Raw genomic sequence first — 115,343 nt, 5'->3', positions numbered from 1 at the left:
GGTGTGGTTGGCGCTGTCTGCCTTACTCTGGGTAACAGCCGAAGCGTCGAACTCCGTTGCATCGTTGTTGGCAGCCACAGGCGCGTCTGGGTGAGCCGGATCTCTGAAGGCCACGTCGCGCACCCAGGTGGAGGGGTTGGCCTCTGCGTCTTCAAACCAACGGGCGGTGACAACCAAAGGCCGAGAAACAATCTCCCCTTTTACTGTGAGCGTTCCGTCGCTGGCAAGGCCGGTGAGCCGGTAGTCGGCCGCATGAGGGCCCTGGATCTGCGGGCTATAGAGCACCAGATCGCAAGATCCCGCATCTTTGGAAGCATACTCTGCGCGATCGAAAGCAAGCCATGCAGAGGCGCCTTCAACAAGCTGGTCTGCCAAAGACACCTGGTCTTTGGCCACGTAGGGAGTGCCGTCATAAACTTTGGACCAGCAGCGGCCTGCCACAGCCAACGGATCGCCGGTTGCAGGATCGGCAGTCTCGAAGCCCTGGGTTGCGTCGGGCTGTGTGGGATCGTCTGGCTTGGAGGCTGGCTGAGTCACATCGATAGGCTTGGGCTTGATGGTGAAGGTGGCTTCGCCGGGGACGTAAGGCATAAGCGCATTGCCAGCGGCATCCTCGCGATAGTTGGCGGTGGAGACCACCTTGTAACTGCCTGCATGGAAGGGCTCGCCCTTATCGGTCAGCTCGTCCTCATGGAGGTCGCGCCAGCCTTGTGCGTCGGCTTCGGGAGATGTGGGGTCTTTTATCTTGTAGGTGCGGGTCACCTGAGCGGGCGTGGTGCCGGTCTCGGCGGCGTCCTCCATGATATGGGTTTTGACTTCTGGATCGCCGTTGACGTTCTCCTTGATATCCAACGGTTGACCTACCACCGCATCTTCAGCTTCCGTGGTGATGGTTCGACCGGTAGGATCCACCACGATATCTACCTTTACATAGACATCCACCTTGGCCTCGGCGCCGGCGTCGCCGCCCTCTTCATCGCTGTCGTCCGGCATGCCGCCGTATTCGATGATGTAGCGTATGTTGCCGAACTGATTGGGAAGATCGTTCCAAAAGCCGCCCGTGCCTCCTCCGGAATGGACAGCTAGCTGCATCCATTGCTCCGAAGTGCTTGCGGGACCATCGGGCTGTCCTGAAGCCCAGTTCATATACATGGTCTCGCCCGTCTCGGGGTTTGTGGCATGTTTACGATTTTGATTGTTATAGCATTGGCCCATCATAAGGCCGGCTTCCGGACCTGTCACCCAATAGTAGTCGCTGTAAGCACCGCTTCTGAACGTATTGGTGGAAGACCAACGCGTGGGAGAATCGACGTTGTTGGTGCGATAGTTGCGTGCCCAAGACCTGGTTTTCATGGTGTACGCATCATCGCAGGTCCCACCGATCCAGGTATCGGTGTTCACCAACGAGAACACAAAATCTTGCTCGGCCTGATTGGTCACCGTCACCAAGTAGCCTTGCATACCCATGTAACTATGCTTTTCAGCCTCTTCGATCGCTTGGGTCCACGAGGCAATCACGGGACCAGCCTCGTAGTAGTGGCCGTTCAAGGAGTTATAGTCGCGAGTGGTAGACACAGGCGCCAGGCTGGCCACGATCCTCAAGCCCTTGGTGTTGGTGGAATCGGCCAGCCTCACCGTGAGGTAGCGAGAGAGAAAGTCCTGCCATTGATCGGCAGTGGCGCCACCCTGCTGAGTGTAGTTGACAGAGTGGTTGCCATGCTTGTTGCCGCTGTAGCGCACAAAGCCAGAAGGCAGCGCCTCGCTGTTGTTCTGCTGATGGGCAGAGTTGAAATAGATCTCGTCGTTTGCAGAAATGCCGGTGGTGAACTGCACGGTGATGCTCTGGAACCTGGTGTTGGCAGGCTCGGTGGTGACCTTGAGGTCGGGGAAGCTGTAGGTGTTGGCAAGGCCGTCCACCGGCGTTGCCGCACCTGCCCTGATAAAAAGCTCCACCTCTTGCTCATTGGCGCGCATGGCTGTCACCGGAGCCCGGTCGCTCAAAGGGTTCGCTTCTGCGCACCGTGGCAGCGCCGCCAATGACGAAAGTGCCAACGTGGCACTAAGCGCGCCAACAGCCACCCGTTTCGCAAAGCCAGAGAGCCATAAGGTAAAGCCGCAGGTTGCGGATGAGCGTGTTTCTTGGTCCATAGTTGCCTCTTCCCGCAGTTGATGCATGCTGGCCCACTGACATCGGAAAATAGGCCAGTGGTTGCCTATTTCTGAAATTCTTCTGAAAGTATAGACCATCAACTTAGCAGCAAGAGAGCGCTATCCTTTCATATCTGCAAAAGTCTAATTAATGGACATCAGTGGATATGCTGTCGAGATGAGCTTTGCTGCGAGCGAGCGTCGACGCGCAGGGAAACAACCCCTTTAACACCACATCATGGCGGCTCTTGGCCGCCGGAGAGGGGCACCTATGGCAGAAACCAGCACAGCCCAAACCCCAGAGAAACCTGAGGAAAAGATTCCTGAGGCCGCGTCCAAGCACTATACCTGGACGGGCAAGGACGGCAAGACCATCGATTATACGGGCACCGCAGAGATGCTCACCATCTATAGCGACAAAGGCGAGGCCATGTGCCATCAGTTCTGCCTCTCCTATGTCTCTGACGAGCAGGACAAGTCCGACCGCCCCGTCACGTTCCTTTGGAACGGCGGCCCTGGCGGATCCTCTTCTATGGTGTGCATCGGCGGCCAAGGCCCTGTGCGCGTGCCCACCGATGGCACCAAGCACCTGCCCAACACCTGCCCGGTAGAGGACAACCCCTATACCCTGCTGCAGGTCTCTGACCTGGTGTTCATCGATGCCCCTGGCACCGGCTACTCTCATGTGGCGGCCGGCTACGACCCCAAGAAGGTCTGGGGCGTCGACGGTGACGGCGACGCCATGGCGCGCACCATCATCGCCTGGCTCAACGAGCACAATGCTTGGGACCGTCCTCACTACCTTTACGGCGAGTCCTACGGCACCACCCGCGCAGCGGTGGTCTATCGCCTGCTGGGCGAGCGCGGCGTAGGCGTGGACGGCGTGGTGGAGCAGTCCTCCATCTTGGACTACGCCGTGATGCTGCCGGGCAACGACGACTACTACGCCGGCATGTTCCCGGTCATGGCCGCCACCGCCCAGTCGGCCGGTGTCGTTGGCCAGGGCGTCGACCCTGAGACCTGGTTTGGCCAGGCCATGGACTTTGTCAACAACACCTATATCAACGCCCTCACCATCGCCGGCAACCTGCCTCAAGACAAGATGCAGGAGGTCGCCGAGCAGATGCATGAGTTCTGCGGCCTGCCTGTGGACTTCATCATGGCCCGCAAGCTGCGCATCGACCTCTTCGAGTTCCGTGCCCACTTCTCTCAGGACAAGGGTCTCTCCCACGGTCGCTACGACACCCGCTTCACCGAGCAGGTCTACCAGCCCATCCAGGGCGACCTGGGCTTCTTCCAGATGGAAGACCCCTCTTACGACGCAATCCAGGTGGTCTACAACGAGGTCTACCAAAAGCTCCTGCGCGATATGGGCTTTAAGGGCTACCCCAACTACTGCGGCCTGAACATCGAGGTCAACGAGTCCTGGAATTGGAATCACAACATGCCCGGCGTCGGCAGCGCCCCCATGCCCAACGTGGCCTTCGACATCGCTACGGCTCTCCGCCGCAACCCCACCAGCCACGTCATCTTCTTGGGCGGACGCCACGACGGCGCCACCCCCTATTGGAACGTCATCCACGACATGGCCAAGATGTACCTGCCCGAGGACCTCTCCCGCCAGATCCTCTGGCATGAGTCTTCCAACGGCCACATGCTCTATGCCGACACCCCTGCCCTCGAAGACACCACGCCAGTGCTCCAAAAGTTCTACGAGCTTCGCCACCAAAACTAACCGTTCTCGCCCATAACCAGGTGCCCTAGCCCTTTATCTAAGAGAGGGTTGGGGCACCTTTCTTACCTCAGAGGAGGATGCATGTACTATTCCAGCGGCAACTACGAAGCCTTCGCCCATCCTTTGAAGCCGGAAGGAGTGGAATCCAAGCACGCCTATATCGTAGGCAGCGGCTTGGCGGGCTTATCGGCAGCGTGCTTTTTGGTGCGCGACGGCCAGATGCCTGGCAAGAACATCCATGTTCTGGAGCGCGACCCCAGGGCCGGCGGCGCCTGCGACGGCTGGGACTATGCGCAGCTGGGCTACACCATGCGCGGCGGTCGCGAGATGGACAACCACTTCGAGGTCATGTGGGATCTCTTCCGCGACATCCCCTCGTTTGAAGACGAGAATGTGAGCGTGCTCGACTACTACTACTGGCTCAACAAGCGCGACCCCAACCACTCGCTCTGCCGCGCCACCAAGGATCGCGGCCAAGACGCCCATACCAACAACAAGTTCAACCTGTCCGACAAGGGCTGCATGGAGATCATGAAGCTCTTCTTCACCCCCGAAGAGGAGCTTCAGGACAAAAAGATCACCGAGTATTTCTCCGATGAGGTTCTGAACAGCAACTTCTGGCTCTATTGGCGCACCATGTTCGCCTTCGAGAACTGGCACAGCGCTCTGGAGATGAAGCGCTACATCACCCGCTTCATCCACCATGTAGGAGGCCTGCCCGACTTCAGCGCCCTGCGCTTCACCCGCTACAACCAGTATGAGTCCATGATCCTTCCCATGGTGCGCTACCTGGAGAAGGCCGGCGTGGACTTCCAGTACAACACCCATGTGACCGACGTGCGCTTCTCGGTAGACGAGGCCAAGAGCGACAACCGCAAGGTGGCTACCCAAATCAAGCTGCGCCGCAACGAGAGCCAGGCAGCCCAAGACGCCACCACAGGCGTGCCAGACGGCGGCCAGGTAGAGCCCGGCGCCGAGGAGACCATCGAACTCTCTGAAAACGACCTGGTCTTCATCACCCCTGGCAGCTGTGTGGCCCACTCCACCTTTGGCGACCAGGACACCCCCGCTGCCTTCGCCCCCGAGCTCTGCGACGGCGACGGCTGGGACCTTTGGAAACGCATCGCCGCCCAAAGCCCCGACTTTGGCCATCCCGAGAAGTTCTGCTCAACCCCCGAGCTCTCCAACTGGGAGAGCGCTACCATCACCACCTTGGACGAGCGCATCCTGCCCTATATCGAGAAGATCTGCAAGCGCGACCCGCTCTCCGGCGGCGTGGTCACCGGCGGCATCGTGAGCGTGGAGGACTCCAACTGGCTGCTCTCCTGGACCATCAACCGCCAGCCACAGTTCAAGGAGCAAAAGCCCGGCACTGTGTGCGTGTGGGTCTACTCCCTCTTTACCGATAAGCCCGGCAACTACATCCAGAAGCCCATGCGCCAGTGCACCGGCAAGGAGATCTGCGAGGAGTGGCTCTATCACCTGGGCGTGCCCGAGGACCAGATCGAGGACCTTGCCGAGAAGAGCGCCAACACCGTGCCCTGCATGATGCCCTATATCACGGCATTCTTCATGCCTCGCGCCGCCGGCGACCGCCCGCTGGTGGTGCCGGAAGGCGCCAAGAACTTCGCCTTCATAGGTCAGTTTGCAGAGACTCCGCGCGATACCATCTTCACCACCGAGTACTCCATGCGCACCGGCATGGAGGCCGTCTACACCCTGCTGGACATCGACCGAGGCGTCCCCGAGGTCTGGGGCAGCGCCTTTGACCTACGCTGCCTGCTCAACGCCACCGTGATGCTGCGCGACGGCAAGCCCGCCACCGACATGAACATGAGCCTCTTGGAAAAGCTCATGCTCTCCCGTGGCCTCAAGGCAATCGAGGGCACCGACATCTACGATTTGCTGCTGGAATACGGCGTCATTCCCGCTACCGAGAAGAACGCCGACGACCCCAAGCCTGCCACCGGCGCCGTGTGGCCCGGCATTCACTGATCCTCTTTGTTGATCTGAGTCGCCTCTCCTTCCCGGCATTCCATGCATGCAGCTATGGAATGCCGGGTAGGAGGTTACCGTCTTTAAGAATCATCGCTGGCGGGGCGCCCATGATATCTTTCTATAAACCAAAAGAGGGGCGTATTGAAAAAGTCTCTGGTCTTGAGCCAGATTGCTGGATTGAAGTTCAAGAGCCAAGGGTCTGTGACTTGGCTTTCCTTATTCTTGATCTGGGCATCGCAGATGAGTTCATCAAGAAAGCCTGCGATGACAAAGAGGCCTCTCACATAGATTATGACGACGCTACAGGGCAAGTCCTCGTGGTGGTGGACTGCCCTTTCAAAGAGAGCGACTCATCTGAACTCGCCCGCAGCCAATACAGCACCCATCCGCTCGCATTCATCTTTTTGCCTGACAAGGGGTGCTTTGTCACGTTCTCGCTCACCGCTGACGATACGGTTGCTAGCTTCAGACATACAGCCATCACGGATGCCAGAACACATTTGCCAGCTGATCTTCTCCTCCGAATGCTCCTCACAGTAACCAACCGCTACCTCGCAGACCTTCGTTCCATTAGCAGCCAGATTCGCAAAAACGAAGATATCTTACGACACACCATGGACAACGACGTACTCATCTCCATGCTGGGCGCAGAAAAGTCATTGATTCATTTTTCCATGTCTCTTCAAGAGCTGGAAGCCACAGTGAAACTCATTGGCACTGGCCGCGTGATTCCCCTCCACAGCGAAAGCGGTCTGTTAGACGATCTGCTCATCGAGGTGCACCAGGCAGTGGCCATGTGCGACATCTGCACCAGGGTTTTAAATGGCGTGAGCGACACCTTCTCAAATGTGATGTCCAATAACCTCAACAAGACGATGCAGACGCTTACCGTGCTCACCCTGATTCTCTCAATACCTGCAGCAGTATTTGGTTTTTATGGCATGAACGTGGCGCGACTCCCTTTTGTGGACTCTTGGGTACCTGCACTCCTCATTTCCTTGGCTATCTCGGCGCTGGCTATAGCAATTCTCAAGGGACGCCGTCTTATCAAGTAATAGAAGAAAACGAATGCCTGGGAGAACTGACGGTTTCTATAGTGCACTCATCGATGGTCCTAGCACTTCCTTAAAAGTTCCTGTGATACCTTCTTATCAGGAACTTGTAAGGAATGGAGTGATATGACTGCTTTGCATCGGGGCATCGCCCTTAATCCCAAGGTCATTGGCACTACCGTTGCCTGCGGCGCCCTGGCGCTCACGCTGGCGGGCTGCGGTCAGCCTCAACAGCCAGAGCCGGCGCCTGAGGCTTCAGCAGCCACCCAGGAGGCGCCAAAGGAGGAAGCCGAGCCTCAGGAGGCCAAGCTCGCTATCCCCAACTGCACCTTTACGGACTCCGGCCACGAGTTGGTGGACGTCACCGGCAAGCCTATGGAAAACCCTGTCGCCAACATGATTGACCCCGGCCAGAACGAAAGCGAAGACGAGACACAACTCATTGGCCTCGCCACCCAAGATCGCTATGTGGTGCTTACCACCAGCTCTGAGTACGACAAGGAGTGGGATACCGCCTACGACAAGAAGTCCAGTTTCTCGGTGATCGACGGCGAAGGCAAGACCGTTGCCAGCTTAGATGACGCGCTTTCCAAGTACGGTACGGCCTATGAGCTCAATACCCGTGGTGGCTCCAACACCCTGGCCTTCACCAATGACTGCTTCATCCTTCCCCTCACTGTGCTCGACGAGCAAGAGCAGCGACACTCCGTCAATGTGGTCATCGACCGCGACGGCAAGGAACTGTTCTCTGTGGGCGACCTGCCTGCGTGCACCATTCAATCTAGCGACAGCGACACAGACCTGCGCTTCTACAACGGCGCCCACTTCGTTTACGGCAATAAGACCATCGTGGACACCTCGGGCAAAACCCTTGCGACCGTGGATACCGACGGTGACATACGCCTTTGCGGCGAGGGACACTACGCCGGCCTGGGCCACAAGGTGGGGCAGATCTTTAACTACGACGGCTCGCTGGCGCTCGATGTCACTACCCTCTCTGACGATAAGATCGCCTACGGCTTCCGTGCCATCGACGCAGTGCTTGGAGACAACCTGCTGTTGCTTGAGGGCCAAGAACAAAACCCCCATGGAGGCAGCTCCCGCACAGTAAAAGGCATCTACAACCTGGCTACCAGCAGCTGGGCAGTGGAGCCTAGCTGCGGTTTAATGAATGCCAGGCCTTCCTACAACGGCCTCGTCTACGTGAGCGCCAAGTCCAAGGATGTCCTTGAAGGCACCTATAGCAATGCTGACTCTGACGACGACGGCTATGCCTGCCTCATCAACGCCTCCGGCGACGTGGTCTTTGACCTGTCTATGAGCGGCATTGACAAGCTGGCCGATCTCACAGAGTTTGACGCCATGTACCTGAGCGATGGCTACTGGTACCTCCAGGGATTTAAGGGCAATCCCCCTCTTAATGAAGACGGAGCCATTAGCCTCATCGCCTACTTTGATGAAAGCGGTAAATACGTAGGTTGCACTCCCACCACCATGCATCCCGATCCTTCCTACGACAGCCTTAACGCCGCTATGTCGGTAGACCACTAGGAGAGAGAATAAGACGCGCTACGAAGCAGCTGTACGAGGTTATCGTTGCGAGCTGCTGTACGAGGTGAGCTGCTGTATGAGGCGAGCCATTGTGCGTAGCTACGAAACACATGATGTTATAAAGCACATGACGAAGCTACGGAGCACATGAGGTCATGTATCCCTCGGAAAATATGCTGCTATCGCTACATTCTAATGAAGCGATAGCAGCATTTTATTTTAGTAAAATTTCTATTTACTACTTAAGCTACATATTAATGTAGCTTAAGTAGTACTTTTTCAGAGTGCACGACTAATAAACTTGCAGTGTACGTCTTCGACGCAGCGGAAGTTTTCGCTGCAGTGTACGTCTTCGACGCAATGTACGCTCTTGGCGCATTACATACTCTTGGCATAGATGTATCAGTGGGATCTCTAGCATTCCCCCATTAGTGCATTTATTAACTAGCTCAAGCACTATTGAGTCCTTGTGCCCCGCCGCAAGTCTGCCAACTTTTGACGAACAGCCACCAGAGCTTCTTGAGGGTCATCGATGTCTGCCACAGCCGATTCTATAGGGCATGGTCCATCGCCTGCACGATTCACGATGGCGTCGACCTCCTGCTCGGCAATGGGATTGATGGAGCCCCGCCTCAGCACTTCGACGGCGCGGCGGCTCATGATGGGAGCCCACACCTCGCGCACCCCTAGCAGGCAGTAGAGAAATGCAGCGCCGGCGCCTACGACCTTATCGGCAGCACTGGCACCTTCCCAGGACACATCGCCCTCAAGCAGAGCCAGCAGCGGGGCCACTCCCCGCTCATGGCTCGTCGCAATCGTCTCGCCGCAGCAAAGAGCCAGAGTGAGATCGTGGGTTTCCAAAAGCTCCTTGGCATGGGCGGTGTCGCTAGTCACGGGCGGCTCCGCGGACAGACTGCGCCTTTACCGCAAGCAGGATTGCAGGAATCAACAGCCACTGGAGGCAAAGGCCAGGCAGGCCCGCCCCTGTGGCAGAGAGCACGGAGACCACCGGGGGCACGCCTGTTGTTACCACGCCAGCAGCCGCAAGAGCTGCGGCCCTGAGGAACCTGCCCGCTAGCTGGGCAGCCAAGAGCTTCACGATAAGCGAGGTGTTCCAAGAACGCGCAAAGCCGGCAGCCAATCCATAGCCCGCCAGCTCGACCATCATAAAGGAAAGCATGACCGCCCCCGGCACACCAGAAAGCGCAAAGCTGGCGACGGGGCCCAAAATCCCTGCTACAAAAGATGTTGGGCTCACAAGCATATCCTCTCCTCTTCCCACGCCTTTGGCATGGGATCTCGTCTCCCTTAATAGTACACGCCCTAAAACCGACGTAAGGTCAAGTAACAAGGGCTTATCCCCTATAAATGCGCAGCTATGGGCCTACGCTGCGAGCCCTTTCACATTTCGAATTTCGTCAGTATTTCAGCTGGTCTCGTTCTTTACGTAGAAGACTTCACAGGTAAAACAAGCCGCTCCCAAGCAGGAGGCGCCCAAGCTTGGCGACGACGATGGCCTCTGGCCTGTATTCTTCGCCCTTGCCATGCTCGTGACCTTCGGTATCGTAGATTTGGCTTGGAGACATCACCGCCAATAACAGTACCTAGGAGCGCTCTTTGACCAAAGCTCGCCCGCGCACACTACAACCCGAGCATCCACTGCCTGCCCCTCAGGCTCCCGGATGCTCGGGTTATTGTACTTTCAACCCACATAGTCCACGCTGCCAGCGCTGCCAAACCCAGGGCGCACGCTACGCAGCCCTCTGGCCCGACAACACGCCCCGCTGTTCCTGGGCCAACCCCCAAAACCCTTCCTACCTGGACTACCACGATCATGAGTGGGGCATACCCTGTCACGACGACCGGCGCCTCTTCGAGCTTTTTGCCCTCAGTTGCTTCCAAGCCGGCCTTTCTTGGGAATGCATCCTCAACAAACGAGAAGCGTTTCGCCAAGCCTTCTGCGATTTTGACATCGATCAAGTAAGCGTTTTCGATGCCGAGAAAATCGATCTTCTCGCTTGCGACCCATCCATCATCCGCAGCAAGCCTAAGATTCGTGCCGTGGTAAAGAATGCCCAGGTGGCAAAAGCGATTCAGCAAGAGATTGGTTCGCTGGATCGCTACTTCTGGAGTTGGGTAGATTTCGAGCCGATGCATGAGACTGGCCACACCTCATCGCCCTTATCGGCAGCCCTGGCCAAGGATCTCAAAGCTCGCGGCATGAGTTTTGTGGGCCCCACTACCGTCTATGCCTTCATGCAGTCAGCCGGACTCATCAACGGCCATCAGCCGGGGTGCTTCCTGTACAGCGACTTTGGGTAGTAATTTAATCATCTCCAAGGCTTGGCGACTTATCCCGTATAGGCATCGCTGGCGCTATTGGAAAAGTCTTGGGAGCTAAGCCAGGCTGCTTCTTTATCGTTTTCTGGAATGTCTATGCGCTCGATCTTGAAGATCACAGGACGAGTGCCATCGTTCGAGAGCCACCCAAAGACCTTTGGTTGCCCTTGGCCTCGCATTTAACGCAGCTCTTTGAGATAGAGCACGTCGCAGGCGTAATGGCCCGTTTGACCCAACGGCCCTTCGATCCTATGGAAACCTCGCTTCTCATAAAACCGCTGCGCAGGCACCATGTTTCCAAAGGTTTCCAGGTAGCAGGAGTCGTAATTCTCGGCAGCGAAGGTAAGGGCTACATCCATCAGCCTGTGTGCCGCGCCTGTACCTCGCGCTTCTGGATAACAGTACATTTTTTGAAGCTCACAGACCCCTGGCACGCCCGGCAGCGGGCCAACCCCTACGCCGCCCACTACCTTTCCAGTTGCGTCTTCTGCCACCCAGTAACAGCAGTTATCGGGAGCGTAGACCTCAGAGAAGCTTCCAAGCCCCGGGTCTTCCCAGGCAGTGCCCTCATGATCTCCGCCATACTCCTTGAGGCAGTAACGGATGATCTCCTCTACGGCAGCGTTGTCCTTCGCGGCTATTTCTCGCACGGTATAGTCCATGGCATTTCCCTGTGGGCGATGGCTGATTTTTATCTTACAGACAGTTTCATTTTCTCAAAACCAGCTCCCCAAGAGGGACCGACTTGGCTTCTTCTTCAGACTCCCCTATTACTTGTAGGCTTTTTACCTATCGCCCTTTCTCTTGGGGCCTGAGGGTACAAGCCGCTCCGTAAAGGCTTGGAAAGGCGGCATTCATGAAAGTATTCGTTGGCGGCGCGACTGGACGCGTAGGCCAAAAGCTCACAGAGACCCTTGCAAAAGAAGGCCACGAGGTGGTGGCAGCAAGCAGGCACCCTCTCCCTGCTACACAGGACAATGTCATCCCCGTCGAGTTCGACTTCCATGACGATGTGGCAGCCATGATGCCCAAGCTCGAGGGCTGCGATGCGGTGTTTTTTGTGGCAGGTTCCCGAGGGAAGGACCTTTTGCAAACGGACGCCTTCGGCGCCGTCAAACTCATGAAAGCCGCCGACGCGCAAAGCATCAACCGCTTTATCATGCTCAGCTCCATGTTTACCCTAGAGCCAGAGAAATGGGCTCAGGAGCCGGGCATAGCAGACATCACCGATTACAACATCGCCAAGATGTTCGCAGACCATTGGCTCGCCCAAACCGACTTGGATTGGACCATCGTCCAAGCCGGCCTCCTTCGAGAGGAAGATCCCACCGGCAAGATTGTGATAAATCCTGACCACGAAGGTCCCGTTGCCATTCCTGACATCGCATCCACTTTGGCTGCCGCCCTTCCCATGCCCACTACCTATCGACAGGTGATCAGGGTCAAAAACGGCGAGACTCCCATTGCCGATGCCTTGGCGGCCGTTTAGGGAATATATCGAGTGTTTTCAATCCAGGAAAGCAAAGGAGTTTTCCATGGCATGCACCACATTGCTCGTTGGCAAACACGCCACCAACGACGGATCGACCATCGTCGCCCGCAACGAGGACGGCGAGGACTTTTCCTTCGATCCCAAACAGCTCGTCGTAGTGAACCCTGAGGACCAGCCCCGCACCTATACCGGAGTAGCCAACCACCTCACCATCGAGCTGCCAGACAACCCGCTGCGCTATACCTGCACCCCCAATGCAGACAAGTCCAACGGCATCTGGGCAGAGACCGGCATCAACGCCGCCAACGTCTCCATGAGCGCCACCGAGACCATCTCGGCCAATGCCCGCGTGCTGGGGGCAGATCCTCTGGTGTGCTATCAACCCGCTCAGGGCACCCCGGGCGATCCTGACTATCGTCCCGAGGTCCCAGGGGGCATCGGCGAGGAGAACCTGCCCACCATCACCCTTCCCTACATCCAAAGCGCCCGTGAGGGCGTCCAGCGCTTAGGCATGCTGGTAGAGAAGTACGGCACCTACGAGACCAACGGCGTGGCCTTTGGCGATGCCGACGAAGTGTGGTACTGGGAGAACATTGGCGGCCATCACTGGATCGCCCGCCGCGTGCCTGACGACTGCTACGTGGTGCAGCCCAACCGCCAAGGCATCGACACCTTTGACCTGGCGGACGCCCTAGGCGACCAGAAAGACTACATGTGCAGCGCAGACCTGGCCACTTGGATCCGCGAGAACGACCTGCTCATGGACATGCCCGAAGTGGCCTCTGAAGAGACCGTCGATGGGCTTCCCCGCTTTTTCGACGCTCGCATTGCGTTTTCTACCTACACTTGGCTCGACCAGCTCTACAACGCCCCTCGCAAATGGTATCTCTGCAGTCGCCTGACCCCTTCTGACCAGCGGTTCCACGGAACCGATCCCGCCTTTGGGCCTGAGAGCCTGGACATCCCCTGGGCGATGCGCCCCGACAAGAAGCTCTCCGCCTCAGACGTCAAGGACCTCTTGGCCACCACCTATGACGGCACCCAATACGATCCCTATGGCACCAAAGGAACCCCAGCTACCCGCCATCAGTATCGCTATGTGGGCATCGACCGCACTTCTGAGTGCTCCATCCTGTGCATCCGCTCCCGGGCGCCCAAAGCCCTCCAGGGCATCCATTGGTTCGCTCCCGCCTCTGGCCCCTTCAATACCGCAGTGGCCGTCTATGCCAACGTAGAAAAGACCCCTGCCTACTTGGACACCCCGGCCCAGGTGACCACCGACAGCCTCTATTGGAACAACCGCCTAGTCGCCGGCCTTGCAGATCCCCAGTTCTTTGAGAGCTACGAGTCCATCCAGGCCTATCGCCTGAACACCATGGCCCAAGGCTACCAATCGCTTCGCGAGACCGATGCCCAGCTGCAAGCACTTGCCCAAGAAGGCAAGGTGGACCTGGACTCCACCGACGATCCTCAGGTTCACCAGCTTCTCGAGACAGCAAATCAAGCCCTTACCGATAAGATCCAACACCAGACCCGCGACCTTTTGGGTACCGTGCTCGACCAGCGCACGGTGGGCATGAAGAACGCCTTCAACATGAACGACCACTAAGCCTTTTGCTTCGAATCCTTTTGCGACGTCTCGAGCGTGAGGGATGTAGGCTCTACAAAAACGTGGAGCCTGCATCCCTCAACTTGTGGCCTTTGACCAAATATCAGAAACTCTAAGAGACATTCCGTTTCTTATCGGCGCATCAAGGAAGTCAGCGAACCATGGACAGCACACCCTTTTCACGGCGGACGTTCATGGCCGGCACGGCTCTCGCCGTTTCCCTTGGTTTAGGGAACTTGTTGTCAGGATGATCCTCTCATAGAAATCCAGCCCGTGCAGCCAAAAGGCACCTCCCGCCAGTCATAGGCGCCCTTAAAGCTCTGAGAGCAGGTATCCGTAACCTTCTGCTTCCATTTGGTCCCTGGGCACAAAGCGCAGCGCTGCCCCATTGATGCAGTAGCGCTGTCCTCCCAGCTCTTGCGGGCCGTCATCAAAGACATGCCCCAGATGGCTGGAGCCGGCGCTGCTGCGCACTTCTACTCGTGGGATCCCCCTCAGCGAAGTATCCACCTGCTCTTCCAGGGCGCTCTGAGCAATAGGCCGAGAAAAAGCCGGCCATCCACACCCGGAGTCAAATTTGTCGCGGGAAGAGAAGAGGGGTTCGCCAGTCACGGCATCAACGTAGATACCCTCATCAAACAAGTGATCATAAGGATGGGAGAATGCGGGCTCTGTGGCAGCTTGCTGGGTTACCTGATAGGTAGCAGGATCCAGGGCGGCTTCTAGCTGAGCCTGCTCCGGCTTTTGATAGTGTTGGGCCACCAGCACAAAGTCTGCAGCATGGGAGGCTACGAACTTCTCGGCATCAGAGAGGTTTACGTGACAATAGCCTTGGGGATTAGCGTCCAGATAGTCTTGGTGGTAGTCTTCGGCCGGATAGAAGTTTATTAATGGTTGCGCTTCGACGCGCAAAGGCTTGCCAATGCGGCGCCAGAGCTTGAGGAGCTCCGAGGTTACGACAGCCTCGTCCTGAGGATCGGTCCAGTAGATGCCCGTGCGATACTGGGTGCCGCGATCATTTCCTTGTTGATTGAACGAGGTGGGGTCTATGGTTTGAAAGTAGGCTTCTAGCAGCAACGGCAGCGAGATGACTTGAGGATCGTAGGTCACCTTCACAGCCTCTGCTGCATGGGTAGCCCCTGTACATACCTGCTGGTAGCTTGGGTTTTCTACCTGACTATTGGCGTAGCCCACTTGGGTGCCCAGCACGCCGGGGAGCTTTTTCATATAGGCCTCGGTGCCCCAGAAGCACCCTCCAGCCAGCACGATGTTTCGCGTTTTCATAGGCGCCCCCTTCTTGGTAGCGTTTGCATTTGCCTTTTCCTACCGCAGCCGCCAGAGGATAAGCCATAATGATACCCCCACGATAGCCCCAGATAGGCTCCATTGCGAGAAACGCGCGCGCATGGAATTGCCCGCATAAGGGGTACAAATATCTAACCGATACGCCCCTGCTCCAAGAAAGCGAGTCTCCCATGAACGATCCTATAACCTCCCCCACCATCGAGGGGATGCGCGCCCACAGATCCATCCGCGCCTACTCGTCCAAGCCAGTGGACGAAGCCGTCCTCCGCAGCATCATGGATGCGGTGCAATCCATGCCCAACTGGGTCAACTGCCAGCATGTCTCTGTAGTAAACGTTGCCGATAAGGACCTCCGCAAGCAAGTGTTCGAGTTCTGCAACCAGCAGCCCTACGTGCTGGAAGCGCCGGTGTTCCTAGTCTTTTGCGCAGACTTCTACCGCACCTGGCTGGCCTGCCATGAGGACCAGGACACCTTTGACCAAGTGTCCAAAGTGCAGGACAACCTTATGGTTGGAGTCACTGACGCAGGCATCGCCCTGGGCTGGGCCGTGGCCGCAGCCGAGTCTTTGGGACTCGGCACCTGCGTTATCGGCGACGCCCGAGCTCACGGCCCCGAGATGGCGAAGGCCCTGGGATTACCTCGCTATGTCATCCCCATCGCCGGCCTCTGCATTGGCTATCCCGCACAAGATCCGGCACTCAAACCCCGTCTCCCCCACGAGGCAGTCTACTTCACCGACCGGTACAACCCGGACCTCAAGTCCCTTATCGATGGCTATGACCAGCGCTACCGTGCCTATCGGAGCCAACGGACCGAAGGGCAAGACAATGAAAGCTGGTCAGAGACGGTGGCCTCTTTCTACCAGGTGCCTTTCAAAAACCACCTGAGCGTTCCCCAGATGCTCGAGATGCAGGGGTTCAATCCTGGGTTGCCTGCCACGGACACTCCCCTGCAGCCTTAGGCCTGGGGGGCAGACACACTATCTCTGAGACCGGCTTGGCGGAATCGAGCCCGCCTACGCAAAATGCCCCAAGAAAGGCGCCGCGCTACTGAAGGTCCCCCTCATAGGGCAAGACCTCGGCAAGGTAGCCTTTCTGGCACAATGTGTGCTCTATCTCATCAAGCTCGGCCTCGGTATCTGCCGCAATGCGATGGAAGTGATACCCGCTGGTCACCATAAGCAGCGGAGAGCTCTTCCCTGAGTGAATGTTCTCGAGGTAGCGCTCGACGTCCTTGCGATTTTTAATATCGAGGACACCTGTGATGGTCCCGTACACACGATGGTTCACCATAACGTTGAGAACGGTTCCGCCTAGATCGACGATCGTCGTGAGCTCGTCTGCCACCTCGTCAAGACCATGGCATACCTTGATAAGGCGGGTGGGGATCTGCGGCGCATCTGCCCCATCGCGCAGCACATAACCCTTGTTGGTAGCGATAATGTCGTGGCCGTTGGCTCTAAGCAGCGCAATGTCCTGCACTACCACCTGCCGACTCACCCCCACAGCCTGTGCGAGCGAGCTGCCTGAGACAGCAACCTCGGATGCACTCAGTGCCTCTAAGATTTGCGATCTGCGCTCGCTGCCTTTCATTGCGCCACCCCGCTAGTACGCGCATCGTCAAGCAAGCGCAGATGCTTGAGGGATAGATCGAGGATAGGAGCAGAATGGGTGAGAGCGCCTGACGATATGTAGTCAACGCCCAAATCTGCCAGTGCGCGGATGTTGCCTGCGTCAACGTTGCCTGAGCACTCGGTCTTAGCACGGCCGTCGATCAGCGAGATCGCCGCAGCCATCTCGTCATGGGTCATATTATCAAGCATGATGATGTCGGCACCGGCTTCCACCGCTTCGCGCACCATGGCAAGATCCTCGCACTCGACTTCGACAGTGCAGGTGAACGGCGCATGGGCTCGAGCCGCAGCCACCGCAGCGGCTACGCCGCCAGCAGCGTCGATGTGATTATCCTTTAGCATCACGGCTGTCGAAAGGTTGTAGCGATGGTTGCGCCCTCCGCCAATCGCCACTGCAGCCTTCTCAAAGGCGCGTTGTGTGCAATCCTCCTGACAGCCTTGTGCATGGTCCTCCTGACAGCCCGGTTCTTTTGTAAGGATGTCGACCATTGCCACGTGGTCTAAGATGCGCACATTGGGCAGTCGGCGGACGGCGGCAAGCAGCGTGGTAGTGATCTCTTTGCCAGTTGTGTCTGCGTGATAGCAAATACGCGGGCGGCTATGTGCGCCTTCTCGCGTAAACGCAAGCATACCCTTCCAATCTCGCTCAAAATCGCAGCCCAAGGCCACAAGATCGTTAATGGCTGACCGGCTGGAGCGGATCATGATGTCCACGCTCTCACGGCGGTTCTCGTAGTGGCCAGCTGCGAGCGTATCTGCGAAGAAGGTCTCATAGTCCCCCCTCTTCGGGCAACACGCAGATTCCTCCTTGAGCGAGCATCGAGTCGCACTCATCGATAGCGCCTTTGGATAATAGTACGATGCTCATGCCGGTAGGCAGATAGAGCACAGCATAGAGCCCTGCCACACCACAGCCCACGATCACGACGTCTGCTTGCAGAGTGCTTCTGCCTTCATGCAGTGCGGCACAGTAGGTGGCGCCCTCATGAAGGCTCTGATAACCCTCCGGCACGGGATGGCAGCCCTGCGTCATGCATCCAGAAGATCCTTGGAATGCTTTGAATCAATCCGCTAGCAGCCTAAAAAATGTCTTTCGCTGTCCCATAAGAGGGTCACCCATCCTCGTATCTCCTTGTGATAATGGCAGTAAAAGCACAGCCGTACTCGAGGAGGAATCATGGGCGTCTTTTCAAAGCACTTTGCAGACTTCGACATTGCAGGCACTCGTTTTTGGGATGCCTCCCTGGTGGTCCACGACTTAGAAGTGGGTGACGGCGTTCAGCTAATGGCAGAGCCAGATAATCCTCATGACCCCAATGCGGTAGCGCTGGTATGGCACGACACCAAGCTGGGCTATATACCTCGTGCACTCAACGAGATCCCCGCTCAGCTCCTGCGTTTTGGGCACACCAATGTGCTGGAGTGCCGCATCTTGAAGGTAGACCCTAAGGCAGATACCTGGGAGCAAATCCATGTAGGCCTCTACTTTGTTGATCTCTCTCATGAGGAAGCCTAGTCGTCATCAACCAAAGCCCAAGTCTGTTACCCATGCTCACAGAGGTGACAAACTTCGTTTTTAGAGGCCAAGTGTCCACTTTGCTATTTACATGGTTGATAATGGTCCTCCATATTTCTCTTCCCGAAAAATGTCGCAGTTTTTGCGGACAGAATCTTATCAGGGTAAGAATCCAGGCGTCCAAAAACTTGAGAGACGCACCAGACCCCCAGAGTGTATGGCGGTCCTTACCGGTACGGGCGAATATGCATATCAAGCCGACGAAGGTTTATTTGTCATCCCGCTCCGCACACTAGGAGCATAACTAGTAAAGAGCGCCCTCATCTACCTCGCGCAACGCAAATGTTAACAAGCGTTGCTTGCACTATCCATGCTACTTCTGCCTAGATAGTGATGGCGGGAGGTTTGGAGGTCCCATGCTAGGCAACACTATCAAGGAATTAAGAAAGTCCAAAGGCCTTACCCAGGAAGAGCTGGCCATAAAGCTCAACGTGGTAAGGCAGACGGTTTCCAAGTGGGAGCAGGGGCTCTCGGTACCCGATGCGTCTATGCTTATCGTCCTTGCCGAGAAACTCGACACCCCGGTAAGCGTGCTTTTAGGTGAGCCTGTGGCAACGCAGGATCTTGACGAGCTCGCAGTCCTTGCAGAGAAGCTGGAGATCATCAACCTTCAGCTGGCGCAACAGCAGGAACGCCGGAGAAAGATGTTGTTTTGGGCGCTTGTGGCGCTTTGCGGCGTCATCGTCATCACCTATATGAGCCTCATAGCCTTGGGAAGCTCCTATTTAAGCTGGGACTTTTCTGATCCAGAGACTGCGATGGCAGCCACGCTCCTTCACGGCTTCGAATGGGTCTTTGTGCGAGGAGCCCCCATCGTGCTTGTCGCCGCAGCCGCCGGCATTGCAGCTATCTTCTCTAGGAAAGCCACGTAGACACCAAGCCCACTGTCGCTTCTGCTTGACACGGCCTCACCTTCAAGCTGCGATCTTGCTCCCAAGGGGCAAGATCGCAGCTATTTCCCAAATGCAGGCTTAAAACGCTGGATAATGCGCCTCTGTTAGACTTTTCTCTTGTGAGCTCAACCTACCGTGCGATGTGCACGCGAGGGCTGCCACCAAATTGTCTGTCGCCCACCCTGTGGTTGACAGCATTTGAACAGGAGCCTCGATGGAAACGTCTTTGAATGCGTTGCTCTTCATCCTCTACGGATGCTCGTTCATGTCGGGCTTCAACGAAAACCTTATGAACGTGGCGCTGGTTTCGATCATTGCCGATTTCACCATCGACACGGTAACGGCCCAGTGGCTCATTACCGGTTACATGATAATCGTAACTGTCACCGTGGCCTGCATGGCCTTTCTCTACCAGCGGTTCTCTTTACGCAAGCTCCTTTTTATAGCTGCAGGCCTGAATAGCCTTGGCTCGTTAGGCGGTTTTTGCGCCAATAGCTTCATCATGTTATTGGCCTCACGGCTTGTCCAAGCAGTGGGTGCTGGAGTCTTTATCCCCCTCATGATGAATGTCATCGTCGACTATGCCCCGCATAAGAAAATGGGGATGTTTCTCTCTTTGGGCTCGGCAATGATCACCCTAGGGCCTGCTACCGCCCCTATTTTGACAGGTTATATGGTGAGCTACCTTGGATGGCACAGCGTCTTTTTGGTACCGCTCGTCTTTGGGACACTCTTCATGGCCCTAGGATTCTTCGTAATCCCCAAAGAGAAGAAGATCGCCTGTGGAGGCTTTGATCTTTTGTCGGTTGCCCTCTTGGCGATCGCCGTGACAGCGCTTCCAACAGGGCTTTCAGAGATCTCAGCAAACCTGCTGGCAGGAATCCTAGAACTTGCCGGCGCCATCGTCTTGCTGGCGCTATTCGTGCGGCGCCAAAACTCCCTGGAGCAGCCGCTCATATCGCTCAAGCCCATGCGGTCGAGCCTGTTCTGGCCCGCTGTCGTCCTGGTAATGATCACCATGATGACCTATTTCTCGCTCTCGGTGGTTTCGCCGCTTTACTTCGAGGAGGGCGTAGGGCTCGACGCCTCGATGGTAGGTACTATTTTGATCTTCCCCGTCCTTGGCAACGCGTCTGCAGCCGCCATCTCCGGGAAGGTGTTCGACCGACGCGGCCCGTGGCCGCTCTTGCCTATAGGTTTTTTCATTGCGTGTGCAGGGTTGGCGCTCGCGGTGGCGGGCTCGTTCTTGCTTTGCCCCATAACCACCACCGCAGGCATTTTCTTTGGCTACCTTGGCACAGGCGCCGCGCTTTCATCCTCTCAAACCTCAGGGCTCAAGGTGCTTCCCGCAGATCTTCACTCCCACGGCGTGGCCTTGATGAGCACGTCGCTGCAGTTAGCTGCCTGTCTGGGGCCGGCGCTCTACATTGGCATCATGAGCGCGGTCTCACAGGCAGCCGAGCATGCGGGCGCCACCCCGCAGACCGCCTCTTCCCAAGGCTTTGGTGTCGCCATGATAGTCTCTTGTGTCATCGTGCTCTGCGGCCTCTTGCTAGCTCTTCGCTACTCCCGGCGCGCCAAGCGCCAGCGCTGAGGTACCGGCAACGCCTGAATGGCTTAGAACTTGCCGTTGTCGTTCTTCCAATCGCGCTTGGAAGGGATGGTTGCCATGACATCCCAGTGCTCGGCGATATTGCCGTCCTCATCGAAGCGTAAGATATCGAAGGCCACTTGTTCGCCAGCGCCTGCGAAGTTATAAATGCCATGCAGGAAGACCTTATCGCCATCCTCGAAGGCGCGGATGTTTTTTACGGTAGTGGGCACGGGAGCAGAGGCCAGGTACTCGACGCTGGACACAAAGGCGCCGCGGCCGGTGCCATAAGCCAGGTTGTGCTGGATGTAGTTCTCGGCTAGAAGGTCATGCGCTGTTTGAGTATCTCCAGTAGCAAAAGTGTTGATGAGGTCCAGCGCCTTTTGAATCTATGCAGAGGTTCCCCCTCGAGTCGAGTACTCTTTAACTGAGCTAGGACTTACTTTGAAGAGCGTGTTGAATGCGCTGTGGGACTAGGGAACCACCTATCAGGAGAAAGTGAAGTCCGGAGAGATCGAGCCGTCGTAGGGATCAAGCGCTCAAGAGAGGGAGATGGTTATGAAGCCTTATGAGAGGAATGAAGCGATATTCAACAAATACCAAGTGACCGAAGACGATGTGAAACGCATGGTAGAGCTTGCAGAGATGGACTTTGACACCGGGGATCTCCATGCGCTCAGCGAAGAAGAGATCTTTGACGAGCTATTCAAAGACTTTGACCTTAACGAGGGAGAGTTTCCTGCCGATCCCAATCAAATGTATGGCGTCTTGCTGCTCAAACGGGTCCAGGGGCAACTGGCGGATGCCGCGCTTTCAACCATGCACGATATCGACAGCTTTTACGACTACTGGCAAGAGAATAAAGAGAGTATCCGCGATGCTGCCCAATTGAGTCCTGCCATTAAAGAGATGCTGGTTTTGGGCTTTAGGATGGCAATCTCTGTGGGCAGCGCCGCCTCGGCGAACTGCCTGGGTGCACTCTACTATATGGGCGACGTGGTGAAACAGGATTATGCGAAGGCAGCCGAGCTCTACGAGCTGGCTATGGCGAATGGCTGCTACCAAAGCATCATCAATCTTGGATACATCTACGAGTATGGGCGCATTGGCAAACCTGACCATGCCAAAGCCTACGAGTTTTACTCCCTGGCTGCAGCACTGGCACCTTCCTGCGAGGCTATCTACAAATTGGGTGACATGTTTAGCCGCGGCAGAGCAGTAAAGCGTGATATGAAGAAGGCCTTTGCCCTCTACGAGCGCAGCCTGCAGATGGCTCAGAGTGACGAGGAGTACGCACAGCCCGCCATTCGCATCGCTCAGATTCTTATCGATCCTGACTGCTTCGAGTACGACATCAACCCTGACCCCTTAAGGGCGCTTGCCCTGTTCCAGCACGCAGAGATCGGCCTTCGCCTAGACATTGCCGACGGCCAGGTCTACTACAAGAAGCGTCTGCAGGAGGCTATCGAGGGTCAAGAGATCGCCCGTGCCATGGTGGAAGATGAGGGTGACGGCGGCGACTTCTTCATCGTATAGGATGAAAGTTTTTTAATCTTATTTATACTCGTAACACATAAGCGGAGGCGCTTTTATAGAGTGCCTCCGCTTGGCTTGGCTTATAGGACAAAACGTGTGCTGTGATAAGGGGTGTTGACCTGTGTCAAACCTGCGTCAGATCTGCGTCAACACCCCTCAATCTATAAGCCAAATATCTATAGGCCAAATCTACCTTCATTGTTTACAAGTACTCTTTGCGCTCAGAGGGGGGCAGCTTGAAAGTAGAACTACTTTCAAGCTGCAAACCCCCAGATAAATTCTGGAAGGTCAAAAGAAGACCTACCTATGAGATGGAGACGCAGGGCAGATGAGGTTTGGACTGAGCTCCATTCCATGCCTACTAAGTACATTCTATGCATTCGCGCCTACTAAGTACTTAGTAGGCCAATTTTGCCCAAAATCTGCGTCACTTTATATTTAAGTATCACATCACCTAAGCTCACAGAGTTGGTTTCATATTCAATTGTACTTAGTAGGCGCGTGCCGAAGGAAATGTACTTAGTAGGCGCGAGCGCTGTCGTCAAACAACGGCGCCCCGGCTCCTATAGGGAACCGGGGCGCCTGGGAGAGAAGAAATGTACGAGGCGCCCTAAGCCATAATCTCAGCCAGGTCGGCCTCCGGAGTGGAGATGGGGCGAATGCCAAAGCGCTCCTGCAGCACCTGGAAGACGCCGGGGCTGATGAATGCCGGCAGCGTGGGACCCAGATAGATGCCCTGAATGCCCAGATAGAGCAGGGTCAGCAGGATGCATACGGCCTTCTGCTCGTACCAAGAGAGCACCATGGACAGCGGTAGATCGTTGACTTCACACTCGAAGGCCTTGGCCAGCGCCAGCGCAATCCTTATGGCGCCGTAGGCATCGTTGCACTGGCCCACATCTAGCAAGCGAGGAATGCCGTCGATCTCGCCCAAGTCCAGGTCATTGAAGCGATACTTGCCGCAAGCCAAAGTGAGAATCACCGTGTCTACAGGAGCCTGCTTGGCGAATTCGGTGTAGTAGCTGCGCTCGCTACGTTGTCCGTCGCAGCCTGCCAGCAGCACAAAGTGGTTGATGTCGCCGCTCTTCACCCCATCGATCACCGCAGGCGCCACGCCCATCACCGTGTCATAGCCAAAGCCAGTGGTCACAGAAGTGCCGCCATTGATTCCGGTGAACTGCTTGTCTTCAGACCAGCCGCCAAGCTCCAAGGCCTTGTCGATGAGGGCAGAGAAGTCCTTAGTGCCGTCCTCATTCACAGGTACGTTGTGGGCGCCAGGAAACGTCACGGGACCGGTGACAAACACGCGGTCTGCATAGGAGGCGTCTGGCCTCATCAGACAGTTGGTAGTCCACAGGATAGGCGCGGGCAGATCCTTGAACTCGCGACGCTGATTATGCCAGGCCGTGCCGTAGTTGCCCTAGAGATGCGGGTATTTGCGCAGCTCAGGATAAGCGTTGGCAGGAAGCATCTCGCCATGGGTGTACACGTTGACACCGCGACCCTCGGCTTGCTCCAGCAGCTGCTTCAAATCATGAAGATCATGGCCAGTCACCACGATAAAGGGGCCTGCCTCAACAGTAAGGTTGCAGGTAGCGGGCTCAGGCTTGCCATAGGCTCCAACATTGGCGCGCTCCAGCGCCGCCATAGCAGCCAAGTTTGCCTCGCCGCATTTAAGCACCAGAGCCAGCAGCTCATCGGCGCCAAGATCGCTCCCTACCGCACGCAGCCCCTCATAGAGGAAGTCGGTCACTTGATCGTCGCGCTCGCCCAGCGAAGCCGCATGGTAGCCATAGGCAGCCATGCCGCGCATGCCAAAAAGCAGCAGGCTTTTAAGGCTTCGCATGTCTTCTGCCGAGCTCCAAAGCTCATGCATGTCGTACTCGCAGGCACCGTCAGCACACTGGGGATCTAAGCGACTCACTTCGTCGCGCACGCGACCGATAAGCGCCTTGATGGCATCCCCGTCAAAGCTCACATTGGTCACACAGGTAAACATGCCCTCGAGCATCAGATCGTCAGTACCTGCATCTTTGAGGGGGTTATTCTCGGCAGCCCGAGCCAGCGCGATCAAAGCACCGGTAAGCTCGTCTTGAAGCAGGGCCACCTCGGCGCTCTTGCCGCACACTCCCGCAAGGCCCGTGCATGCGGTACAACCTGCGGTCTGCTCGCATTGGAAGCAGAACATCTTGTTATCGGCACCCATCGCTCTCTCCTATCGCCTAGCTGAGCGCGCCTTTGCGCTCGCGGGTATAGCTGAAGTATTATGTTCTTGAGATAACATGTCTGTTCTAATTCCTACAATTAGAGGAGATTTATGGCCATTGGCACATCTGCGCTTTTCTCAGGTATCGCGCCCGGTGACCTGGAGCGCATGCTCCCCTGCCTCAACGCACGGGAGAAAACCTACCAGCGCGGCCAGTATTTACTGCACGCGGGCCAAACCACCAACGCGCTGGGCGTGGTTTTGGAGGGGCGCCTGCGCGTGGAAGTCGCTGACGCCTGGGGCAACGTGAACATCCTTCAAACCTGCGAGGCGGGTGAGATCTTTGCGCCTGGATACGCCTGCATGCCCGGAGAGACGCTAGACATCGATGTCGTGGCAGATACGAACGCTATAGTCGTATTCCTTGAAGCCGAGAAAATCATCCATCCCTGCCCGCACCAATGCGCGTGTCATATCACTATTGCAAGCAATTTGATGCGTGTATTAGCCAGACATAATTTAGAGATGAATCGACGCGCTATGGTCACCACGCCAAAGACCGTCCGCGGCAAGATTTTGGCCTATCTCTCCCAGGTGCAAAAAACTGCTGGCACTCAAAGCTTCGAGATTCCCTATAGCCAAACCAAACTCGCTGCCTATCTGGGTGTCGATCGCTCTACCCTCTCGGCCGAGCTGGGACGCCTGCGCAAAGAGGGCGTCATCGACTACCGGGGGACTAGGTATACGCTGCTGTAGAACCAATGTATACGCTGCTGTAGAACCAATGCTCTAGAATCGTCAGATTGCTTGGAGGCCCCCACATGGATTTCGCGCAGGCCATCGCCAATAATCAATCTCCCCGGCAGCCAAAGCGATGATCTTGTCAGCAACTTCTCCTTTCCTAGGAGAAAACCCGACTGAGTTGATAGACAAAAAAGCAGCCATGCATGCGGCAGCCGTGCGCTTGTTCCCATCAATAAAAGGATGATTCCTAGCAATTTCGAACGCAAGACGGGCAGCCTTTTCTGAAATCGTGGGATAAAAGTCCTTCCCCAGGAACGGTTGTGCAGGTTGAGCCAACGCAGATTCCAACAGTCTTATATCACGTAAGCCCATACTGCCGCCAAATCGTTGGATCATCGCCTCATGAATGGCTAATGCTGTATCAATATTGATGTACTTGATTTCAAACGTCATTTTGCCATCCGTTTGAAATCCCCAAGGTAATCAGAGGAAAAGCTAAGAGCAGCTTCCACAGCGTCCCTATCTACTGAAGCTGACGGAGACCCCACGAATATATCGAAAGGAATGCGCCTTTCCCTTATTGCCTGACGAGTGAACACATTGACTGCCGTTGTGAAGCTCATGCCCATCTCAGCGAAGAGCTCGTCGGCCTGACGCTTTAAATCTTCATCCATTCGAATCGTAACGTTGGTAGTCGCCATTTCCTCACCAACCAAAAAATAAGTGATTACTATGGGTAACTCTACTGTAATATCCAGTTATTTGCACGTGATAATATGTGCTTATATATGAGCATCTACTGGGGGCTTACAAAACCTCTTCGGGCAGATGCTCGCGAAGAAGTCGCAGAAGCTCTTCGTCTTCTGCCCTTGAAAGGTGATCTCTGCTGACGAGGATCATCTCATTGTTGATCTCTCTCACATAGACGTAATTGTTAAATACGCCCCAGCAGCTAAAGCCGTTCCATCGGTGTTCTCCGGTGCCCAAATCAGAGCTAATCTTGATACCGTCCTCATCAAAGGCATACTCACGCCACCCAGAGACCAATCTGTTGTCTGCCTTTGATTGGACCTGTGTAAGAATCCTCTTTTGGAGCTCATAGGGAACTCGAAACACCACACCTACGAAGAACACCAGGAAGAGAAGGCCCATTATCTGCTCGCTCATACGGTGGGCTAAAACCACAAGATAGAGGAGCATCAGGGGAATCATCACCCCTGCGAGAATCTTTGCGATCTTGCGCCTTCTCACGTTTTTTGGATTGGCAAGGGCCAGCTCAACCAATGCATCCTGCTCTTGCGGCCCCATTTCGCAGGAGTATTTGACCATCCTATCCCCGCTTCCACAGCAGCTGATTGTCTTGGATGAGTGCGTCGAGCCTGCCGGTGTCCTTTAGCCATGCCAGGTAAGAGCGCACCGTGCTGCCCACAAGGACGTACTGTTCATAGGTCATCGTCAATCCATAGTCGCAAAAAAGCCTTTGGAGGATCCTCTCGAAGCTCATGGGTTCCTGGCAGAGGTTGAGGATTTTCTCGGCCACTTGATAAACTTTATCGATATTGAGCTGAGCCAGCGGGGCGATCTCCGAGGTTGCTGGGGCATGGGCAGGAACGAACATGTTTGCCTTAAGGCCTTTTACCATCTCGAGGGTTTCGAGATAGGCGACCACATCATAAATGAAGCCGATCTGGTACTTCTCCAGGGTCTCTTGGCTGGAAAGGCAATCGGCCAGATATACCGTGTCGTCGGGCGTGCGAAAACCCACCATGTCAAAGAAATGCCCGGGCAGAGGGATCACCTCAAAGCCTGTGGGCAGCCTATCTGGGGTGAGCTCTTGGGCCTCGCTTGGCTGAGCCAGCAAGAACTTGTGACGCAGGTCTTTAAAAGGGTAGCCGCCATAGAGAAACGCCGGCTCGAGGATGGGATGACAGGTGAAATCCCGCTCAACGCCTGGAGCATAGATCTGGCAACCCGTCTGGGCTTGGAGGTAACGGTTGCCACCGATGTGGTCGGCATTGGAGTGAGTGTTGTAGATGGCGGTGAGCTTCCAGCCACGCTCGTCTAAGAGCTTTCTGATTTTTCGCCCGGCATCTCTGTCGTTGCCGCTGTCGATAAGACAGACGTCTTGGTCATTAAGCCTCACCAGGCCGATCTTGGCGGGGCTTTGGAGGTAATAGTCATGCTCGGATACCTGCACCAGCTCATACATTGACGATCCCCCCTACCATCGGCCTGAACAGCAGCGTCGCTTCTCTTGGCCGTTAGCGTGACGAAAGCACACTGAAGCCGCTCCCTCCCAGAATTGTGCAGCAAAACGGCGTCTTGATTGCCCTCTAGTCATCAGAGTTTTACTAGAGACCTCAAGTGAAGCCGAGAAAAGCCTGCTTCCCGACTCAGTTAATATATATTTATATTCTCAATCATCTCAGAGAAAGGGCGCTTTGGCATTGGTTTAGGCCTCTCCTCCATAGACATAGACGATGAAGTTGTCGCCGGTGTCTTGGCTGTGGTCCTCGGCGATGCGGGTCATTCCCAAATGATCGTAGAACTGGTAGTTGGAGCGGTTGTCACTCATGAGGAAGAACTTGGTGCAGCCCTCCTGGCGCATGCGATGACGCGCCTCTTCGATAAGGCGTCGCCCAAGACCTGCACCCTGCCACTCCGGCTTGAGAATGATCAGGTTGACCTGTGCCTGAGCGTACTCGTTGCCGGTGGCAGCGAAGCGGTCAGCCGTAGCCTTCTCTCGCGAGTCGCCAAAGAGCGATCCTTCAAGGTCCTCGTCAGCGGTTTTAGCCCGCTCAGTAGCCGCGGCGAGGAGCCCTTCATAGATCGGCTGCCAGTGGGGGTTCTTCTCGGGAACGCCATCTTTGAAAATGCCCACAAGACAAGCGCCTATGACGGCGCCGTTGCGCTCGGCCACCAGCGTGATGGGAGAGCGCTGGAGTTGCATCGCGGCGTTGAACCTTCCGCAGAGAGCCCAATCTTCCCATGCGCCCGCCTTGCGGATCCAGTTGCACCAAAGGGAGTTGTAGATGAGGGCGATGGCGTCGAGGTCGTCGGTCTCGGCCGCACGCAGGGTGATCCCGTCGATGTTCATATAGCCTCCCATTAGAATGTGAAGGTACCAATGTGCCTATGTTTATAAAGATACTTCCTTTGGGGGAGCCGAGGGTACCCACGATGATTGAGAAGACTTACGAAACCAAGCAGGGAACTATCCATTATTGGACGCAGCCAACTGCACGCCAGCAGGATGTTCAGTTGGTCTTTTTACCAGGTCTCACGGCAGATCACAGGTTGTTTGACAAACAAATCGAATACTTTGAGGGAACGTACCCAGTGCTCGTATGGGATGCGCCTGGGCACTCGGCTTCCTATCCCTTTGAGTTCACCTTTGATTTGATGGACAAAGCTCAATGGCTCGACGGGATCTTGGAGCAGGAGGGGTTCGACAGCCCCGTCATCGTGGGACAATCCATGGGTGGTTACGTTGGGCAGGCCTACGCGCAGCAATTCCCTAAAAAACTAAAGGGCTTTGTATCCATTGATTCGGCACCGCTGCAACGCCGCTACGTAACTGGCGCAGAACTGTGGCTATTAAAACGAATGGAGCCCGTGTACCGACACTTCCCTTGGAAATGGCTCTTGAAATCCGGCACAGAGGGTGTGGCCGCTTCTTCCTATGGGAGAAAGCTCATGCACACCATGATGATGGTCTACGAAGGCGATCAAGAACGCTATGCGGCCCTCGCAGGGCACGGGTTTAAGATGCTCGCTGACGCCATGGAGGCCGATCTTCCCTATGAGATTACCTGTCCCGCCCTATTGATCTGCGGAGAGAAGGACCATGCCGGCTCCTGCATTAGATACAACAAGGCTTGGCACAAAAAGACAGACATCCCCCTCCAATGGATCCAGGACGCAGGCCACAACTCCAACACCGATGCTCCCGATAAGGTCAACCATTTGATAGAGGGTCTGGTCAAGAGCTGTTAGGAGCACGAGCATAGTTAGCTCTTCCCCGAGCTCCAGCCAATGAGAAAAGCGCGCTCTTCCAGAGCGTGCACATCCTTCTAGAAGACATGGAGGGCCTCTCGCGATGATGCCGTGGCTATCAGGGCACATACCGCCTTAACGGCACAGAACTGCAGAGCCCGTAAAGAGGTAGACCTATGGACACAAATCAACTTGTTGGCGAACGCGTGGTTGTGGCCCTGGGTGGCAATGCCCTTGGAAATAATCCTCAAGAGCAGCTCACCCTGCTACAAGAGACTGCAAAGCATTTGGCTTCCATGATCCAAGAGGGTATCGATGTGGTAATCACCCATGGAAATGGACCTCAAGTTGGCGTCATCGACGAGGCCTTTGTGGCTGCAAGCAAAGACCCTGCAAACCAAGTTCCCTTCATGCCCCTGACTGATTGCAATGCCATGAGCCAAGGCTACATTGGCGCGCAGCTGACCCGTACACTCATCAACCAGTTTCGCTCGCAAGACATCATGCGCGCAGTGGTGGATGTGCCCACCCATGTCTTGGTAGATGCCTCCGATGAAGCCTTTAAGGACTACGAGAAGCCCATTGGTGCATTTATGACCGAGAAGGACGCCCAGGCCTTTGCCAAGGCCACTGGCTGCCAGGTCAAGGAAGACTCTGGACGCGGATGGAGACGCGTAGTTCCAAGCCCTGCTCCACAGGACATTCTCGAGCTAGGGGTTATTTCATCCTTGGTGGACAACGGCTGCATCGTGGTGGCCGCGGGCGGTGGCGGCATTCCCGTCATCCTAGAGGATGACCGCTACAAAGCAGTGGATGCCATTATCGACAAGGACCTTGTGAGCTCCATCCTGGCTTGGAAGATCCATGCCGACATTTTGGTAATTCTCACAGCGGTAGATAAGGTATATATCAACTTTAACCAACCAGATCAAAAAGGCATCGACAGCATGACTGCAGAGGAGGCCCGCACCTATATTGCACAGGAACAATTTGCCCCTGGCAGCATGCTTCCCAAAGTAGAGGCTTGCGTCAAATTCGTAGAAGCACATCCTCAGGGAAAAGCGATCATCACCTCGCTGGGCCATGCTGCCGAGGGCCTTCGCGGCGAGACGGGTACCTTGATTACCCTCTAGCTATCTCAATGGATACGGTTGGCCGTGTTCTTGTGAGGCAAGCTTCTGAATATTGGCTTCCAGCCTATCGATGATTGCCGCTATATCCCCTTCATCGAGCTGCTTTTTCTCGTCGTAGATTGCCGAGTGTGGATCTGGGAACACAAGCGCTTGCCCCGGCGTCTGCCCATGCTCTGTCCTGCATCTGCCATAGAGGTGCACGTGGAAATGTCTGGGCTTATCGGTAAGGAGCGACCAATTGCCGTTGTCTTGGATGTTGAGCCAGACCATATCGAGCCCACGTGCCCTCATTGCAAAGAGATAGGCTTCTTCCAATGCCTGGAGAAGGACTGCGAGGGCCTGAGCCTCCTGAACGGGAAGCTCGCTTCTAAAGCTGACGTCTCGTTTTGGATACACGACGAGATGGCCCCCATCGTCGCGATCCACATGAGGGCGATTTGGCAATCTGATCTCGAAGTTCTCATCGCTCCAGATCACAGGCTCGGTACCGCTCACAGTATGTTGCCCCCTTAAGCACCCGTTTTGCAGCTTATGGTGCGTGTCCAATTTGATTGTACTGTTCTTATATAATGACGAATATAAGGGACTCACCCATAGAATCGCTCATAAGCCAGACGGGAAAAGCCATTGGAAGATTTTTCTAGAATCGAGAGATCTGACGAGCTCGTGGCTCAATACGAGATGCAATATGAAACGTTGCGAGAAGAGATCGCGAACTGCACGCGCCTGTCAAACGACTTCTCGACCTTCTCTATGACCGCGTTGGCTGCGGTTTTGGCGTTTGCCTTCTCGTCAGACAATCCATTTCTCTTCCTGATCCCCTTTGTCCTCATCATCCCCCTCTCATCTAAAAGCCTTTATTACCGCAAGAACGTTGCAAAAATTAGCGCATACATGATCGTGATGCTTGAATCAGAGATCAAAGGCTACAAGTGGGAAACGCTGAACGAGCTGTACAAGGAAGACAAGAGCCACTCAAGATTCACCGTGTTTCGAAACTACGAGTACTTATTTGAGGCTCTTATCTGCATAATGCTTTATTTCTACTATACCGTCGAATCCAGTTTTGACATCGCTTCCCTGATAATTGGTGGCTTCTTAGGAATTGCCGCCCTAGTGTATGTCTGGATCATCAGCTACAAGATGGCCCACACCGGCACACTCAAAGCTGTCGCGATTGGAAAGTGGGAGCAGCTACGACGCGAATTGCATGAGGGAGAGCCCGACTCTCCTATCAATGGGACAACGATCTGATTTACCGTGCAAGCAGCTGTCATATTAACCGCCAAAAAATAACCGCTATTGGCAGTTAAGCGATTGTCACTTGTGTTGCAATAGATGTATCATGCAATACAAGGAGGTAGCCATGAATACAGTAACAACGAGCATACGCACAGATGCCCAGCTGAAAAAGGAAGCCGATCGTCTCTTCGCCGACCTTGGAATGAACTTCTCCACAGCTGTCAACACATTCTTACGCCAGGCCGTGCGCGAGCAGGGCCTCCCGTTCCGCCCCACGCGCGATGTTCCCAATGCCGAGACGCTTGCTGCCATGCATGAGGCCGACCGCATCGCGATAGATCCTGATGCCAAAGGCTACTCGAGCATTGATGAGTTATTTGCTGATTTGGATGCTTAGCGATGAGGGAGATCCGCCAAACATCTCGATTCAAGAAGGACTACAAAGCTGCAATCAAACGTGGGCTTCCCAAAGACGAGCTTCGTACAATCATCGAGACGCTTGCCAATGACGAGCCTCTACCCAGCCGTTGTCGGCCTCACATGCTCTCCGGGAAGTGGTCCGGGCACTGGGAATGCCATATCCGAGCCGACTGGCTACTCATATACAAAATTACCGATAACATCATGGTCCTCACACTCGTGCGCACTGGAACCCATAGCGACCTTTTCGACGAATGAGCCATTTGGAATAGGCCTGCCGAAGCGTCAGCGGGCCTATTACGCAGTCTCTGCTTGAAAGTTGAGTGCCCCATGGCAGAGAAATGCGCCCGAACAACTGAGGAGCACCCAGAAGGACTAAGGTAGCGAACTGACAGATTTGCATGCATCCTCAGCTTTCGTATGTGCACACAGATAAACCTCTTTGAGTCCCATACCAAGGACACCCCAAGCTGAAATCTTAATATACTCTGCAAATTAACGGCTTCGCCTGAAGGTATCGCCTTCCAGGCGCTGCTCACAGGCTCAGTTCTACCGAAAGGACTCACGCTATGAAACGCACTCTGTCGCACATGTTGGTCGCCCCTGGTCTCGCTCTCTGCCTTGTCCTCACCTTGGCTGGATGTGGCGGAGCCTCCTCCAAGGCGCCAGAAGCCCAAGCGGAAACCACCCAGGAACAGGCTCCAACCGCCAAAGCCCCCTCCCCAGAGGAGAAGCCTGCGGAGGAAGCTCCCAAAGTGGAAGAAGCTCCCAAAGAGGACAAGTCGGTTCCCGCAGAATATCGTTCAGCTCTTTCAAAGGCACAAACCTACAGCGACCGCATGCATATGTCCAAACAGGGCGTCTATGACCAGCTCACTTCTGAGTACGGCGAGAACTTCTCGGCAGAAGCCGCTCAGTATGCCATCGACAACTTGGTGGCAGACTGGAACGCCAACGCCCTGGCAAAAGGGCAAAACTACGCAGACTCCATGCATATGTCCAAGATGGGCGTCTATGACCAGCTGATCTCCGAATACGGCGAGCAATTCACTCCCGAAGAAGCCCAGTACGCCGTCGACCACATTTCTTGCGGCTGGTCTGCCAACGCGCTGGCCAAAGCCAAGGACTATCAAGACATGATGTCGATGTCGCCCAGCAACATCTATGACCAACTCACTTCCGATTACGGAGAGCGCTTCACACCTGAAGAGGCTCAATTCGCGGTCGACCATCTGAACGACTAACTGCGCTACCGAGAAACTCAAGGCGCCGTAGCTGGGACTTGATGGCGGAGATCGTACCCAGGCTACAATGGTGTTCGAGAAGATCGCTTAGCACCAAGTCCAGTGAGAAGAGACTCTTCGGTGAAGGGGAGTCTCTTCTTTACTTAATCAGAAGCAGGAGTCGCACGCTACCGCCATGAACAACATGTCAGATGAGGAGCGTCTCAAAGCCTTCGAATCTATGCTTGAGGACGTTAAGAGTCAGATGCAGTTTGCTCAGTCTGAGATGGATAAGTTAAAGGCACATGGGCGGGAGAAGTCCGTCACGTTCAAACAGCACATGTCTAATAAGTTGATGTACCAACGGATGCTGACAATGTACAGGGAGTATGGCCTGCTTTCTTAGGTGACCTACTCCTCATCAAGGGCAGCCATGGCCTCCTTGACGGTACGGTAGGGACCAGAGAGGTTCTTGCCCGCAGCCGCATCGTCCATTGCTGCGAGCGTCTCTGGACTAAACCCGTAGGGGTTCGAGGGGTCGAACGGAAAGCCGCCTCGACGACTGAATGCAGAGACGAACATGCGGATAGCGTTACTCGGGGAAGTTCCGATCTCGTCGCAAATGGCAGAGAAACGGTCCTTCTCGTCCTTGCGGAGCTTCGCAGAGATGGACTCGGTAACCGCCGTAGTAGCCACAACAACCCTCCATTACATACTCTTACTTTGTCTGGCATTGTATACCAACTATGCCGTATTGCGCTGCATAGACACCCAGGGAAACTGAATGTAATAGAAGCAAATAGGGTTCCCTCAAAGAGGCTGCTGAGTATTGCCCCCACTCGATAGCTGCATAACCCATTTGGATGTACTCAACAGAACAGGTGAGCTGGAATCCTCTCCACTCTCCTATCCCAAAAATCTTGTGATCGCACTGTAGCTAGCGGTGACTACATATTCTGTAGTCACATTGGGAAGGGTGTTTTCGCCCAACTGAAGAGTGACAAACCTCGAGCGAAAAGTCACTGTTCTGAATTGGGAAAACGCAATTTTCTGTTCAGCAGGTGACCATATCGCAAGCTATTTCAGCGCTCTTTCCTGCAGTCTCATAAAGTTCAAGCTACATCAATGCTATTGCTGGCCAATCAGCTTTACCACACCATGCTTCAATACTATCCTTGCCACATAAGAACCCAGGAGCCTTATTCAGATGCTCAATAAACTCTGAAGGCTGTTTCCTAAAGTGTCGCGTATCGATTTTTGTATAAGTTCCAAAAACGCCAATCCGCGCACGGGATATCATAACAGAAAGCACTCTGGCTTCTTCGCGTTTGGATTCGAGGTTTTTCGCTCTAAAATCAGGTATAGATCCATCCTCCAAGCCAAGCACAAATACCCAGTCAAATTGTTGACCTTTTCCGGCATGACCGGTAAGACAGTGAACACCTTCGTGTGTTGCGACAGTCTCGTTACCCATTCTCACGGTTATACTCTCTCTGATTTCTTGCGCCTTTGATAAATCAAAGCCGCGCTGGAACAATTGATCAAAAAGCCAACCGCAGCCTTCTTCAAGCTCTTCTGTTTGACCCACCTGGTAAGCAGCAGCTCTCTGCTGAATATATTGGAAAGCCTCACGGTAATTTACAAAGGACTGAGCTTGTATATCGGAACAAATACGCCTAAGGACTCTTGCCACCTCTGGTCTAAAGATGCTGCTTCCCCAATCGACATATTCGATCCCACTTTGCAATAAAGTCCTCTTCATGGTGGCGGCACGGTTAACCGTTCTTGTGATGATGCCAATTCGATGATGCGGACAATGGCGCAAAATAAACTTCGACATACCAGCTATCCACACGGCTTCGCAATCCTCGTTATCAAAGGATGCAAGCCCAGCAGTCCCACCCGAGCCCCAGTGACTGGGACAGGCAGCACTGAGATGCTCGCTACCAGTCACTGGAGACAGTGAGTTTACTGCATTTAATACTGCAGGCGCCGATCTAAAAGATTTCAGTAGCTTTATCTGCCGACAAGAACTTCTGGCAATCTCCTGCTGCACATAACCTATATCTGCTCCTGCAAATGAATAGATACTTTGCGCGACGTCGCCAGCAAAAGTGATGCTCTCTCCACACAGTGCCTTCACGAACCTCAGTTGTTGAGGAGTCAGATCCTGAAACTCGTCAACCAGTGCAGCGAAGAAATGATTGCTGTAGAGATCGGCCACCCTATGATCACTTAGAAGCCATAGTGCAACTCTAATTTGATCATCGTAGGAAATCATCTTTTCGCTGATGCGCTTTTTCTCAATCGTGCGAGCAATTTTCCCAACTTGCCCAGCAACGCCTTCAAGATATTTAATTATGTCGTCATCGGTCAGACACATCAGTTTTGCATCACGTAGAACCTGCCCAGCCTGGCTCGTGTCATTCCATCCGTATCCACTAGCACGAAGCTCTCTTCCCACCCAGTCAGTATTTGCAAGAGTCCAATCACTCCCGATACCTATGAGTTGGCCATGTGCCTTAATAATTCGAGAGGCTAGACCGTGAAAATTGCATACAGTGACATGCTCTCTTAGTACCTGCGTACCGATGTACTTCTTAAGCCGCTCGCTAATGTTGTCCTTCGCCTGATTAGTGAAGGAGGTGATAAGCAGCCTTCTACCGTTTCCTCCAAAATCATAACGCTCAAGGAGCCCTTTGGCTCTATAGGCGAGTGCTTCAGTTTTACCGCACCCAGCAGGCGCAGTAATCACCATGCCATAAGGTTCGTAATCGAAAATCTCCTGTTGTTCCCAGGTAACCTCAAACGTGCTAGCTTGCATTTCGGAGCACCTCGACAACACTTGACACTTTCTCCGCGGTATCTTTGTCAAATACTCTGCAAGCAACTACAGCAGATATGATTTTGTTGGATCGACAATACTCTGCCAGGTCTTGCTCAATTGGCACCGAAGCGCCAGGTGCAATCTGGCAATTTTTTAGCATGTTTCTAGTAAACAAATTCGAATCGCGCATTGCATTCCATAACCTGTCCGCCCCAATAGCTGAAACATACTCGTCTTCAAGATCTTTTCTTGATACAAAGACAGATTTCTCTGCGAGGCTATCAACCGTGACATCAAGTCTCTTCGCCAGTTTGCCTAGATATCTTCCGTCATCCTCATCAATCAAAATGTTGACTCTGAGGCCGAATCCCCTTTCCCCAAAGATATCTAATACGTGCAGCATTTCTTGGCACCCACCGGCTTCGAGGATCTCAATACCGTCCCTTTCGAGGTGGTACCCCATCTTTTCTGCGGCCTCTTCAAGCACCATTCTGTCCGACTGCCCCTCGACTGCGATAATCTGCTTAGCCGTCAGAAGTTCGATCTTACTGCTTATCCACCACCTAGCGAGAGTTGCCTGGTCTTTTTTGCCTGTAAGGAATCCCCGACTTGGTTGTACAGGTGAAACCCCGTCGTGAGTAACTGCGATATTGTCTGGCTCGAACTCGCCAGCTACGACTCCGGAGTGCGTGGCTACTATAAGCTGCCGTCCAGTGTTCTTCAGAATGCGTATCAAGTTTCTCTGGGCCGATGGGTGCAAGTGGGTTTCTGGCTCATCAATGGCAATCATGCCGCCTGAATTAAGTAGGCTAAAGATGGAAAAGGCAATAAGAGCTTTGGTGCCATCAGACTGCTCTGTCGCCTCGCGAGCAAGTCCAGACCTGCCCTGTATCTGAAGTCGAACATTATCCAGAAGGTTTCCATTGATAGCAGCTTCGGGGACAAAGTGAAGCTTATTTGCCGTAATGCCCCCATCGATCACGGGATCAAGCTGATTTGCCAGGGAGCGCAATGCTTCATTGAAGGCGCTTGAGCTGTCAATTGCATCACTGAGAGAATTGATGGCATCAGACAATTTCGAAACGTCTCCAGAGGCATCTACTGCTTTGAGATAGTCATCAACAATGGTCTTCCTGCCTGGCTCAAGCTGCGTAGTTGAAAAATCAGAAGGAACCATACTCCATCCGATGCTCTCAAGCTGCTTTCTCTTCAAATTATTATCGCCAGCGCCTTTTGGAAAATAGCGTCTGATTGCGAGATCTTCCTTATTCAGAATAGCTTCCATACGAACAGTCAATGAATTGTCAAGTACATCATATTCATCTGGGAAAGACGACAACTCATCTTTGCTCAGCCCCTCTAGCTTGACCTCAACGGCAAAAGGTTGACCCTCTTCTTTGAAGTCGGATTTGTCGATAGAGTAGTATAACTGTTGCACCGTCTTGCCAAGCGCTAGATCTATGCATCTTATGATTGAGCTTTTCCCGCTGCCATTTGCTCCTACCAGTATCAAGTTGTCTCTAACATCAATGGTGCAGTCGGAAATCCTACTGTGGTTGCTTATGCTGATGGACGTGATTTTCATTGTTTGGCTATCCCCTTGTGCCACGCGTAGCAGGCGTAGTTAATCAAGTAGTAATTATAAACGTTATCGCTCAGATGAACTACGTTGCCTGCCTAAGATCGGAGTGTGACATATCCTCCTAGATTCCCGACTTTAACAAAACACTGGCCAAACTCAGCGACACATGTAGCGATGAGTTCGAGCAAGCTCCTTCCTAAAGACCCATCGAGTCGGCCTTCGGGAAGGAGCAGCTATGAAAAAGAAGGGCAGAAGGCCTACCGAGCACAGAAGCTACGTCAGACTTACCCGTCACGAGCGCAACCAAATAGAGCAGATACTCGACAGGGGCAAGTCTTGCAGACAGATCGCCTCCGAGCTGGGACGCGAGCCCTCCACGGTGGCCTGTTAGGTGGCAAGGTATCGCTTCGTCACCTCTCCTAAGGCCCACTACGGAGAGGTAGCCTCAAAGGATTTCTCAGAGCTGACTCACAAATGGTTAAAGGTTATTAGTAGCTTGCGACCCATAATTACAAAGACCCATTGACAGTAGCCTCTGGCTTAGGAGGTGGCGACGAAACCTTACTCCGACCGCTGAGATTCTCTTGGGAAGCAGAGGCTCCCAACTAAGATAAGGGAAGTCATATCAAGTTTACTGTTGGCATAACCTTCTAACCAACTTGCCTTCCTTCTTGCTAGTGATTAGATCACGAACTAGTAGATGCATCCTTGACATATATACGATATCCTCCAGAACTCAAGGGTATCGGCCATATCGCACGAAAAGCAAACCTTGACGCTCCCGGCAACACGGCCGATCACGTTTTCCAGACTGTACACCTTTGTGGCAGAAAAGAAGGTCGTCTCTCAGAAGCGATCATCATACGCAAACTCGATTACAACGTCCCAAATCTCCTCTCGGATGCGAATGTATCCCTCCAACCACCTCTCCCATGGCATCGTCCCCCATCACGATCAGCTTCTTCTGATGCGTCTTGCGCTGATCTTATCTCGCCTCCTCTTAACTGCTCCAACGTTAGGTGCATTGGGCAAGTTGTGTTCGGCATGCCCTCCGGGTCTTCATGACATAGCCGTTCTAACTGAAAAGGGTGTACTGCCGCATTTCAATGAATGTACCATTCGTCTACGAAGATAAGCGCGCACCAAAGGACTTTATCGAATCATCTTTCGTCACTCGTCTGTAGATCGCAGCCCGAACGCTACGTTCTGTTAGGATTTGATACATGTGCACTACATTAAGTATCCTAAGAGCCGCATATGAAATACTTGGAACCCATCAATTCCGGTGCAATCCGATTGGAAATACAGTCCCAGCTCGTCGGCTCTGAGGACGCACTAACGACTACGCATGTGTCGAGGTATCTCCACGACGCGGCCAAGACGGAAGTGGGCATGAACCTCACGTCGTTTGTGAAGATGTACCTCATCAAAAAGCGCCTAGAGGAGGACTAGCGGATGGCTTATTTCGACAGCGTAGAAACCCATTGACCTGTCGCCATCTCATGAATTATTAATCGCGCGGCGTTTGACATCATCCAATCACGGAACGAGTAGACACTCATGAATACTGATTTCGACTACGGGAATGCAAACGACGAGCAACGTCGTGCCATCACTACGACCGAGGGACCCGTGCTCATCACTGCTGGCCCCGGAACAGGAAAGACTTTCACGATCGTCAAGCGCGTGGCCTATCTCATTCTGGAGAAGCATGTCGAACCCTCGAGCATTCTCGTCGCAACCTTCACCGAGAAGGCTGCCAAGGAGCTTATCACCCGCATATCAAGTGAGCTCGAAAACCACGGTGTCGATTTCGATCCTGAGGAGATGTATATCGGAACTTTTCACTCCATCTGTCTCAGACTCATCAAAGAGCACATCGAGTTCTCCAATGTCCGAAGGAACTACCGCATCGCAGACTCCTTCGACCAGCAATACCTCGTCTACCAAAATCTCTGGAGCAGGTTCAAGAAGCTCCCACACTTTGCTGACTTTCCCTTGCAACGAACTAGGTCTTGGGACATCTGCGAGAAAATCTGTTCTGTTTCAAACGCGGCAACTGAAGAGCTACTTGACGTCGAAGCCATGTTTGCGAGTAACGATGTCGCCGTTATTGCATGCGCAGAGGTCATCGAAGAGTACAACGACCTGTTGACTGAATGCAATTGGCTCGATTTTGCGCACATCCAGCTCGAAGCATTGCATTTGCTCGAATATCATCCCTGCGTTCTTGCAGCGGTTAACAATCAAATACGTTATGTGATGATCGACGAGTACCAGGATACAAATTTTATCCAGGAACGACTTACACTCCTACTTGCGGAGAAGACCGGGAATGTCTGTGTGGTTGGCGACGATGACCAAGCTCTCTACCGTTTCCGTGGCGCAACTGTGCGAAACATCCTCGAATTTCCCGAACACTTCGTCTCGTGTTTAAGGATCGACCTGACAAAAAACTATCGTTCGGATCCCGGGATCGTCTCATTCTACAATGAGTGGATGGAGCACACCGCAGGGCCACGGTTCCGTTTCGACTGGGGAAAATACCGCTTCGAGAAGCAGATCGTCGCACAGCGCGCAGCCAATGGGAAGACTGAGACTGTTGCTAAGGTCGACGCAGACATGGACGACTGGCCCGACGCCGTGTGCGATCTTATTCTAGGGCTAAAGGAGCATGGCTGCATAAAAGACTATAACCAGATTGCGTTCCTCTTTCGCTCCGTGAAGCATGCTAACGCCCGAATGCTCGCCGACAGGTTCGAGGAGCGCGGCATCAACGTCTACTCTCCGCGGTCGAACGAATTCTTCGGCCGCGACGAGGTGAGACTGATTTTTGGCATCCTGCTCCTGCTCTTCCCCCGTTATGTAGAGAAGCTGCAGCAAGGCCAGTTTCCCTTCTTGGACGAAGGCACGATGCACTACTACGCGAGTTGCATCATGCAAGCCAATGAACTTCTCAGCAAGGACGAGAATGCCGAACTCAGGCGATGGATCGCAACACGAGGTCGGGCGCACTACCGACTCATGGAGAACACGGATTACAATCTTTCTAGCCTCATTTACCAGCTTTTCGAGTTCGAACCTTTCCGCTCCATTCTTGACACTCCGTTGAACACCGGAGTGCATGACCAACGAGCCGTACGAAACCTCTCCAAGCTCGTGGGCATCACAGGAAAGTATGAGTATCTCCAGCGTGTGAACATCCTCACCATCGACCGCATTAACTCGATTGTCGAGCACTTCTTCAACACATACTTCCGATTCCTCCGTGCAGGAGGTATTAACGAGTACGAGGACGAGACAGAGTACGTTCCTAGTGGCTGCGTGCCTTTCCTCACCATTCATCAGTCGAAAGGCATGGAATTTCCTGTCGTAATCGTTGATTCTCTCTACGATACGCCGAGAAAAACACCTGATGACGCGTTGCAGCAGCTCAAGGACCGCTACGGAAGTCGAGAGAGCTTCGAGCCTGCCGAGGACATAAAATGGTTCGATTTCTGGCGCCTGTACTACACGGCTTTTTCACGCGCCCAGGATCTCCTACTCCTCACTCACCCCGAGACCTCACGGCGCATCGGCAAGGCGTTCGAAGAGCCCTACGAACAGCTCCCGAGTGTAAACGCTGCCACGTTCCCATATGAGGCTTTCAGGTTCCAGGCTGTAAAGGAGACTGATCTCAAACCCTCCTTCTCGTTCACCACCGACATCTCACTCTACGAAGGATGTTCGGTGCAATATAAGTTTTATCGGGACCTTGAGTTCACGCCCGTACGAACAGCTGCAACTCTCTTCGGTCAGCTCGTCCACCAGACCATTGAGGACGCGCACCGTGCGGCATTACGTGGCGAGACTGACACAATCACAGCTGAGAACACGGACTCCTGGCTCCTGGCAAACTACAGTACACTTTCCAAGGCACAGCATGCATACCTCAGCGACGTCGTTATAAAAGCAGCTCAGAGGCAGGTGCGGCACTATGTCGAGCGCAGACAAGGGCGTTGGGACGACATCATAGAGGCCGAAGTCGAGATTGGCCTATCCAAGTCCGACTACATCATCCATGGTACTGTCGATCTCGTGGAGGGTGATGGCGACACCGTGGACGTGGTGGATTTCAAGAGCGAGAGGAAACCAGATGTCAATCACGATTACGAAGAACTCGAGACTTACCGCAAGCAGCTTATGCTCTACGCCCACCTCATTGAGGAGAAAACAGGCCGGAAAGTAGGAAGGATGCGTCTCTACTACACCGGTGAAGAGGCTGGAAACCCCGAAATCACGTTCTCACACGACGAGGATTCAATAGATTCCGTCACCCAAGAGTTCGATGACGTGGCTCACAAGATAATACAGAAAGAATATGGAGCCCGCGCCACTAACGGGCGGCTCTGCGAGAACTGCGACTTCCGCTTTTATTGCAAGTATTAGATGAAAGGCAGCATGCAACATGGCACAAGAAAACAACGGAGCGGGACAGCAATTCACATTCGATCCTGAACCTGTTATCAAGGGCTACCCCGAGTTGAGGTGGACTGGCAAACGGCCGTACCGCTCGACGCAGTTTTATCCCGCCCAGTTGCGCGAGAGTTACGGAGACCCAAGCATCGGTCCCGATGGCAAACCTTGGATGAATGAGATCTACTGGGGCGATAATCTGCAGGTTATGAGCCATCTGCTCAAGAGCTACCGCGGGAAGGTCGATCTCATCTACATCGACCCGCCATTCGACTCGAAGGCCGACTACAAGAAAAAGATTAAACTTCGTGGCAAAAAGCTGGAAGGTGATCAAAGCGCCTTCGAAGAAAAACAATACGGAGATATTTGGAATAGCGACGAGTATCTTCAATTCATGTATGAACGCCTAATTCTCCTTCGTGAGCTCCTCTCTGATACTGGCAGTATTTTTCTGCATTGTGATTGGCGCCAATCACATCACCTCCGTGCCATTCTTGATGAGGTGTTTGGCCCCAACAACTTTCAGGCTGACATCTCGTGGCGCGCCATGACCTCAAGCGGCTATAAGGGGAAGAGTTCGCTTGGCAGAAGTCATGCGGATATTCTGTATTACTCAAAACGCGCCGTACAAGGATTCTTTACCTATAACCCATTCTACTTGCCCCTTTCTGACGACATGCTTGCTAGATACTCTCATGAGGACCCAGACGGTCGTAAGTTTAAAGACTCGAACCTCGGCGATGTAAGTCCCAAAACAGTCGAAGAACTACGTGCAAGTAATTTGCTCTACTTAACTTCAAATGGAACTCCCCGGATAAAGCATTATCTTGACGAGGCAAAGGGGGTCATCGCCGACGATGTTTGGACTGACATCAATACAACCAACTCGCAGTCTAAGAACCAAACAGGTTATCCTACTCAAAAGCCAGAGGCACTACTAGAACGGATTATCTCTATAGCCTCTAATCCAGGCGATTTGGTTCTCGACTGTTTCATGGGCAGCGGTACTACCCAAGCTGTGGCTATGAAGCTCGGGCGCCGCTTCATTGGCGCCGACATCAACCTAGGATCAATCCAGACCACGACTAGGCGGCTTCTCAGCGTTGCGAAGGAGCTAAACCAGCAAGCCGACAGCAATGACAAGTACCTTGCTTTCGAGGTCTACAACGTGAACAATTACGATTTTTCCGCAACCCGGTCGAAGCTAAGGATCTTCTCGTCCAAGCACTTGATATTCAGCCGCTTTCTTCCGGTTCGTGCTTTGATGGTGAGCTCGATGGCCGCATGGTCAAGATCCTTCCCACAAATCGCATTGCAACGCGCTCCGATCTTGAGGGACTCGTCGCCGATCTGCCCTATAACGTCTATGATTCCCGCAGGAGAGAGAATCCCAACCAGGCCGTGGATCACATCACTCTCGTCTGCATGGGGCACGAGCCGGATCTAAAGGCAGCCTTCGAAGCAGAGCTCGACGAGTACAAGATCGATGTCGAGATCGTCGACATCCTCCAGGACAAGAGGTCTCTCGAATTCAAGCGGGAGGCCGAGGCTAACGTTGTTGTCAAAGGCGGGAAGCTCGTTATCAAGTCGTTCTATCCGATGAACCTGTTGCAGAAACTCAGTATGCAAAAGGAGGCTGTGGAAGACTGGCGCGAACTCGTGGAGTCTGTGATGGTGGACTGGAACTATGACGGCGCGGTCATGGAGCCGACCGTCATCGACATTCCGGAGAAAAACGGACTCGTTGCAGGTTCCTACGATGTGCCCGAGGATGCAAGGTGCATCAAAGTGAAAATCACCGACGTGCTCTCTGAATCCCTCGAAGTCGAAGTGGGTGCGTAGCCATGGTCCAGAGATACGAGGAACAGTGGGCTTTCTACGAGCAGCTACGATACTACTACCTGGACCACAAGAATGCTATCCGAAGTAGGTACAAGCGCATGACACTCAAGTTGCTTGACTACAACGACCGGTCAGTGAGGTCCGAGGCGTTCCTGCGGCCGCCGCAGTTCGAGGCCTTCGAGATGTACGTGTTCGTCAAGGAGTTCCTAAACAACGAACCGATGTACAAAATCTTCGATGACTGGCGCAAGAGGCGACGGGTCTTCGAGGATGACACCCGTTACTCGCGCGGGCAGGCAACGCTCTTTGACATGGGAGCCGAGAAGCAGACGGAGAAACTTTTCCGGCAGATGCGCGACGTCTCCGAGAGCTATCCCAACTACATATTCGCCCTCACCATGGGGCTCGGCAAGACCATCCTTATGGGGACGTGCATCTTCTACGAGTTCCTCCTCGCGAATAAGTTTCCTAAAGATGAGAGATTTTGTCACAACGCTCTCGTTTTCGCACCCGACAAGACCGTACTGCAGTCGCTCAAGGAGATTCCGACCTTCGACAAGTCGCTCGTCGTACCGCCTGAGTACGTGAGCGTTATCGACCAGAACCTGCGCGTGCACTTTCTGGAGGATACTGGCGTCACACTGCATACACTCGATGACTCGGATTTCAACCTCATCATTGCCAACGACCAAAAGATTCTCGTCAAGAAGCGGCGCAAAGAGGTAACCCCGACGGAAAGGTTCTTCACCATGCCGTCCGGTTTGTTATCGACTGTGTACGGAGATGATGCCGATGACGCTCAGAATGATGCCGACCTCATGTCTAACCAGAGATTCGCGAAGCTCTGCCGCCTCAAGCAAGTCGGCGTATATGTTGACGAAGCCCATCACCTCTTCGGAAGTGATCTTAAGAAATCACTCTCTGATAAGATGAGCGAGAACAGTCTGAGAAGAACTATAAATATGCTCGATGACGCACTTGTAGAGAAAGGGTCCCGCGTTGTTGCGTGCTTTAACTATACCGGTACACCCTATGTGCAGAACAAAGTGCTTCCCGACGTACTCTATGTCTACGGGCTCTCCGAGGCCATCAACAAGGGCTATCTCAAAAGGGCGAGAGTCTTGGGATACGAGCATGTGAGAAGCGAGGAGTTCCTGAGGCAGGCCATCACTGACTTCTGGAAGACTTACGGAGAAACCAAGCATGAAGGCCTTCTACCAAAGCTTGCCATCTTCGCGAGTAGAATCGAAGAAGTTCAAAGCGAGATCCTACCTGCAGTCGAGCGTATTCTTGCCGACCTCGGAATTGACTCGGACAAGATTCTCGTGAATACGGGCGATCCCAAGCAGACCAAGGCCGAAGACATACACATCTTCAATAACCTGGATAACCCGAACGCCGGTGGCAACGACAAGCAGTTCATCATCCTCGTGGGCAAAGGCCGCGAGGGTTGGAACTGCCGTTCCCTCTTCGGGGTGGCCCTCGACCGCGAGCCGAAGTCAAAGATCTTCGTCCTGCAGGCCACAATGCGGTGTTTGCGTCAGATAGACACAACGCAGCAGCGAGCAACCGTCTATCTCTCCCAAGCCAACTTCGACACGCTCGACACCGAACTGAATGAAAATTTCAATATGTCCATTGACGGCCTCAAGGGAGCGAAACCCGATAAGAAGGTTTGGCGCGTACGAATGGTCCTACCCGAGCGGAAGGTAAAACTCTCGCGGATCCAACGCAGCTATTCGTTGGAGCGCCGCGACGACGAGGGCAGCATCGATTTCGGACTTGACACAATCAACTTGGGGCCTTATGAAGCGCACGTACATGAGAAGGCCGACATAGCGCGAGATGTGAGTATCAAGGAGATCGATGCGGAACTCGACCAGGGCCAGATGAAATACTCCCAGATGACGCTTGTAGGCGAGCTCGCACGCCTGCTAGGACCAGAGGTCTCTTGCCTCAGCATAGAAAGACTGCTCAAAGAGTCCACCGAGAGTACCGAAAAGGTACTCTCCTATGTGAACAAGCATAATGAAATCATCACCGACGTACTTGTCCCCCGAATCTTCGACCATCTCTTCCGTGTGAACGTAAAAAAGAAGAGTGTCCCTATTGAGGTAAGTCTACTGAAACCGCCGAAGGACTCGGAGTGGTACGAGTTTTCCGCTTCGCCTTCCCTTGTTGCCAAGCAGGGAGACGCCAAGTACGACAACCTGGACGTTAAGAGCTTCCATGCCGACACCTACTGCTTCGACTCGAAGCCTGAGAAGGAACTATTCAACCAACTTGTCAATTCTAATGAGGATATAGCTGAAGTCTATTTCACCGGCATGTTCACTAATGGGCAGTCCGGTCTCACCATCCAGTATGTCGACCCCGAATCACACATCATCAGGAACTACTACCCAGACTTCTTCGTAAGGAAGAGCGACGACAAGGTCGAGCTCATAGAGGTAAAGGGCGATAATAAAATTGATGACGCCATCGTCCAAGCAAAGGCTGCGGCTGCAAAAGAAATTGCTGACGCATCAGAAATCGAGTATGGCATCATCGCCGGTAACTACATCATGAAGCACGATGTAAGCGGAATGACATTAGAAGAGGCACAGCAAAGATCTATTGCGGAGGCAAGAAGCGAATACTCAGACGGAGGTCTACAAGCTCAGATCAACGGAGATGAGCAGTGATGATGCGACTCATCTTTCTTGTTAATGGCAATGCGGGCAAGGGTCTGATCGAGCGGATCAAACTTCCGCCTTCAGCTGGATACCATATCGGGCAATACGGAGAGCGGAATCTTTACGTCGTCACTGCCAGCATGGAGAAGAGAACCATTCGGTCTGCGATAACTCTTGCTGACTATCGTGATCAAATACTCGCTCAGGAAAAGAACAAGAGTGAGTCCAAACGCTTGATCAAATGCCTACGAGACGAGGCATCTGAAGTACTGTGCACAAAGCTCTATCCCAGGTTTCTTGAGTTTGAACGTGGAATAAGGATGGCTGTCACCATCGCGCTCTGTGCTGATAAGAATAATTTTAACAATGATGTTGCCACCTCTCTCGAGGACCTTTCGCTCGAGAAGCTTGGCGAGAGACTCTTCACCGATCACAAATTCGTGAAAGCAGTCCAAAAAAGCGCCGATACCAATTACATCAGAAAAGATATCCTCCTCGGGCGTCTCGGGGAATACAGGGAAAAGACTATCTGGGACGGTCTTTTTGACGATTCGCTTGTTTCTGCGAAACAATCTTTTGATCAAATTAGAAGTTATCGTAATGCCGTAATGCACTTCCGCACCATGAGCTCGAGCGACTACAGGAAAGCCGTCTCGCTGCTTGGCAAGGTCAACCGTGATGTATATAATTTCATTAATAACAGCCTAAACAACGTTAGCTATCCCTCGCAAAAAGCAAGTGGCGCCAGGGAAACACTGCTCAGCCTAGCTCAGGCTTATACCGACATGTATCAGGATTGGCAGCGCACTCTAGCCCCGCTTCAGGAGGCTATCGCTAGGAACCAGGCGGCTTACTCCCGGTTGGCAGAGAACATGATTCCCTATCGAAACTCGATAAGCAAACTACAGAAAACTCTAAGCTCTTCCTTGCCAAGTTTCGCCTCATCAATCCAATACCCTCACTTTGAGGTGCCCGAGCCAGCCCTTCGAACAGCACAAGCAATGGTTAATGCGGCTGCACACATACAACAAGCCTCTCTTTCTTACGATACTCAAACCGTTACCGAGGAAAATCAATTTTCTGATGAAAATGCATATACTACAATATCTGATGTTTGCGAAGGAGATATTTAAATCCCACAACCTAATAATTCACCTGCCGATAAGCAGGATGATGTTGACAATTGAAACAGCGCATCTGCAGGCGCCTAATGGTTATAGTCATATCACTAGTTTTATATTTTTACAGCCAAGCATTGATCCTCATCTTTTGTGCTCATCCGAAATGAACAACGGAAGCGGTCTCGAAGCTGCTTAAACCCAACTCTCTGACAGTCGCAACCAACGCTCGAAGGGGCCATCATCCCTGTCGGTGAATCAGCGGCCATAACACATACACTCGAAGATATCGCAATCAGGAGGTATCGCCGAGTCTGAGCGTGGTGACATTCCTCTTAAAATCACTGATATCTACCAACGGGATGTGAAGCATAAATCTACAGGTACAGATGCCGTCGTAAGGAAGTTTAAGTTCAAAGTCATCGATGCTAGCATGAGTGACTGAAAATCCTATGAGCGCGCAAATGACCTTGCAAATGGGCGGTGCTGCCGTCCATGATGCCAACCTTTAAGTCGGTTCTCGTAAAAGCAAGCAAGTCGTTGCCGCAGCCGAGGTCGAAGATCTGGCCGCCTTCCGACGGTAACGAGGTAAACTCGGGCTAAAGGGTGCCCGTGCTGATGCTCACCATGTCCACCACGAATCGCTCGGCGCTCTAATCTAATCATAAATGGAGAAGGCTTCTATAGCGACCCCATCCACCCTGAAAGTTGTACCTCGTGCTGCTCAGCGTCCCGCTTGGCACCGAAGAATGCCACCTCATCCTTGGGTAAGCGCACAATAGGAACTCTCCCCCAGTGCGCCTTGGAGTTTGCACTCGTCTATTCGATGATCGGTTCCCTAGGTGAGCGGTAGCTCGTTACAAGTCACTCGTTCCTATGGAATAGGCGCCCGATCTACCTTCTCACAGGATGCAGAAGAATTTGCCGTCTTTACACCTGCTACGGTCGGGGTAGACCAAGACAAGATCCCAGATACCGTCAAAGCTGATGTTGGACATTACGTGGTCGAGCGAGTACGGCAGGAAGTGAGTTACGTCATATAGGATCGCTGATGTCATGGCTACCTCAGTGCCGATGCACATATATAGGTTTCTGACAGTCATTGAGTATATCTCCCACGGAGGCTATGTCACGGCAATAATTCTCTTTGCCACTAACAACAATGAGGCCTATTGGCTCATCGTAGGAGGGATCGAGAAGATCAAAACTCACACCAGTCTACCAAGCGATCTCCACAAGGAGCAATACGACTCTTTCTTGGCGACGATGTTGACTACCTGCAGGGACTGTGTGGGCGCACCACTTCATTAGCTTGGTTATTACGCTTGAAGTCCCTCTTGGAGTTCTTCTTGAAGAGCTTCACGAACACATCACCCTGATTCACTGTGTGAAAGCGGTCGCACATTGTTGTTGGGGTGCAGCGCTTCATCGGTGAGCGTGTCTTGGGTATTAGTGCCGCATTGGCATTTCTCACGCAGGCACTCATGTACTCACTCTATAGGTTGATTACCGAAGGGACACCTTTCAGGTGCGCTCCACCATGTGGAACGCATAGGGCCCGACTAGCTTCTCCAAGGGAGTCAGACTGACATTTTTTGCGTACTTGGTCGAATAGACTCTCGGCGAGCGCAAACTTGTAGGAAGGAGTGTTTCTGCTGAGGAATATGTCGTTCGGAGATCGTTCGGAGATTAGTCTCGATTTCAGGACTCGCAGCTAAATTCTCGTGCAGGGACTTTGTCGTAGGAGGTGGTGAGACGCGAACTAGGCTACGAACACTACATTTGATGTGCAAAGAAGGGCACATGGCATGTCAAATGTAGGCGTTGAATCCTTTCACCCCTTATCAAACGCGATGAGTCTCGCATCTCTTTCTTTAAGAGGCGCGAGACTCATGTAGAGATAATTCGTCGGTCTTGGACTATCTGTGCTGATACATAATTCAGTACGAATTATCCCGTTTTATACGCTTTCAAACGTTACAGAGTGTCACTTCTCAACCTATCTGACTTGTTGAAACCTTTTCTTTTGTAGTGAAGTATCGCAGTTCGCAAAAGGCTTACCGTTACTCCCACTCGATGGTCGCGGGGGGCTTGGACGTGATGTCGTAGACCACGCGGTTGATGCCGGGGACCTCGTCCACGATGCGCTTGGAGATGGTGCCCAGTACCTCGTATGGAAGCTTGGCCCAGTCGGCGGTCATGGCATCGCTGGACTCCACGGCGCGCAGGATCACAGGACGCTGGTAGGTGCGCTCGTCTCCCATGACGCCCACAGAGCGAATGTCGGGCAGCACGGCGAAGTACTGCCAGCAGGAGTGCTCGGAGTTGCGCTCGCCGGTCTCCTCGAAGAGCCTGGCATTGTAGGCATCCAGCTCTTGGCGGACGATCTTATCGGCACCTTTGAGAATATCCAGCTTCTCTGGGGTCACATCGCCGATGATGCGGATGGCGAGGCCAGGGCCGGGGAAGGGCTGGCGGTAGACGATCTCGTCCGGGAGGCCCAGGGTGGTACCCAGCTCGCGGACCTCGTCCTTGAAGAAGTGGTCCAGGGGCTCGATGAGGTCGAAGTGCACGCCGGGCGGGAACGGGATGAGGTTGTGGTGGCTCTTGATGGTCGAGGCCTTGCCGCCGGTCTTGCGGGCGCCACTCTCGATGATGTCGGGGTAGATGGTGCCCTGGGCAAGATATTTGACGTCGCCGAGCTTTTGAGCCTCTTCAAAGAAGACCTTCCAGAACTCGGTGCCAATGATGCGGCGCTTTTCCTCAGGATCGGTGACGCCGGCCAGAAGCTTGGCGTAGCGCTCCTCGGCATGGACGTGGACCAGGGGGATATTGAAGACCTCGCGGAAGACGTGGTCGACGCTCTCGGGCTCGCCTGCGCGCAGCAGGCCGTGATCCACGAAGACGCAGGTGAGCTGGTCGCCCACGGCGCGATGGACCAGGGCGGCGGCCACAGCAGAGTCGACGCCGCCGGAGAGGGCCAGGATGACCTTGGCGTCGCCCACCTGGTCGCGGATGGCGGCCACCTTCTCCTCGACGATGTTGTCCATGGTCCAGGAGGGCTCAAGATGGCAGATGTCGAAGAGGAAGTTTTGCAGGATGCGCTGGCCGTACTGGGTATGGCGCACCTCGGGATGGAACTGGGTGGAGAAGAGGCGGCGACGAGGGTTCTCCATAACGGCGACGGGGCAATTCTCGGTTTTAGCAGTGATCATGAAGCCCTCGGGGGCCTCCACCACCGAGTCGCGATGGCTCATCCAGACCGTCTGCACCTCATTGGGAGTGCCATCGAGCAGAGGCGAGCTGCCCAGACGCAAAAGCTGAGCGGGGCCGTACTCCCCCACCTCGGAGTGACCTACCTGGCCACCCAGCTTGGTGGCCATGATCTGGTGGCCGTAGCAAAAGCCCAGAATGGGGATGTCCAGGTCGAAGATGCCGGCGTCCATGTCGGGGGCGTCGTCTGCATAGACTGAGGCGGGGCCGCCGGAGAGCACGATGGCGTCTGGGGCGATGGCAGCAAGCTCGGCTGCAGAGATGTCACAGGGAAACACCTCGCTGTAGACGTGCAGATCACGAATGCGGCGGGCGATGAGCTGCCCGTATTGGGCGCCAAAATCCAAAACGGCAACCAGCGGACGCGGCGTGTCAGGCATGGACGACCTCCGAAGTAGCGACGTTGTTAGAGAGACGGCTGCGCCAACGGGATTGCGCCGGCAGCAACCTTGGTCTCGATCCCTTCGATGATAGGCCAGCCGGACCCAAAACAACCACCCCAACCACGCTTACGCGAAAATTACGATGCCACAGCGCTTTCATGGAGCGATGGAAGGGTTTCTCGGCAACGAAGGCGAGCGCTACCATGGGATTCTCCGGGAGAGCGCCCCTGTCGCACGCCTCAGGGCGAGGCTCGGGGTAAAAATGAATGACGCTCCTTAAACGACCGCGGCGCTCTTGCGCCCAACCCACCGGAAGGACCGCTGTGACCCGTCGCAGACCCGCCAACCAACCCTCTCGCGACCCCTACGCGCGCGATCCCTATGCCCGCGACTCCTACGCGCCGCAATCTCGCAGCTCGCGCTCGGCGCGCGGCCATGCAAGCAAGTCTCGACTCCCAATGAGCTATGAGGACGCCTCTTCGCTGAGCCGTGAGCGGTCGGCGAGCAGGTACGTGCGCCAAAGAAAGGCCCGCAGCCGAAAAAAGCTTGCCTTCCGCACATTGACCGGCGTGGGGCTAGTGCTTGCAGCTGCCCTGGTGGCGCTGGTGGTCTATGTGGCCGCGCTCCAAGCCCAGCTGGGTTCGGGGGTCTCTCCGGAGCTGCGGCAGGCACTCTCGCCTGCGCCGCTGGACAAGCCGTTTTACATGCTGCTTTTGGGCACCGACAAGTCTGCAGAGCGCGCCCAGTCTGCAGAGTTTGGCGCCGATAGCTCCAACTACCGCACCGACTCCATGATCTTGGCGCGTATCGATCCTGCCACCAAGCACGTGACTTTGGTCTCCATCGAGCGCGACACCTTGGTGACCATTGGCAGCTACGGCCAGCAAAAGATCAACGCCGCCTACTCGCTGGGCGGCGCCCCGCTCACGGTGGAGACGGTGTCCAAATTTGCCGGCGTGCCCATCTCGCACTATGCAGAGATCAACTTCGACGAGTTCGTGGGCATAGTGGATAAGATCGGCGGCATAGACGTCAACATCAAGATCGACCTGGACGACGACATGGCCGACCTCCACCTCAAAGCCGGCGAGCAAACCATCAACGGCGCCCAGGCGCTGGCCCTGTGCCGCAGCCGCCACGCCTACGACGCCTATGGCGGTGGCGACTACTATCGCACTGCCAACCAGCGCATGGTCATCGGCGCGATTTTGAAGAAGGTGCTTGCCGCCAATCCTGTGACCATGCTGACCTCGGTGGGAGACCTGGCAGGCTCTGTCACCACGGACTTCTCAGTGGTAGACATACTGCGCCTCATGATGGCCTTCCGCGGGTTCAACATCTCCCAGGACCTCTACTCTGGCTTGGAGCCCACCAACTCCTCCTACGTCAACGGCACCTGGTACGAAACCGTGAACGAGCCTGCATGGCGCACCATGATGGAGCGTGTGGACCAGGGGCTTTCACCCTACTCTGACGCCTCGCAGGACTTTACCTCCCACGTGGCCGGAGGGGATCCCACGGTAAGCGAAGGATGACGTACGCAGGCGCAAGTGCTGGTTGAGCGGCGCAGTGCACTGCCATGCAGGCATTGCTGCCTTGTAGGCATCGCTGCCTTGTAGGCATCGCCGACGCTTGAACGACATGAAGCGCGAGGAGCACGATTCTGTGCGCATCTTCGCGCGAGCAACATGCTTCTCAATATCGCTGCACGTGGACAACATGCTTCTCAATACCGAATACCACCGCACTTGGAAACAAGCTTCTCAGTGCCTCAGAAATCCTACTGCGTTAGTTACACATAGTAGTAACTAACGCAGTATAAATTTCCAGGGATGCACCACTACCTCTCGCATGAAAAGAGTACCCACTCGTCAGCTCGCGCACTCAGCAGCTCGCGCCACCTTCACGCACTTGCACGATCGCCCTCGCAAGCTGCAGTCTGCACGTGATGACAAACCTTGCAGCACCTATCGCCTAGATTGCATAGGAGACGATACAGCAGGCAATGAGGCCAATGGCGCACACGGCCAAGATTAGGTTCGCCATCCAAGGCTGACGTGCTTCCAACCAGCGATAGACCACAGGATAGAGGATCCACACATACACCATGGCTACCACGCCAATGACCAGGTCGTTTACCAGCCAACCTTGGCCCAAAATATTGAGCGGCAACTGAGAGTTGTCCCAAAAGGGAAACTCGCCGGCAGCATCGGGCTGGTTGATTATCAAGCCAATGCCGGTTTCCAAGATCGCTGCCAGCACCACTGTGATCAAAAAGGTCTCCAGCAGAGCACCCCATGGGGTTTTGCGGTGCTCAATGACGCTCTCTTTGATAGGCTCGATGATCCAAGTCATCACCACAGCGCCGATGCCATAGACCCAGTAGGGCACATACCAGGGATCGATAAGGGCGGCATAATCGTCAGAAACGATGCCAAACTGGCTCATAAAGTTGACGTAAGGGATCTCAAGCCAGTGCCCCAGCAGGCACGTGATGAAGAACATGATGAAAAGGGCACGCCAGAACTTCCAGGTAAAGGGGGCAAAGCACCCGATTTCCTCTTTGCGAAGAATCCTCGAGATCATCGTGCTCATAGCCAAGCCCCTCACATTTGCATATTTGCATACACCGGGGGTTTGTAGCCGAGGGGCCCACTCCCCTATCACCAGGTGCACAATTCACAAAGGAGCTGCGGTATCAAAAAGGATCGGCCAGCTCCTGGCTGCCGAGAAACCCTCCCCTTTCCACCGGCTTGTTCCACCGGCTCGCACCCAGAGGGTCCTTAGCCTAAGGCCACGTCCAAAATCATCATGAGCACAAAGCCCGCTGCAAAGAACAGCACTCCACCGTTGGAGTGGCCTTCTTCGCTGGAGCCGGCAGTCTCGGGGATGAGCTCTTCTACCACCACATACATCATAGCGCCTGCGGCGAACCCCAAAAGATAAGGTAGAACGGGGATCATCAAGTCTGCCAGCAGCACGGTTATCACCGCAGCCACAGGCTCCACTGCGCCAGAGAACACGCCCCACAAAAAGGATCTGCCGCGTCCCATGCCATCGCTGCGGAGGGGCATGGAGACAATGGCGCCCTCGGGGAAGTTCTGAATGGCAATGCCTATGGAAAGGGCCAAAGCTGCCGATAAGGAAATATCCGCCGCTCCAGAGATCCATCCGGCGCAGAGAGCACCTACCGCCATGCCCTCGGGGATGTTGTGCAAGATGACTGCCAGCGCCAGCATCACAGAGTTAGGAAGATCAACTTTGAGGCCTTCTGTCTCGCCAGTGGAGTGCAGATGAGGAATGATGTGGTCAAGCAGCAGCAAGAAAAGAATGCCCAGCGTGAAACCTACCGCCGCAGGAACCCAGGCCAGCTGCCCCATATCCTGGGACTCGTCCATAGCAGGGATGAGTAGGCTCCACACAGAGGCTGCCACCATCACTCCGGCAGCAAAGCCCTTAAGCAAGCGCTCCACAAAGGGGCTGGTTTGAGCTTTTTGAAAGAACACGCACGCAGAGCCTAATGTGGTGCCTGCAAAAGGCAGTAACAACACGAGTGCCAGCCACATGGAATCCAACCTTTCCTTGCGAACCCACGCCATACCCTTCCAGGCATTCATTGGGATCGATACATATATTTTGGAATTTTGCTTCATTCGCTTCCTGTTTATGTTGCAATTGCAGCATCTTTCCAGAGGGAGCCAAAGGGCAACCCTGTTGGAATCTACCCCTCTTGGCCCTAAACCCAACCAGTGTGCCAAAGCGCCTATCAATCGAGCCTCTACGTGTCGCCCACTAGCATGCCTCTGCGCACCGCCCCTTACTGTTATCTAAGTTTCGCGGGAGCTTGCGCCAGCCTAACAAAGCCTCAAGGAACCTTTAAAATAAGGACGTCTTCAAAGGTTTTCAAAGGTTTTCAAAGGTTTCAAAGGTCTTCGTAGGTCCTGTCCACCGCCTATCCTTAAGGAAGTCGTTCATGGTCTCTCGTGTCTATGTGGAGAAGAAGCCCGGTTATGACGGTAAGGCGCAAGCTCTGGCCCAAGAGCTCTCATCCATCTTGGGGATCCAGTCGCTCACCGGTCTCAGGCTCTTTAATCGTTACGATGTTGAAGGCATAACCCCGGAGCTCTTCGAAGCCTGCGTGCCTACGGTCTTCTCGGAACCTCAGACCGACATTGCCACTCCTGAGCTACCGGACTTGGGCGATGCGGCCGTCTTTGCGGTGGAGTACCTGCCGGGGCAGTTCGACCAGCGGGCTGACTCCGCGGCGGAGTGCGTGCAGCTGGTAAGCCAGGGCGAGCGTCCGCAGGTGCGCTCGGCGACGGTCTATGCGCTGGAAGGGTCTCTCAGCCAGAAGGACGTGGAGCGCATCAAAGAGTACGTCATCAACCCGGTGGAGGCCCGCGAGGCGACGCTGGAGACGCCGGCGACGCTGCATGTGGAGTTCCCCGAGCCTGCAGCCGTCGAGGTGCTCGAAGGTTTCAGGCAGTGGGGCGAGGAGCAGTTGGCGGGCTTCTCGGCAACCAGGGGCTTGGCCATGGACCTGGACGACCTCAAGTTTTGCCAGGAGTATTTCTGCACCGAGGAACGCGATCCCACCATCACCGAGATCCGCGTGATCGACACCTATTGGTCCGATCATTGCCGCCACACCACCTTTGGGACGCAGCTGGACGAGGTGACCTCGGATGACCCGCGCGTGCAAGCGGCCTTCGAGCGCTACCTGGGCCTGCGCGAGGCGCTGGGCCGTGCCGGCAAGCCGGTGTGCCTCATGGACATGGGGACCATCGGGGCCAAGTGGCTCAAAGACCAGGGAGTCCTTACGGGGCTGGACGAGTCCGAAGAGATCAATGCCTGCACCGTCAAGGTCAAGGTGGACGTGGACGGCCATGAGGAAGACTGGCTTTACCTGTTCAAGAATGAAACTCATAACCACCCCACCGAGATCGAGCCTTTTGGCGGCGCAGCCACCTGCATCGGCGGGGCCATTCGCGACCCGCTCTCTGGCCGCTCCTATGTCTACCAGGCCATGCGCGTGACCGGCGCGGCCGATCCCACCGTGCCGGTGGACCAGACCCTGTCGGGCAAGCTGCCCCAACGCAAGCTGGTGACCACGGCGGCTCAGGGCTATTCGTCCTACGGCAACCAGATCGGCCTGGCTACCGGCCAGGTGGCCGAGCTCTACCATCCCGGCTATGCCGCCAAGCGCATGGAGATCGGCGCGGTGGTGGGCGCCACGCCCCAAGACCACGTGCGCCGAGAAGAGCCTGCCCCCGGCGATGTGGTGGTGCTTTTGGGCGGGGCTACCGGCCGCGACGGCATTGGCGGCGCCACCGGGTCCTCCAAGAGCCATACGCTGTCGTCCATCGAGACCTGCGGCGCCGAGGTGCAAAAGGGCAATGCGCCAATCGAGCGCAAGCTGCAAAGGCTCTTCCGCAGCGGCGAGGCCTGCAGGCTCATCAAGCGCTGCAACGACTTTGGCGCCGGCGGCGTGAGCGTGGCCGTGGGCGAGCTGGCAGACGGCCTGGACATCGACCTGGATGCCGTGCCCAAGAAGTACGAGGGGCTGGACGGCACGGAGCTGGCCATCTCGGAGTCCCAGGAGCGCATGGCGGTAGCCCTGGCCCCCGAGGACGTGGATGCCTTCATCGAGCTGGCCCGCCAAGAGAACCTGAGCGCAGTGCCCATCGCCACCGTCACCGCCGAGCCTCGGGTCACCATGAGGTGGCGCGGCGACGCCATCGTCGACGTGGCCCGCGGGTTCTTGGCCTCCAACGGCGCGCCCAAGCACCAGAACGCCCATGTAGAGGCCCCTGGCGACGCAGCCGCCGCAGCACGCATCGACTGCGGCGACAACCTGGCCCAGCGCCTGGCCTCGGTGCTCACCAACCTCAACGTGGCTTCCAACAAGGGCCTCTCCGAGCGCTTCGACTCCACCATCGGCGCCGCCACGGTGCTCATGCCCTTTGGCGGCTCCCGCCAGCTCACCGCACCCATGGCCATGGTGGCCAAGCTGCCGGTGGACGGCGAGACTGTCACCTGCTCCGGCATGGCCTGGGGCTACAACCCGCTCATCTCTTCGGCAGACCCTTACGCCGGCGCCTATCTGGCCGTGGCCGAGAGCCTCTGCCGCCTGGTGGCCGCAGGTTTTACGCGCGGCCGCACCTACCTCACCTTCCAGGAGTACTTCGAGCGCCTGCGCGACGATCCCAAACGCTGGGGCAAGCCTGTGGCCAGCGTGTTGGGAGCCCTGGAAGCCCAGCTGAATTTAGGCATCGGCGCCATTGGCGGCAAAGATTCCATGAGCGGCTCCTTCGAGCAGCTCGACGTGCCGCCCACGCTGGTCTCCTTCGCCACTGCCCTGGGCGGCGTGAGCCGCGTGGTCTCCCCCGAGCTCAAGGGCGCCGGCCATCCGCTGGTGCTCGTCGAGCCGGAGCGCCCCGACGGCCTCATCCCTGAGGCGGCGGCCCTTATCGGCGCCACGAACGCCATCGAGGCCCTCACCGCCGCAGGCGACGCGCTGGCTATCTCTACCCCGGGCTACGGCGGCCTGGCCGAGGCCCTCTTCAAGATGGGCGTAGGCAACGGGCTGGGCGTCCAGCTGGCAGAGGGCATCGGCGCAGACGACCTCTTTGGCCCTGCCTACGGCTCCTTTGTGGTGGAGCTGGCAGCCGGCGACCTGCCAGAGGCCCTCGCCTCGCTGCCCCAGGGCGTCACCCTGCGCCGGCTGGGCGCCACAACCAGCGAGTATGCGTGGACCTGCCAGGGCGAGCGCGTAGAGCTGGCCCCGCTGCAGGAGCAGTGGGAAGGGGCGCTGGAGGGGGTCTTTCCCTATCGCACCCCCGCTGCCGAGAAGGACGCGCAACCGCAAGTCCCGCAGCTCAACTGGCTTGAGGGCCCAAAGGCGCGCTACTGCGGGCCGGAGCTTTTGGGCGAGAACGCAGGCAAGCCTCGCGTCATCATCCCGGTGTTCCCGGGCAACAACTGCGAGTATGACTCGGCCAAGGCGTTCCGCCGCGCAGGAGCGGTGCCCGAGATCCTCATCATCAACAACCTCTCCCCTGAGGCCGTGGGCCACAGCGTGCGCGCCCTGGCCGAGGCCATCGACCGCAGCCAGATCGTCATGATCCCCGGCGGTTTCTCCGGCGGCGACGAGCCCGACGGATCGGCCAAGTTCATCACGGCGTTCTTCCGCGCCCCGGAGGTCACCCAGGCCGTGCGTCGCCTGCTCAACGAGCGCGACGGCCTCATGCTGGGCATTTGCAACGGCTTCCAGGCGTTGGTCAAGCTGGGCCTCGTGCCCTTTGGCGACATCCGCCCCATGGACGATGGGTGCGCCACCCTCACCTTCAACACCATCGGCCGCCACCAGAGCCAGCTGGTGCGCACCCGAGTGGCTTCCAACCTGTCGCCCTGGCTCTCCCAATGCGAGGTGGGAGACATCCACACGGTGGCCATCAGCCACGGCGAGGGCCGCTTTGTGGCGCCTCCGGCGCTGCTGGATTCTTTGGTAGCCGCCGGTCAGGTGGCCACCCAGTATGTGGACGAGGCCGGCGTTCCCTCCATGGACCTCTCGGTGAACCCCAACGGCTCGCTTTTGGCCATCGAAGGCATCACCAGCCCCGACGGCCGCGTCTTTGGCAAGATGGGCCACAGCGAGCGCTCGGGCGAGGGCCTCTACAAGAACGTGGGCGGCAACCTCTACCAGCCCATCATCGAGGGCGGCGTCGCCTACTTTGGCTAAACCCTAGCTTCATCTGCGCGTCAAAAAAGGGCTTCGCTTATCCAGCGAAGCCCTTTGTGTGTAGGGCTATGGATTGCCTGCCGAGAAGGGCTGCCTCAGAACTCGCCAATAGACTGGCGGAAGGCATCGCCGAACCGCCGGTAGGCCTCTTGGGTGTCTGGCAGCAACGCGCAGGCCTCGTCCCATTGGTGGGCGCGAAGGGCCTCGCATAGGTCGCTGGCAGACTGCGCCAGCTGCGTGAGCCCCATATTGCCCGCGGAGCCTTTGAGGGTGTGGGATGCCCTGAAGGCTGCCTCTTCATCCTGGGCGGCCATAGACTCCTCGAGAGCGGCAAAGCTCGGGTCCTTGGCGAAAAGCTGCAGGAAGCGCAGGATGCGGTCCGGGCTGCGAAGGCGTCCCAACACCTCTTCATAGGAGCCGCCGGCGGCCTGGTAGAACTCCTCCAAAGAAGGCTGTGGGGCTTCTCGGCACGAAGAGGCGCCTGATTGCTGCTGGCTCATAGGATCCCCCTTTAGGCTTGGGCCTCGAATAGTTCCAACTCCACCAACGAGGCCACATCGGAGAGCATGGACTCTTTGTCTACCTCTGAGAGCTCGTCGATCTCCTCGATCTGCGAGATAACCGCCACGACGCCCGCATGGCTTACGGTCTCCAGGCTGCTGGAGCCAAGGTCTCGCTGGATCTCGTCGGCCGCATCTTCCAAACATGCCATGAGCTGGGGATTGAACTGCCCGCACTCGCCGTCCAGAATCATGCGCATGGCGGTGCGATGGTCGTAGGCAGGCTTGTAGACGCGCTCGCTGGTGAGGGCGTCGTACACATCGGCCAAAGACACCACCTGGGCGCTCAAGGGGATCTCGTCGCCCTTCAGGCCGTCGGGGTAGCCTCGGCCGTCCCAGCGCTCATGGTGCCAGCGGCAGATGTCGTGGGCGCAGCGCACCAGGGGCTCATCCTGGAAGATGGGAAGGTTCTCCAGCATTTCCGCGCCCTTTTCGCTATGGGTCTTCATGATGGCGAACTCATCGTTGGTAAGCCGACCCGGTTTGTTGATTATCTCGGGCGGGATGGCGATCTTGCCTATATCATGCAGGGCAGAGGCCATGGTGATGCAGGCCACCTCGCCGCGCTCCAGCACCAGGTTGGGGTCGCGGCGCTTCATGTGCTTCAACAGTATGTTCGCCATGGTGGAGATATGCACCACATGGAGGGCGCTTTCGCCGTTATGAAACTCGACGATGTGCGCGAGGATCGACACCATGAGGTTGTTTTGGCGCTCCCGCTCGAGCATCTGGGAGGTGACCAGGCTTAAAAGCTCGTGCTGCTTCTGGTAGAGCTGGATGGTGTTGCTCACACGCTGGCGCACCACGATCTCATGAAAGGGGCGACTGATGAAATCGGTCACGCCCAGCGAATAGGCACGCTCGATGAACTGGGAGCTGTCCTCCGCCGAGATGGTCACCACCGGCACTCGGTCGATCCAGCCACGGTCGTTCATCTCTTGAAGCACCCCAAAGCCGTCGAGGCGAGGCATGTTGATATCCAAGATCACCAGCGACAGCTCTTTGCAGTGAGCCTCCAAAATCGTGATCGCCTCGACGCCGTCCACGGCCTCGACGATCTGGTAGTCGGGCGACAGGATGTCTTTGAGTATTTCGCGATTGAGATAGGAGTCATCCACCACGAGGATGGTCTGCCGACCCATATCCCTCAAGACTTGGTTGATCATCGCTACTCCTCATCGCTGCTCATAGGTACCATTGCCTATCCGCCGCCAGCCGTTCAGTAGATGTATCGGTCTCGATACCCCGTGCCGTCGCCCACCGTCTTGCCGGCGCCGGCCGCGCCAAAAGTGGTGTCCATGCGCCCCCAGGTATCGGGGTCGAGGGTCACAAGGACGCCGTGCCAGGTCCCGTCGATGCGCACCATGTTCCAGGCATGGTAGAGATCGCCGGGATCCACGTAGCCCGTGACCACCTGGCAGGGGATGCCCAGGCTTCGCAGCATGGCTCCCGCCAGCGCCGAGTAATCCAGGCAGATGCCTTTGCCAGAAGCCAACGTCTCGTCAGGATTGGGCACATAGCCGGTGCCGGCAGCCAGCTGGGTGGCTTTGCCCTCGTCGTAGGTCACGTTGTCGCACACCCAGGTATAGACGTCGCGCACCACGTCCCCCTGGTTCTCGCTCTTGCCGGCGATCTCCTTGGCGCGGGCCACCACCTCGCTGGAAGGCTCGTAGTCGCAAAAGACCGTAGGGATGAGGTAGGGGTCCGCGTCGCTTTCCAGGGTCACCTCAAGGGGCACGGCAAGCACCTCCACATAGGAGTTTCCTTGCACGTTGCGCATCACTTTGAAGGTGTAGCTGCCATTCCCCAGGTTGATGGGGCAGGCCACAGGGCTGCCGTCGGCGGGAATGTCGTAGTTGTAGGAGCCGTCGCCGCAGAGCACCTGAAACTTATAGCGCACGTCACCCGGCGCGGTGGCAAACACCACTCCCTGGTTGGCATGGGAGACGTCGACCGTGGCCCCATTGGCGGCCTGGGCGTCCTGGGCGCTATAGCTATAGGCACGCACCTCGGAAGGCGCCTGCCACGGAGGCCCGGAGGTCTCTTGGCCCTGTTGGCCCTCTTGGCCCCCTGAGGCCTGAGCGAGGTCAGAGGAAGCTCCGCCGCCTCCACAGCCCGTCAAAGCCAAGGCTGCCGACAAGCACACGACCCCCAGGGTGCGACTCCAGGAGCACCTCATACGTCCTCCTGTACCGCAGCGCGCTTCGCCTCGGCCTCAGACAGCACGCTTCCCAATGTCGAGATGTCCACGGGCTTGGCCATATGCATGTCCATACCTGCTTCCAAGGCGTCAGCCACGTCGTCCACGAAGGCGTTGGCGGTCATGGCGATGATGGGGATCTTTGCAGCCTCAGGATGACTGCTGGCCCGGATGGCCCGCGTGGCCTCATAGCCGTCCATAAGCGGCATTTGCACGTCCATGAGAATGGCGTCGAAGGTGCCCGGCTGGGAGGCTTCGAATTTCTCCACCGCCTCCTGGCCGTTGGAAGCCAGCTCCACAGTGGCCCCTTCCATAGAAAGCAATTCTTCCAAGATGGAGGCGGAGAGCTCGTTGTCCTCGGCCGCAAGGAAATGACGGCCTTCCAAGGCCACCGGCTGCGCCGGCTCGCGGTCCTTCTTGAGATAGAGCTCTTCTAACAGCAGTGTGAGACTCGAAAGGAAGAAGGGCTTCTGAAGGAAGCCATCCACTCCCATGCCTTCGCAGGCCTCCTCGGCGTCCGCGCGGTCAAAGGCGGTAAGCACCATGATGGGCACGTTCTCTGGCACCACCGCGCGAATGGCCCGAGCCGTCTGCGCGCCATCCATGCCTGGCATCTTCCAGTCCAGGATGACCAGCCCAAAGCCTTCGCCTGCCCGTTGGGCGTCGGCGGCCATGGTCACCGCGGTGGCGCCGTCTAAGGCGAACTGCATCTCCACCCCGGTGTTTGCCATGGTGGCCATCACCTCGGCGCAGATGCTCCTGTCATCGTCGACGATTAGGGCGCTTCCAATGCCGAGCGATTTGAAGAACTCCGCATTGTCTCGCTGCTCGGCAGCCTTGAGCTCAAGATTCACCACAAAGGTGCTGCCTTTGCCAAGCTCGCTCTCCACAGAGATGGCGCCGCCCATAAGCTCTACCAGGTTCTTGGTGATGGCCAAGCCCAGCCCTGTGCCCTGGATGCGGTTGGTGACGGAGTTCTCCTCACGGGTGAAGGGGTCGAACAGGGTCTCCAAAAACTCGGGCGACATGCCCATGCCATTATCGGCAACGCTGAACTGCAGATGCACGAAGTTCTGATTGAGGCTGGGTTTTTGGCGGAGCTCGAAGGCGATGGTCCCGCCCTGAGGGGTGTACTTCACCGCATTGGTGAGAATATTGATTAATATCTGATTGATGCGCAGCTTGTCTCCCACCACCAAGTCGTCGCGCACTCCTACGACGTTGACTGTGAAATGCTGGTCTTTGGCCTTGGCCTGGGGGCGCACAATGGTGACCACCTCTTCGGCAAGCTCGGAGAGGTCGAACTCAGACAGGTTGAGGGTCGTCTTGCCGCTCTCGATCTTGGACATGTCCAGCACGTCGTTGAGCAGGCCCAGCATGTGCTGGGACGAGGCCGAGATCTTGCGGGTGTGCTCGCGCACCAGCTCAGGGTTGTCGGCGTCTCTCTGCAACAGGGTGGTCAAGCCCACGATGGCGTTCATGGGGGTGCGGATGTCGTGGCTCACATTGGACAGGAAGGTGCTCTTGGAGTCGTTGGCCACCTCTGCCACCGAGAGCGCGTCCCTCAGCACTTCCTCGTTATGCCGTTCGCGGGTGCGGTCGGACAACACCGCCATGCAGCGCCGCTCGCCATTGATCTCGATGTCGTAGACGCTGTCGGTGAACCACCGGCGCTCGCCGGTGGCGCGGTTGGAGCGCTCTCCCTCGCGCACGACCGTGTGCCCCTGCCTGAGCAGCTGGGAATCCAGCGGCTCGACGTCTCCCTCAAGGTCGAGCACGCTGCAGTCCTCGCGCACTTCCTCGGGGCTGATGGCCAGAAGCTTGTCCACATTGGGGCTCACGTAATCGACCCTCAGAGGATCCGTGCTCAGCATGAGGAAGATCTCGTCGGTGGTGCTTGCCAATGCCGAGAAAAGCTCCTCCCGGGCTTGGGTTTCTGCGCTCTGCGCCTTAATGGAGCGGTTGAACCTAGACGCCGCATAGCCCAAAAACGCCATGCTGCCGATAACAGCGACCACCAAGAGCAGCACCAGCGACGAGGTCCCGATGATGTTGTTGCCTTGCTCCATGATGACGGCGTCGGGGATGACGGAGACCATGGACCAGCCGTCGGCGTTGGCTATGGGCACAAACGCCATGACGCAGGGGCGGTCGTCCAGCTCCATGCGCACCACGCCGGACTTGCCCTCTGTGAGGCTCGCGGCCAAAGACGCTATGGACTCGTTGCTGTTGTCGCCTTTCTGCACCGCTTCGATGATGTTGGACTGCACATCGTTCGAGTAGCGGCCATCAGGGCGCACCAACACGTCCCCATTGCTGTTCACGATGTAGGAAAAGCCCGAATCGTCGTAGAACGACATGGTGAACTCTTGAGAGATGCGCGAGACCGGCGCGCTCTCATAGACCATGGCCGGCACCCCGTCGGCAAAGTCGATGCGCTGGTAGTAGCCGATCATGTCGAGGCCCGTATAGTCGCCCTTATAGGGCTCCCTCACCCCGCGGTCAGGGAAGTTGCGATAGGCTTCGATGGTGGCCTCAGGGAGCTTGATACCCTCGGTCTCAGTGCCGGTATAGAGGTATCCGGTATTGAGGTTGATGACTCCGTAGACGTTCTGCGCCTTGTTGAAGTAGGCGCAGTGGTTGATGATGGCCGAGGTGTCCTCGGAGCTTATGGGTTCCAGCACAGACACCAAAATGTCGAGCTTCTTGAGGTCTTTTTCCAAGTACACCTCGAAAGCATGGGCGCTTTGGTCGGTGATCTCCAGCACATCGTCGACGGTGTTCTTCCAAAGGCTGTCCTCGATAAACCCCAGATAGGCCATGCCGACGCCAAACACCACGACCATAAAGACGATGCCCATGATCAAGGTGCGGGTGATGGGAGAGCTCTTTTGCGAGCGCGACCAAAAACGCAGAGACTTCTTCTCTTGTGCCATAGGTCCTCCCCGGCCCAGGGCATAAAGGCATGTGCCAAGAAGGACTACCCTCAGATTTAGGATGCCTGCCAAACCTGGCAAGACATCCCTAAAGCCATCCCTAAGCCAATCAATCTATCGAGAATTCCGAGCGATGGAAATTGTCCCCTTATAATACCAGTTCACGTATAACATATCGATGGCCGTTCTCGATAACGGCGCACAGAATTCCCCTGTCTGCCAACCTCAACTATATATTTCAATATCTATTTTTTATTATTACCTCACGAACTCCAACGTAGCTATGCCGTAGGGCAACCAGATACCATTACTTTACTGATTGCTTTATTAACAAAAATAAGGTGCATTCCCCGAGGTTCGACTACTTATATTTCAGATTTTCACATATCAGTAGCCAAGGCAGCATCAGCGCTGCCTTGCCGCGAAATCACATCTATACCTATTAATTTGTTAGCTCGTCCTTCTCGGCTGAGAAGCATACCTGGTTCTTGCCGGAATCCTTGGCCCTGTAGAGCGCGGCGTCGGCTTGGGAGTAAAGCTCATGGAGGGCCAAAGAAGAGTCCGGCGAGCTCGCGACGCCCATGGACAGGGTAGGCGCTTCATAGGGGCACTCGCGCTCCTGCATGTCTTGGCTCCATTGGCGCAGGCGAGAAGCCAGAGACTCCCTGGCGGGGCCTTCGCCAAGGCCCATGCAGAAGACCACAAACTCATCTCCGCCCATGCGGCCCACCACGTCGTCGCGGCGCACGGTGTTACGCAGGTGCCGAGCCAACGACCGCAGCACCTCATCGCCCTCGGGGTGTCCAAAGGTGTCATTGATGTACTTGAAGTCGTCGATGTCCATGATGAAGAAGGTGCAGGGACGGCCATTGGCCTCAGCCAACAGCTCGTTGATATGGCGCTTGACCCCCGAGCGATTGAGGACCCGGGTGAGCTCGTCTTCCTCGGCACGCTGCTGGAAGGTATCCAACATGGCGATGGCTTCCAGCTGCTCGGCAGCCTGGTTGAGCTGATCTTGCAGCTCGACCATCTCGGTCACATCCAGCAGGGTCACATAGAACCAGGAGTTTCCCCCCGAATCCACCACATGCTGCCCATGGTCGTCCACCCAGCGCACCCGGCCATCCTTGCGCACGATGCGGTAGCGCACCCGATCCTTTTGCACCACCGCGGGGTCGCAGGCCGCGCGCACCCGCTCCTGATCGCCGGGATGCACCATGCCCCAAAAGCTACCATGGGTGAACGCCATGAACTCCTCGTAGGTCTGACACCCAAACATCTCCAGCAGCCCGCGATTGACAAAATCCAGGCGCCCCTCGTCGTCTGCGCAGTAGCGAAAGATGCCGCCAGGAATACGATCAAGAAACTCTTGGGAGACTTCAGCCCCAACCACAGGGCAGGCGATGTCCCCATTGGAGCCTATGGCAGGAGCATGAAAGATGGTCATAGCTAATCCCTGACTATCGCAAGTATGCCCAGAGCGTCCCTGGATCCCTATAAAATATGCTTACAATTGTAGGCTTTTTGGCCCGGCGCGCACCTGTGCGTTTTAGACCCCGGCTGCCTTGAGGCGGCGCGCCAGCGACTCGGTGTGGTTGGCATAGCGCAGGGCAGTCTCAGAGCTTACCTGGCCCGACTTCACCAGCTCGAAGAGGCTGGCGTCCATGGAGATCATGCCTTCCTGGGCGCTCGCAGCAATGACCGAGTCGATCTGGTGGGTCTTTTGCTCGCGAATGAGGTTGCGGATGGCGGTGTTGGCCACCATGACTTCGAAAGCTGCCGCCACTCCCCCGTCGACTGTGGGCACCAGTTGCTGGGAGACCACCGCCTGAAGCACCATGGCCAGCTGCAGGCGGATCTGGTGCTGTTGGGCCGGATCGAAGAAGTCAACGATGCGGTCGATGGTGGAGGCGCCTCCGGTAGTGTGTAGAGTGGAGAAAAGCAGCTGAGCGGTCTCTGCTGCGGTGACCGCGGTAGACACCGTCTCGCGATCGCGCATCTCGCCCAGCAGGATGACGTCGGGGTTCTCGCGCATGGCGCTGCGAAGGGCCTCGCCATAGGTAGCCACATCGGTGGGGATCTCGCGCTGGGTCACGATGCAGGTGTTGTGCCTGTGCACGAACTCGATGGGGTCCTCCATGGTCACGATGTGGCCCGAGCGGCTATGGTTCAAGCGGTCGATAAGGCAGGCCAAAGTGGTTGACTTGCCTGCGCCAGCGGGGCCTGTAACCAGCACCAACCCCTTGTTGAAAGAAGCGCAGTCCATGACCTGGTCTGGGATGCCCAACTCCTCGGGACGCGGCAGGGCGAAGGGGATCACGCGGATCACTGCCCCTAAACTGCCGCGCTGCCTAAAGACGTTCACCCTGAAGCGCCCCACGCCGCCCACGGCAAAGGAGAAGTCGTCGTCGTGGTTGCGAGACTCCAAAAACGGCGCCATAGAGCGGCCCGCCAACCCGTAGATTGCCTCGACGACCTCCTGGGTGTCCTGGGGCATGAGGGGGCCGCCGTCAAGCCTGTGCTGCTGCCCTGCGGAGGCCCAGGTGATAGGCAAGCCCGCCACAAAGAACACGTCCGAGGCGTTCTTCTCGATCATAGAAGCAAGCAATGCTGAGATATCCACTAGATCCTCCTTGAGGTCTAAACAAAGGGCACAACAGAACAAAAGTTGCAGCTAAAGTCGCCGCCGCCCCTTTAGGGCGTGGCCGAGGAAGGCCCAGGCCACCATTGGCCGGAAGGCTCCTCCCACTCCATGCCGGCGCACCAGCTCTCGATTTTTAGCTGACCTTCTGGACTCACGCTTAACTGGACGGTCAGCGAGCGCCCTGAAGGCTGCGCAAAATAGGCCTGAAACCTGCCTTCCTCATAGCTGGCAGTGCAATCCGGCCAAAGCTGCGAGGCCTGTTGAGCCAAAGCCGCAAGGCCTTGCGCACCCGAGCTGGCACAGAGCTCAGATGCATGGCTCAAAAGCTCTTGAGCCTCCAGCTCGTTGGCGTAGGAGTCCACCATGATAGAAGTTTGCACCTCTGCCCTGTGGTTGGAGGCGGCAGCGGTAGCCAATGCCAAGCAGCAAAGTACCGATAAACACACCACCAGGGTGAGCACCAACAGGCTCATGGGACCCGGGCGAATACCCGGCTCAGACGTACGTGGAGCCATAGATCAGCTCACCTCCCTGGGCACGAAGCGTGCGGTGGCAAGCGAGCAGAGAGGCTCTTGGATCACCCGAGAGACCTCTTGGGCCTCAGAGCCGCCTGCAGCCGCTCCAGCCTGGGCTGCTCCCAAAGCCTCCGATGCTTCGACCTTTTGTCCTTGGGGACCTACCGGATAGACCAGGATGGTGGCACGCCAAAGGGTTCCTGTGGAGGTAGGCTCGCTGGTGCGGGCTACCACCACCTGCAGATCGCCGGAGATCTCTTCCACGGGCACTTGCTCGGGATTTGCACAAAAACGCTCGGCCATCTCTGAGGCATAGGCCGAGGCTTGAGTGAGTTGCTGGGCGTCCAGCGCAGTGGCTGCCGCCACAGACAGGCCTTGGGCAACGATGGCGATGCAGCAAGAGAGCACCGCCATCAGCACCAACGCCTCGATGATGAGAGCTCGCGAAGCCCAACGAGGGGCTTTAGGGGCCATAAAGCCGGGAGCTTTGAGCTGCTTCATGCCCCCACCCCCAAAGATTGCGGGGACTGCGGGCTTCTTAGAGCCACCGAAGTGGCGCCCTTATCGGTAGCAAGGGTAAGCAGGTCTCCCTCCAGGGCAAAGGAGAAGCTCTTGGAAGGCATTATCGGTACCGCGCTCTGGGGAGTGAGCGGGCTTGCAGCCAAGGCGAACTCGCGCACCACCTGACCCTGATAGAGATAGAGGCGCGTCTCATAGTCGCCGGAATCTAGATGAGAGACCAGCTTGAGCACAGGGCCCTCAGGACCCGGGGTGCTCTCCACTGCGAGAGCGCGATCCTGGGAGCGCACGGTGTTGGAAAGCAAAGCCGAGGCCAGGCGACTGGAGTCGTCGGTCAAGGATGCCTGGTGGATGGAGCTGTAGACTTGGGCGCCCACACCCAGCGCAGCAACGCTTACCAGCAGCAGAAGGATGACCAAGATGGTGCTCATAGGGTGCACCTTTTGGGCAGCGGGTCTATGGCCCTGGGCTATCGCCAGCGTCCCTTTGGCCCGCAGGAGGTTTTCGTGAGGCAGCGTGGGCGGCGTCATCGGCGCATCACCTGCACTGTGGGGGCCACGTTGTCGGCAAAGACCTCATAGCGCACGTCGTAGACCTCGGGGTCGAAACGGATGCCGTAGGCTTCCACCAGATGGTCCAAGCTGGAGGGATAGGCCCCCTCCACCGCCGCGCACTGGGCCGAGGCATTGAGGATCGAGGTGCGAAGCGCCGCCGTTCCCTGCTCGGCGGCATGCACCTGGGCACGCACCACCGCCAGCGCCACACACGCTGCCGCCACCAGAATCACCAGCAGGTAGACTCCGGGATGGCGGCGATGGGCGAAGGCAGCCTGAGCTACAGGGCGGGCCATTAGATTCTCACTCCTCTCTTAACCGCAGCAGGATTCATGCACGGGCAGGGGTCGACCAAGCGGTCTGGTCGATCGCGCGGGCTGCGCCATCAGGCTAACGAGGCCATGATGCCCACCAACGGCAGCATGATGGCCAGCAGCGTGGCGCCTACGGCCACGGTTAAAAATGCCGACAAAAGCGGCTCCACGCCGTCGATAGTCGCCAGAAGGCTGTCCATAGACTCGCGGGCCAGGTCTTCTGAAAGGGCTTCCAGCGACTCGTCGATGCCGCCTGAGCGTACAGTGATACCCAGCAGACGCCCATAGACCGGGTCGATGACCTGGGCTGCCACCAGTGCAGGCACCAGGCCCTGAGGATCGTCGGAAGCAACCATGAGCTTGTGGGCCTGCGTGGTCCTCAAATGCAGCACGGGATGAGACGTCCCGGCTGCGGCGGCCGCCACCGCCTCGTCCACGTTGGTACCTGAGGAGATATTGGTGGAGAGCCCCGCCACCATGCGCGACAGCGCCAGGCCATAGGCAGCCTCCTGGGTGGGCGGGATGCGCTCCAAAAGGTGCATGAGCTTGTCATGTCCCTTGGAATTGCGGGCAAGGGAGGCGACCCAAAGGGCCGCCACCGCAGCGATCACCGTGACGACAAGCACCACCCAGCCCACCGTGAGAGCTAGGGTGACCTGGGAGAACGACCCTTCGGTGAGACTGCCGGAAAGATTCTCGTAGACGTTGATGAACACCGGCAGCACGCCTATGACCGTGAAAGCCAGTACCAACGACATGCCGCACAAAAGCGCTGCAGGATAACCTAGGCTGGTTTTGATGCGCGTGAGAATGCGCTCCTGGTCACCGTAATAGCGGGCTAACGACATCAAAGTTTCATGAAGCCGGCCCATGGTGGTGCCCTGGGTCACCAACGTGGTGGCATAGGTGGGAAACGCCCCTGACGCCTCCATGGCTTTTGCCAGCGTATGGCCTGCCGCTACCTGCTCATACATGGAACCATAGGTGGCTTTGAAGGTGCCTGCGGCATCTTCCGCCAGCATGGAAAGAGCCTCGTCAATTTGAATGCCGGCGTCCATAAGGACGGCCATGGTCTCAAAGAAGGCGCTTAAGGTCCCGTCATCTATGACATGAGCAGCGGCTGGCGTGCCGATGGCTGCATTGGCTGCGTTGGCCACGATCCCCTCCTATCAAGACTGGCGCGATAAAGACTGCGCTAAAAGCGCATCCAAGAGCGTATCCAAAAGCATCGTTATCATCTTTAGAAATATACGCTGAATGGATTCTGATAGGCAAGAGAGGGAGCCAGAGCGAAACGGCGCAACCTTGGACCGGTCATGGAAGTGAGCCACAGGCGAGCAAGAGGGATCCTAGAAGAGAAAGGGCCGCTACATAAAGATGTCTTGCGGCCCCTCTAATTAATTACTGCGATAGCTACGTTTATACGCCGCTGGAACACCCATCTTTATACGAAGCCACCGCAGCATTCTAGCTGTATATAATTTAGTATTTACTATCTAGTACATTCAATAGCCATATTTCGATGTAGCTATTGAAGTATCTTTTTAGAGGGCAAGCGAACCTAGTGCCACCTCCCTTCAACTGCTCCCTTCCGCAGATCGCCTACTGTCCACGACCTCAGTGACGAGTTGCGCTCTGAGCGAGCGCCGCCTCTGGGTGACCGCCGCCATTCTAGAGATGACTCATGCAAGCCAACCTCAAATAATGGGAAGTGCCTTCATGGATAGAGACCTCGTTAGGCGCCACGCTGGGCACCTCGCTGGTGGGATCGCTGTTCACCTCCCGCTTGGTGGCCGACGTCGCTCCCCTCTTGCCCAAAGCAGACAACATCTCGCTGGCGTCGCTTACCCCCACCTACATGGAGAAGCTCCCGGCATCGGTGCAGTCCATCATCGCCACCGGCTACAGCGAGGCGCTGGTGCCGCCCTTTGGCTACTTCGTGCCCCTGTGCATCTTGGGCTTTGTGGCCATGCTCTTTTTGCAGAAGCATCCTTTGGCGCACACCATCAATCACGGTGGCGCCGCTCAGAAGGATGTCGTCAGCCCTAGCGATACCTCTGACTCCAACCACACACCTAGGCACTAGGCTCTGCGCAGCTTCTTTTAGACACTGTGTGCAAAGTGCCTACTACAAAGGGTTTTCTATTACGCGTTAATCGCTTTTTACACAAAAGTGCGTAGTAGAAACCCAGTTCTACTACGCACTATTACAAGAGCTATAGGATAAGACGACAGAGGCACGCCTTCGAAAACTTAGGCCTCAGCATTCTCCAGGCGCCAGGCAGGGATGGCGCGGCGGAAGATCCACCAAAGGCTGCCGCCTACCAGAGCCACGATGATTACCAGCTTCACCACGTCAGAGGCCCAGGCTACCTGCTCAGACACCAGGTGCCAGGCATCGCCTGCGGCTACACCCAGGGTGCACAGTACTGCGTTCCACAGCAGAGAACCCACCGTGGTATAGGCCGTAAAGCGAGCCAGGCCCATGCGGGCAGTGCCCGCAGGCACAGAGATCAGACTGCGAAGGCCGGGGACAAAGCGGCAGAGAAAGACGGTCTTTTGGCCCTTGGCGTCAAACCAATCGATAACGCGCTCCACGTCGTTGGCCTTAAAGCCCAAAAGACGCATGGGGCGCGTCTTGAAGAAGGAGACCAAGCGAGCGCGAGAAATGGCGCGGCCAATGCCGTAAAGGGCGAAGGCGCCTGCCACAGAACCCACGGTAGAGGCCACAATGACGCCGGGAAGGGTGAGCTGGCTTCCAATGGTGAGCGCGCCCGAGAGGGGCAGGATGATCTCTGAGGGAATGGGCGGAAAAAGGTTTTCCAAAAAGACCAGGGCGCCAATTGCCAGGTAGCCAAACTGGTTGATAAAAGCTTCCATGAGCTCCTTCTTTAATAAATCGACTGATGTATGGAACCTGCAGTCCCAGTGCTCCATCGATCGATGAGGGTACATAACCTATTGGCTTTGCGACAGACCATGCTAAAGATCTGAAGGCATCCTGACGAGTCCCTCCCTTTAGCTGACACAATACTGGGAGCTTGGCACGGGATTTCTCCAAATCTTTGAGCTAGATATAAAGGAGTACCTACCTATGATTCTCGAAGAAACCTATAAGCTGGCCGACGGCACCGCTATTCCCAAGCTGGGCCTTGGTACCTGGCTTATCGATGATGACAAAGCCGCCCAAGCAGTGCGGGATGCGGTGGATTGCGGTTATCGGCTTATCGACACCGCCCAGGCCTATGGCAACGAGGCAGGCGTAGGCGAAGGCGTGCGCACGGCATCGGTTCCTCGCGAGCAGCTCTTTGTGGGCTCCAAGATCGCGGCCGAGCTCAAAGACTACGATTCTGCCAAGAAGTCCATCGATGAGACGCTGGAGAAGATGGGGCTGGATTATCTGGATCAAATGATCATCCACTCCCCCGAGCCCTGGGGCCACTTCCACAATGGCTCCAACCACTACTACCACGGCAATCTTGAGGTGTGGCGTGCACTGGAAGAGGCCAAGGAGACCGGCAAAGTGCGCGAGATCGGCGTTTCCAACTTCTTGGAGTCCGATCTTAAAAACATTATCGACAACAGCTCCGAGGCGCCGGCGGTCAACCAGATCCTCTTCCACGTGGGCCATACGCCCCGCGACCTCATCACCTACTGCCAGGCCCACAATATCCTGGTGGAGGCCTATTCCCCTGTGGCCCACGGCGCGCTGCTCAAAGACGAGCAGCTCCAGTCCATGGCCCAGCGCTACGGCGTGAGCATCCCTCAGCTGTGCATCCGCTACGTCATCCAGTGCGGCGCGGTGGCGCTGCCCAAGACCGCAAACCCCGAGCACATGAAGGACAACGCCCAGGTAGACTTTATGATCTCCGGCGAGGATATGGACTATCTGGCCGGCGCTGCCAATGTGGACTACGGCAAAGACTCAGCGTTCCCCGTCTTTAGCGGCCGATAAAAACTTCCGCCAATAAAGAGACCCCTTCACCAGTGAACTGTTTCCAATACGTAGGATGCAGCTCACGGCGGAGGGGTTCTTTTTTGCAACCAGCTTTTGCAACCAGATGATGCAGGTAATTGTAGCTGGCGTAGGTTATCGAGCTAGGCAGGCAGTTTGCAGACGTCAACCCAGATAGCCTCAGGACAAGCGCGCTCTAGCTCGGGAAGGGTGAGTTTCACCGCGCTGCTTGCGGTACCTGCGGCAGGATAGACCACATCAAAACGTTTGAGGCTCTCATCCAAGTACACATCGCAGCCCTCCTTGACTCCAAAGGGGCACACGCCGCCTACCCCATGGCCGATGCGCTCCTCGGCGCTGACCGCATCGAGCATCTTGGCCTTGGTGTGGAAGTAGCCCTTGAACTTAGGGTTGTCGATGCGCGCATCACCGGCGCAGACCACCAGCGCCACCCTTTCCCCCACCGCAAAGGAAAGGGTTTTGGCGATATGAGCAGGCTCACATCCCACTGCGGCAGCAGCCAGCTCAACGGTGGCGCTAGAGGTGTCGAATTCCATGATGTGCGAGGCCAGATCCTGGGCCTCCAAGGCCTCGCGGGCACGACTGAGCGACATAGTTGCTACTCCTTACCAATAGTGTCTTGAGCAGTGATGGGGCGAAGCGGCCTGCAGGGGTTTCCTGCCGCCAGCGTGTGAGGAGGAACATCCTTGGTCACCACCGAGCCAGCACCTACCACGGCGCCTTCGCCAATGGTCACCCCTGGCAAAATGCTCACCTTGGCGCCAATCCACACGTTGTCTTGAATGGTGATGGGACGCGCCTGCTCCCAACCCTGATTGCGCTCAGAGGCCAGCAAGGGATGATTGGCAGTATAAAAACCGCAATCGGGACCCACGAATACGTGAGCCCCGAGAACTATGGGTGCGCCATCCATAAAATAGGCGTTGTGATTTACAAAACAGCCGTCGCCCAAAGAAACGTTGGTGCCGTAATCGACCATGACCGGTGCCAGCACCTCCACCCCGACTCCCAAAGACCCAAAAAGCTCACCTAGCAGTTGCTGGTGTTTCTCGGCATCTTGGGGATCCAGCTGATTGATGAGCCAGCAGGTGTGCTCGGCCTGACGGCGAACTTCTACCAGCTCTTCATCAAAGTTGGCATCATACCAACAGGTGGGGTCTTGACTGCCATGGCCCCTCCTTAAGGTCGCAAGGTGCATCTTAGAAGGACACCTTAACGTTTCGCTGCCGAGAAACGCCACCTCAGAGAAGAGCCGTTAACAGGCTCGTGAGACTGTTAGAGGTACTCCCTTCAGGCGCCGTGAACGTTTGGTGAAGCTCTTCTCGGCAGCCTTCAACCTAAAGACAGAGCTTGCACGCTTGGAGAACGTGCTGGAAGTCCTCGACTCAAGCCTTTTGCGCCCTGGCGTCTGCTCGAGCCTGCAAGACTATCTGGCGCAACTGGGGGATGCGATTTTTATCCATCGCCGGAGTGCCTTCAAGGGGATAATCCAGGTCCAGTGCCTCGTATTTAGGCGCTCCCATAGTGTGATAGGGCAGCAGATCCAGGCCCACCACGTTGTCCCAACGGGCGATGAGGCGGCCCAGGGCGCGAAGCTCCTCTGGATCGTCGGTGATGCCGGGCACCACCACATGCCTGATGACCATGGGGATCCTCCGGCGCGAAAGCTCATCGGCCAGAGCCCGGGGTCTCTCGGCCCCCATGCCTGTAAGCTCCCTATGGCCCTTATCCTGTGCATGTTTGATATCAAGTAACACCAGGTCGCTCTCACGCAGTACCTGGTCAAAACGCTCGGGATGACCAGGATCATAGGCACTGCCTGAGGTATCTAGGGCCGTGTGGATGCGGCCCTTCTCGGCTCTATGGGCTGCCGAGAAGAGCGCCCCCACAAACTGGGGCTGCAACAACGGCTCGCCGCCGGAGACGGTGATGCCTCCTTTGCGGTAGAAGGGTCGGTTGCGCTCGAAGAGATCGAGGATCTCGCCAACGGTTTTAGAAGTACCTGCGCCGGGTTTCCAACTGTCGGGATTATGGCAGTAGGCGCAGCGCATAGGGCAACCTTGGGTGAACACCACCAGTCGGGTGCCCGGGCCATCCACGGTACCCATGGTCTCTAGAGAGTGCACCTGGCCGCTGGTCGAGCGAAGCTCCGGGTCAGAGGTGTCGCAAAGCGCCACGGCGCCGCCTTTCTTAGTTCTCGGTCGCAAGAACCGGCCCGCGGTTTAGCGGGCAGTGTCGATGAACACCTTGGCATAACGAGTGCCGCGATGGGTGAAGCTGTCGTGCTGCATGACAACGGCCTCGTGGGTTTGGCCGGCCAGTGGGGCCAACGTATGCCAGGAATGGTGCTGGCGAGGATAGAGATGATAGACGGCCTCCACAGGCTCGCCCTTGGCATCCTTGCCAGACACCGTGACAGGCAGGCGATCGTCGGCGATTTGGCCCACAGACACCTTGGCCGGCCCATTGGCCAAGCGATGGGCGCCTTCGAGATTGAGGTTCACCACCACAATAGGGTCGTCCAAAGGAACGACCTCTCCCAACTCGGCGAAACGATACCAGCGCTGGAAGGGATCGGTCTCAGGAAGCTCCAGCTCAACCCCTTGATAGCCCTGGGCTTTGCCAGAAGTGCGGACAGCTGCGACCCTCACTGGATGGCCCTGGTCCAAAAGCGCCCGCACCGGATGCGCAAGACCCGTGGCAATGCCCACAAAGACGCCTTGATAAAAGATTCCATAGAAGGGCTGGCGCTCGGTGAAGGGGGCACCAGAGTCCTTGAAGTCGGCCCGCTGCTTCGACGTGACGGCCTTTGCGTCAAAATAGAACTGTTCACCCTCTTCAAGGGATGCTAAAGGAGAGGGATCCATGATGTAGGGGGCGCTGTTCACGTCGCCTTTGAGAGTTACCTGCTGTGCGAGAGGAGCCATGGCGAGCCACCTTTTCTTTTGCCAACTGTGCCTGGGCGCACGTCGGCCTCCATGCGTGCCGACGTTATAGGAAACGTACCCAAGGCATCCAAGAAAAAGCAACCAAACAGGCCCAGAAGCAGCAAACCTATACTGCCTCTGGGCCTAAGTGTAAGAATTGGGGAATGCCGCGCCCCAAGAGGGTCAGGCCTGTTGCCCGAGGCCCCACCACAGACGCAGCTCCGACGTCTCCGCACAATGCGGACAGCGGGCTAGAGACTCTCGTGGAAGGTTCGGGAGATAACCTCGTCCTGCTGCTCGCGGGTGAGCTTGTTGAAGTTCACGGCGTAGCCAGACACGCGCACGGTGAGCTGAGGGTACTTCTCGGGATGGGCCTGGGCGTCCAGCAGGGTGTCGCGGTTGAACACGTTGACGTTCAGGTGGTGGCCGCCCTCCTCGGCATAGCCGTCGAGCATGGATACCAGGTTATCCACCTGATCGGGAGCAACTTCGGAAGTCTTCATAGCGAGATCTCCTTTCTTGAAGGTGCAGATAGGGTCCGGAATATGACAAGCGGCAAGGGCTCTGAGCCTTAAAATCCGCACAGGTGGCGGGGTTCAGGGTTTCTCGGCAACCGAGAAACCCTGCCACTGCCACTTGAGAGAGCTTACTGGGCGACGACGTCCTCGGCGCCCTCGCGAGCGGAGAGGTCGGCTTCGCAGGCAGCGCAGACCTCGTTGGCGAAGGTGACCTCCACACCCAGGGCGTCGAGATCCAAATCGCCAAACATGACGTCGCCGTCCTTGCCCAGCGCGCCAGGCACGATGGAGAAGGTGTTGGAGATGCCGTCCTGGGCGTCCTTGAAGGGCATCTTGGCGACGGAGGCCAGGCTGGCCACGGCGCCGTGGCTGTCGCGATGGTGCATGGGGTTGGCGCCCGGGGCGAAGGCCTCGCCGGCCTTGCGGCCGTCGGGGGTGGAGCCGGTGGCTTTGCCGTAAACCACGTTGGAGGTAATGGTGAGCACCGAGGTGGTGGGCACGGACTTGCGGTAGGTCTCGTAACCGCGGATGTCGTGCATGAAGTCCTCGATGACCTGGGCGGCGATGGAGTCTACGCGATCGTCGTCATTGCCGTAGCGGGGGAAGTCGCCCTCGATCTCGAAGTCCACCACGATGCCGGCCTCGTTGCGGATGGGGCGCACGGTGGCGTACTTGATGGCAGACAGGGAGTCGGCCACGACGGAGAGGCCGGCGATGCCGGTGGCGAACCAGCGGTGCACATGCTCGTCGTGGAGGGCCATCTGCAGGCGCTCGTAGCAGTACTTGTCGTGCATGTAGTGGATGATGTTCAGGGCGTTGACGTAGACGCCGGCCAGCCAGTCCATCATGTCGTGGAACTTGTCCATGACGTCGTCGTAGTCGAGCACGTCGCCCACCACAGCGCGGTACTTGGGGCCGATCTGGGTGCCCAGCACCTCGTCCACACCGCCGTTGATGGCGTAGAGCAGGCACTTGGCCAGGTTGGCGCGGGCGCCGAAGAACTGCATCTCCTTGCCGATGCGCATGGAGGACACGCAGCAGGCGATGGCATAGTCGTCGCCGTGGTAGACGCGCATGAGGTCGTCGTTCTCATACTGGATGGAGCTGGAGACGATGGAGATCTTGGCGCAGTAGCGCTTGAAGGCCTCGGGCAGGCGAGTGGACCAGAGCACGGTGAGATTGGGCTCGGGAGAGGTGCCCAGGGTCTCCAGGGTGTGCAGGTAACGGAAGCTCATCTTGGTGACCAGAGGACGGCCGTCGATGCCCATGCCGCCGATGGACTCGGTGACCCACTGGGGATCGCCGGAGAACAGGGCGTTGTAATCGGGGGTGCGGGCGAACTTGACCATGCGCAGCTTCATGATGAAGTGGTCCACCAGCTCCTGAGCATCGCGCTCACAGATGGTGCCGCGCGCCAGGTCGCGCTCTGCGTAGATGTCCAGGAAGGTAGAGGTGCGGCCCAGCGACATGGCGGCGCCGTTTTGCTCCTTCACAGAGCCCAGGTAGCCAAAGTAGAGCCACTGGATGGCCTCTTGGAGGGTCTGCGCGGGGCGACCCAGGTCAAAGCCGTAGATCTCGCCCAGCTGCTTGAGCTCTTGGAGGGCGCGAATCTGCTCGGAGAGCTCCTCGCGGTGACGGATGACGGGCTCAGTCATGGTGGACTCGGTGCCCTCTTTTTGGCGCTTCTTGTCCTCGATGAGGAAATCCAGACCATAGAGGGCCACGCGGCGGTAGTCGCCGATGATGCGGCCGCGGCCGTAGGCATCGGGCAGGCCGGTGATGATGTGGGAGTGGCGGCAGGCGCGCATCTCGGGAGTGTAGACGTCAAACACGCCGGCGTTGTGGGTCTTGCGCAGGTTGGTGTAGATGTCGACGATCTGCTCGTCCACCTCGTAGCCATGGGACTGGCAGGCAGACACGGCCATGCGGATGCCGCCGTTGGGCTGCAGGGCGCGTTTCAAGGGCTTATCGGTCTGAAGGCCGACGATCTTCTCGTGAGCCTGATCGATGTAGCCAGGGCCATGGCTGGTGATGGTGGAGATGATATCGGTGTCCATGGCGATGACGCCGCCCATGGCCTGCTCTGCGGCGAACAGGTCCATGACCTGCTTCCAGAGGTGCTCCGTGTCTGGAGTGGCGTCCTCGAGGAAGCTCTCATCGCCCTCGTAAGGGGTGTAGTTGCGCTGGATGAAGTCGCGAACGTCGACCTCGTGCTCCCAGGGGCCAGCCTCGAAGCCGGCCCACGCCTCTTGCAGGGTCTCTTCCATGAGATGACTCTCTTTCATGCGATAGCCTGCCTGGGGTGGCGCGAGTGAGCGCGCTCGCGGGTGCGAATGCGAGTCCCCCGACGCGCCCGTACCCCATGCAGACTGATTCCACAGTAGGTGTCTGCCTGAACTTACCAGAGAAATCGAGCGGGTTTGCCAAATTACGCTGAATACACCTAAACGTATCTTTGGCATGGCTAATTTAAGCGAGAAATGAGGGACTAGCGGCTTGATTGGTATATTAAATGAGGCTTGTTGTGATTGCTGTATTTATGTATAAGACAAGCCGATAAAAGCGCTGCCCCGATAAGGGAGGCACACAAAGGTGGCGAGAGGGCGCGGAAAAGGTGAGGAAGGAATAACCCTCTTAGAGCCCTCAGAAAATATTCTACTTTAGCTACAATTGATAGCAGCTATTTGCCCTGATGTATTTCCGGTCCATATACGGATAAGTAGCTATCGTAGTACCTTCTCAGAGGGTGCCCGCAGCATCATTCTCGTGCGCCGCATTCCAGCACATAACGTTCCTGCGTGCCCATGCCTACGTGCCGCGACTATAGGATCTGCTCGAGGCAGGTCTTCTGGGGCACCAGGCCCATTGCCTCGTAAAACGCGCGCGCACCGGGATTGCACTCCCACACGTTCAACGTGAGGTTGTAAAAACCCTCATCATGGGCCCAATCGCGCACAAACTCATACAATGCAGTGCCCACATGCATCCCGCGGGCATCCTCGTCCACGCACAAGTCGTCGATGTAGAGCGTCTTGAAATCCTGCATGAGGCGGTCGGGGCGATGGTCCTGGATCACTGTGTAGCAAGAGCCCACCAGACGTTCGGGGTCCTCCTCCACAGCGGCAACCCACACAGGGCGGTTTTTATCGGCAAGAAGGGCTTCCAGCTCTTGGGCGCTGTACTTGGTGGTGCGGGCAAAGAGGTCGGGGCGCCCGTCGGCATGGACCGCGTTCACCTGCACGAGCAGATCGAGCAGCGCGGGAATGTCGATGGGTTGGGCTCGGCGGATGATGAGGTCCATAGGAGGGCGCCCCCTGGGATGTTGTTCGTTTTTTGATGCTAAGGGAGGATTGCGGGGCGCGGGGCGCACCGTCCGCGCGCCGGCTGTTAGACGTTGAAGCGGAAATGCATGACGTCGCCGTCTTGGACCACGTAATCCTTGCCCTCCATGCGCAGCTTGCCCTGGGCACGGCAGCCGGCTTCGCCGCCCAGCTCCACGTAGTCGTCGTAGCTGGCCACCTCGGCCTTGATGAAGCCACGCTCGAAGTCGGAGTGGATGACGCCGGCGGCCTGGGGAGCCTTGGCGCCGATGGGAATGGTCCAGGCTTTGACCTCCATGGGACCTGCGGTGAAGTAGCTCTGAAGGCCAAGAGTGCGGTAGGCGGTTTGGGCCAGCACCTCGAGGCCGCTCTTCTCAAGACCCAGGCTCTCCAAGAAGTCCTTGGCTTCCTCGTCGCCCAGCTCGGCGATCTCGGCCTCTACCTCGGCGCAGATGGGGATGGGGGTCTCGCCGTCGATGGGAGCCGGGGTCTCGCCCACCTTGTCCTCGTCGACGTTGGCCACATAGATCACCGGCTTCATGGTGAGCAAGAAGAGCTCCTTGGCGGCGGCGCGCTCCTCGGGCGTCATGCCCATGGCGGCGGCACGCTTGCCGTCGTTGAGCCAGGCCTGAAGGCGCTGAGCCACGGCCAGCTTGGGAGCCAGCTCCTTGTCGCGCCGGGCCTCCTTCTCCAGCTTGGGCAGCTGCTTTTCCAGGGTGGCGATGTCTGCCAAGATGAGCTCGGTCATGATGGTGTCGGCGTCGGCCGCAGGGTCGACACGGCCATCCACATGGACGACATCAGGGTCGGAGAAGTAGCGCACCACCTCGCAGATGGCGTCAGTCTCGCGGATGTTGGCCAAGAACTGGTTGCCCAGGCCTTCGCCGGCATTGGCGCCCTTGACCAGGCCGGCGATGTCTACGAACTCCACCGTGGCCGGCACGATGCGCTCAGGGGAGACGATGGCAGCCAGCTCGCCCAGCCGAGCATCTGGCACGTCCACGATGCCCACATTGGGCTCGATAGTGGCGAAGGGATAGTTGGCGGCCAAGCCGGCGCGCTTGGTGAGGGCGGTAAAGAGCGTGGACTTGCCCACGTTGGGCAAACCTACGATGCCGATGGAGAGAGCCACAGCGAAGGTCCTTTCTTAAGTTTCATGCTGGCTCTACTGTACCCCCTTCGCGAAAGACAGGTGCCCTAGACTGTTCGCCATCGAAGCTGCACCATACCCCTGTCAGCATCCACCACCAGATCTCCGGCTTGCAGATCCTGTATTGCCAAAAGCAACGTGAGCGCCACGTCTTCAGCGGCTTTCTTGGAAAGAGGCTCAGCAAAGCTTAGTGTGAGAGCAACCCTCTGATCCAGTTGCGCCACACGGCTTTGCCGAGAAGGCCGTAGCTCAAGCCCAGCGGCCTCGATGTGCTGTGGTGCCAAGTCGCACCGGTCCATCCAGTGGCTCAGAGTGGAGAGTGCCTGGTCAACTAGGAACGCATCGGCCCAGATTGCCAGGAACCCGCTGGTGCGCGGGGCTTCTGAAGACCACCGGCCCCGTTGAGCCTCATCCAAAAGGTAGGGAGCCAAGTCGATCCGGGTCATCTGAACCGGCTCTTTATCTTCCTCCACCCAGGCGAGCTTGGCCAGGTCATCCAAGGTCTGCTGGATCTTAGCGACCTCCTCTGCAACTAAGCCCGCCGACTCTTGAGGATTCATAAGGCCATCTTCACAGGCCTCCACGAATCCCCGAATAGCCATCAGGGGCCCCTTTACCTCATGGGAGCCCAAGACGTAACGGCTTCTTATTTGCTCATAGTTTTGGGCAATGGCTTTTGAGGCGGTCCTCAATAGAAATTGCTGAGCCAAGAGACCCAAAAACGCACTCGCAGCCACGATCACCCAGGCAGCGTTGATGGCGTGGATGGCTTGGGACACATCCACCATGACCACCCAAAGGCCAGGGCCATAAAGCGGCTCTAGAGGTCCCTCTTGAAGGTAGTAATAGGCCCGCACGTGAGGCCATCCATCGAGAAGCTGGACGGTGCGCTGTTCAGGCAGGCTGCCGAGTCCCTCCTCATCGCTTACCTGAGAGAGCACGCTGTGGAGCGCTTGGCTCTCAGGGGGATATTCAGGGTTATATTCTTTCAGGGGATACCTCACGACTTGCATGTCCCAAGAGCTTGGGTCTGCTCGCTGGTCCAAGCACCACGAAAGTGTCTCTTTTGCCTGGGCGTCCACTACTATCAGCGGACCTGCAAAGGCCGCAATGAGTAGAAGGGCGCAAGTAATCCATTGGACGCCGGAAAGGCGCCTCAATCCAGATTGACTGTTCATGAAGACCCCTCTCTCACCACCAAGCGCACGCCCCTTCCCCACAGGGTTTCGATGCCAACCGAGCTACCAGCGTGGTCCAGCTTGATTCTGAGCCTACGCAGAGCCTCGTCCACCGCTCGAGAGGAAGAGCCAGAAGGATAGCCCCACAGCTCGCAGAGCAGCTCTTCTCGGCTCACAAGGGCCCCCTGAAGCTTCACGAGATGCTGGAGGAGCTGGGATTCTTGGGGCGTGAGAGAAAGACTGGTAGCACCGGCAACCCAGGAGGCGTCAGCTGGGCTCCACCTAAGAGAGCCAAAAGACAGCGGCTGAGCGCAAGACTCAGGCTTGCGGAGCAGTGCATGCACCTGAGCCACCACTACTCGGGGGCTGGCAGGTTTGACCAGATAGGCGTCAGCCCCCAAAGAAAGGCCAGCATAGAAGCTTGGCTCTGTGGCATCCCCTGTGAGAACCAGAGTCGGAGCTGAAGAGATCGCCCTGAGTTGCTGGAGCACCTCTTGACCCTGGGCATCTGGAAGTGAGAGATCCACTACCGCAGCATCAAAAGATCCCGTGCGCGCTGCATCGATAAAGTCGGCACAGCTCTCAAAGGAATGCACCTCATGGCCTGCATCCTCCAGATACCGTACCACTATGGACCTGGTAGCAGATGAATCTTCTACATAGAGAATGCGGGCCATGAACGCTCCTAGACTCTCATATACGAGAATGCATACGAATAAACCTGAGTGCTTACCTGGCGCGAATACACACTTCGAACTCCATTTACAGTTCGATAAGTTGTATAAGGAACGCATTTATAACAAGTGTTTTGAGTCGCCAAGCAATAAACACCTGCCGGAATATTGACACTATATGAAGTGACGGTGGATGCCCTGTTGCCTAAAGGATAATTCACGGCCACCGATCCCCATGGGGCGCCAAAACTAAATGTTATAGAGCCGGTTCCTCCTGCATTAGGAATAATATAAATCGAGCCACCACCACTTATCATCACGCCACCATTAGGTTGGCCACTCACTCTGTGATATCCAGTGTATTTATATTGAGGAGACTCATAAACATTGTCATAAGTTGGACGAGATGAATAAGCCAAATCTTGCTCAGTGTCATATTCCATTAATTGTTGGATTAACTGGAGCCCCTCTTCATGTACCTTCTCATCCGTAATACTGTCGAGCTCTTGTTTGGTTAGATTCGGAACCGCAGGAACCCATGACTCCGTAGAGAGTAATTCGGATGCATGAGCTGTATGCATCACAGGGATAAATGGTGATAGAGTCAGCGCTGATGCAACCTTTAAGAATGAACGCCTACTTAGACTATCGCGGTTTTGCATGGCTACTCTCCTTTAAGCCATAGCTCATATAACTTTAAAGGGTCCCTGCAATTGAATATATATGAAGTAACTTTTCAGCTTTGACACCATCACGACACAATAGAGGAGCTATAGCAGCTTCTCTATTGTGTCGTCCATATTTATTCTTAATCAACAAAAACCAAGAAACCTCATCCCAAAGGTTAGGAATCGTTGTCTGCCAGGGAGTCCGAGAGCTTCTCCAGCATGTCGAGGCCTTTGAGCATGGAGGCTTTGCCCTGCTCCTTGAGCTTTTCTACCTCGGCCTTTTGCTCGGCTTCCTTCTCCTTGCGGTCGCGCTCCTCCTCGTCGGGCAGCACAATGTCTGAGGCATCGCAGAACTCGTACTCGATGGCCTTGGTGGGGCACACATGCTCGCAGGCGCCGCACTGGACGCAGAACTCCGGCTCGCAAGACCAGCGGCCGTCGTCGGTGATCTCGATGCAGTGGGTGGGGCATACCTGCTCGCAGGCGCCGCAAAGGGTGCAGGCGTCCATGTCACAGAGAGGTTCGTAGAGGTCGATGTTGGCCGCCAACTCCGGATGCTTTTGCAGCGCTCCCATCATGATCTTGCGGCGGTCTAGAAGAATACGCCGGCGGTTCTTGGAGCTGGTGGTGCCCACCGCCTTGTCCAGCTGCCGCTGCAGGGCGCTCATCTGCCGCTTGTGCGCATCCAGCATCTGGGTGACGCGTCTCGCGGCCGTGAGCACGGGGTTGGTGCGGCTCACCAGGCGCTCGCCGCTCTTGAGGATGGTCTCCACGAACTCCTTACGCTGCCAGCTGCGGCGCATCTCGCAGGTGAGCTCTTCCTCATCCACCACCAGGTTGAGGCCAAAGCCTGCCCAGGTCTCGGCGCGGGCGATGAGGTCACAGTAGACTTCCTCGCCGGTGGTGGTGCGACAGCGGTCGCAGATGCCCAGAGGCAGATAGATGCTCAAATGGGAGAATCGCACCATCAGGGCCAGCCAGACTTCCGAGGGCACCACGCCTATGCAGGGAAGCACCACTTCATTCTCCCGAGGCAAGCGTCCCAGCGCACGGGTGCAGGTCACATAGGCGGTCTCGTGGCTGGCGGCAGCGCCGGCGATGCGGTCGTAGAGCTTGTTGGCGTTGATCTCCCGAGCATGATAGGACTCACTAGGGCAGGCAGAGACGCAGAGTCCGCACTTGATGCAGGTGTCGTCGATCTCGATACCTCCGCCTTCGATATGGATAGAGCCCTTGGGGCACACGTCGATGCAGCGGGTGCAGGTAGTGGGATCTTTGCTCTTGCAACTGGTGCATGAAGGGGGCGCAGGGCGCGGTCGCTCCTTGTAGTCGGCAGGGTTCCATACCGGGACCTCGCCAGGCTCGGCCGCCAGAGAGTTGGCGATCTGGGCCAACGGGTTCTTGATGGCTTTAAAGTCCTGGGACATATCGATGATGTCATCGAGAAAATCGCGCTTCTCGGCCATGGGGGCTCCTGATTCCTCGCGGCGTGCCACCAGAGCGCGCCGATCCCTAAAGCTTATAAGGGCCTGAATCTGTCATTGTACGTTACTGGCCCCTCCCCCATTTTTGACATCTCGGGGTAACAGCTGCCACGGGGACACTCCGGCGGCAGCAGCAAAGTCGGCGGGGTTTCTCGGCAGGAAGGGCCGCGCGGGCGCGAGAGGGTAGGATAGACAGAGAATGAATGTGCGAGGGGCGCGCTTTGGGTGCCCCTCTTACCGATAAGGACGTGGTCATGGAGCGTGCCACCGTATTGTCCCCGGCCAGCTATGGCGAGCTGGGAGATTTGGCCGTCGAGCTCAATAGCCGAGAAACACTTACCCGCGAGGAGGCCTTCGATGCCTTCATGGAGTGGTGCGCGGGGCGGGGCATCGAGCTGTGGCCCCATCAGGAAGACGCGCTCATGGCCCTTTTGATGGGAGACCACGTGGTGCTGGGGACGCCAACGGGCTCGGGAAAGAGCCTGGTGGCGGCCGGCATGTGCTTCATGGCCGCCTGTATGGGCGAGACCTCCTACTACACGGCGCCCATCAAAGCGCTGGTGTCGGAGAAATTCTTCGACCTGGTGGAGCTCTTTGGGCGCGATCTGGTGGGCATGCTCACCGGCGACGCGCAGATAAACCCGGATGCCCCCATCATCTGCTGCACGGCAGAGATCCTAGCCAACAAGGCGTTGGCCGGCGGCGCCCACGCCAACGTGGACTGGGTGGCGGCAGACGAGTTCCACTTCTTCGCAGACCCCGATCGCGGCAAGGCCTGGCAGATTCCGCTGCTGTGCCTGCCTCAGGCGCGCTTCTTGCTCATGAGCGCCACCCTAGGCAACATGGACGACATCTGCGAGCTGCTGGAGAAGCAAACGGGCAGGCAGGTGGATCAGATCACCGATGCCGAGCGGCCGGTACCCCTCTCCTACCGCTACGAGCTTAACCCGCTGGAGACCACGGTGGAGCTGGCGCTGCGCAACGGGGAAGGACCCTTGTATCTGGTGCACTTCTCCCAGGTGGCGGCCCTAAACACCGCCCAGGCGCTCTCCAGCTACGGGGTCACCTCCAAAGAGCAGCGCAAGGCCATCCAGGAGGCCTGCCGCGGAACCCACTTTTCCACCGCTTTTGGCAAGACGCTCAAGCGCCTGTTGGCCAGCGGGGTGGGAGTGCATCATGCAGGCATGCTGCCTCGCTATCGCCTGCTGGTAGAGAAGCTGGCCCAGCAGGGGTTGCTGCCGGTGATCTGCGGCACCGACACCCTGGGCGTGGGCATCAACGTGCCCATCCATACGGTGGTGTTCACCGCGCTCTCCAAGTTCGACGGCCACAGGACGCGCCGGCTGCGCTCTCGCGAGTTCCACCAGATCGCCGGCCGTGCCGGCCGTGCCGGCTTTGACACCGAGGGCTTGGTCATCGCCGAGGCTCCCGAGCACGTCATAGAGAACGAGCGTGCCTTGGCCAAGGCGGGAGACGATCCCAAGAAGCGCCGCCGCGTCAAACGCAAACAGCCGCCCGAGGGCTTTGTGAGCTGGGACGAGAGCACTTTCACCAAGCTGGCGGAGTCTGTCCCAGAAAAGCTCACGCCCCGCCTGAACATCACCCACTCCATGGTGCTGGAGCTGGTGAGCCGCCACGGTGACGCCCGCGCAGAGGCCAGCCGCCTCATCGCAGACTCCCTGCAAACCCCCGAGCAAAAAACGGCTCTTGAGATCCGGGCCACCGAGATCTTTGCCACCCTCATCGACTCCGGCGTGGTGGTAGTGGAGCTGCCAGAGGGCGCTCCGGCAGACGCCGATCCTTGCGCCCCCGGCGGCTGCGACGCCTCCTATACCCTCACCGTGGAGCTGCCGGACGACTTCGCGCTGGACCAGCCGCTCTCCCCCTTCCTGATCGAGGCCCTGGAGCTTTTGGACCCTGAGAGCGACACTTACGCGCTGGACGTCATCTCCATGGTGGAGGCCACGCTGGACGACCCGGTGCAGATCCTCAAAGCCCAGCGCAAGAAGGCAGTGGAAGCCAAGAAGGCCGAGCTCAAAGCCGAGGGCGTGCCCTTCGAGGAGCGCGACGAGCTCTTGAGCGAGGTCACCTACGAGCAGCCCTTGAAAGACCTGCTGGAAGAAGCCTTTGCCCTCTACTGCACTTCTGTGCCCTGGGCCAACGACTACCAGCTGCGGCCCAAGAGCGTGCTGCGCGCCATGATCGAGAGCGCCAACGACTTCAAGAGCTACATTCAGGCCATGGGCATTTCTCGGGTGGAAGGCATCTTGCTTCGCTACCTCTCCGATGCCTACCAGGTGCTCGACCGCACGGTTCCTCCCGACAAACGCGACCAGCGCCTGGACGACATCGTGGCGTGGCTGGGGCTCATGGTGCGCTCGGTGGACTCCAGCCTGGTGGACGCCTGGGCCCAGGTGGGCCAGCAGGATATGGAGGGCCCCGGCGCCTTTGTGGAGGCAGACGCCGTGGTCAAAGACCGCCGCGGCCTCAAGCTGCTGGTGCGAAACGCCCTCATCCGCCGCGTGACCTTGGCGGCCAGAGACGATGCCGCCTCCCTGGGCGCCCTGGATGTGGACTGGGGCTACGGCGAGCGGGTGTGGCGCCAAGTGCTGGACCGCTACTACGACGTCTACGACGAGGTGATCTTGGACGCCGACGCCCGTTCCGATGCCTACTTCGAGCTGGACGAATCTGCCGAGAAAACCGACCATCTGTGGCATGTGACTCAGATCTTCGATGACCCCGAGGGCAACCGGGACTTTCGCATCACTGCCGAGGTGGACCTGGATGCCACCCAGACCTCCGACGGCGTGGTCTTTGCCGCTTACAAAGTGGGCTTTTGGGAGGACTAGGATGCACGGCTTTTGAGCGAGGCGTCCCTGGGTAAAAACCAGATTTGCCAAAAGATCCGCGCCCCAGGGGCGCCTCTCGAGAAAGCGGTGGTTATGCTCGAAAAAGCTCGCCTGGCTGCCATCAAGGCCTACACACGCCATAAACCCGACGTAGTGGAAGGCTACGAGGCCATCCGTGCCTTTGAAGATGCCGCCTCCAAGGTAGAGGCCCCCAACCTGCGCATCCGTGAGGACTCGCTCACCGTGCGCGCCAAGGACGGCTACGAGATTCCCTGCCGCACCTTCACCCCCTTAGACATCAGCCTGTCGCTCAAAGAGGGCGCCACGGTGGAGGAAGACTGGGAAGGCACTGTCGTCTTCTTCCACGGTGGCGGCTGGGTCACCGGCCAGGTGGACCTCTACGCAGACTTTTGCAAGGACGCCGCGCTCGCCTTGAAGCGCCGCATCGTGTCGGTGGACTACCGTTTGGCTCCCGAGAGCCGCTTTCCCGTGCCCGCAGAGGATTGCTACGCCGTCACCAAAGCCGTGATGGAGGGCCAGGTCTTCTCGGATGTGGTGCCAGACCACGTGGTGCTCATGGGAGACTCCGCTGGAGGTAACCTGGCCGCAGCCGTGGCCCTTATGGCCCGGGACCGCGGCGAGTTTAGTCCCAAGACCGCCATCTTCTACTATCCGGTGTTAAACAATGACTACGGGCCCTCGGCTCCCTTCGCCTCGGTGGCAGAAAACGGCCATGATTACATTCTCACGGCAGAGGACCTCCAGGAATACCTCATGCTCTACTCCGAGCATCCGGACGACTTGCAGTGCCCCTACCTGGCCCCCTGGCTGGAAGGCGACCTCACTGGCCTTCCGCGCACGCTCATCCTCTCGGCCGAGCTGTGCCCTTTGCGCGACGAGGACGAGGCCTTTGCAAAGCGACTGAGCGATGCCGGCACCCCCGCCGCCTGCTACCGCATGCGCGACGCCATGCACGGCTACCTGCTCTACCCCACCTCGGCCGAGACCACCAAAATATCTTTGGGCATTTGCCGCAGCTTCCTGGACGGCGAAGCCCTCACCCAAGGGACTGATTCCACGTGGCTCGAGATACTTGGTATCGCCTAGACAACATAGGCAAGTATTACGCAGCCCAAGCAGGACGTCGCACCCAAACGGTGTTTCGTTATGCTGCACAAATGGACAGATTAGTGGACCCTGCTTTGCTGCAGCAAGCGCTGGATGCCACTACCGAGAAGTTCTGCCACTTCAACGTGCACCTTCGCTCAGGCCTGTTCTGGCACTACCTCCAACAGGTGACCGAGCCTGTGGTGGTGACCCCTGAGAACCTGCCCATCTGCTCGCCTTTGCATGCGGGCAGGCGGGCGCCCCTCTTCAGGGTGAGCTACTACGAGCAACGCATCAACTTTGAAGTGAGCCACATCATCTCAGACGGCCGCGGCTCCCTGGAGTTTTTCAAGGAGCTGCTACGCCAGTATGTGGAGCGGGCTTATGGCGAGGCGCTGCCGGCTACCAGCTATAACGCCACTCATAACGAGAGCATCGAAGACGCCTTTGACAAGAACTTCGAGCCGCAAAACTCCAAAACGGCCGCGCTTTCCAGGGCCTACCATATCCCTTCTCCCAAGATGACCGACGACCCCAGTTTCTTGGAATATCATCTGCCCTGTTCAGCCGTGCTGGCGCTGGCCCATGAGTGGCAGGTGAGTTTGAGCTCAGTGCTTATGGCTGCTTTGGTAGAGGCCATCCATTCCACCTTCAAGCGCCGGGATGTTGGGCGCCGCCCCATACGCATTGGCTTGCCGGTGGATTTACGCAGCCATTTTGGCTCCCACACCACCCGCAACTTCTTTGGTATGACCTTCACCACCATCGACACCGGCCAAAAGCTGCCCGAGGCTTTTGCGCTGGCCCGCCTCATCCAAACGCAGATCAGCGCCCAAACCCAGCTGGACGCCCTGAAGCTGCGCATGAACGCCATGGTGAAGCTGGAGAAAAACCCGCTGGTGCGCGTCGCCCCGGTGTTTCTCAAAGACTTGGGGCTCTATGCGGCAAACCTGGACGCAGAACGCGGGGTCACCGCCACCCTCTCCAACTTGGGGCGCATCACCCTCGAGCCCGAGGTGGCGACCCATGTGAAGTCCATCAACATCCTTACTTCTACCCAGGGGCTCAACCTTCTGGCGTGCTCACTTGGAGACGACCTTTCCTTGGGCTTGAGCACGGTCTATACCAACCTCGATGTCATCCAGGAGTTTGTGAGGTTCTTCTCGGACCGCCAGATCTTTGGCTACATCAACTACAGCCGCGCCACGCCGCTTCCTGAGGCGAAGGAGCCGGTTGAGGAGGATCGCGCATGAAGTATTGCTCCCATTGCAAGGTGGATTTCTCTGGCGACCTCGACACTTGCCCGCTGTGCCAACGGCCGCTCACCGGCTCGCCCAGCCCCGCAGTGTTTCCCCATGCCGCCATCGTGAAGCCCCAGAAGCTCATGATCTCCTTTGTCTTTTTTGGCTCCGGAGCAGCAGTGTTTACCATGGCGCTGCTCTGCGGGCTGGGGGTCATTCCGCCCAACATCGCGCTGTTGGTGAGCGGCGTGGTGGTTGCCAACGGGCTCTTTGTGCGCAACCTCATCGTGCAAAACCCGGGCTTTGTGCGGGGCGCCTCCCGCTATCTGCTGCTGCTCATTGGCCTGTCGCTCCTGTGCTATCTGCTCACCCAGGCAGACTTCTTCACCTCGCTGGTGATTCCCATCATTTGTTTGTCTGCCCTGGCCTTCGACGTTCTGCTGCTTTTGGTGCGCCGCCAACATTTCGCCGCCGAGTTTGCCAAGTACCTCATCTGCGACGTCATCTGCGGATTCATCCCTCTGGTGCTTGTGCTTCTAGGCTTTTCCCACTGGCCTCCTTTGGCGTTTATTTGCGCCTTTTGCTCGGCGATACTGGGGCTCTTTGTCTTTGTGTTCCTGCGCCAGGAGCTCTTTGGGGGCACCTCCAAGCTGTTCAACGCTTAGTGAAGACGGACTGGCAGACCCCAGAAGAGAGGTCTGCCGGCCTTTTGCTCTTGAGGGGCCTGCGTCAGATGGGTTACGGCCAGCCTTTCAGGCCCAACCTAAGCCATCCCCCAGTTGGACGATCTCGTGATAAAGAAGGGTGTGGCGCTCATCGCAATCGCGGTCGCAGTGCATATGGCCAAAGTACCAGCGCTTATAGTCCAGCTTGCCTTCTAGCTCATCCAAGAAGTCGGTGAGCCGATCTCGCTGGGGATACTCCCACCCAGGATTGGGATAGAGCGCCTTTGGAAGCAGCGAGTTGGCGCAGGTATGGGTGATCACATAGTCTACCTGCCAGTCGCAGGCATCCAGCTGCGTGCGGGCGGTTTCAAAATGGCGCTCGTCGGGGAGCTCCTGTGGCCACCAGTTGATTTGAGGTGTGCGCCATGCTTGATCCACGCTGGTAGCGCCACCCATAGTGAAGATCCTGCATCCATCGATATCGTAGACCTGGCCTCGACACGGGCGCCTGATGGGCGAATGAGGACGCAGGCGCTGTACCGCTCCCCCATGCCATTGCTCGTAGGGACGCCCTGCCCACCAGTCATAGCGCTCATGGTTGCCGTCCACAAACAGCAAGGTAAAGGGGCCTTGCTCAAGCCAGTGGAGGTCGTAGTATTCCTCTTCAGAGAAGTCCCAAGGGTAGCCAAAATCGCCTGCCACAATAAGGTAGTCGCGGCGCGAAAGAGTAGGGCCTACCTCCCAGTCGTAAAGCTTTTGGATATCCATCCCACCATGAAGATCGCCGGTCACATAGATGGTCATAGGCCACCTCCCTTCCAAAATCTCGCCGCCCTCTACCAGCTCACCGCTAGTTAAAGCTCTTGGCCCAATTCACCAGCGAGTCGTGATAAACGTTCTCAGCCACGTCCTTGCGCATCTGTGGAGTGACCTCGCCGCGCATGGCCATCTGCGCCAGCACCGAGAGCTGCAGCTCCTGCACGCTCATCTCCTCGTAAGGCTTTTCCTTACCGAGAAAGAAGTCCATGGTGAGCTGCAGAGTCTCCGGTTGTCCCTGAGCTGCTGCGCCGCCGGGAGTCTCGCACCCATCAGGTGCGGACTCCTCAGCTGTGGCCTCTGCTGCAGCCTCAGCAGCCACCGCATCGCGCACCCGGGCCAGCAAGTCCTCTTCGAGCGCCCGTTTCTCTGCTTGAGCTGCAGCCTCTTGGGCCGCGGCCTTCTCGGCAGCTTCGCGGGCGGCTTTAAGGGCTTCTGCCTGAGCCTGATCTTGAGCACGCTGGTCGTCGGCGGCACGCTGGGCCTGGCTGAAGGCTTGAGCTTGGGCGACCCATTGGTCGTCTGCCTGGCGTTGAGCATCGGCAGCAGCCATGGCGATAGCTTGGGCATCGGCATCTGCCTGAGCCTGAGCGGCTGCAGCGTCAGCGTTGTTGGCAGCCTCCACAGGGCGCCAGATGTCGCCGGAGCAGCCGTCGGTGGGAAGGGCCACCTGGCCGTCTTGGGCCGTCGCCACTCGGCCGGTGAGGGCCCCTTCATAGGCAGAGGCTCCCAGCGCGTCAACCTGAAGAGTCGCGGGATTGTCGTCGTTGTTCACCGTCACGATCACAGATCCCTGAGGCAGCAGGCGCGCGAAGGCGTATTGGCGGTTGGTGAGGGCCAGCTCGCGGTACTCGCCGTAAGAAAGCGCGGGAGTCTCATGGCGCACCCGGCCCAAGCGTGCAAAGAAGGCAGGCCAGGGAGAATCGGCGAAGTCGGCGAGGGAAAGAGCGGGACGCAGCATGTCGTCGGCCCAGTTGGTGCGCTCGCCCTCGATGGCAAACTCGCTGCCGTAGTAGATGGAAGGCGTGCCAGGCAGCGTGTACTCAAGGACGTGTACCGGATAGAAGTGGCGCTTGTCGGCAAGCTTGGTCCAAATGCGGTTGACGTCGTGGTTGTCCACAAAGTTGTAGAGGCGCAGGCCGTCCACGCGGTCGCCGCCCATGTCGTAGTTGCGCTTGACGGTGTGGGCAATCTCGAAGTAGTTGTGGTCGTTATGGCCGCTATAGAGGGCTTTGTGCAGGCTGTAGTTGGTGACCGCATGGAGGGTGTCGCCGTTGACCCAGCGACTGTACTCGCCGTGGATCACCTCGCCCATGAGCCAAAAGTCGGGCTTCACCTCGTTGGCCACCTGGCGCAGAGCATGCATGAAGTCGAAGTCCAAGACGTCGGCAGCGTCCAGGCGAATGCCGTCGACGTCGAACTCTGCCACCCAAAAGCGCACGACGTCGCAGAGGTACTGGACCACTTGGCCGTTGCGCTGGTTGAGCTTGATGAGGTGGTCGTAGCCACCCCATGTCTCGTAGGACACCCCGTCGCCAAAGGAGTTGTTGCCGCCAAAGTTCACGTTCACAAACCAGTCGCGGTAGGGACTCTCTTCTCGGCGTTTAATCAGATCTTGGTAGGCAAAAAAGTCGCGTCCCACGTGGTTGAAGACGCCGTCGAAGACCACACGGATGCCGCGATCGTGAGCAGCGGACACTAGATTGCGCAGGTCGTCATTGGTGCCCAGACGGCTGTCTACACAGCGGTAATCGGTGGTTTCGTAGCCATGGCCCACGCTTTGGAACAGCGGGCCAATGTAGAGGGCGGTGACACCCAGGCGCTGCAGATGATCGAGCCAGGGCACCAGCTGCGCCAGGCGGTGCTGCGGCTCGCCATAATCGTTTTGCTTGGGCGCACCTAGCAGGCCCAGCGGGTAGATGTGATAAAAGACGGCCTCGTCGTACCAGGGCATGGAGGCTCCTCTCGACGCAGTCACAAGGCAGGGAGCACCGAGTCTAACCAAGGCAGTCTCTCATTTCAACTTTGCTTCAACCTGTGAACTATCTAGCCGCAGGACTGAAGTCCTGCGCAGGGTCGCTGTTCTGCGGACAGCCAGCCTTGGCTTAGGCGCGCTCCTCTGCGTTGGTACCCAGCAAGATCCGGCGGCATTCGCCGTAGGTTACCAGATAGTAGACGGCCATGAGCCCCAGCTCGCACAGGACTGTGCCGGCGACCATAGGCCAAAAATGCGCGGCGCCTGCGCCTGCGGCCAAAAGGGCCACCAGGGTCATGCCCACCATATCGTGGACCAGCGCCGCTACCAGCGGCATTCCAAAATATACCGCGAGCTGGGCTTTGAGCGACCCACAGATCATCTTGGACTCTACTCCCAGGTCTTTGAGGAGGCGGTAGCGGCTCAAGCTGTCGGCAGCCTGGGAAAGCTGCTGCAACGCCAAGATCGCCATGGCCGAGAGCACAAAGGCGATCCCGTAGAACAGCCCAATAAAACCAATGGGCGCCCACATCATGGGACCAGCCGCCCCACTGTGAGCCGCGGCAGAAGGATCTAGCCGCATGCCAATGGAAAAGGCCAGGCCTCCCACCATCATGCAGAGCCCGCAGGCCAAAAGCACGCACACCATGGCCAGCGCCATGGCCGAGCTGGACGCCTTGGCCTCCATTTGCCTAAGCGTGAAGGGGCGCAACCCCACCAGATAGCGGGCCGGATGGCGGCGCAGCCAAGCCGGCACCCCTTGAGCCAGCGACCTGAACAGCAGGTAGGTGCCAAAGAGCGCCGCTACGCCAAAGGGCAGAAGCATCCCCAAAGAACAACCCGGGCTCTATAAGCACGCAGCCCCACACCAGCGCCACCAGCAGCACACCCGCTGCCAGCTGCAGGCGCCTTAAAGCCGGCCGAGAAGCGCCTGCCAACTGTTCCGGTTTTTTCTCGGCAGACAGAAGCGCGGCAGGGGTGCTCTTGGCCACCACGCGCCCCGAAGCCATGCAAGCCACAGCCATCAGCGCCACAAAGCAGCCCAGCGTCCACTGGAAGGCCGAGGCAGAAAAGACCGGCGCCAGCACCCAGCCCACACCAAAGACTGCGGCTTCTAGAGCCATGAAGGCCGGGGAAAGCAGCAAGCCCGCGCCAATGCCCACCACAAACGAGAGCGCTCCCACGCAGGCTCCTTCGTAGATAAGGATGCGCGACACATGCGCCGACTCCATGCCCAGAAGAGCATAGAGGGCGAACTCCTTTTTGCGGCGTCGGCAGATGAACCTAAAGCCGTAGCTCACCAGAAACGCGAACACGATGACCACGAACACCGAGAAGGCGCTCATGAGATTGCCCAGCGACTGGGAACCCATCACCGCCCGCTGCGCCGGGTTCAGCACCATGGCGTCCAAGTAATCCCCAGATGCCGAGAAGGAATACAGCAAGCAGGCCGCGAAGGCCAGGGTGGCAAAGAACACCGAGTAGTCCTTGAGGCTTCGGCGCACGTTGCCCAGCGCGAGTTTGAGATACATGGATGAGACCTTTCTGTCTGAGACCTCATCCATGGTGGGCCGACAGGCGCGCAGGTACCATCGAGCTGCCTTACATCTGGCTCACAGAGCTGTAAGGCTAGGCCGCCTGCCTAGGGGCCTAATCCGACTTCTTTGCTCGGGTAGACAGACGCCCTACCTGGACATCCAAGGCCTTGAGGGCATCCATGACCTTCTCGGCATCTTGGCGGGCATGGGTCACGCGCTCCTTTTTGAGCCCCTTTTCCTCGATGACCTCCTGCAAAGCAGCCGCATAGTCGCTCTTGTGAGCCATGTTGACCTCGTGCCAGTTGACGCCGGCAAACCAACCGGCCACCGTGAGGTCCAAAGGCAGCTGCTTTTCCATCATAAGCATGGCAATCACCGGGTAGCCGGGATAACCCTGCCAATAGGTGGCCTTGTCGTAGGAGCAATAGATGATTTTGCCGTCCTCGATCTGACGCACCACACGGTAGCTCTTGGCGCCGTCGCTAGAAGTGACCACAGCCTGCGTGCCGTCGTCCAACAGGGTGATGCGGCCGTCCTCGATGGCCGACCAGGCTTCATAGATCTTCTCGATGGGAGGCAGCTTCTTCATGGGTATCAACCTCTTTTGCGCTGGCAAGCCCAGCGGCTGACTCTTGCCGCCGGGCCTGGGATGTGTACTAAGAGGGCTTGTACCCGCCCGCTCTTTCCACTACCCGCCAAGCAGCAAGCCCATCCAGCGTCTGCCAAATCGTCAACCTTTTATGAAAGGGCATCTATGGATCCCATCATGGAACGCAGAAGCGTGCGTACCTTCACCCCAGAGCCTGTGACTCAAGAGGAGCTTCGCCAGCTTCTAGCCGCCGCCATGGCCGCGCCTTCTGCAGTGAACCAGCAACCCTGGGAATTCTACGTAGTGCAAAACGCAGCTATGCGCGAAAGCCTGAGCCACACCAGCCCCTACGCCGGGCCTGCCGCCAAGGCGCCGGTGTGCATCGTGCCTTGCCTGCGCGCCCAAGACCTGCGAGCGCCGGAATATGCGCTGGTAGACCTCTCGGCTGCTACGGAGAACCTGCTGGTCAAAGCTTGCGAGCTTGGCTTGGGCGGCGTGTGGCTGGGCGTCGCCCCCAATCAGGAGCGCTCCCGTGCCGTCGCCCAGGTACTGGGCTGCCCGGACACGTTGGCCCCCTTCGCGCTTGTTGCTGTGGGCCATCCTGCCGACAAGCGCCAACCCACCGGGCCCTCGCGCTTTGACGAGTCCCGCATTCGGTGGGTGCAGTAACCGATCTAGTCATCTGGCTGTCTCACTCTTAACTGGCTATCGCACTCACAGCTCTCCTGCAAAAGCAAAAGGGGGCTAACAGGACAAAAAAGCATGCTGTGGATTGGGATGTTGGCGCAGGTCAACATCTCTTTTTGGGCGTTTAAATCCGGAAGGCAAATTTGAACATGGGGACCCGGATGGAGGGTGTGCTATCAGCTGCCCTATAACCCCAGATGAAGACGGCAAAATCGAGTCACTACATCCAGGATTTGCAGGGCTCGATGAGAAATGTGATCTGTGGGGCCAAGACGCAAAAAAGCGATAACGCTTGCGTCTACTAAGTACATTTCCTCTGTACATTTCCTCCGGCGCACGCCTACTAAGTACAATTTAATATGAAACCAACTCTGTGAGCTTGGTTGATGTAATACTTAAATAAAAAGTGGTGCCGATTTTGGGCAAAATCGGCCTACTAAGTACTTAGTAGGCGTGAAATGGTACTTAGTAGGCGTGAAGTGCCGCTCAGTTCAAACCTCATCTGCCCTGCATCCCCATTTCAAAGGCAGGTCTGCTTTTGACCTTCCAGATTTTACCTGGGGCTTTGCAGTTTGAAAGTAGCTCTACTTTCAAACTGCCCCCTTCTGAGCGCAAAGAGTACTTGTAAACAAAGAGTACTTGTAAATAATGAAGGTAGATTTGGCCTACACATTGAGGAGTATTGACGCAGGTCAATACTCCTCATCACAGCACGCTGTCTGTCCAAAAAGCCGCAAAAGCCTGACCCCGGAGAATTTCGAGGTCAGGCTTATTCTGTGTCCACACAGGCAACACGGCCAGCGGGAGGCCCATCAAGCTGATGAAGCTTCGAGCAGCTCCGCTCCCTAGGAGCGCTGCGCTTCTAGGGTGAGGGTGGAAAGCAGCGGCACCGCAGAGTCCAGATCCTCCTGTGTAGCCTGCCACTTCCAGTTGCCGACAGCTGTGCCGGGCACGTTCATGCGAGCCTCAGAGCCCAGCCCCAGCACATCCTGCAGCGGCATCATCACTACCGGCGCACCCGAGCGCAGGGCGTCTACCATGATGCGCTCTGCCAACGTACGACTCTCGTTCATGTCGGTGATGCCGTAGGCGTTGCGCACGAAGCCCAGCAGAGTATCGGTATCGTGAGTGCTGGTGTACGCGATCTTTTCAGGAGCTGGCAGATAGCCGCCCCGCAGGTCGCCGTCGTAGAACTCCAGCACATCCATGCCGGGGAACCCGCACTGGGCCAAAAGGCCACGGACGGCAGGGGTGATGATGCCCAGATCCTCGGCGATCACCGGCAGCGGCCCAAACTTTTGCGCCGCTGTGCGGAAGAGGTCCACACCCGGTCCCGGTTTCCATTGACCCTCCAACGCCGTCTTGCCATGGGGCACTGCATAGTAGTTCTCAAAGCCCACAAAGTGGTCCAAGCGCAGGTAATTATAGAGCCTGAAGAGATGGCCCAGACGCTCCAGCCACCACTGGTAATTGGTGTCTGCCAGATAGTTCCAGTTGTAGGTGGGGTTACCCCAAAGCTGGCCCTCGGGAGCAAAGCCATCGGGCGGCACTCCCGCGCACTCCTTCTTGTGACCGTGCGCATTCAGATTGAAGACTTCCGGATGCGACCAGGTATCGGCAGAGTCCTCGCTCACATACATGGGGATGTCGCCAATAATCTGAATCCCATGTTCGTTGGCGTAGGCCTTCAAAGCTTGCCACTGCACAAAGAAGAGCCACTGGCAAAACTCGTGAAACCGCACGCGTTCGGCCAGTTCGGGGCGGGCGGCCAGCTCTGGCGAGTAGCTGTGGTAGGGCTCCGGCCAGCTCTGCCAGGGCACATCTTCCAGCGACTCCTCGCGATCCTGAGCCTCCTGCGCCGTATCCTGCGTTCCCATCTCCGAGGTGTCAACCACCTCCGGCGATACCTCCTCAGCCGCGCTTTCCACTTCGCCGGGAGTTTGGGTGCGTAGCCACTGGGGGTCCACCAGGATCTCCCCTGCCAGCACGCCATCGCGAATGGCCTGATAGGTGGCGTAGGGCACCAACCACGAAGCCTCATTTTGGCGGAAGGCTTCAAAGTTTTCTGCCGAGAATACCTCGGCCACAGGAGTTGCGGCCACCACTAAAGACTCGGGGAACTTTTGGGTAGGAGCCCCTTCATTCCATGCCCGGTAGAGCTCCTCAAAGGTAAGGCCGCCGCGGTGCACCAGCGCCAGGTTGCCCGCAAAGGCGCTGGGACCTGCATAGGAGCTGCCAAAGGCATCGCAGGGATTGATGGGCAGCACCTGCCAATAGCGCTGGCGACCCTGAGAGAGGAAGTCCACGAAGCGGTAGGCCTCGGGACCCAGGGTGCCTGGCCCGTCGGGATTGGGCAGCGAAGTGATGTGAGCTACGACTCCTTGCCCATGCTCCAGCGGCTTTACCAGGGGAGGCGTGCCGTGGAAGTAAAGCACTGCCGAGCCCAGCTGACGCAAGGTGACGCGAGCCTCGCCGTTTTCCACCACTGGCGAGACGCCGCTTACCAGATCGTCGACCTGAGGCGCGCGCAAAGGCACCGACACCTCATGAACCGCCGAGAGCGACCGGTTCACCAGCACGCAGATGCACTCGCCAGACTCCTCGTCGCCGGGACCGGGAGTGCGCCAGAAGCCGTAGACGTCGGGGCCTGCCGAGAAGGGCTCGAACCCGCCGTTGACCAGCATGGGGAAGCGCTGGCGCAGGGCCATGGCGTTGTGGTAGATGGCCTGAGTGTCGGGGTCCTCGTGGCCCCAGGGATAGGTGGAGCGGTTGTATGGGTCGGTGTAGCCCTCGACTCCGGCCTCGTCGCCGTAGTAGACGCAGGGCACGCCAGGAGAGCACATCTGCACCAGCACCGCCAGCCAAAGGCGACCTTTGGCCAGGCCCTTCTGGCCCTCAGAGAGGCGGTACTCACGCATTTGCTCATCGGTCATGGAGTCTTTGTCCGGTGCGCCGCCCAGCACCGTGAACAAGCGTGGGCGGTCATGGCTGCCCAGCAGGTTGAGGCAGGCATAGAAGGCCTCAGGGGGATAGTTCTCCTTGAGGGAAGCCATGGTCTCAGCGATCTCCTCGGCTCCTTGCTCACCCAGCAGATAGCTTAGGAGCGCCGCCCTAAAGGGGTAGTTCATGGCGCTGTCCAGCTCATCGCCGCACAGGTAATGGCGCAGCTCGCCGTAGGCGATCTTGTTGGAGGCGTCCTCCCAGACCTCGCCCAGCAACAGGGCATCGGGCAACTCGGCGGTTTCTGCCGCCTTGATGCCAGCGATGAAGGGGTCGTTGAGCTCGTCGGCCACATCCAGGCGCCAGCCGCGGGCGCCCTGGCGAAGCCAGTAGCGCACCACGCCCTCGGGACCATAGACGAAGTCCTGCCACTGAGGGTTGGACTTATCGGTATCAGGAAGGTCGTCTACACCCCACCAGCAGGTGTAGGTGCCGTCCTCCTCCATCAGGTACCAGGGGCGATAGGGAGAGTCCGGCGACTGCCAAGCGCCCACCGAGTCGTAGTTGCCATATTTATTGAAGTAGCGGGAGTCCACGCCCGTGTGGTTGAAGACGCCGTCCAAAATGAGGGAGATGCCTCGCTCAGATGCGTCGTCTGCCAGGCGGCGGAAGTCCTCTAGCGTGCCCAGCATGGGATCGATGGCCAGGTAGTCACCGGTGTCATAGCGGTGGTTGGACTGGGCCTTGAAGATGGGATTCAAATAGATAGCCGTAAATCCCATGGAAGCGATGCGATCCAGATCTTGGCGAATGCCCTCTAGAGAGCCTCCGTAAAACTCCCAAACCGTGATGCGGTTGTGCTCGTCGCGCTGGTAGGCCACCGGCGTATCCCAGTCTTCCACCAAAGCCCGAGGCACACCCTGCGTAGGGGTTTCCAGCGCAGCCTCGGCCCGCTGGCGCCACTGATCATCGCGCCGATAGCGATCGGGGAAGATCTGGTAGACCATGCCGGCCTTGTACCAATCTGGAGTGACCTCGCGCTGATGGTAGACGGTGATCTGGAAGGAGGGCGGCATGTAGTCATACATCTGCCCTACGCCGCCGGTACGACCCTCGCGGGCGCCGTAATAGCGCACCACGCCGTCTGAACCCTCCAGCAAGAAGGCGTACCACAGGATGCCCAGCGCCTCGCAGGGCAGCTGTCCGGCAAAGGTGAGGCGGCCGTCCTCTGCTCGCTCTTCAAGCTCCATGGGCCAGAAGGCCTCGCCTTCGCCGTCAACCCAGGTGCGAATGGTGGCTTGGGTTCCCGGATCATCCCACACGTCGATCTTTAACGTGACGACGCCGCCCACAAGGGCGGCGCCGCCGGGATTTCTATACCGGGAGCCCCTGCTGTCGTGAAAGGCTCTCATGGTGTCCTCTCTTCTCCCTTAAACCTCAATGGCTGCTTAAGAAGGGCACGCTGCCGCCTCCAGGCCGTCCAAGGGGGTCGGGGGTGTTAGGCGCGCTCCTGAGGAATAACCTCGGGGTGGAGCCAACCATACATCTCAATATAACGATTTGCTGCAGCCGTCCAGGAGAAATCTACCTCCATGGCCTGGCGCTGGAGCTGCGCCCAGGCGCTCTTGTTGGTCCAGAAGACCTCAGCTGCGTTGAGGACGCAGTCTGCCATCTCTTCGCCATTGAAATTGGCAAAGGAGAAGCCCGTGCCCTCGCCTGTGAACTGATTGTAAGGGATGACCGAGTCTTTGAGACCGCCGGTCTCACGCACGATGGGCAAGGTGCCATAGCGCATGGAAATCATCTGAGACAGGCCGCAGGGCTCGAAGAGCGACGGCATCAGGAACATGTCTGCGCCGGCGTACATGCGCTGGGAGAGACCCAGGTCGAAGTCGATGCGAGCGCACATGGAGCCTTGATACTTCCAGTCGAAGTAGCGCAGCGAGTCCTCGTAGGTGCGGTCGCCGGTGCCCAGCACTGCCACCTGAATGGAGCGGCCCAGCAGGCGCTCCAGCGAGTACTGCACCAGATCGAGGCCCTTTTGCTTGGTGAGACGGGTCACCATGGCCACCAGCGGGCGCCCGGGGTTCACCTCGAGGCCCAGCTCCTCCTGAAGCGCGGCCTTGCAGGCGGCCTTGCCAGCCATGTCGCCCACAGAGAAGTTGGCGGCGATGGCGGGATCGGTAGCCGGGTCGAAGGCCTTGGTGTCGATGCCGTTCAAGATGCCATGGAGCGACTCGGAACGCTGACGGAACAGACCGTCCAGGCCCTCGCCAAAGAAGGGGGTCTTGAGCTCCTGGGCATAGGTAGGGCTCACCGTGGACAGCAGGTCGGAGTAGATGAGCGCACCTTGCATATAGTTGATGGTATCCGGTGCGCAGTAGAGCTGGCGTACCGCATTGGGTGCCGGGAGCAGGCCTGCGGTATCCAGCACTGAGTCGCCGTACATGCCTTGGAACTTGGCATTATGTATCGAGAAGACCGTGCGCACGTTGTCGTAGAGCGGCAGGCCCTGGTAATACTCGCGCAAGAAGACAGGGGCCAGAGCCGTCTGCCAGTCATTGCAGTGCAAGATGTCGCAACGGAAATCCGGCAGGTATTGGAGGCTCTCCGTGATGGCCTTGGAGAAGAAGGCGAAGCGCTCGCCGTCGTCGAAGTAGCCATAGAGGCCGTCGCGCTTAAAGAAATGCTCATTGTCGATGAAGTAGTAGTCGACGCCATCCTTCTGGATGCGCTCCAGACCGCAGTACTCGCTTCTCCACCCCATGTTGAGATAGAAGTCGCAGACGTGCTCCATCTGGTCGACGTACTCTTGCTTGATGGTGCCGTATTTAGGAAGCATCACCACGACGCGGCAGCCGGCTGCCACAAGCGCCTGAGGCAGCGAGCCGGCCACGTCGCCTAGGCCACCCGTCTTGGAAAACGGGGCGGCCTCGGCCGACGCAAATACGACGCGTAGCTTCCTGCGTTGTTTAGCAGACACTAGCTGCGTCCCTTCCCCTGAATAAGGATGTCATCCAGCGTGCCACGAAGCTCGGTGCGGGCCGGGATGGTGTTGTCGCGGTCCACAATGGCGTTCTCGATGCGAGCGCCGCTCTCCACCACGCAGGACTGCATGACGATGGCATTGCGCACGGTGGCTCCGGGCTCCACCACCACGTTGCGGCCCAGGATGGAGTTCTCCACGCAGCCTGCGATGCGAGAGCCGCCAGCCACCAGGGAGTTGGACACCTTAGCGCCGGGCTCGTACTTGGCGGGAGGATTGTCGTGGGCTTTGGTGAAGATGGGGCGCTCGTCGCCAAAGATCTCGTCGTCGATGTCGGGATCCAGAAGCTTCATCGAGTTCTTGTAGAAGCACTTGGCCGAAAAGACTGCCATGGCAGGACCGTCGAAGGTGTAGGTCTGCACGTTGACGCGGTCCAGGTCGCCGGTGAGGGCCTCGAAGAGGTCTAGGTAATCCAGAGACTTATACCAGTCCAGCAGCTGCTTCAAGATGTCAATGGAAACCACGAAGGTGTCCAGGAAGGAGGTGTCGCCAAACTGCACGCCCTGATGCACGCCCACCACGCGGTTGTTGTCTACGTGGAAGCCGGTGAGAGAGACGTTCTCCTCGGCAGCGCGCTTGGTGACCACGGTGATGTCTGCGCCGGACTTGCAGTGCTCGTCGATGAGGTCCTGGAAGTCCATGTTGTAGATGATGTTGGCGGCAGAGAGCACGATGTAAGGGCGCTTCTCGCGATCCAAGAAAACGCGGTTGTCAATGAGGTCGCGAATGAGGAAGCGGGCGCCGGAGCGGGTGGAGCCAAAGGCAGAGCCCGGCAGGTTGAACAGGCCGCCATGCTTGCGGTCCAGCGACCAATCCTTGCCGGACTCCACATGATCCATGAGCGCGCGGTAGTTGGAGGGCAAAATCAGGCCCACAGTACGCATGCCGGCGTTGACCATGTTAGAGAGAGCGAAGTCCACCATGCGGTAACGGCCAGCGATGGGCAGCGCTGCCGGGGGACGGGACTCGGTGAGGGCACTCGGGTTTTTGAGTGAGTAATTGGTGGTAATGAGGCCAATGCAGCGATCCACGATTACTCCTCCCCCTTTCCTACAACAACGTTGTCGCCAACAACCACGGTGTCCTTGGGCTTGTCGACGGAACCAAACTTGACATTCTCCTCTACCACGGCGCTTTCGCCGAGAATAGCATTCACCACGTAGGCGCCGGCCATGACCTTGGCGCCGGGCAGAAGTATGGAGTCCACCACGTGAGCGCGGGGGCCCACATAGGCGTCGGTGGAGAGGATGGAGTGCTTGACCTCGCCAAAGACGCGGCAGCCGTTGGCTACCAAAGAGTCATCCACAGAGGCGGCGGTGCCGATGAGATGGGGCGGGCGAGTGGGGGCGTTGCTCATGACGGGGAAGTCGGGCTGATCCAGGTTGAACTCGGGGTTGGCGCCCAGAAGCGACATGGCGGTGTCGTGGTAGGAGGCGATGGTGCCTACGTCGCGCCAGAAGCCGTGGAACTCGTAGCAATAGATGCGACGGCCCTCTTCGAGCATCTTGGGGATGATGTTGTTGCCAAAGTCATGCTCGGAATCGGGGTCGTTGGCATCTTCACGCAGAGCGTTGATGAGCACATCGGTGGAGAAGATGTAGATGCCCATGGATGCAAGGTTGGAATCCGGTTGGGCGGGCTTCTCGGTGAACTTCACTACCGAGCCGTCGTCGTCTTTGGTGATGATGCCAAAGCGGCTGGCCTCGTCCCAAGGCACAGGCATGACGGAGATGGTGAGGTCGGCGTTGTTCTTGATATGGACGTCCAGCATCTTGCGATAGTCCATGGAGTAGAGGTGGTCGCCGGACAGGATGAGCACGTACTCGGGATCCTGGGTCTCGATGTAGCCGATATTTTGATAGATGGCATCCGCGGTGCCGGCATACCACGAGCCGCCGGTCTCGGTGGCGAACGGAGGGAGCACGGAGACGCCGCCGTCGCGCTCGTCGAGGTTCCATGCGGCGCCAGTGCCGATGTAGCTGTGAAGCAGATAGGGACGGTACTGGGTCAGCACGCCCACGGTGTTGATATCGGAGTTTGCGCAGTTGGATAGCGCGAAGTCAATGATGCGGTACTTTCCGCCAAAGGACACGGCCGGCTTGGCGATCGACCGTGTGAGGGCGCCTAAACGGGAACCCTGCCCGCCGGCAAGAAGCATCGCGAGACACTCCTTCTTGCTCATAACACTCCCCTTCCTGTAGAAAACCTCGGCTCGAGGCTCCTTGGGTGGAACGCCTCTTTTTTGGGAGGCGTCCCTAAACTCCTGAACAGTACGAACTACTCTGGCCCCGACCCTCTCTCTGGGTAAGGGGCTACACGTGCCAGATGTCTTCAGCGTACTCACGAATGGTGCGGTCCGACGAGAAAAATCCGGAATTTGCGGTATTCGCGAGCGCCATGGCGTTCCAGCGGCGCTGGTCGCCATAGATCGATCCTAAATGCTCCCAGGCATCCACATAGGAGTGGAAGTCTTTCAGAACAAAGTCAGCATCATTCTTATGCATGAGGCCGTCGTAAATAAGATTAAAGTTTCCGGACAGCCCTGCGAACGTCCCATCGATAAGTTCATCAACAACACGTCCCAGGCGGTCGCGGTCGCGGTTGTACTCATCCCAGGCGAAGTAGCTATTGGAGGACTTAAGGGCTTCCACCTCATCGACGGTGAGGCCAAAGATCTCGATGTTGTCGCGGCCGGCCAGCTGGGCGATCTCAACGTTGGCGCCGTCCAAAGTGCCCAGGGTAATGGCAGCGTTGGCCATGAGCTTCATGTTGGACGTGCCCGACGCCTCCATGCCGGCAGTGGAGATCTGCTCGGAGATCTCGGCAGCAGGATAGATAAGCTCGGCGTTGCTTACCGAGAAGTTGGGCACGAAGGCCACCTTGATGATCTGGTTGGCGCGAGGATCGTTGTTGACCACGTGAGCCACCGAGTTGATGAGGCGGATGACCTCTTTGGCGTAGGTGTAGCTCTGGGCGGCCTTGCCGGCGAAGATGAACGAGGTGGGACGAGGAGTGTAGCCCCAGTTGACGATGCGGTTGTAAACGTCCATCACCTTGAAGATGTTGAGCAGCTGGCGCTTGTAGGCGTGGAAGCGCTTCACCTGGACGTCGAAGACCGAGTCGCAATCCAGCTCTACGCCGGTGGTCTTCTTGATGTAAGCAGCCAGGCGCTCCTTGTTGAGACGCTTGGAGTCGGTCATGGCGTCCAAGAAGACGCTGTCCTTGTAGAAGGCCGAGAGCTTGTGGAGCTCGCTGGCGTCATCCAGCCAGCCGTCGCCGATGGCACTGGTGATGAGACGGGAATAGCTAGGATTGGCATTGCCAAGGAACCGACGGAAGGAAATGCCGTTGGTCTTGTTGTTGAACTTCTCGGGATCCAGCTGATAGAAACCGTTGAGGACCTCGCGCTCCAAGATGTCGGTGTGGATCTTGGCCACGCCGTTCACCGAGTGTGAGCAGATGATGGAAAGGTTGGCCATGCGCACCTGGCCGTCCCAGAGGATGGCGGTCTCGCACAGAAGATCCATGCGGTCGCCGTGCTTGGCGATGAAGTCCTCACGATAACGGCGGTCGATCTCCTCGATGTACATGTAGATGCGAGGCAACAGGCGATGGAAGACGTCGATGGGCCACTTCTCCAGAGCCTCAGGCAACACCGTATGGTTGGTGTAGCTGATGGTGCGGGTGACGATGTCCCAGGCGCGGTCGTAGTCCAGGCCCTCCTCGTCGATAAGGACGCGCAGCAGCTCGGCGCCGCACATGGCGGGGTGAGTGTCGTTGGTGTGGATGGCGATAAGCTCGGGGAACATATCCCAATCCACCGTGCCGTCGGCACGGGTGTTCTCGCGCTTGAAGGTGCGCATGATGGAGCCGATGCCTGCAGCCACAAACAAATACTCCTGCTTCAAGCGCAGGATGCGGCCGTGCTCGCCAGCATCGTTGGGATACAGGATGGTAGAGATAGCCTCGACGTCGGTGCGGAATTTGGAGGCGTTCGCATATTGACCGTCGTTGAAGGCATCCAGGTCGAAATTCTCCTGAGCGGGCTCGGCAGACCAAATGCGCAGCTTGTTGACGGTTTGCCCGCCATAGCCCACCACAGGGATGTCGTAGGGCACTGCCTTGACGGTCTCGCCGCCCTCCAAGGTGAACCAGTACTTGCCGTCCTCCTCGTGGCGCATCACCTCGCCGCCAAAGGTGACCTCCACAGCAGACTCGGGGCGACGGACCTCCCAGGGATAGCCCTTGGCCAGCCAGTTGTCGGTCTCCTCCACTTGGCGGCCATCCTTGATCACCTGGCGGAACAGCCCATAGCGATAGCGCATGCCGTTGCCGTAGCCGGCAATGCCCTCATGAGCCATGGAATCCAGGAAACAGGCAGCCAGGCGCCCCAGGCCGCCGTTGCCCAAGCCGGGGTCGACCTCACAGGCAGAGAGGCGCTCCAGCGAAGTGCCCATCTCCTCCAAAGCCTCCTGCACGGTCTCTAGCGCGCCCAGATTGAGCAGGTAGTTCTCCAGGAGCGGGCCGATAAGAAACTCCAACGAGAAGTAGAAGACGCGCTTCTTGCGCTGAGCCACGATGGCGTTGTCGTTTTTCACGTGAATGGCGCGGGCACGATAGGCTACCAGGTTGCAAAGGGCTGCAAAGCGCTCGTAATCGTCGGCGTCCTCGAAGTCTTTGCCCACCTCGGACTCCACCATGCGGCGGTATTCCTTCTTGAATTGTCCTGTGCTCTCGAAGATGTCGTTTTTCACTCGATACTCCTTATTTACAGGGATTAGGGCGTCGTGTAAGGGATGCGCCCGGGTGACGTGGGACCCGGGCGCATCTGAGTGCGATTAAGCATCTGCCTCGCTTAGCTGCGCTTGCGAGGAGCCTTCTTGGCTGCCGGCGCTTTCTTCGCAGCCGGCGCCTTCTTGGCTGCCGGCCTGGAAGCCGCGGGCTTCTTGGGAGCCTCGGCTGCGGGAGCCTCTACGGCCTTAGCGGCAGCCTTGGGAGCCTCGGCCTTCTTGGAAGAGGGCGCAGCCTTGGGCGTCTTGGTAGGGGCAGCCTTTGCCGCAGTGGCCTTCTTCGCGGCAGGAGCCTTCTTGGCTGCCGGCTTGGAAGGCGCGGGCTTCTCGGCAGCCTTGGGAGCCTTGGCTGCGGGAGCCTCTACGGCCTTAGCGGCAGCCTTGGGGGCAGCGGCCTTCTTAGGCGCGGGCTTCTCGGCAGTCTTGGGAGCCTTGGCTGCCTTGGAAGCAGCTGCCGGCTTGGAAGCCGCGGGCTTCTCGGCAGCCTTCTTGGCGGGCTTAGGGGCCACATAGCTGGACTTGCCGGTGCGACGGAGCACCACGCCGCCCAGAGGAGGAACGCGCAGGACGATGGAGTTCTCGCAGCGATCGTAGGGCTCGGGAGTGGAGACCAGCTTGCCCTCGTTGATCACGCCGGAACCGCCAAACTCGACGGCGTCGGAGTTGAAGACCTCCTCGTAGTTGCCCTCGCGGGGCACGCCGATGCGGAACTCCTCATAGGCAGCGGGATCCCAGTTGAGCACTACCACGCGGTCGTCCACCGGGCGGTCGCCCTTGCGGGTGTAGACGATGATGGACTGCTCGGCGTTGTCGGCGTCGACCCACTCGAAGCCGTTCTCGTCGTAGTTGTGCTGCCAGAGGCCCTTGTTGTCGCGGAACATATGGTTGAGCTCGGCAATGTAGTGCTGGTGCTTGCGGTGGGGCTCATACTCGTCTGCCAGGAACCACTGGATGCCCTCGTAGTAGCGCCACTCGATGTACTGGCCGATCTCGTTGCCCATGAAGTTGAGCTTGGCGCCGGGGTGGGTCATCTGATAGAGGGCCAGGGTGCGAAGGCCGGCGAACTGGCGCCACTGGTCGCCCGGCTGGCGCACGATGAGGGAGGCCTTGCCGTGCACCACCTCGTCATGGGACAGAGGCATGACGTAGTTCTCCGAGAAGGCGTACATCATGGAGAAGGTGAGCAGCTTGTGGTTGCCCGGACGCCAGGGGAAGTCGGTCTTGCAGTAATTGAGGGTGTCGTTCATCCAGCCCATATCCCACTTGTAGTGGAAGCCCAGGCCGCCTACCTCGGCGGGACGAGTTACCAGGGGCCAGGCGGTGGACTCCTCGGCCATCATCATGGCGTCGGGGTGGTACTTGCCCACGGTCTCGTTGATGTGGCGGATGAAGTCGATGGCCTCGAAGTCTTCCTCGGTGCCCTTGTCGTTGAACTTCTTTTGGCTGGGGTCGTCCACGCCAAAGTTGAGATAGAGCATGGAGGTCACGCCGTCGACGCGGATGCCGTCTGCGTGGTAGGCCTCGAGCCAGAAGAGGGCGTTGGAGGTGAGGAAGGTGCGCACCTCGCCGCGAGAGTAATCGAACTTGTAGGTGCCCCAGTTGGGGTGCTCTTCCTTCTCGTAGAGGTTGTGGCCGTTGAAGTGCACCAGGCCCTGGATGTCGCGGCAGAAGCCGCCGGGCACCCAGTCCAGGATGACGCCGATGTTTGCCTGGTGGCACTTGTCCACGAAGTTCATGAAGGCCGAAGGGTCGCCATAGCGCGAGGTAGGCGCATAGTAGCCGGTGGTCTGATAGCCCCAGGAGCCGTCGAAGGGGTGCTCCATGACGGGCATGAGCTCGATGTGGGTGTAACCCATGTCGCGCACATAGTCCACTAGCTGCTCGGAGAGCTCGTCATAGGTGAGGTAGGAGCCGCCGCCCTCGCCCATGCCCAGGCCGTCCAGGCCGTCGTCGTGGCGCTTCCAAGAGCCCAGATGCACCTCATAGATGTTAAGGGGGCGCTTGAAGTGGTCGGTGCGGGCGCGACGGCCCATCCACAGGCCGTCCTTCCACACGTGGCGAGAGAGGTCTGCCAGACGGGAAGCGGTTCCCGGAGGGCACTCGCTCCAGAAGGCGTAGGGGTCTGCCTTGTAGAGCTCGGTGCCGTCCTGGCAGAGCACGTAGTACTTGTAAAGCTGACCTTCCTGGGCGCCCGGCACAAAGCCGCACCACACGCCGCCGGTAGCGGTCTCCTCCAGCGGGTTGGCCGAGATGTTCCACTCATTGAACTCGCCAATGACAGAAACAGACTTCACCTCAGGCGCCCACACCGCAAAGGCGTAGCCTTCCTGGCCGTCACGGGTCTCTTTATGAGCACCCATCTTCTCCCAGCTACGGTTCCAGTCGCCCTTGGCCAACAGATACAGGTCGTCGTTGGTAATGGAATTCTGGCTCACGCTCATGGCGCTTTCCTCCTTGCCGGGCACCAGGGGCATCGCCATGCAGCGATGCCGTCGCTGATTACCCTTGCCGATAAGAGCCTTCGTCTCGTACGCCAGCCCGCCATGGCAGAAACCTTGACGCTCGCGCAAGTGACGTTGCGGATGGACCTTCAGAGTGTTTTGTGCTTTTGAACGAACCCACAATACCCACCACGGGGCCTCTGCGCAACACAAAACTTGTTCGCCCAATGCAATTTTTCTTCTTGCCCTATCCCTAAACCCACGTTATCGCAGGTTTAGTCCATTATGATTTATCAATCCTGCCAACGGCAAATCCGCTGCTCCCACCATAATATTTGGACGTTTTTCCCACCGGTTGTAAGGAATTTCCATTGGGTGCGCAGGAATAGTCACTGGGAGATAATTCATGGGCGTGCACGCAAAAATCCTACAGTCACAAGGGCAGTGATGTATTACTGACTTTCGGTATAAGATGCCTGCAGCGTTTATATGAGATTTTCATTGACATCAAAGGGGTTTCACGCTGGGCTCTAGGCCGTGTTCGGGGCAGAACAGGCTCATTGTGCCCCGGCGTTCAAATGCTCACGCGCCCACAGCTCTTCAAATAGGTGCTCACAACTCATAGAACAGGGCTTATAGGACAGATAGCGTGCTGCGATAAGGGGTGTTGACCTGCCTCAGACCTGCGCTAACACCCCTTAATATGGAGGCCATAATCTGTTGACCAAATATACATTCATTATTTATAAGTACTCTTTTTGCGGGCACTCTTTGCGGCTAGAAGGTGGGCAGTTTGAAAGCAGGACTGCTTTCAAACTGCAAACTCCCGGGTAAATGATGGAAGGCCAAAAGCAGGCCTGCCTGCGAGATGAGGGCGCAGGACAGATGAGGCTTGGGCTGGGCACCACCTCACGCCTACTAAGTACTTAGTAGACCGATTTCGCCCAAAATCAGCGCCACTTTTTATTTAAGCATCACATCACCCAAGCTCACAGAGTTGGTTTCATATTCAATTGTACTTAGTAGGCGCGTGCCGGAGGAGATGTACGGAGGAAATGTACTTAGTAGGCGCATGCGCTGTCGCCCTCCTACATCTTGGCCCCGCAGGCTCTGCAGATCGCCTTTTTCATCGAGTGCTGCAAATCCTGGATGTAACGACTCGGTTTTTGCTGTCTTTAGCTGGGGCAACACTGCATTTGACAGCGCAACCTCTGTTCGGGCCCCTGTGTTTGAATGAGCCTTCCAGATTTAAACACCAAAAAAGGGACGTTGACCTGCGCCAACGTCCCAATTCACAGCATGCTTTTTGTCCTGTAAGCCTAGAACAGACACACCATGGACCTGCGGCTCTCCGCAAAAGGCCCTCCATGTCCTGCGACATGGAGGGCCTGACAGGCAATCTGAAGCACGCAGCCAAAGTGCCTAGGCTGCAAAACCACTGCTTATTAGTAGTTGACGGCCTGCTGCTGGAAGTAAGCCTGGGGATGGCCGCAGACGGGGCACACCTTGGGGGCCTCGGGACCCACATGCAGGTGGCCGCAGACGGTGCACTGCCACACGGTGGCGTCGCCGCGCTTGAAGACCTCACCGGAGTCGATGCGGTCCACGAGCTTGTTGTAACGGGCCTCGTGGGTCTTCTCGATGGCGCCTACCAGCTGGAACTTAGCGGCAATCTCGTCGAAGCCCTCCTCCTTGGCCTGCTCGGCGAACTCGGCGTACATCTGAGTCCACTCGTAGTTCTCGCCAAAGGCGGCGTCCTTGAGGTTGGTGAGGGTGTCAGGGATGGTGCCGCCATGGAGATACTTGAACCAGATCTTGGCGTGAGCGGCCTCGTTGCCGGAGGTCTCAGTGAAGATGTCGCCGATCTGGACGTAGCCGTCCTTCTTGGCCTGCTTGGCGTAATAGCCGTACTTGATAGAAGCCTGGGACTCGCCGGCAAAGGCGGTCTCAAGGTTCTTCTTGGTCTTGGACTCGTTGAAATCTACGTTGGGCATAGTACTTCCTTCCTTACGCCGCTGGGGCGCGAACGACGGATGTCTAGAGCATAGTTTACAGTCTAACTTTTTCTTGGCTTCAGGCATTCCAGCGTCCGCCACAGGAATGGCAAAAGCCCTCACGTTCCAACTCTTCCAAAAGCTCGGCCACCAATCCTACACGAGGTTCCGGCCTACCGGCTTCCAGCTCTTTTTGCCCCAGCTGAGCTGCAGCTTCTTCCAGCGTCAAGCCACCTGCGCCCCCCGAAGCCGCCAAGTCGCGAGCTTCCAAAAGCAGCCTTACCAGGATGGCGCGCTTTTGTCGGCGTGAGCCCTCAAAAGCCGACTGCTTCCTGTGTCCCGCAGACCTCCTAGAAGGATTAGGCAGCGTGCGCTTGAGATAGGCGCCGTAGTCCAGCAGCGCGTAATACCACTGGCGTGCATTATCCGGCGGACAAGCGGCTTCCACCAGAGGCGCCAGCACAGAATCGGGAACTTTCTGGGCATCCGGAAAGAGCTCGTGCAGAAAGACGGTGCGCACATTGGTTTCCAGGTACACACCAGGCAGGTCGAAGGCAAAGGCGCGAATGCCTGCTGCCGTAGCCGGGCCAACGCCAGGAAGCGAGACAAGCGCCTGGTAGTCGCAGGGCATCGTGCCGAGAGACTCTTCCGCCAGTTGCTGGGCGGCTTTGTGCAGTGAAAGCGCGCGGCGGTTGTAGCCTAAGCCCTGCCACTCTTGAAGCACATCCGCAGGCTGCGCGACAGCCAACGCTTCGATGGTGGGAAATGCTGCGAGCCAGCGCTGCCAGCGGCCGTCGACGCGACTTACCTGGGTTTGCTGGAGCATGACCTCGCTGATCCAGATGGCATAGGGGTCTTGGGTGTGGCGCCAGGGCAGGTCGCGCCAATTGAGACGGCCCTGCTCCAGCATGCGGGCGCGAAAGCCGCCCCAAGACTCATCCATAGCCGCAGATGCCCCAGCCTCTTGCCTGCCGGCTGCCACAGCCTTTGCCACGTCCTTAGCCCCAATGCCCGCAGCAGCTGCGCCGTGCTTCTCTAGCGCCACAGAAGCACCGGCCAACCGAGCGCCTCAGCAGCGCGCTTGAGCGTTTTACCAGGATCTACCGCAAAGGGGCGCTCGGCTAAGGAGAGCATGGGCTTATCGGTATAGTGGTCGCCAAAGGCATACTCCACATGCCAGCCCCCTTGGCCAAACTGCTCGTTGGCCCAATCCTCGAGAGCCGTCACTTTGCCCGCGCCCTCCACCACCGAGCCAGACACGTTGCCAGTCAAATATCCCTGGGCGTCCCACTCCATCCGAGTGGCCAGTGCGGCATCGAAGCCGGCGTAGTCCTTGGCGGCGTCGGCCACGCCCTGAAACGTCGCCGAGACCAGCACGCACACGCACCCGTCTTCTCGGCAGTCCTTAAGCTGCTTGAGCGCGTCTTGGCGGTAGTAGCGCACGAGGACAGTGTCATGGAAGTCCTTCATGATGGCGTAGACCTGGGCTTTGCTGTAGGCGCGCAGATTGTCTGTAAGGTAGAAGCGCACACGGTCTTGATCGATAGGCAGATGCAGCGTGTACCTCAAGCCCCACCAGATCACCTTGAAGGCGATAATGGGTCCAATATAGTGCTTGAGCAGCAGATACTTAGTGAATTGCGTACCGCTTTGAGCATTGATTACCGTGCCATCAAAATCAAAGACGGCGATGGGGACGGAGGGCGTCTCGCCCGATCGCCCCTCTTGGGCCGCTATGGCCTCTTGTGCCATCTGCCAACCTTTCTATCTTCTAACCGCCAGTAAGTTCACCCATTATAGGTGCTCTAGCTGCTCCCCTACCCCCTACCCACGACTGCTACACACCCGCACGAAAACGGGGTGATCCGCACACAGGCAGATCACCCCGAAAGAGGTACCTTTGGCCCCTAGCGGTGGGAACCAGAAGCCTTGCCTACTCCTTGCCGAGCAACCCTCCCATCCTGCCACGGAAGTTTTTCTCGGCAGGGAATACTACTTTTTACGTTGCAGGGCGGAAGAAGACCTATGCCTGGCAGTGATCGCCAGGAAACCTGCTAAGGACCATCCATCATGCGCATAAGACTTCTCTCAACTCGATGAGCTGGCCGTTCGCGCCATGAATAGGGTGGCGGCTCAGTGATCGCCCGCATGGAAGTAAACAAAGTGGGACGTTTCATCGAAAGCCGTCTGACGCCGGGATCCTCCATTGGCGAACATGAGCAGCTCACCGGAGCTGATATTAACTTTGTAGTCTCGGGCCATGGTCATGCAATCTGCGACGGCAGCCGAGAAGAACCCACCCCTGGTATATGCCACGTGTGTCCACAAGGTTCGAGTCATTCCATCTTTAACGACGGCCAGGAGGATCTGATGCTTTGGACGGTAGTTCACGAGGTTGTTGAAAAACGCTTCGTAGCCTTATAGCCGGTCGTAACCATTCTCGTTATGAGAGGATTCTCGGCACTGGGGTTTTGTAAAACCCCAGTGCCCACATTGCCCTCATAACGCGCCAAGCGCCAAATCTATGCCTGAGGCGCTCGAATCCATGCCAGGAAGGCTCGAATTGCGAATGGTGCGCCCGTATGGCAGCCAAAATCTCAAGCTGCAGCTCATTTGCCGACCAGACACCATTCTGCCTATTGCCACATGAAAAAAGGCCAACCACTCTTTGTGGTTGACCCACATATTGACCCACAGTTGACCCACATAGCAAAAAGGCCACCGGCGATAGGCCGATGACCTGGCGATTCAATGGCGGGATGTATGGGACTTGAACCCACGACCTCTGGCTTGACAGGCCAGCGCTCTAACCAGCTGAGCTAACACCCCGTGCGTTTCAACGCGAGGGATAGTATTGCATGGCCGCGCCGCCGGTGCAAGGGGCAATTTCCCAATATGGCCCCTCGTTTCATAGGCTCTGCATATCACTGCATAAGGCCGCAGCTACTCCAGGTTGACGGCGTTGGTGGTGTCGTTGTCGAAGGAGAGCGTGAGCGTGGAGCCCTCGAGCTTGGCCGAGGAAATGGTGCCGTCCCCCATCACAGGATTGCCGTTGGCGGTGAGCTGTTGGGGCACCGAGCCGTCGCCCATGACCCAGGAGACCACGTCCCAGCTGGAGCCCAGGTTCTCGGGGATGAGGAAGGCGCCGTTGTAGAGCACCACCGTGACCGGCGTGCCAGTGAGGTCAAAGAGGACGGTGGGCTCC

97 protein-coding genes, 1 tRNA gene and 1 pseudogene (2 of these 99 cut by a window edge) are annotated in these 115,343 nt (G+C 57.3%); 36 read left to right on the top strand and 63 right to left on the bottom strand.

From position 1 onward, the window contains the following. Positions 1-2,001 carry the 5' portion of a C-type lectin-like domain-containing protein gene (locus tag E5334_RS03965; RefSeq protein ID WP_136012309.1) on the bottom strand. Its footprint begins 2,547 nt before the window's first position, so only the first 2,001 of its 4,548 coding nucleotides appear in the window; the start codon lies at positions 1,999-2,001; its stop codon lies beyond the left edge, outside the window. Between the two features lie 418 nt (positions 2,002-2,419). Between E5334_RS03965 and E5334_RS03960 the strand changes: the two genes are divergently transcribed. The 4 genes from E5334_RS03960 to E5334_RS03945 all read left to right on the top strand — a co-directional run bounded on the left by E5334_RS03960 (position 2,420) and on the right by E5334_RS03945 (position 8,484). Next, entirely contained in the window at positions 2,420-3,883 is a 1,464-nt protein-coding gene (locus tag E5334_RS03960; RefSeq protein ID WP_136012308.1) for a S10 family serine carboxypeptidase-like protein, read from the top strand. An 81-nt stretch (positions 3,884-3,964) separates the two neighbouring features. Then, on the top strand, positions 3,965-5,878 hold the full coding sequence (locus E5334_RS03955; RefSeq protein WP_136012307.1) for an oleate hydratase: 1,914 nt from the start codon (positions 3,965-3,967) through the stop codon (positions 5,876-5,878). Positions 5,879-5,988: 110 nt separating this feature from the next. Next, on the top strand, positions 5,989-6,936 hold the full coding sequence (locus E5334_RS03950; RefSeq protein ID WP_167604292.1) for a magnesium transporter CorA family protein: 948 nt from the start codon (positions 5,989-5,991) through the stop codon (positions 6,934-6,936). A 123-nt stretch (positions 6,937-7,059) separates the two neighbouring features. Beyond that, positions 7,060-8,484, top strand: a complete 1,425-nt coding sequence (locus tag E5334_RS03945; RefSeq protein WP_136012305.1) for an LptM family lipoprotein — start codon at positions 7,060-7,062, stop codon at positions 8,482-8,484. A 456-nt stretch (positions 8,485-8,940) separates the two neighbouring features. On the opposite strand, the gene E5334_RS03940 is transcribed toward E5334_RS03945, so the two are convergent. Both E5334_RS03940 and E5334_RS03935 read right to left on the bottom strand, forming a co-directional pair. Beyond that, positions 8,941-9,378: a DUF1893 domain-containing protein gene (locus E5334_RS03940; RefSeq protein ID WP_167604291.1), complete on the bottom strand. Its 438-nt coding sequence runs from the start codon at positions 9,376-9,378 to the stop codon at positions 8,941-8,943. Further along, the gene (locus E5334_RS03935) at positions 9,371-9,748 is read right to left on the bottom strand and encodes a hypothetical protein (protein ID WP_136012303.1); all 378 of its coding nucleotides are present in this window, start codon (positions 9,746-9,748) and stop codon (positions 9,371-9,373) included. The genes E5334_RS03940 and E5334_RS03935 overlap by 8 nt, the downstream gene beginning before the upstream one ends. Before the next feature lie 353 nt (positions 9,749-10,101). Between E5334_RS03935 and E5334_RS03930 the strand changes: the two genes are divergently transcribed. Next, on the top strand, positions 10,102-10,806 hold the full coding sequence (locus E5334_RS03930; RefSeq protein WP_275438918.1) for a DNA-3-methyladenine glycosylase I: 705 nt from the start codon (positions 10,102-10,104) through the stop codon (positions 10,804-10,806). Positions 10,807-10,835: 29 nt separating this feature from the next. Here E5334_RS03930 and E5334_RS08630 read toward each other — a convergent pair whose 3' ends face one another. After that, complete coding sequence (locus E5334_RS08630; protein WP_167604290.1) at positions 10,836-11,003, bottom strand: TIGR04076 family protein; 168 nt, start codon at positions 11,001-11,003, stop codon at positions 10,836-10,838. Next, a complete protein-coding gene (locus E5334_RS03925) occupies positions 11,004-11,486 on the bottom strand; it encodes a GNAT family N-acetyltransferase (protein WP_136012302.1) in 483 nt (160 codons plus the stop codon). A 194-nt stretch (positions 11,487-11,680) separates the two neighbouring features. On the opposite strand from E5334_RS03925, the gene E5334_RS03920 reads away from it, so the two are divergent. Together E5334_RS03920 and E5334_RS03915 are read left to right on the top strand one after the other, a co-directional pair. Then, positions 11,681-12,313 carry an NAD(P)H-binding protein gene (locus tag E5334_RS03920; protein ID WP_136012301.1) on the top strand — a complete coding sequence of 211 codons (633 nt, stop codon included), beginning with the start codon at positions 11,681-11,683 and terminating at the stop codon, positions 12,311-12,313. Positions 12,314-12,359: 46 nt separating this feature from the next. Continuing rightward, positions 12,360-13,925, top strand: coding sequence for a C69 family dipeptidase (locus E5334_RS03915; RefSeq protein ID WP_136012300.1), 1,566 nt, complete (start codon positions 12,360-12,362; stop codon positions 13,923-13,925). A 312-nt stretch (positions 13,926-14,237) separates the two neighbouring features. Here the strand turns inward: E5334_RS03915 and msrA are convergent, their stop codons facing one another. Then, positions 14,238-15,209: a peptide-methionine (S)-S-oxide reductase MsrA gene (gene msrA, locus E5334_RS03910; protein ID WP_136012299.1), complete on the bottom strand. Its 972-nt coding sequence runs from the start codon at positions 15,207-15,209 to the stop codon at positions 14,238-14,240. A gap of 191 nt (positions 15,210-15,400) precedes the next feature. Between msrA and E5334_RS03905 the strand changes: the two genes are divergently transcribed. Continuing rightward, positions 15,401-16,192, top strand: coding sequence for an NADPH-dependent oxidoreductase (locus tag E5334_RS03905; RefSeq protein ID WP_136012298.1), 792 nt, complete (start codon positions 15,401-15,403; stop codon positions 16,190-16,192). An 85-nt stretch (positions 16,193-16,277) separates the two neighbouring features. Here the strand turns inward: E5334_RS03905 and E5334_RS03900 are convergent, their stop codons facing one another. From E5334_RS03900 to E5334_RS03890, 3 genes are read right to left on the bottom strand one after another with little or no spacing between them, the layout of a single operon-like run. Next, positions 16,278-16,823, bottom strand: a complete 546-nt coding sequence (locus E5334_RS03900; protein ID WP_136012297.1) for a transcription repressor NadR — start codon at positions 16,821-16,823, stop codon at positions 16,278-16,280. Beyond that, positions 16,820-17,698, bottom strand: coding sequence for an FAD-binding protein (locus E5334_RS03895; protein ID WP_136012296.1), 879 nt, complete (start codon positions 17,696-17,698; stop codon positions 16,820-16,822). The genes E5334_RS03900 and E5334_RS03895 overlap by 4 nt, the downstream gene beginning before the upstream one ends. After that, on the bottom strand, positions 17,634-17,897 hold the full coding sequence (locus E5334_RS03890; protein ID WP_136012295.1) for an FAD-binding protein: 264 nt from the start codon (positions 17,895-17,897) through the stop codon (positions 17,634-17,636). The genes E5334_RS03895 and E5334_RS03890 overlap by 65 nt, the downstream gene beginning before the upstream one ends. A gap of 144 nt (positions 17,898-18,041) precedes the next feature. On the opposite strand from E5334_RS03890, the gene E5334_RS03885 reads away from it, so the two are divergent. The 3 genes from E5334_RS03885 to E5334_RS03875 all read left to right on the top strand — a co-directional run bounded on the left by E5334_RS03885 (position 18,042) and on the right by E5334_RS03875 (position 20,927). Next, positions 18,042-18,380 (top strand): HIRAN domain-containing protein, encoded by a 339-nt coding sequence (locus E5334_RS03885; RefSeq protein WP_136012294.1) that lies wholly within the window; start codon positions 18,042-18,044, stop codon positions 18,378-18,380. Positions 18,381-18,796: 416 nt separating this feature from the next. Then, a complete protein-coding gene (locus tag E5334_RS03880) occupies positions 18,797-19,312 on the top strand; it encodes a helix-turn-helix domain-containing protein (RefSeq protein ID WP_136012293.1) in 516 nt (171 codons plus the stop codon). A gap of 235 nt (positions 19,313-19,547) precedes the next feature. Next, positions 19,548-20,927 carry an MFS transporter gene (locus tag E5334_RS03875; protein ID WP_136012292.1) on the top strand — a complete coding sequence of 460 codons (1,380 nt, stop codon included), beginning with the start codon at positions 19,548-19,550 and terminating at the stop codon, positions 20,925-20,927. 23 nt (positions 20,928-20,950) lie between these two features. Here the strand turns inward: E5334_RS03875 and E5334_RS03870 are convergent, their stop codons facing one another. Further along, positions 20,951-21,292 carry a nuclear transport factor 2 family protein gene (locus E5334_RS03870; RefSeq protein WP_275438932.1) on the bottom strand — a complete coding sequence of 114 codons (342 nt, stop codon included), beginning with the start codon at positions 21,290-21,292 and terminating at the stop codon, positions 20,951-20,953. Positions 21,293-21,311: 19 nt separating this feature from the next. On the opposite strand from E5334_RS03870, the gene E5334_RS08900 reads away from it, so the two are divergent. Next, positions 21,312-21,401 carry a winged helix-turn-helix transcriptional regulator gene (locus E5334_RS08900; RefSeq protein WP_136012510.1) on the top strand — a complete coding sequence of 30 codons (90 nt, stop codon included), beginning with the start codon at positions 21,312-21,314 and terminating at the stop codon, positions 21,399-21,401. A gap of 81 nt (positions 21,402-21,482) precedes the next feature. Next, the gene (locus tag E5334_RS03860; RefSeq protein ID WP_167604289.1) at positions 21,483-22,460 is read left to right on the top strand and encodes a tetratricopeptide repeat protein; all 978 of its coding nucleotides are present in this window, start codon (positions 21,483-21,485) and stop codon (positions 22,458-22,460) included. A 610-nt stretch (positions 22,461-23,070) separates the two neighbouring features. On the opposite strand, the pseudogene hcp reads toward E5334_RS03860, so the two are convergent. Continuing rightward, positions 23,071-24,648: pseudogene (hcp, locus tag E5334_RS03855) on the bottom strand (hydroxylamine reductase). 129 nt (positions 24,649-24,777) lie between these two features. Between hcp and E5334_RS03850 the strand changes: the two are divergent. Then, positions 24,778-25,422: a Crp/Fnr family transcriptional regulator gene (locus E5334_RS03850; protein ID WP_136012289.1), complete on the top strand. Its 645-nt coding sequence runs from the start codon at positions 24,778-24,780 to the stop codon at positions 25,420-25,422. Positions 25,423-25,464: 42 nt separating this feature from the next. Here the strand turns inward: E5334_RS03850 and E5334_RS03845 are convergent, their stop codons facing one another. The 5 genes from E5334_RS03845 to E5334_RS03825 form a co-directional block, all read right to left on the bottom strand. After that, positions 25,465-25,863 (bottom strand): type II toxin-antitoxin system death-on-curing family toxin, encoded by a 399-nt coding sequence (locus E5334_RS03845; protein ID WP_136012288.1) that lies wholly within the window; start codon positions 25,861-25,863, stop codon positions 25,465-25,467. Then, entirely contained in the window at positions 25,860-26,111 is a 252-nt protein-coding gene (locus E5334_RS03840) for a type II toxin-antitoxin system RelB/DinJ family antitoxin (RefSeq protein WP_136012287.1), read from the bottom strand. Before E5334_RS03840 ends, E5334_RS03845 begins: the two co-directional genes overlap by 4 nt. Positions 26,112-26,217: 106 nt before the next feature. Then, the gene (locus tag E5334_RS03835) at positions 26,218-26,694 is read right to left on the bottom strand and encodes a YcxB family protein (RefSeq protein WP_167604288.1); all 477 of its coding nucleotides are present in this window, start codon (positions 26,692-26,694) and stop codon (positions 26,218-26,220) included. Positions 26,695-26,740: 46 nt separating this feature from the next. Then, on the bottom strand, positions 26,741-27,619 hold the full coding sequence (locus tag E5334_RS03830; RefSeq protein ID WP_136012285.1) for an MBL fold metallo-hydrolase: 879 nt from the start codon (positions 27,617-27,619) through the stop codon (positions 26,741-26,743). Positions 27,620-27,862: 243 nt separating this feature from the next. Next, a complete protein-coding gene (locus E5334_RS03825; protein WP_167604287.1) occupies positions 27,863-28,507 on the bottom strand; it encodes a GNAT family N-acetyltransferase in 645 nt (214 codons plus the stop codon). Positions 28,508-28,590: 83 nt separating this feature from the next. On the opposite strand from E5334_RS03825, the gene E5334_RS03820 reads away from it, so the two are divergent. Together E5334_RS03820 and arcC are read left to right on the top strand one after the other, a co-directional pair. After that, positions 28,591-29,406 (top strand): alpha/beta fold hydrolase, encoded by an 816-nt coding sequence (locus E5334_RS03820; RefSeq protein ID WP_136012283.1) that lies wholly within the window; start codon positions 28,591-28,593, stop codon positions 29,404-29,406. Between the two features lie 176 nt (positions 29,407-29,582). Then, positions 29,583-30,539, top strand: a complete 957-nt coding sequence (gene arcC / locus E5334_RS03815) for a carbamate kinase (protein WP_136012282.1) — start codon at positions 29,583-29,585, stop codon at positions 30,537-30,539. Here arcC and E5334_RS03810 read toward each other — a convergent pair whose 3' ends face one another. Next, a complete protein-coding gene (locus E5334_RS03810) occupies positions 30,540-31,034 on the bottom strand; it encodes a hypothetical protein (protein ID WP_136012281.1) in 495 nt (164 codons plus the stop codon). Between the two features lie 171 nt (positions 31,035-31,205). On the opposite strand from E5334_RS03810, the gene E5334_RS03805 reads away from it, so the two are divergent. The 4 genes from E5334_RS03805 (at position 31,206) to E5334_RS03790 (ending at position 33,445) form a co-directional block, all read left to right on the top strand. After that, positions 31,206-31,793 carry a hypothetical protein gene (locus tag E5334_RS03805; protein ID WP_136012280.1) on the top strand — a complete coding sequence of 196 codons (588 nt, stop codon included), beginning with the start codon at positions 31,206-31,208 and terminating at the stop codon, positions 31,791-31,793. 112 nt (positions 31,794-31,905) lie between these two features. Then, a complete protein-coding gene (locus E5334_RS03800) occupies positions 31,906-32,178 on the top strand; it encodes a type II toxin-antitoxin system RelB/DinJ family antitoxin (RefSeq protein ID WP_136012279.1) in 273 nt (90 codons plus the stop codon). A gap of 2 nt (positions 32,179-32,180) precedes the next feature. After that, the gene (locus E5334_RS03795; RefSeq protein ID WP_136012278.1) at positions 32,181-32,459 is read left to right on the top strand and encodes a type II toxin-antitoxin system YafQ family toxin; all 279 of its coding nucleotides are present in this window, start codon (positions 32,181-32,183) and stop codon (positions 32,457-32,459) included. Between the two features lie 311 nt (positions 32,460-32,770). Continuing rightward, positions 32,771-33,445, top strand: a complete 675-nt coding sequence (locus tag E5334_RS03790; RefSeq protein WP_136012277.1) for an Ltp family lipoprotein — start codon at positions 32,771-32,773, stop codon at positions 33,443-33,445. Between the two features lie 390 nt (positions 33,446-33,835). On the opposite strand, the gene E5334_RS03780 is transcribed toward E5334_RS03790, so the two are convergent. From E5334_RS03780 to E5334_RS03770, 3 genes are all read right to left on the bottom strand, one after another. Continuing rightward, positions 33,836-34,120 carry a type II toxin-antitoxin system RelB/DinJ family antitoxin gene (locus E5334_RS03780; RefSeq protein WP_275438917.1) on the bottom strand — a complete coding sequence of 95 codons (285 nt, stop codon included), beginning with the start codon at positions 34,118-34,120 and terminating at the stop codon, positions 33,836-33,838. Positions 34,121-34,541: 421 nt separating this feature from the next. Continuing rightward, on the bottom strand, positions 34,542-36,248 hold the full coding sequence (locus E5334_RS03775) for a UvrD-helicase domain-containing protein (RefSeq protein ID WP_136012275.1): 1,707 nt from the start codon (positions 36,246-36,248) through the stop codon (positions 34,542-34,544). Further along, positions 36,238-37,836 (bottom strand): ATP-dependent nuclease, encoded by a 1,599-nt coding sequence (locus E5334_RS03770; RefSeq protein ID WP_136012274.1) that lies wholly within the window; start codon positions 37,834-37,836, stop codon positions 36,238-36,240. Before E5334_RS03770 ends, E5334_RS03775 begins: the two co-directional genes overlap by 11 nt. A 232-nt stretch (positions 37,837-38,068) precedes the next feature. Here E5334_RS03770 and E5334_RS03765 point away from each other — a divergent pair, with 232 nt between their 5' ends. From E5334_RS03765 to E5334_RS03745, 6 genes are all read left to right on the top strand, one after another. Then, complete coding sequence (locus E5334_RS03765; protein ID WP_136012273.1) at positions 38,069-38,224, top strand: helix-turn-helix domain-containing protein; 156 nt, start codon at positions 38,069-38,071, stop codon at positions 38,222-38,224. 1,169 nt (positions 38,225-39,393) lie between these two features. Further along, positions 39,394-42,261: an ATP-dependent helicase gene (locus tag E5334_RS03760; protein ID WP_136012272.1), complete on the top strand. Its 2,868-nt coding sequence runs from the start codon at positions 39,394-39,396 to the stop codon at positions 42,259-42,261. Positions 42,262-42,280: 19 nt separating this feature from the next. Then, positions 42,281-43,735: a site-specific DNA-methyltransferase gene (locus E5334_RS03755; RefSeq protein ID WP_275438916.1), complete on the top strand. Its 1,455-nt coding sequence runs from the start codon at positions 42,281-42,283 to the stop codon at positions 43,733-43,735. Further along, positions 43,690-44,130, top strand: a complete 441-nt coding sequence (locus E5334_RS08785; protein ID WP_275438915.1) for a hypothetical protein — start codon at positions 43,690-43,692, stop codon at positions 44,128-44,130. Before E5334_RS03755 ends, E5334_RS08785 begins: the two co-directional genes overlap by 46 nt. Positions 44,131-44,132: 2 nt before the next feature. Then, positions 44,133-46,814: a TnsA endonuclease N-terminal domain-containing protein gene (locus E5334_RS03750; protein ID WP_136012271.1), complete on the top strand. Its 2,682-nt coding sequence runs from the start codon at positions 44,133-44,135 to the stop codon at positions 46,812-46,814. A gap of 2 nt (positions 46,815-46,816) precedes the next feature. Beyond that, a complete protein-coding gene (locus E5334_RS03745; protein WP_136012270.1) occupies positions 46,817-47,938 on the top strand; it encodes a hypothetical protein in 1,122 nt (373 codons plus the stop codon). A gap of 2,048 nt (positions 47,939-49,986) precedes the next feature. On the opposite strand, the gene guaA is transcribed toward E5334_RS03745, so the two are convergent. Beyond that, positions 49,987-51,576 (bottom strand): glutamine-hydrolyzing GMP synthase, encoded by a 1,590-nt coding sequence (gene guaA / locus E5334_RS03740; protein WP_136012269.1) that lies wholly within the window; start codon positions 51,574-51,576, stop codon positions 49,987-49,989. A 326-nt stretch (positions 51,577-51,902) separates the two neighbouring features. Here guaA and E5334_RS03735 point away from each other — a divergent pair, with 326 nt between their 5' ends. Continuing rightward, positions 51,903-53,114 carry an LCP family protein gene (locus E5334_RS03735; RefSeq protein WP_136012268.1) on the top strand — a complete coding sequence of 404 codons (1,212 nt, stop codon included), beginning with the start codon at positions 51,903-51,905 and terminating at the stop codon, positions 53,112-53,114. Positions 53,115-53,553: 439 nt separating this feature from the next. On the opposite strand, the gene E5334_RS03730 is transcribed toward E5334_RS03735, so the two are convergent. Together E5334_RS03730 and E5334_RS03725 are read right to left on the bottom strand one after the other, a co-directional pair. Further along, a complete protein-coding gene (locus E5334_RS03730; RefSeq protein WP_136012267.1) occupies positions 53,554-54,174 on the bottom strand; it encodes a putative ABC transporter permease in 621 nt (206 codons plus the stop codon). A 188-nt stretch (positions 54,175-54,362) separates the two neighbouring features. Next, entirely contained in the window at positions 54,363-55,145 is a 783-nt protein-coding gene (locus tag E5334_RS03725) for a ZIP family metal transporter (RefSeq protein ID WP_136012266.1), read from the bottom strand. Between the two features lie 407 nt (positions 55,146-55,552). On the opposite strand from E5334_RS03725, the gene E5334_RS03720 reads away from it, so the two are divergent. Next, on the top strand, positions 55,553-59,320 hold the full coding sequence (locus E5334_RS03720; protein WP_136012265.1) for a phosphoribosylformylglycinamidine synthase: 3,768 nt from the start codon (positions 55,553-55,555) through the stop codon (positions 59,318-59,320). A gap of 95 nt (positions 59,321-59,415) precedes the next feature. On the opposite strand, the gene E5334_RS03715 is transcribed toward E5334_RS03720, so the two are convergent. The 11 genes from E5334_RS03715 to E5334_RS03665 all read right to left on the bottom strand — a co-directional run bounded on the left by E5334_RS03715 (position 59,416) and on the right by E5334_RS03665 (position 70,719). Beyond that, positions 59,416-59,820, bottom strand: coding sequence for an Hpt domain-containing protein (locus E5334_RS03715; protein ID WP_167604286.1), 405 nt, complete (start codon positions 59,818-59,820; stop codon positions 59,416-59,418). 11 nt (positions 59,821-59,831) lie between these two features. Beyond that, on the bottom strand, positions 59,832-61,046 hold the full coding sequence (locus E5334_RS03710) for an HD-GYP domain-containing protein (RefSeq protein ID WP_275438914.1): 1,215 nt from the start codon (positions 61,044-61,046) through the stop codon (positions 59,832-59,834). A gap of 53 nt (positions 61,047-61,099) precedes the next feature. Continuing rightward, a complete protein-coding gene (locus tag E5334_RS03705; RefSeq protein WP_136012263.1) occupies positions 61,100-62,059 on the bottom strand; it encodes a transglutaminase domain-containing protein in 960 nt (319 codons plus the stop codon). Beyond that, complete coding sequence (locus E5334_RS03700; RefSeq protein ID WP_136012262.1) at positions 62,056-65,016, bottom strand: response regulator; 2,961 nt, start codon at positions 65,014-65,016, stop codon at positions 62,056-62,058. Before E5334_RS03700 ends, E5334_RS03705 begins: the two co-directional genes overlap by 4 nt. 442 nt (positions 65,017-65,458) lie before the next feature. Beyond that, positions 65,459-66,463 (bottom strand): sensor domain-containing diguanylate cyclase, encoded by a 1,005-nt coding sequence (locus tag E5334_RS03695; RefSeq protein WP_136012261.1) that lies wholly within the window; start codon positions 66,461-66,463, stop codon positions 65,459-65,461. 102 nt (positions 66,464-66,565) lie between these two features. Beyond that, a complete protein-coding gene (locus tag E5334_RS03690) occupies positions 66,566-67,639 on the bottom strand; it encodes a type IV pilus twitching motility protein PilT (protein WP_136012260.1) in 1,074 nt (357 codons plus the stop codon). Between the two features lie 71 nt (positions 67,640-67,710). Next, positions 67,711-68,175, bottom strand: coding sequence for a hypothetical protein (locus E5334_RS03685; protein ID WP_136012259.1), 465 nt, complete (start codon positions 68,173-68,175; stop codon positions 67,711-67,713). A 3-nt stretch (positions 68,176-68,178) separates the two neighbouring features. Continuing rightward, positions 68,179-68,676 carry a type IV pilus modification PilV family protein gene (locus E5334_RS03680; RefSeq protein ID WP_136012258.1) on the bottom strand — a complete coding sequence of 166 codons (498 nt, stop codon included), beginning with the start codon at positions 68,674-68,676 and terminating at the stop codon, positions 68,179-68,181. Then, complete coding sequence (locus E5334_RS03675; protein WP_167604285.1) at positions 68,673-69,125, bottom strand: DUF4860 domain-containing protein; 453 nt, start codon at positions 69,123-69,125, stop codon at positions 68,673-68,675. Before E5334_RS03675 ends, E5334_RS03680 begins: the two co-directional genes overlap by 4 nt. A 95-nt stretch (positions 69,126-69,220) precedes the next feature. Further along, positions 69,221-69,544 carry a hypothetical protein gene (locus E5334_RS03670; protein WP_136012256.1) on the bottom strand — a complete coding sequence of 108 codons (324 nt, stop codon included), beginning with the start codon at positions 69,542-69,544 and terminating at the stop codon, positions 69,221-69,223. Between the two features lie 89 nt (positions 69,545-69,633). Further along, positions 69,634-70,719 (bottom strand): type II secretion system F family protein, encoded by a 1,086-nt coding sequence (locus tag E5334_RS03665; RefSeq protein WP_136012255.1) that lies wholly within the window; start codon positions 70,717-70,719, stop codon positions 69,634-69,636. 554 nt (positions 70,720-71,273) lie between these two features. Here E5334_RS03665 and E5334_RS03660 point away from each other — a divergent pair. Further along, positions 71,274-71,648, top strand: a complete 375-nt coding sequence (locus E5334_RS03660) for a hypothetical protein (protein ID WP_136012254.1) — start codon at positions 71,274-71,276, stop codon at positions 71,646-71,648. Positions 71,649-71,815: 167 nt separating this feature from the next. On the opposite strand, the gene E5334_RS03655 is transcribed toward E5334_RS03660, so the two are convergent. Beyond that, positions 71,816-72,442 carry a DedA family protein gene (locus E5334_RS03655; protein ID WP_136012253.1) on the bottom strand — a complete coding sequence of 209 codons (627 nt, stop codon included), beginning with the start codon at positions 72,440-72,442 and terminating at the stop codon, positions 71,816-71,818. A 214-nt stretch (positions 72,443-72,656) separates the two neighbouring features. Between E5334_RS03655 and E5334_RS03650 the strand changes: the two genes are divergently transcribed. Then, positions 72,657-73,517 carry an aldo/keto reductase gene (locus E5334_RS03650; protein WP_136012252.1) on the top strand — a complete coding sequence of 287 codons (861 nt, stop codon included), beginning with the start codon at positions 72,657-72,659 and terminating at the stop codon, positions 73,515-73,517. 143 nt (positions 73,518-73,660) lie between these two features. Here E5334_RS03650 and E5334_RS03645 read toward each other — a convergent pair whose 3' ends face one another. The 12 genes from E5334_RS03645 to E5334_RS03590 all read right to left on the bottom strand — a co-directional run bounded on the left by E5334_RS03645 (position 73,661) and on the right by E5334_RS03590 (position 85,439). After that, positions 73,661-74,131, bottom strand: coding sequence for a YbaK/EbsC family protein (locus E5334_RS03645; protein WP_136012251.1), 471 nt, complete (start codon positions 74,129-74,131; stop codon positions 73,661-73,663). Between the two features lie 5 nt (positions 74,132-74,136). Continuing rightward, complete coding sequence (locus E5334_RS03640) at positions 74,137-74,736, bottom strand: sugar O-acetyltransferase (RefSeq protein WP_136012250.1); 600 nt, start codon at positions 74,734-74,736, stop codon at positions 74,137-74,139. Positions 74,737-74,923: 187 nt separating this feature from the next. After that, complete coding sequence (pflA, locus tag E5334_RS03635) at positions 74,924-75,715, bottom strand: pyruvate formate-lyase-activating protein (protein ID WP_275438913.1); 792 nt, start codon at positions 75,713-75,715, stop codon at positions 74,924-74,926. A gap of 45 nt (positions 75,716-75,760) precedes the next feature. After that, positions 75,761-76,465 (bottom strand): hypothetical protein, encoded by a 705-nt coding sequence (locus tag E5334_RS03630; protein ID WP_136012249.1) that lies wholly within the window; start codon positions 76,463-76,465, stop codon positions 75,761-75,763. 251 nt (positions 76,466-76,716) lie between these two features. After that, on the bottom strand, positions 76,717-76,968 hold the full coding sequence (gene grcA3, locus E5334_RS03625) for an autonomous glycyl radical cofactor GrcA3 (protein ID WP_136012248.1): 252 nt from the start codon (positions 76,966-76,968) through the stop codon (positions 76,717-76,719). Between the two features lie 143 nt (positions 76,969-77,111). After that, positions 77,112-79,238, bottom strand: a complete 2,127-nt coding sequence (gene pflB / locus E5334_RS03620; RefSeq protein ID WP_136012506.1) for a formate C-acetyltransferase — start codon at positions 79,236-79,238, stop codon at positions 77,112-77,114. A gap of 566 nt (positions 79,239-79,804) precedes the next feature. After that, the gene (locus E5334_RS03615; RefSeq protein WP_136012247.1) at positions 79,805-80,284 is read right to left on the bottom strand and encodes a GNAT family N-acetyltransferase; all 480 of its coding nucleotides are present in this window, start codon (positions 80,282-80,284) and stop codon (positions 79,805-79,807) included. Between the two features lie 86 nt (positions 80,285-80,370). Beyond that, positions 80,371-81,435 carry a redox-regulated ATPase YchF gene (gene ychF / locus E5334_RS03610; protein ID WP_136012246.1) on the bottom strand — a complete coding sequence of 355 codons (1,065 nt, stop codon included), beginning with the start codon at positions 81,433-81,435 and terminating at the stop codon, positions 80,371-80,373. A gap of 65 nt (positions 81,436-81,500) precedes the next feature. After that, positions 81,501-82,631, bottom strand: a complete 1,131-nt coding sequence (locus E5334_RS03605; RefSeq protein ID WP_136012245.1) for a sensor histidine kinase family protein — start codon at positions 82,629-82,631, stop codon at positions 81,501-81,503. Beyond that, positions 82,628-83,308: a response regulator transcription factor gene (locus tag E5334_RS03600; RefSeq protein WP_167604284.1), complete on the bottom strand. Its 681-nt coding sequence runs from the start codon at positions 83,306-83,308 to the stop codon at positions 82,628-82,630. Before E5334_RS03600 ends, E5334_RS03605 begins: the two co-directional genes overlap by 4 nt. Before the next feature lie 8 nt (positions 83,309-83,316). Continuing rightward, a complete protein-coding gene (locus tag E5334_RS03595) occupies positions 83,317-83,967 on the bottom strand; it encodes a hypothetical protein (RefSeq protein ID WP_136012243.1) in 651 nt (216 codons plus the stop codon). Positions 83,968-84,149: 182 nt separating this feature from the next. Then, positions 84,150-85,439: a 4Fe-4S binding protein gene (locus tag E5334_RS03590; protein ID WP_136012242.1), complete on the bottom strand. Its 1,290-nt coding sequence runs from the start codon at positions 85,437-85,439 to the stop codon at positions 84,150-84,152. Between the two features lie 272 nt (positions 85,440-85,711). On the opposite strand from E5334_RS03590, the gene E5334_RS03585 reads away from it, so the two are divergent. The 4 genes from E5334_RS03585 to E5334_RS03570 all read left to right on the top strand — a co-directional run bounded on the left by E5334_RS03585 (position 85,712) and on the right by E5334_RS03570 (position 91,322). Continuing rightward, the gene (locus E5334_RS03585; RefSeq protein WP_136012505.1) at positions 85,712-88,309 is read left to right on the top strand and encodes a DEAD/DEAH box helicase; all 2,598 of its coding nucleotides are present in this window, start codon (positions 85,712-85,714) and stop codon (positions 88,307-88,309) included. Positions 88,310-88,402: 93 nt separating this feature from the next. After that, complete coding sequence (locus E5334_RS03580; RefSeq protein ID WP_136012241.1) at positions 88,403-89,416, top strand: alpha/beta hydrolase; 1,014 nt, start codon at positions 88,403-88,405, stop codon at positions 89,414-89,416. Continuing rightward, on the top strand, positions 89,389-90,669 hold the full coding sequence (locus E5334_RS03575) for an alcohol acetyltransferase (RefSeq protein WP_136012240.1): 1,281 nt from the start codon (positions 89,389-89,391) through the stop codon (positions 90,667-90,669). Before E5334_RS03580 ends, E5334_RS03575 begins: the two co-directional genes overlap by 28 nt. Beyond that, positions 90,666-91,322, top strand: a complete 657-nt coding sequence (locus E5334_RS03570; RefSeq protein WP_136012239.1) for a DUF6320 domain-containing protein — start codon at positions 90,666-90,668, stop codon at positions 91,320-91,322. The genes E5334_RS03575 and E5334_RS03570 overlap by 4 nt, the downstream gene beginning before the upstream one ends. An 87-nt stretch (positions 91,323-91,409) precedes the next feature. Here E5334_RS03570 and E5334_RS03565 read toward each other — a convergent pair whose 3' ends face one another. The 5 genes from E5334_RS03565 to E5334_RS03550 all read right to left on the bottom strand — a co-directional run bounded on the left by E5334_RS03565 (position 91,410) and on the right by E5334_RS03550 (position 96,240). Further along, complete coding sequence (locus E5334_RS03565) at positions 91,410-92,126, bottom strand: metallophosphoesterase (RefSeq protein WP_136012238.1); 717 nt, start codon at positions 92,124-92,126, stop codon at positions 91,410-91,412. Between the two features lie 46 nt (positions 92,127-92,172). Further along, positions 92,173-94,092, bottom strand: a complete 1,920-nt coding sequence (locus E5334_RS03560; RefSeq protein ID WP_136012237.1) for an alpha-amylase family glycosyl hydrolase — start codon at positions 94,090-94,092, stop codon at positions 92,173-92,175. Positions 94,093-94,243: 151 nt separating this feature from the next. Further along, positions 94,244-94,774, bottom strand: a complete 531-nt coding sequence (locus E5334_RS08780; RefSeq protein ID WP_275438912.1) for a hypothetical protein — start codon at positions 94,772-94,774, stop codon at positions 94,244-94,246. A gap of 31 nt (positions 94,775-94,805) precedes the next feature. Continuing rightward, positions 94,806-95,645, bottom strand: a complete 840-nt coding sequence (locus tag E5334_RS08775) for an FtsX-like permease family protein (RefSeq protein WP_275438911.1) — start codon at positions 95,643-95,645, stop codon at positions 94,806-94,808. A gap of 118 nt (positions 95,646-95,763) precedes the next feature. Beyond that, entirely contained in the window at positions 95,764-96,240 is a 477-nt protein-coding gene (locus E5334_RS03550) for a hypothetical protein (RefSeq protein WP_136012236.1), read from the bottom strand. Positions 96,241-96,405: 165 nt separating this feature from the next. Here E5334_RS03550 and E5334_RS03545 point away from each other — a divergent pair, with 165 nt between their 5' ends. After that, on the top strand, positions 96,406-96,909 hold the full coding sequence (locus E5334_RS03545) for a nitroreductase family protein (RefSeq protein ID WP_136012235.1): 504 nt from the start codon (positions 96,406-96,408) through the stop codon (positions 96,907-96,909). Positions 96,910-97,772: 863 nt separating this feature from the next. Here the strand turns inward: E5334_RS03545 and malQ are convergent. The 9 genes from malQ to E5334_RS03500 form a co-directional block, all read right to left on the bottom strand. Next, the gene (gene malQ / locus E5334_RS03540) at positions 97,773-101,279 is read right to left on the bottom strand and encodes a 4-alpha-glucanotransferase (RefSeq protein WP_136012234.1); all 3,507 of its coding nucleotides are present in this window, start codon (positions 101,277-101,279) and stop codon (positions 97,773-97,775) included. 86 nt (positions 101,280-101,365) lie between these two features. Beyond that, the gene (gene glgA, locus E5334_RS03535; RefSeq protein ID WP_136012233.1) at positions 101,366-102,850 is read right to left on the bottom strand and encodes a glycogen synthase GlgA; all 1,485 of its coding nucleotides are present in this window, start codon (positions 102,848-102,850) and stop codon (positions 101,366-101,368) included. Next, entirely contained in the window at positions 102,850-103,944 is a 1,095-nt protein-coding gene (glgD, locus tag E5334_RS03530; protein WP_136012232.1) for a glucose-1-phosphate adenylyltransferase subunit GlgD, read from the bottom strand. The genes glgA and glgD overlap by 1 nt, the downstream gene beginning before the upstream one ends. A gap of 2 nt (positions 103,945-103,946) precedes the next feature. Continuing rightward, positions 103,947-105,095, bottom strand: coding sequence for a glucose-1-phosphate adenylyltransferase (locus tag E5334_RS03525; RefSeq protein WP_136012231.1), 1,149 nt, complete (start codon positions 105,093-105,095; stop codon positions 103,947-103,949). 130 nt (positions 105,096-105,225) lie between these two features. Further along, entirely contained in the window at positions 105,226-107,667 is a 2,442-nt protein-coding gene (locus E5334_RS03520) for a glycogen/starch/alpha-glucan phosphorylase (RefSeq protein WP_275438910.1), read from the bottom strand. 101 nt (positions 107,668-107,768) lie between these two features. Next, a complete protein-coding gene (gene glgB / locus E5334_RS03515) occupies positions 107,769-110,144 on the bottom strand; it encodes a 1,4-alpha-glucan branching protein GlgB (RefSeq protein WP_136012230.1) in 2,376 nt (791 codons plus the stop codon). Between the two features lie 1,445 nt (positions 110,145-111,589). Next, a complete protein-coding gene (gene rbr / locus E5334_RS03510; RefSeq protein WP_136012229.1) occupies positions 111,590-112,138 on the bottom strand; it encodes a rubrerythrin in 549 nt (182 codons plus the stop codon). A 79-nt stretch (positions 112,139-112,217) separates the two neighbouring features. Continuing rightward, positions 112,218-113,081: an HhH-GPD family protein gene (locus tag E5334_RS03505; protein WP_136012503.1), complete on the bottom strand. Its 864-nt coding sequence runs from the start codon at positions 113,079-113,081 to the stop codon at positions 112,218-112,220. A 92-nt stretch (positions 113,082-113,173) separates the two neighbouring features. Next, positions 113,174-113,890 (bottom strand): HAD family hydrolase, encoded by a 717-nt coding sequence (locus tag E5334_RS03500; protein ID WP_136012228.1) that lies wholly within the window; start codon positions 113,888-113,890, stop codon positions 113,174-113,176. Positions 113,891-114,286: 396 nt separating this feature from the next. On the opposite strand from E5334_RS03500, the gene E5334_RS03495 reads away from it, so the two are divergent. Then, the gene (locus E5334_RS03495) at positions 114,287-114,562 is read left to right on the top strand and encodes a cupin domain-containing protein (protein WP_136012227.1); all 276 of its coding nucleotides are present in this window, start codon (positions 114,287-114,289) and stop codon (positions 114,560-114,562) included. Positions 114,563-114,890: 328 nt separating this feature from the next. On the opposite strand, the gene E5334_RS03490 is transcribed toward E5334_RS03495, so the two are convergent. Both E5334_RS03490 and E5334_RS03485 read right to left on the bottom strand, forming a co-directional pair. Further along, positions 114,891-114,967: transfer RNA gene (locus E5334_RS03490), tRNA-Asp, on the bottom strand. Between the two features lie 114 nt (positions 114,968-115,081). Further along, positions 115,082-115,343, bottom strand: the final stretch of a protein-coding gene (locus tag E5334_RS03485) for a hypothetical protein (RefSeq protein ID WP_136012226.1). Its footprint extends 677 nt past the window's final position; the window shows 262 of its 939 coding nt (coding positions 678-939); its start codon lies off the right edge, out of view; it ends in the stop codon at positions 115,082-115,084.

The sequence above is a fragment of the Muricaecibacterium torontonense genome (assembly GCF_004793925.1).
Classification (GTDB): domain Bacteria; phylum Actinomycetota; class Coriobacteriia; order Coriobacteriales; family Atopobiaceae; genus Leptogranulimonas; species Leptogranulimonas caecicola.
Note: the sequence above shows the minus strand (reverse complement) of the source record. Positions and strands in the feature narration are given on the sequence as shown.

Bases quoted from the DNA above. Each gene is read 5' to 3' on its own strand.
- E5334_RS03960 (WP_136012308.1), top strand. From the start codon at position 2,420: ATGGCAGAAACCAGCACAGCCCAAACCCCAGAGAAACCTGAGGAAAAG.
- E5334_RS03955 (WP_136012307.1), top strand. From the start codon at position 3,965: ATGTACTATTCCAGCGGCAACTACGAAGCCTTCGCCCATCCTTTGAAG.
- E5334_RS03950 (WP_167604292.1), top strand. From the start codon at position 5,989: ATGATATCTTTCTATAAACCAAAAGAGGGGCGTATTGAAAAAGTCTCT.
- E5334_RS03945 (WP_136012305.1), top strand. From the start codon at position 7,060: ATGACTGCTTTGCATCGGGGCATCGCCCTTAATCCCAAGGTCATTGGC.
- E5334_RS03935 (WP_136012303.1), bottom strand. From the start codon at position 9,748: ATGCTTGTGAGCCCAACATCTTTTGTAGCAGGGATTTTGGGCCCCGTC.
- E5334_RS08630 (WP_167604290.1), bottom strand. From the start codon at position 11,003: ATGCGAGGCCAAGGGCAACCAAAGGTCTTTGGGTGGCTCTCGAACGAT.
- E5334_RS03925 (WP_136012302.1), bottom strand. From the start codon at position 11,486: ATGGACTATACCGTGCGAGAAATAGCCGCGAAGGACAACGCTGCCGTA.
- E5334_RS03920 (WP_136012301.1), top strand. From the start codon at position 11,681: ATGAAAGTATTCGTTGGCGGCGCGACTGGACGCGTAGGCCAAAAGCTC.
- E5334_RS03915 (WP_136012300.1), top strand. From the start codon at position 12,360: ATGGCATGCACCACATTGCTCGTTGGCAAACACGCCACCAACGACGGA.
- msrA (WP_136012299.1), bottom strand. From the start codon at position 15,209: ATGAAAACGCGAAACATCGTGCTGGCTGGAGGGTGCTTCTGGGGCACC.
- E5334_RS03905 (WP_136012298.1), top strand. From the start codon at position 15,401: ATGAACGATCCTATAACCTCCCCCACCATCGAGGGGATGCGCGCCCAC.
- E5334_RS03900 (WP_136012297.1), bottom strand. From the start codon at position 16,823: ATGAAAGGCAGCGAGCGCAGATCGCAAATCTTAGAGGCACTGAGTGCA.
- E5334_RS03895 (WP_136012296.1), bottom strand. From the start codon at position 17,698: ATGAGTGCGACTCGATGCTCGCTCAAGGAGGAATCTGCGTGTTGCCCG.
- E5334_RS03890 (WP_136012295.1), bottom strand. From the start codon at position 17,897: ATGACGCAGGGCTGCCATCCCGTGCCGGAGGGTTATCAGAGCCTTCAT.
- E5334_RS03885 (WP_136012294.1), top strand. From the start codon at position 18,042: ATGGGCGTCTTTTCAAAGCACTTTGCAGACTTCGACATTGCAGGCACT.
- E5334_RS03880 (WP_136012293.1), top strand. From the start codon at position 18,797: ATGCTAGGCAACACTATCAAGGAATTAAGAAAGTCCAAAGGCCTTACC.
- E5334_RS03875 (WP_136012292.1), top strand. From the start codon at position 19,548: ATGGAAACGTCTTTGAATGCGTTGCTCTTCATCCTCTACGGATGCTCG.
- E5334_RS03860 (WP_167604289.1), top strand. From the start codon at position 21,483: ATGAAGCCTTATGAGAGGAATGAAGCGATATTCAACAAATACCAAGTG.
- E5334_RS03850 (WP_136012289.1), top strand. From the start codon at position 24,778: ATGGCCATTGGCACATCTGCGCTTTTCTCAGGTATCGCGCCCGGTGAC.
- E5334_RS03845 (WP_136012288.1), bottom strand. From the start codon at position 25,863: ATGACGTTTGAAATCAAGTACATCAATATTGATACAGCATTAGCCATT.
- E5334_RS03840 (WP_136012287.1), bottom strand. From the start codon at position 26,111: ATGGCGACTACCAACGTTACGATTCGAATGGATGAAGATTTAAAGCGT.
- E5334_RS03830 (WP_136012285.1), bottom strand. From the start codon at position 27,619: ATGTATGAGCTGGTGCAGGTATCCGAGCATGACTATTACCTCCAAAGC.
- E5334_RS03825 (WP_167604287.1), bottom strand. From the start codon at position 28,507: ATGAACATCGACGGGATCACCCTGCGTGCGGCCGAGACCGACGACCTC.
- E5334_RS03820 (WP_136012283.1), top strand. From the start codon at position 28,591: ATGATTGAGAAGACTTACGAAACCAAGCAGGGAACTATCCATTATTGG.
- arcC (WP_136012282.1), top strand. From the start codon at position 29,583: ATGGACACAAATCAACTTGTTGGCGAACGCGTGGTTGTGGCCCTGGGT.
- E5334_RS03800 (WP_136012279.1), top strand. From the start codon at position 31,906: ATGAATACAGTAACAACGAGCATACGCACAGATGCCCAGCTGAAAAAG.
- E5334_RS03795 (WP_136012278.1), top strand. From the start codon at position 32,181: ATGAGGGAGATCCGCCAAACATCTCGATTCAAGAAGGACTACAAAGCT.
- E5334_RS03790 (WP_136012277.1), top strand. From the start codon at position 32,771: ATGAAACGCACTCTGTCGCACATGTTGGTCGCCCCTGGTCTCGCTCTC.
- E5334_RS03775 (WP_136012275.1), bottom strand. From the start codon at position 36,248: ATGCAAGCTAGCACGTTTGAGGTTACCTGGGAACAACAGGAGATTTTC.
- E5334_RS03770 (WP_136012274.1), bottom strand. From the start codon at position 37,836: ATGAAAATCACGTCCATCAGCATAAGCAACCACAGTAGGATTTCCGAC.
- E5334_RS03765 (WP_136012273.1), top strand. From the start codon at position 38,069: ATGAAAAAGAAGGGCAGAAGGCCTACCGAGCACAGAAGCTACGTCAGA.
- E5334_RS03760 (WP_136012272.1), top strand. From the start codon at position 39,394: ATGAATACTGATTTCGACTACGGGAATGCAAACGACGAGCAACGTCGT.
- E5334_RS03755 (WP_275438916.1), top strand. From the start codon at position 42,281: ATGGCACAAGAAAACAACGGAGCGGGACAGCAATTCACATTCGATCCT.
- E5334_RS03750 (WP_136012271.1), top strand. From the start codon at position 44,133: ATGGTCCAGAGATACGAGGAACAGTGGGCTTTCTACGAGCAGCTACGA.
- E5334_RS03745 (WP_136012270.1), top strand. From the start codon at position 46,817: ATGCGACTCATCTTTCTTGTTAATGGCAATGCGGGCAAGGGTCTGATC.
- guaA (WP_136012269.1), bottom strand. From the start codon at position 51,576: ATGCCTGACACGCCGCGTCCGCTGGTTGCCGTTTTGGATTTTGGCGCC.
- E5334_RS03730 (WP_136012267.1), bottom strand. From the start codon at position 54,174: ATGAGCACGATGATCTCGAGGATTCTTCGCAAAGAGGAAATCGGGTGC.
- E5334_RS03725 (WP_136012266.1), bottom strand. From the start codon at position 55,145: ATGTGGCTGGCACTCGTGTTGTTACTGCCTTTTGCAGGCACCACATTA.
- E5334_RS03720 (WP_136012265.1), top strand. From the start codon at position 55,553: ATGGTCTCTCGTGTCTATGTGGAGAAGAAGCCCGGTTATGACGGTAAG.
- E5334_RS03715 (WP_167604286.1), bottom strand. From the start codon at position 59,820: ATGAGCCAGCAGCAATCAGGCGCCTCTTCGTGCCGAGAAGCCCCACAG.
- E5334_RS03710 (WP_275438914.1), bottom strand. From the start codon at position 61,046: ATGATCAACCAAGTCTTGAGGGATATGGGTCGGCAGACCATCCTCGTG.
- E5334_RS03705 (WP_136012263.1), bottom strand. From the start codon at position 62,059: ATGAGGTGCTCCTGGAGTCGCACCCTGGGGGTCGTGTGCTTGTCGGCA.
- E5334_RS03700 (WP_136012262.1), bottom strand. From the start codon at position 65,016: ATGGCACAAGAGAAGAAGTCTCTGCGTTTTTGGTCGCGCTCGCAAAAG.
- E5334_RS03695 (WP_136012261.1), bottom strand. From the start codon at position 66,463: ATGACCATCTTTCATGCTCCTGCCATAGGCTCCAATGGGGACATCGCC.
- E5334_RS03685 (WP_136012259.1), bottom strand. From the start codon at position 68,175: ATGGCTCCACGTACGTCTGAGCCGGGTATTCGCCCGGGTCCCATGAGC.
- E5334_RS03680 (WP_136012258.1), bottom strand. From the start codon at position 68,676: ATGAAGCAGCTCAAAGCTCCCGGCTTTATGGCCCCTAAAGCCCCTCGT.
- E5334_RS03675 (WP_167604285.1), bottom strand. From the start codon at position 69,125: ATGAGCACCATCTTGGTCATCCTTCTGCTGCTGGTAAGCGTTGCTGCG.
- E5334_RS03670 (WP_136012256.1), bottom strand. From the start codon at position 69,544: ATGGCCCGCCCTGTAGCTCAGGCTGCCTTCGCCCATCGCCGCCATCCC.
- E5334_RS03655 (WP_136012253.1), bottom strand. From the start codon at position 72,442: ATGGAAGCTTTTATCAACCAGTTTGGCTACCTGGCAATTGGCGCCCTG.
- E5334_RS03650 (WP_136012252.1), top strand. From the start codon at position 72,657: ATGATTCTCGAAGAAACCTATAAGCTGGCCGACGGCACCGCTATTCCC.
- E5334_RS03645 (WP_136012251.1), bottom strand. From the start codon at position 74,131: ATGTCGCTCAGTCGTGCCCGCGAGGCCTTGGAGGCCCAGGATCTGGCC.
- E5334_RS03640 (WP_136012250.1), bottom strand. From the start codon at position 74,736: ATGCACCTTGCGACCTTAAGGAGGGGCCATGGCAGTCAAGACCCCACC.
- E5334_RS03630 (WP_136012249.1), bottom strand. From the start codon at position 76,465: ATGGCTCCTCTCGCACAGCAGGTAACTCTCAAAGGCGACGTGAACAGC.
- grcA3 (WP_136012248.1), bottom strand. From the start codon at position 76,968: ATGAAGACTTCCGAAGTTGCTCCCGATCAGGTGGATAACCTGGTATCC.
- E5334_RS03615 (WP_136012247.1), bottom strand. From the start codon at position 80,284: ATGGACCTCATCATCCGCCGAGCCCAACCCATCGACATTCCCGCGCTG.
- E5334_RS03605 (WP_136012245.1), bottom strand. From the start codon at position 82,631: ATGAACAGTCAATCTGGATTGAGGCGCCTTTCCGGCGTCCAATGGATT.
- E5334_RS03600 (WP_167604284.1), bottom strand. From the start codon at position 83,308: ATGGCCCGCATTCTCTATGTAGAAGATTCATCTGCTACCAGGTCCATA.
- E5334_RS03595 (WP_136012243.1), bottom strand. From the start codon at position 83,967: ATGCAAAACCGCGATAGTCTAAGTAGGCGTTCATTCTTAAAGGTTGCA.
- E5334_RS03590 (WP_136012242.1), bottom strand. From the start codon at position 85,439: ATGGCCGAGAAGCGCGATTTTCTCGATGACATCATCGATATGTCCCAG.
- E5334_RS03585 (WP_136012505.1), top strand. From the start codon at position 85,712: ATGGAGCGTGCCACCGTATTGTCCCCGGCCAGCTATGGCGAGCTGGGA.
- E5334_RS03580 (WP_136012241.1), top strand. From the start codon at position 88,403: ATGCTCGAAAAAGCTCGCCTGGCTGCCATCAAGGCCTACACACGCCAT.
- E5334_RS03570 (WP_136012239.1), top strand. From the start codon at position 90,666: ATGAAGTATTGCTCCCATTGCAAGGTGGATTTCTCTGGCGACCTCGAC.
- E5334_RS03565 (WP_136012238.1), bottom strand. From the start codon at position 92,126: ATGACCATCTATGTGACCGGCGATCTTCATGGTGGGATGGATATCCAA.
- E5334_RS03560 (WP_136012237.1), bottom strand. From the start codon at position 94,092: ATGCCCTGGTACGACGAGGCCGTCTTTTATCACATCTACCCGCTGGGC.
- E5334_RS08780 (WP_275438912.1), bottom strand. From the start codon at position 94,774: ATGGCGCTGGCCATGGTGTGCGTGCTTTTGGCCTGCGGGCTCTGCATG.
- E5334_RS08775 (WP_275438911.1), bottom strand. From the start codon at position 95,645: ATGTATCTCAAACTCGCGCTGGGCAACGTGCGCCGAAGCCTCAAGGAC.
- E5334_RS03550 (WP_136012236.1), bottom strand. From the start codon at position 96,240: ATGAAGAAGCTGCCTCCCATCGAGAAGATCTATGAAGCCTGGTCGGCC.
- E5334_RS03545 (WP_136012235.1), top strand. From the start codon at position 96,406: ATGGATCCCATCATGGAACGCAGAAGCGTGCGTACCTTCACCCCAGAG.
- malQ (WP_136012234.1), bottom strand. From the start codon at position 101,279: ATGAGAGCCTTTCACGACAGCAGGGGCTCCCGGTATAGAAATCCCGGC.
- E5334_RS03525 (WP_136012231.1), bottom strand. From the start codon at position 105,095: ATGAGCAAGAAGGAGTGTCTCGCGATGCTTCTTGCCGGCGGGCAGGGT.
- glgB (WP_136012230.1), bottom strand. From the start codon at position 110,144: ATGAGCGTGAGCCAGAATTCCATTACCAACGACGACCTGTATCTGTTG.
- rbr (WP_136012229.1), bottom strand. From the start codon at position 112,138: ATGCCCAACGTAGATTTCAACGAGTCCAAGACCAAGAAGAACCTTGAG.
- E5334_RS03505 (WP_136012503.1), bottom strand. From the start codon at position 113,081: ATGGATGAGTCTTGGGGCGGCTTTCGCGCCCGCATGCTGGAGCAGGGC.
- E5334_RS03500 (WP_136012228.1), bottom strand. From the start codon at position 113,890: ATGGCACAAGAGGCCATAGCGGCCCAAGAGGGGCGATCGGGCGAGACG.
- E5334_RS03495 (WP_136012227.1), top strand. From the start codon at position 114,287: ATGGAAGTAAACAAAGTGGGACGTTTCATCGAAAGCCGTCTGACGCCG.